This is a genomic window from Massilia sp. UYP11 (assembly GCF_050434805.1).
Lineage (GTDB): Bacteria > Pseudomonadota > Gammaproteobacteria > Burkholderiales > Burkholderiaceae_D > Telluria.
The window spans coordinates 115,343-228,935 of record NZ_JBNDJE010000005.1 but is presented as its reverse complement, the minus strand read 5'-3'; the positions used below and the strand labels follow the sequence as shown (position 1 = coordinate 228,935).

At 63.1% G+C, this 113,593-nt stretch carries 98 protein-coding genes and 1 pseudogene (2 of these 99 cut by a window edge); 40 read left to right on the top strand and 59 right to left on the bottom strand.

The window, feature by feature from the left end:
• The 15 genes and pseudogenes from ABIB38_RS11450 to ABIB38_RS11380 all read right to left on the bottom strand — a co-directional run.
• A protein-coding gene (locus ABIB38_RS11450; protein ID WP_429203928.1) for a ligase-associated DNA damage response DEXH box helicase crosses the window boundary here: on the bottom strand, positions 1 to 1,002 show its 5' end (the start). 1,470 nt of this gene lie to the left of the window's left edge; 1,002 of the gene's 2,472 nt are visible here — the first part of the coding sequence; its start codon is at positions 1,000 to 1,002; the stop codon falls past the left edge of the window.
• Positions 999 to 2,633 (bottom strand): ATP-dependent DNA ligase, encoded by a 1,635-nt coding sequence (locus ABIB38_RS11445; protein WP_429203926.1) that lies wholly within the window; start codon positions 2,631 to 2,633, stop codon positions 999 to 1,001. The genes ABIB38_RS11450 and ABIB38_RS11445 overlap by 4 nt, the downstream gene beginning before the upstream one ends.
• Complete coding sequence (locus tag ABIB38_RS11440) at positions 2,626 to 3,693, bottom strand: ligase-associated DNA damage response exonuclease (RefSeq protein WP_429203924.1); 1,068 nt, start codon at positions 3,691 to 3,693, stop codon at positions 2,626 to 2,628. Before ABIB38_RS11440 ends, ABIB38_RS11445 begins: the two co-directional genes overlap by 8 nt.
• Before the next feature lie 18 nt (positions 3,694 to 3,711).
• Complete coding sequence (locus ABIB38_RS11435; protein WP_429203923.1) at positions 3,712 to 5,424, bottom strand: RecQ family ATP-dependent DNA helicase; 1,713 nt, start codon at positions 5,422 to 5,424, stop codon at positions 3,712 to 3,714.
• Positions 5,425 to 6,040: 616 nt separating this feature from the next.
• A complete protein-coding gene (gene ahpF / locus ABIB38_RS11430) occupies positions 6,041 to 7,609 on the bottom strand; it encodes an alkyl hydroperoxide reductase subunit F (protein ID WP_429203921.1) in 1,569 nt (522 codons plus the stop codon).
• A 105-nt stretch (positions 7,610 to 7,714) separates the two neighbouring features.
• Entirely contained in the window at positions 7,715 to 8,278 is a 564-nt protein-coding gene (ahpC, locus tag ABIB38_RS11425; protein WP_005662712.1) for an alkyl hydroperoxide reductase subunit C, read from the bottom strand.
• Between the two features lie 287 nt (positions 8,279 to 8,565).
• Complete coding sequence (locus ABIB38_RS11420; protein ID WP_429203919.1) at positions 8,566 to 9,780, bottom strand: hybrid sensor histidine kinase/response regulator; 1,215 nt, start codon at positions 9,778 to 9,780, stop codon at positions 8,566 to 8,568.
• Positions 9,777 to 10,352: a chemotaxis protein CheB gene (locus tag ABIB38_RS11415; RefSeq protein WP_429203943.1), complete on the bottom strand. Its 576-nt coding sequence runs from the start codon at positions 10,350 to 10,352 to the stop codon at positions 9,777 to 9,779. The genes ABIB38_RS11420 and ABIB38_RS11415 overlap by 4 nt, the downstream gene beginning before the upstream one ends.
• Before the next feature lie 26 nt (positions 10,353 to 10,378).
• Positions 10,379 to 11,170 carry a CheR family methyltransferase gene (locus ABIB38_RS11410; protein WP_429203941.1) on the bottom strand — a complete coding sequence of 264 codons (792 nt, stop codon included), beginning with the start codon at positions 11,168 to 11,170 and terminating at the stop codon, positions 10,379 to 10,381.
• Positions 11,171 to 11,205: 35 nt separating this feature from the next.
• Positions 11,206 to 14,703, bottom strand: a complete 3,498-nt coding sequence (locus ABIB38_RS11405; RefSeq protein WP_429203917.1) for a response regulator — start codon at positions 14,701 to 14,703, stop codon at positions 11,206 to 11,208.
• A gap of 168 nt (positions 14,704 to 14,871) precedes the next feature.
• The gene (gene uvrA, locus ABIB38_RS11400) at positions 14,872 to 17,400 is read right to left on the bottom strand and encodes an excinuclease ABC subunit UvrA (protein ID WP_429203916.1); all 2,529 of its coding nucleotides are present in this window, start codon (positions 17,398 to 17,400) and stop codon (positions 14,872 to 14,874) included.
• Positions 17,401 to 17,508: 108 nt separating this feature from the next.
• A complete protein-coding gene (locus ABIB38_RS11395; RefSeq protein ID WP_429203915.1) occupies positions 17,509 to 18,756 on the bottom strand; it encodes a glycosyltransferase in 1,248 nt (415 codons plus the stop codon).
• Between the two features lie 14 nt (positions 18,757 to 18,770).
• Positions 18,771 to 19,307: pseudogene (locus tag ABIB38_RS11390) on the bottom strand (pyridoxamine 5'-phosphate oxidase family protein).
• A gap of 134 nt (positions 19,308 to 19,441) precedes the next feature.
• Positions 19,442 to 19,921 (bottom strand): DUF1854 domain-containing protein, encoded by a 480-nt coding sequence (locus ABIB38_RS11385; RefSeq protein ID WP_429203913.1) that lies wholly within the window; start codon positions 19,919 to 19,921, stop codon positions 19,442 to 19,444.
• On the bottom strand, positions 19,922 to 22,201 hold the full coding sequence (locus ABIB38_RS11380; protein ID WP_429203911.1) for an ABC transporter ATP-binding protein: 2,280 nt from the start codon (positions 22,199 to 22,201) through the stop codon (positions 19,922 to 19,924).
• A 295-nt stretch (positions 22,202 to 22,496) separates the two neighbouring features.
• Between ABIB38_RS11380 and cphA (ABIB38_RS11375) the strand changes: the two genes are divergently transcribed.
• The 10 genes from cphA (ABIB38_RS11375) to ABIB38_RS11330 all read left to right on the top strand — a co-directional run bounded on the left by cphA (ABIB38_RS11375) (position 22,497) and on the right by ABIB38_RS11330 (position 33,915).
• A complete protein-coding gene (gene cphA, locus ABIB38_RS11375) occupies positions 22,497 to 24,665 on the top strand; it encodes a cyanophycin synthetase (RefSeq protein WP_429203909.1) in 2,169 nt (722 codons plus the stop codon).
• 24 nt (positions 24,666 to 24,689) lie between these two features.
• A complete protein-coding gene (gene cphA, locus ABIB38_RS11370; protein ID WP_429203907.1) occupies positions 24,690 to 27,269 on the top strand; it encodes a cyanophycin synthetase in 2,580 nt (859 codons plus the stop codon).
• Between the two features lie 91 nt (positions 27,270 to 27,360).
• Complete coding sequence (locus ABIB38_RS11365; RefSeq protein ID WP_429203905.1) at positions 27,361 to 28,143, top strand: MaoC/PaaZ C-terminal domain-containing protein; 783 nt, start codon at positions 27,361 to 27,363, stop codon at positions 28,141 to 28,143.
• A 681-nt stretch (positions 28,144 to 28,824) separates the two neighbouring features.
• Entirely contained in the window at positions 28,825 to 30,060 is a 1,236-nt protein-coding gene (gene proV, locus ABIB38_RS11360) for a glycine betaine/L-proline ABC transporter ATP-binding protein ProV (RefSeq protein WP_429203903.1), read from the top strand.
• Positions 30,057 to 31,178 (top strand): glycine betaine/L-proline ABC transporter permease ProW, encoded by a 1,122-nt coding sequence (proW, locus tag ABIB38_RS11355; RefSeq protein WP_429203901.1) that lies wholly within the window; start codon positions 30,057 to 30,059, stop codon positions 31,176 to 31,178. Before proV ends, proW begins: the two co-directional genes overlap by 4 nt.
• A 15-nt stretch (positions 31,179 to 31,193) precedes the next feature.
• Entirely contained in the window at positions 31,194 to 32,243 is a 1,050-nt protein-coding gene (gene proX / locus ABIB38_RS11350; protein WP_429203899.1) for a glycine betaine/L-proline ABC transporter substrate-binding protein ProX, read from the top strand.
• Positions 32,244 to 32,396: 153 nt separating this feature from the next.
• Positions 32,397 to 32,537, top strand: a complete 141-nt coding sequence (locus ABIB38_RS11345; RefSeq protein ID WP_429203897.1) for a hypothetical protein — start codon at positions 32,397 to 32,399, stop codon at positions 32,535 to 32,537.
• Between the two features lie 129 nt (positions 32,538 to 32,666).
• Complete coding sequence (locus tag ABIB38_RS11340) at positions 32,667 to 32,909, top strand: hypothetical protein (protein ID WP_429203896.1); 243 nt, start codon at positions 32,667 to 32,669, stop codon at positions 32,907 to 32,909.
• A 206-nt stretch (positions 32,910 to 33,115) separates the two neighbouring features.
• On the top strand, positions 33,116 to 33,505 hold the full coding sequence (locus tag ABIB38_RS11335) for a hypothetical protein (protein WP_429203894.1): 390 nt from the start codon (positions 33,116 to 33,118) through the stop codon (positions 33,503 to 33,505).
• 8 nt (positions 33,506 to 33,513) lie between these two features.
• The gene (locus tag ABIB38_RS11330) at positions 33,514 to 33,915 is read left to right on the top strand and encodes a hypothetical protein (protein ID WP_429203893.1); all 402 of its coding nucleotides are present in this window, start codon (positions 33,514 to 33,516) and stop codon (positions 33,913 to 33,915) included.
• 159 nt (positions 33,916 to 34,074) lie between these two features.
• Here the strand turns inward: ABIB38_RS11330 and ABIB38_RS11325 are convergent, their stop codons facing one another.
• From ABIB38_RS11325 to ABIB38_RS11295, 7 genes are all read right to left on the bottom strand, one after another.
• Positions 34,075 to 36,030 carry an ATP-binding protein gene (locus tag ABIB38_RS11325; RefSeq protein ID WP_429203892.1) on the bottom strand — a complete coding sequence of 652 codons (1,956 nt, stop codon included), beginning with the start codon at positions 36,028 to 36,030 and terminating at the stop codon, positions 34,075 to 34,077.
• A gap of 214 nt (positions 36,031 to 36,244) precedes the next feature.
• Positions 36,245 to 36,664 carry a hypothetical protein gene (locus ABIB38_RS11320; protein ID WP_429203890.1) on the bottom strand — a complete coding sequence of 140 codons (420 nt, stop codon included), beginning with the start codon at positions 36,662 to 36,664 and terminating at the stop codon, positions 36,245 to 36,247.
• A gap of 134 nt (positions 36,665 to 36,798) precedes the next feature.
• A complete protein-coding gene (locus tag ABIB38_RS11315) occupies positions 36,799 to 40,317 on the bottom strand; it encodes a type I restriction enzyme subunit R domain-containing protein (RefSeq protein ID WP_429203889.1) in 3,519 nt (1,172 codons plus the stop codon).
• 7 nt (positions 40,318 to 40,324) lie between these two features.
• Positions 40,325 to 41,590 (bottom strand): restriction endonuclease subunit S, encoded by a 1,266-nt coding sequence (locus tag ABIB38_RS11310; RefSeq protein WP_429203887.1) that lies wholly within the window; start codon positions 41,588 to 41,590, stop codon positions 40,325 to 40,327.
• Positions 41,587 to 43,689: an HsdM family class I SAM-dependent methyltransferase gene (locus ABIB38_RS11305; RefSeq protein WP_429203886.1), complete on the bottom strand. Its 2,103-nt coding sequence runs from the start codon at positions 43,687 to 43,689 to the stop codon at positions 41,587 to 41,589. The genes ABIB38_RS11310 and ABIB38_RS11305 overlap by 4 nt, the downstream gene beginning before the upstream one ends.
• A gap of 606 nt (positions 43,690 to 44,295) precedes the next feature.
• Positions 44,296 to 44,724 (bottom strand): hypothetical protein, encoded by a 429-nt coding sequence (locus tag ABIB38_RS11300; protein ID WP_429203884.1) that lies wholly within the window; start codon positions 44,722 to 44,724, stop codon positions 44,296 to 44,298.
• A 229-nt stretch (positions 44,725 to 44,953) separates the two neighbouring features.
• Entirely contained in the window at positions 44,954 to 45,913 is a 960-nt protein-coding gene (locus ABIB38_RS11295; protein WP_429203883.1) for a hypothetical protein, read from the bottom strand.
• Between the two features lie 251 nt (positions 45,914 to 46,164).
• Between ABIB38_RS11295 and ABIB38_RS11290 the strand changes: the two genes are divergently transcribed.
• On the top strand, positions 46,165 to 50,505 hold the full coding sequence (locus ABIB38_RS11290; RefSeq protein ID WP_429203881.1) for a hypothetical protein: 4,341 nt from the start codon (positions 46,165 to 46,167) through the stop codon (positions 50,503 to 50,505).
• Positions 50,506 to 50,892: 387 nt separating this feature from the next.
• On the opposite strand, the gene ABIB38_RS11285 is transcribed toward ABIB38_RS11290, so the two are convergent.
• Positions 50,893 to 51,126 carry a hypothetical protein gene (locus ABIB38_RS11285; RefSeq protein WP_429203879.1) on the bottom strand — a complete coding sequence of 78 codons (234 nt, stop codon included), beginning with the start codon at positions 51,124 to 51,126 and terminating at the stop codon, positions 50,893 to 50,895.
• Positions 51,127 to 51,244: 118 nt separating this feature from the next.
• Positions 51,245 to 51,640, bottom strand: a complete 396-nt coding sequence (locus ABIB38_RS11280) for a response regulator (RefSeq protein ID WP_429203877.1) — start codon at positions 51,638 to 51,640, stop codon at positions 51,245 to 51,247.
• Positions 51,641 to 51,930: 290 nt separating this feature from the next.
• Between ABIB38_RS11280 and ABIB38_RS11275 the strand changes: the two genes are divergently transcribed.
• On the top strand, positions 51,931 to 53,076 hold the full coding sequence (locus ABIB38_RS11275; protein WP_429203875.1) for a sensor histidine kinase: 1,146 nt from the start codon (positions 51,931 to 51,933) through the stop codon (positions 53,074 to 53,076).
• Between the two features lie 136 nt (positions 53,077 to 53,212).
• Here the strand turns inward: ABIB38_RS11275 and ABIB38_RS11270 are convergent, their stop codons facing one another.
• Entirely contained in the window at positions 53,213 to 53,602 is a 390-nt protein-coding gene (locus ABIB38_RS11270; RefSeq protein WP_429203873.1) for a response regulator, read from the bottom strand.
• A 348-nt stretch (positions 53,603 to 53,950) separates the two neighbouring features.
• Between ABIB38_RS11270 and ABIB38_RS11265 the strand changes: the two genes are divergently transcribed.
• On the top strand, positions 53,951 to 55,057 hold the full coding sequence (locus ABIB38_RS11265) for a sensor histidine kinase (protein ID WP_429203872.1): 1,107 nt from the start codon (positions 53,951 to 53,953) through the stop codon (positions 55,055 to 55,057).
• 131 nt (positions 55,058 to 55,188) lie between these two features.
• A complete protein-coding gene (locus ABIB38_RS11260; RefSeq protein WP_429203871.1) occupies positions 55,189 to 56,013 on the top strand; it encodes an ankyrin repeat domain-containing protein in 825 nt (274 codons plus the stop codon).
• 61 nt (positions 56,014 to 56,074) lie between these two features.
• Here ABIB38_RS11260 and ABIB38_RS11255 read toward each other — a convergent pair whose 3' ends face one another.
• The 4 genes from ABIB38_RS11255 to ABIB38_RS11240 all read right to left on the bottom strand — a co-directional run bounded on the left by ABIB38_RS11255 (position 56,075) and on the right by ABIB38_RS11240 (position 59,978).
• Positions 56,075 to 56,377 carry a hypothetical protein gene (locus ABIB38_RS11255; RefSeq protein ID WP_429203869.1) on the bottom strand — a complete coding sequence of 101 codons (303 nt, stop codon included), beginning with the start codon at positions 56,375 to 56,377 and terminating at the stop codon, positions 56,075 to 56,077.
• A complete protein-coding gene (locus ABIB38_RS11250; RefSeq protein WP_429203868.1) occupies positions 56,377 to 57,357 on the bottom strand; it encodes an ArdC family protein in 981 nt (326 codons plus the stop codon). The genes ABIB38_RS11255 and ABIB38_RS11250 overlap by 1 nt, the downstream gene beginning before the upstream one ends.
• The gene (locus ABIB38_RS11245; protein WP_429203866.1) at positions 57,354 to 57,758 is read right to left on the bottom strand and encodes a hypothetical protein; all 405 of its coding nucleotides are present in this window, start codon (positions 57,756 to 57,758) and stop codon (positions 57,354 to 57,356) included. The genes ABIB38_RS11250 and ABIB38_RS11245 overlap by 4 nt, the downstream gene beginning before the upstream one ends.
• A 138-nt stretch (positions 57,759 to 57,896) precedes the next feature.
• The gene (locus ABIB38_RS11240) at positions 57,897 to 59,978 is read right to left on the bottom strand and encodes a type IV secretion system DNA-binding domain-containing protein (RefSeq protein ID WP_429203864.1); all 2,082 of its coding nucleotides are present in this window, start codon (positions 59,976 to 59,978) and stop codon (positions 57,897 to 57,899) included.
• A 125-nt stretch (positions 59,979 to 60,103) separates the two neighbouring features.
• On the opposite strand from ABIB38_RS11240, the gene ABIB38_RS11235 reads away from it, so the two are divergent.
• Both ABIB38_RS11235 and ABIB38_RS11230 read left to right on the top strand, forming a co-directional pair.
• Positions 60,104 to 60,664: a hypothetical protein gene (locus ABIB38_RS11235; protein ID WP_429203862.1), complete on the top strand. Its 561-nt coding sequence runs from the start codon at positions 60,104 to 60,106 to the stop codon at positions 60,662 to 60,664.
• 62 nt (positions 60,665 to 60,726) lie between these two features.
• Complete coding sequence (locus ABIB38_RS11230) at positions 60,727 to 61,284, top strand: hypothetical protein (RefSeq protein ID WP_429203861.1); 558 nt, start codon at positions 60,727 to 60,729, stop codon at positions 61,282 to 61,284.
• Positions 61,285 to 61,302: 18 nt separating this feature from the next.
• Here ABIB38_RS11230 and ABIB38_RS11225 read toward each other — a convergent pair whose 3' ends face one another.
• Positions 61,303 to 62,625 (bottom strand): hypothetical protein, encoded by a 1,323-nt coding sequence (locus tag ABIB38_RS11225; RefSeq protein WP_429203859.1) that lies wholly within the window; start codon positions 62,623 to 62,625, stop codon positions 61,303 to 61,305.
• A 473-nt stretch (positions 62,626 to 63,098) separates the two neighbouring features.
• Here ABIB38_RS11225 and ABIB38_RS11220 point away from each other — a divergent pair, with 473 nt between their 5' ends.
• Both ABIB38_RS11220 and ABIB38_RS11215 read left to right on the top strand, forming a co-directional pair.
• The gene (locus ABIB38_RS11220; protein WP_429203857.1) at positions 63,099 to 63,311 is read left to right on the top strand and encodes a hypothetical protein; all 213 of its coding nucleotides are present in this window, start codon (positions 63,099 to 63,101) and stop codon (positions 63,309 to 63,311) included.
• Between the two features lie 12 nt (positions 63,312 to 63,323).
• Positions 63,324 to 63,851, top strand: a complete 528-nt coding sequence (locus ABIB38_RS11215; protein ID WP_429203855.1) for a hypothetical protein — start codon at positions 63,324 to 63,326, stop codon at positions 63,849 to 63,851.
• A gap of 114 nt (positions 63,852 to 63,965) precedes the next feature.
• Here ABIB38_RS11215 and ABIB38_RS11210 read toward each other — a convergent pair whose 3' ends face one another.
• Positions 63,966 to 64,583 (bottom strand): helix-turn-helix transcriptional regulator, encoded by a 618-nt coding sequence (locus tag ABIB38_RS11210; protein ID WP_429203853.1) that lies wholly within the window; start codon positions 64,581 to 64,583, stop codon positions 63,966 to 63,968.
• Positions 64,584 to 64,945: 362 nt separating this feature from the next.
• On the opposite strand from ABIB38_RS11210, the gene ABIB38_RS11205 reads away from it, so the two are divergent.
• Both ABIB38_RS11205 and ABIB38_RS11200 read left to right on the top strand, forming a co-directional pair.
• Positions 64,946 to 66,121 (top strand): hypothetical protein, encoded by a 1,176-nt coding sequence (locus tag ABIB38_RS11205; RefSeq protein WP_429203851.1) that lies wholly within the window; start codon positions 64,946 to 64,948, stop codon positions 66,119 to 66,121.
• A gap of 909 nt (positions 66,122 to 67,030) precedes the next feature.
• Positions 67,031 to 67,594: a hypothetical protein gene (locus tag ABIB38_RS11200; RefSeq protein WP_429203849.1), complete on the top strand. Its 564-nt coding sequence runs from the start codon at positions 67,031 to 67,033 to the stop codon at positions 67,592 to 67,594.
• On the opposite strand, the gene ABIB38_RS11195 is transcribed toward ABIB38_RS11200, so the two are convergent.
• A complete protein-coding gene (locus tag ABIB38_RS11195) occupies positions 67,591 to 67,872 on the bottom strand; it encodes a hypothetical protein (RefSeq protein ID WP_429203848.1) in 282 nt (93 codons plus the stop codon). The two genes, ABIB38_RS11200 and ABIB38_RS11195, sit on opposite strands and share 4 nt — an antisense overlap.
• Before the next feature lie 642 nt (positions 67,873 to 68,514).
• Between ABIB38_RS11195 and ABIB38_RS11190 the strand changes: the two genes are divergently transcribed.
• From ABIB38_RS11190 to ABIB38_RS11160, 7 genes are all read left to right on the top strand, one after another.
• Positions 68,515 to 69,594 (top strand): competence protein CoiA, encoded by a 1,080-nt coding sequence (locus ABIB38_RS11190; protein WP_429203847.1) that lies wholly within the window; start codon positions 68,515 to 68,517, stop codon positions 69,592 to 69,594.
• Positions 69,595 to 70,041: 447 nt separating this feature from the next.
• Entirely contained in the window at positions 70,042 to 71,109 is a 1,068-nt protein-coding gene (locus ABIB38_RS11185) for a tyrosine-type recombinase/integrase (RefSeq protein ID WP_429203846.1), read from the top strand.
• A gap of 77 nt (positions 71,110 to 71,186) precedes the next feature.
• Positions 71,187 to 71,474, top strand: a complete 288-nt coding sequence (locus tag ABIB38_RS11180) for a hypothetical protein (RefSeq protein ID WP_429203845.1) — start codon at positions 71,187 to 71,189, stop codon at positions 71,472 to 71,474.
• A 3-nt stretch (positions 71,475 to 71,477) separates the two neighbouring features.
• Positions 71,478 to 74,480, top strand: a complete 3,003-nt coding sequence (gene mobF, locus ABIB38_RS11175) for a MobF family relaxase (protein WP_429203844.1) — start codon at positions 71,478 to 71,480, stop codon at positions 74,478 to 74,480.
• A gap of 90 nt (positions 74,481 to 74,570) precedes the next feature.
• Positions 74,571 to 75,407, top strand: coding sequence for a hypothetical protein (locus ABIB38_RS11170; RefSeq protein ID WP_429203842.1), 837 nt, complete (start codon positions 74,571 to 74,573; stop codon positions 75,405 to 75,407).
• 132 nt (positions 75,408 to 75,539) lie between these two features.
• Entirely contained in the window at positions 75,540 to 76,676 is a 1,137-nt protein-coding gene (locus ABIB38_RS11165) for a helix-turn-helix domain-containing protein (RefSeq protein ID WP_429203840.1), read from the top strand.
• Positions 76,666 to 77,274, top strand: a complete 609-nt coding sequence (locus tag ABIB38_RS11160) for a hypothetical protein (RefSeq protein WP_429203838.1) — start codon at positions 76,666 to 76,668, stop codon at positions 77,272 to 77,274. Before ABIB38_RS11165 ends, ABIB38_RS11160 begins: the two co-directional genes overlap by 11 nt.
• Before the next feature lie 164 nt (positions 77,275 to 77,438).
• Here the strand turns inward: ABIB38_RS11160 and ABIB38_RS11155 are convergent, their stop codons facing one another.
• The 4 genes from ABIB38_RS11155 to ABIB38_RS11140 all read right to left on the bottom strand — a co-directional run bounded on the left by ABIB38_RS11155 (position 77,439) and on the right by ABIB38_RS11140 (position 80,019).
• Complete coding sequence (locus ABIB38_RS11155; protein ID WP_429203836.1) at positions 77,439 to 77,864, bottom strand: hypothetical protein; 426 nt, start codon at positions 77,862 to 77,864, stop codon at positions 77,439 to 77,441.
• Entirely contained in the window at positions 77,861 to 78,214 is a 354-nt protein-coding gene (locus ABIB38_RS11150) for a toxin-antitoxin system TumE family protein (protein ID WP_429203834.1), read from the bottom strand. Before ABIB38_RS11150 ends, ABIB38_RS11155 begins: the two co-directional genes overlap by 4 nt.
• Positions 78,215 to 78,680: 466 nt before the next feature.
• Positions 78,681 to 79,646: a hypothetical protein gene (locus ABIB38_RS11145; RefSeq protein WP_429203832.1), complete on the bottom strand. Its 966-nt coding sequence runs from the start codon at positions 79,644 to 79,646 to the stop codon at positions 78,681 to 78,683.
• 73 nt (positions 79,647 to 79,719) lie between these two features.
• Positions 79,720 to 80,019, bottom strand: coding sequence for a hypothetical protein (locus ABIB38_RS11140; protein WP_429203831.1), 300 nt, complete (start codon positions 80,017 to 80,019; stop codon positions 79,720 to 79,722).
• A 179-nt stretch (positions 80,020 to 80,198) separates the two neighbouring features.
• On the opposite strand from ABIB38_RS11140, the gene ABIB38_RS11135 reads away from it, so the two are divergent.
• Positions 80,199 to 80,606, top strand: coding sequence for a helix-turn-helix domain-containing protein (locus ABIB38_RS11135; protein ID WP_429203830.1), 408 nt, complete (start codon positions 80,199 to 80,201; stop codon positions 80,604 to 80,606).
• Between the two features lie 154 nt (positions 80,607 to 80,760).
• Here ABIB38_RS11135 and ABIB38_RS11130 read toward each other — a convergent pair whose 3' ends face one another.
• From ABIB38_RS11130 to ABIB38_RS11120, 3 genes are all read right to left on the bottom strand, one after another.
• Positions 80,761 to 81,666, bottom strand: a complete 906-nt coding sequence (locus tag ABIB38_RS11130; protein WP_429203829.1) for a helix-turn-helix domain-containing protein — start codon at positions 81,664 to 81,666, stop codon at positions 80,761 to 80,763.
• Positions 81,667 to 81,892: 226 nt separating this feature from the next.
• Positions 81,893 to 83,320: a hypothetical protein gene (locus ABIB38_RS11125; RefSeq protein WP_429203828.1), complete on the bottom strand. Its 1,428-nt coding sequence runs from the start codon at positions 83,318 to 83,320 to the stop codon at positions 81,893 to 81,895.
• A 424-nt stretch (positions 83,321 to 83,744) separates the two neighbouring features.
• Positions 83,745 to 84,356, bottom strand: a complete 612-nt coding sequence (locus ABIB38_RS11120; RefSeq protein ID WP_429203827.1) for a hypothetical protein — start codon at positions 84,354 to 84,356, stop codon at positions 83,745 to 83,747.
• Positions 84,357 to 84,496: 140 nt separating this feature from the next.
• Between ABIB38_RS11120 and ABIB38_RS11115 the strand changes: the two genes are divergently transcribed.
• Positions 84,497 to 84,838: a hypothetical protein gene (locus ABIB38_RS11115; protein ID WP_429203826.1), complete on the top strand. Its 342-nt coding sequence runs from the start codon at positions 84,497 to 84,499 to the stop codon at positions 84,836 to 84,838.
• A 25-nt stretch (positions 84,839 to 84,863) separates the two neighbouring features.
• Here ABIB38_RS11115 and ABIB38_RS11110 read toward each other — a convergent pair whose 3' ends face one another.
• Positions 84,864 to 86,426, bottom strand: coding sequence for a tyrosine-type recombinase/integrase (locus ABIB38_RS11110; protein ID WP_429203825.1), 1,563 nt, complete (start codon positions 86,424 to 86,426; stop codon positions 84,864 to 84,866).
• A 374-nt stretch (positions 86,427 to 86,800) separates the two neighbouring features.
• Here ABIB38_RS11110 and mutS point away from each other — a divergent pair, with 374 nt between their 5' ends.
• Together mutS and ABIB38_RS11100 are read left to right on the top strand one after the other, a co-directional pair.
• Complete coding sequence (gene mutS / locus ABIB38_RS11105) at positions 86,801 to 89,389, top strand: DNA mismatch repair protein MutS (protein ID WP_429203824.1); 2,589 nt, start codon at positions 86,801 to 86,803, stop codon at positions 89,387 to 89,389.
• A complete protein-coding gene (locus ABIB38_RS11100) occupies positions 89,389 to 90,354 on the top strand; it encodes a hypothetical protein (RefSeq protein WP_429203823.1) in 966 nt (321 codons plus the stop codon). The genes mutS and ABIB38_RS11100 overlap by 1 nt, the downstream gene beginning before the upstream one ends.
• Positions 90,355 to 90,515: 161 nt before the next feature.
• Here the strand turns inward: ABIB38_RS11100 and ABIB38_RS11095 are convergent, their stop codons facing one another.
• Positions 90,516 to 91,049, bottom strand: a complete 534-nt coding sequence (locus ABIB38_RS11095; protein ID WP_429203822.1) for an FKBP-type peptidyl-prolyl cis-trans isomerase — start codon at positions 91,047 to 91,049, stop codon at positions 90,516 to 90,518.
• Positions 91,050 to 91,138: 89 nt separating this feature from the next.
• Between ABIB38_RS11095 and ABIB38_RS11090 the strand changes: the two genes are divergently transcribed.
• The 3 genes from ABIB38_RS11090 (at position 91,139) to ABIB38_RS11080 (ending at position 93,323) form a co-directional block, all read left to right on the top strand.
• Positions 91,139 to 92,260 (top strand): JmjC domain-containing protein, encoded by a 1,122-nt coding sequence (locus ABIB38_RS11090; protein ID WP_429203821.1) that lies wholly within the window; start codon positions 91,139 to 91,141, stop codon positions 92,258 to 92,260.
• A gap of 14 nt (positions 92,261 to 92,274) precedes the next feature.
• Entirely contained in the window at positions 92,275 to 92,754 is a 480-nt protein-coding gene (locus ABIB38_RS11085) for a hypothetical protein (RefSeq protein ID WP_429203820.1), read from the top strand.
• Positions 92,755 to 93,044: 290 nt separating this feature from the next.
• On the top strand, positions 93,045 to 93,323 hold the full coding sequence (locus tag ABIB38_RS11080; protein WP_429203819.1) for a hypothetical protein: 279 nt from the start codon (positions 93,045 to 93,047) through the stop codon (positions 93,321 to 93,323).
• A gap of 222 nt (positions 93,324 to 93,545) precedes the next feature.
• Here ABIB38_RS11080 and bamC read toward each other — a convergent pair whose 3' ends face one another.
• The 8 genes from bamC to ABIB38_RS11040 all read right to left on the bottom strand — a co-directional run bounded on the left by bamC (position 93,546) and on the right by ABIB38_RS11040 (position 100,240).
• Positions 93,546 to 94,751, bottom strand: a complete 1,206-nt coding sequence (gene bamC / locus ABIB38_RS11075; protein ID WP_429203818.1) for an outer membrane protein assembly factor BamC — start codon at positions 94,749 to 94,751, stop codon at positions 93,546 to 93,548.
• A gap of 46 nt (positions 94,752 to 94,797) precedes the next feature.
• Positions 94,798 to 95,676: a 4-hydroxy-tetrahydrodipicolinate synthase gene (gene dapA / locus ABIB38_RS11070; RefSeq protein WP_429203817.1), complete on the bottom strand. Its 879-nt coding sequence runs from the start codon at positions 95,674 to 95,676 to the stop codon at positions 94,798 to 94,800.
• Between the two features lie 53 nt (positions 95,677 to 95,729).
• Positions 95,730 to 96,311, bottom strand: coding sequence for a class I SAM-dependent methyltransferase (locus ABIB38_RS11065; protein WP_429203816.1), 582 nt, complete (start codon positions 96,309 to 96,311; stop codon positions 95,730 to 95,732).
• Between the two features lie 31 nt (positions 96,312 to 96,342).
• Positions 96,343 to 96,996: a site-2 protease family protein gene (locus ABIB38_RS11060; RefSeq protein ID WP_429203815.1), complete on the bottom strand. Its 654-nt coding sequence runs from the start codon at positions 96,994 to 96,996 to the stop codon at positions 96,343 to 96,345.
• A gap of 69 nt (positions 96,997 to 97,065) precedes the next feature.
• Complete coding sequence (locus ABIB38_RS11055) at positions 97,066 to 97,689, bottom strand: L-threonylcarbamoyladenylate synthase (RefSeq protein ID WP_429203814.1); 624 nt, start codon at positions 97,687 to 97,689, stop codon at positions 97,066 to 97,068.
• 11 nt (positions 97,690 to 97,700) lie between these two features.
• Positions 97,701 to 98,585: a protease HtpX gene (gene htpX / locus ABIB38_RS11050; protein WP_429203813.1), complete on the bottom strand. Its 885-nt coding sequence runs from the start codon at positions 98,583 to 98,585 to the stop codon at positions 97,701 to 97,703.
• 119 nt (positions 98,586 to 98,704) lie between these two features.
• Entirely contained in the window at positions 98,705 to 99,808 is a 1,104-nt protein-coding gene (locus tag ABIB38_RS11045; protein ID WP_429203812.1) for an extracellular catalytic domain type 1 short-chain-length polyhydroxyalkanoate depolymerase, read from the bottom strand.
• A gap of 15 nt (positions 99,809 to 99,823) precedes the next feature.
• Complete coding sequence (locus ABIB38_RS11040) at positions 99,824 to 100,240, bottom strand: CopG family transcriptional regulator (protein ID WP_429203811.1); 417 nt, start codon at positions 100,238 to 100,240, stop codon at positions 99,824 to 99,826.
• Positions 100,241 to 100,432: 192 nt separating this feature from the next.
• Here ABIB38_RS11040 and ABIB38_RS11035 point away from each other — a divergent pair, with 192 nt between their 5' ends.
• The gene (locus tag ABIB38_RS11035) at positions 100,433 to 101,401 is read left to right on the top strand and encodes an IS1595 family transposase (RefSeq protein WP_429203810.1); all 969 of its coding nucleotides are present in this window, start codon (positions 100,433 to 100,435) and stop codon (positions 101,399 to 101,401) included.
• A gap of 63 nt (positions 101,402 to 101,464) precedes the next feature.
• On the opposite strand, the gene ABIB38_RS11030 is transcribed toward ABIB38_RS11035, so the two are convergent.
• On the bottom strand, positions 101,465 to 102,298 hold the full coding sequence (locus ABIB38_RS11030; protein WP_429203809.1) for a 3',5'-nucleoside bisphosphate phosphatase: 834 nt from the start codon (positions 102,296 to 102,298) through the stop codon (positions 101,465 to 101,467).
• Between the two features lie 64 nt (positions 102,299 to 102,362).
• Positions 102,363 to 102,599, bottom strand: coding sequence for a hypothetical protein (locus ABIB38_RS11025; RefSeq protein ID WP_429203808.1), 237 nt, complete (start codon positions 102,597 to 102,599; stop codon positions 102,363 to 102,365).
• Positions 102,600 to 102,689: 90 nt separating this feature from the next.
• Here ABIB38_RS11025 and ABIB38_RS11020 point away from each other — a divergent pair, with 90 nt between their 5' ends.
• Positions 102,690 to 103,757 (top strand): NAD(P)H-dependent flavin oxidoreductase, encoded by a 1,068-nt coding sequence (locus ABIB38_RS11020; protein WP_429203807.1) that lies wholly within the window; start codon positions 102,690 to 102,692, stop codon positions 103,755 to 103,757.
• Positions 103,758 to 103,846: 89 nt separating this feature from the next.
• Here the strand turns inward: ABIB38_RS11020 and ABIB38_RS11015 are convergent, their stop codons facing one another.
• The 3 genes from ABIB38_RS11015 to ABIB38_RS11005 form a co-directional block, all read right to left on the bottom strand.
• Positions 103,847 to 104,389, bottom strand: a complete 543-nt coding sequence (locus ABIB38_RS11015) for a FlgO family outer membrane protein (protein WP_429203806.1) — start codon at positions 104,387 to 104,389, stop codon at positions 103,847 to 103,849.
• Positions 104,390 to 104,396: 7 nt separating this feature from the next.
• A complete protein-coding gene (locus ABIB38_RS11010; RefSeq protein WP_429203805.1) occupies positions 104,397 to 105,101 on the bottom strand; it encodes a hypothetical protein in 705 nt (234 codons plus the stop codon).
• A 153-nt stretch (positions 105,102 to 105,254) separates the two neighbouring features.
• Positions 105,255 to 106,136, bottom strand: coding sequence for an alpha/beta fold hydrolase (locus tag ABIB38_RS11005; protein WP_429203804.1), 882 nt, complete (start codon positions 106,134 to 106,136; stop codon positions 105,255 to 105,257).
• A gap of 167 nt (positions 106,137 to 106,303) precedes the next feature.
• Between ABIB38_RS11005 and ABIB38_RS11000 the strand changes: the two genes are divergently transcribed.
• The 3 genes from ABIB38_RS11000 (at position 106,304) to ABIB38_RS10990 (ending at position 108,534) form a co-directional block, all read left to right on the top strand.
• Positions 106,304 to 106,828 carry a gamma carbonic anhydrase family protein gene (locus ABIB38_RS11000; protein ID WP_429203803.1) on the top strand — a complete coding sequence of 175 codons (525 nt, stop codon included), beginning with the start codon at positions 106,304 to 106,306 and terminating at the stop codon, positions 106,826 to 106,828.
• 3 nt (positions 106,829 to 106,831) lie between these two features.
• Positions 106,832 to 107,800, top strand: coding sequence for an Hsp33 family molecular chaperone HslO (hslO, locus tag ABIB38_RS10995; RefSeq protein WP_429203802.1), 969 nt, complete (start codon positions 106,832 to 106,834; stop codon positions 107,798 to 107,800).
• A 218-nt stretch (positions 107,801 to 108,018) separates the two neighbouring features.
• Positions 108,019 to 108,534, top strand: coding sequence for a Dps family protein (locus ABIB38_RS10990; RefSeq protein WP_429203801.1), 516 nt, complete (start codon positions 108,019 to 108,021; stop codon positions 108,532 to 108,534).
• 114 nt (positions 108,535 to 108,648) lie between these two features.
• Here ABIB38_RS10990 and ABIB38_RS10985 read toward each other — a convergent pair whose 3' ends face one another.
• The 5 genes from ABIB38_RS10985 to ABIB38_RS10965 all read right to left on the bottom strand — a co-directional run bounded on the left by ABIB38_RS10985 (position 108,649) and on the right by ABIB38_RS10965 (position 113,300).
• Positions 108,649 to 108,933, bottom strand: coding sequence for a hypothetical protein (locus tag ABIB38_RS10985; protein ID WP_429203800.1), 285 nt, complete (start codon positions 108,931 to 108,933; stop codon positions 108,649 to 108,651).
• Positions 108,934 to 108,942: 9 nt separating this feature from the next.
• A complete protein-coding gene (ftsB, locus tag ABIB38_RS10980; protein WP_429203939.1) occupies positions 108,943 to 109,302 on the bottom strand; it encodes a cell division protein FtsB in 360 nt (119 codons plus the stop codon).
• A 75-nt stretch (positions 109,303 to 109,377) separates the two neighbouring features.
• On the bottom strand, positions 109,378 to 110,664 hold the full coding sequence (eno, locus tag ABIB38_RS10975) for a phosphopyruvate hydratase (protein ID WP_429203799.1): 1,287 nt from the start codon (positions 110,662 to 110,664) through the stop codon (positions 109,378 to 109,380).
• An 87-nt stretch (positions 110,665 to 110,751) separates the two neighbouring features.
• Positions 110,752 to 111,606 carry a 3-deoxy-8-phosphooctulonate synthase gene (gene kdsA, locus ABIB38_RS10970; protein WP_429203798.1) on the bottom strand — a complete coding sequence of 285 codons (855 nt, stop codon included), beginning with the start codon at positions 111,604 to 111,606 and terminating at the stop codon, positions 110,752 to 110,754.
• Entirely contained in the window at positions 111,603 to 113,300 is a 1,698-nt protein-coding gene (locus ABIB38_RS10965) for a CTP synthase (protein ID WP_429203797.1), read from the bottom strand. Before ABIB38_RS10965 ends, kdsA begins: the two co-directional genes overlap by 4 nt.
• A gap of 288 nt (positions 113,301 to 113,588) precedes the next feature.
• Here ABIB38_RS10965 and ABIB38_RS10960 point away from each other — a divergent pair, with 288 nt between their 5' ends.
• Positions 113,589 to 113,593, top strand: partial view of a methyl-accepting chemotaxis protein gene (locus ABIB38_RS10960; RefSeq protein WP_429203796.1) — the beginning only. 1,717 nt of this gene lie beyond the right edge of the window; only the first 5 of its 1,722 coding nucleotides appear in the window; the start codon lies at positions 113,589 to 113,591; its stop codon lies beyond the right edge, outside the window.

The window sequence follows — 113,593 nt, the reverse complement described above, 5'->3', positions numbered from 1 at the left end:
CAGCACCCGCTCGACCGGCAGGAAGTCCACGCCCAGGTCCAGGCTGGCGGTGCAGATCACCGCTTTCAGGATGCCGCTCTTCAGGCCCAGCTCGACCCACTCGCGCACCTCGCGGTCGAGCGAGCCGTGGTGCAGCGCGATCACGCCGGCCCAGTCGGGCCGCGCCTCGAGGATGTTCTGGTACCAGATCTCGGCCTGCGAGCGGGTGTTGGTAAACACCAGGGTCGCCTCGTGCCCCTCGATCTCGTTGATCACCGGCTGCAGCATCTGCAAGCCGAGGTGGCCACCCCAGGGAAAGCGCGAGACGTTGTCGGGGATCAGGCAATCGACCACGATTTTCTTGCGCGTGTCGCCTTCGACCAGCACCCCCGCATCTTCCCCTTGCGCACCGCCCAGCAGCACCTGGCGCGCCAGGTCGAGATTACCCATCGTCGCCGACACGCCCCATACCAGCAGCTCCGGGCGCCAGCGCCGCAACCTGCTCAGGGCCAGCTGCACCTGCACGCCGCGCTTGCTGCCCATCAGTTCGTGCCATTCATCGACGATGACCATGTCGAGGTGGCGGAACTGTTCATGGGCAGCCGCATTGCTGATCATGAGCGACAGGCTCTCGGGCGTCGTCACCAGGGCCGCCGGCATGCTGCGCGCCTGGCGCGCCCGCTCGGCCGGCTTGGTGTCGCCGGTGCGCGCGCCGATGCGCCATTCGGGCAGCAGCTCGGCGGCGGAGTCTTCCAGCGCGCGCTGGGTGTCGGCCGCCAGCGCGCGCATCGGCGTGATCCACAGCACGCGCAAGCCCGACTTGGCCCTTCCCGTGTCGAGGCCGGCGCGCTGCAGCGCCGCGAACCAGACAGCGAAGGTCTTGCCGGCGCCGGTATTCGCGTGCAGCAGGCCCGATTCGCCCTTCAGCGCGGCCTTCCACACCGCGCGCTGGAATGGAAAGGCGGTCCAGCCGCGGCTGGACAGCCATGCGTCGATGCGCGCGCTGACTGGATTACGGCTCATGCGGTGGCCGCCTCCAGCAGTCCCTTGAGCGTGTCGAGCGTATCGGCGTCTTCCACCGGCTTGTCGAGGCGCCGGCGCAGGATGCGCGGAAAGCGCACCGCGATCCCCGCCTTGTGACGCGGCGACAGCGCAATGCCCTCGAAGCCGATCTCGAACACCATGGTCGGCTTGACCGAGCGCACCGGCCCGAACTTTTCGATGGTCGTGCGCCGCACGGCGTTGTCGACCTGGGCGATCTCGGCGTCGGTCAGGCCCGAATACGCCTTCGCGAACGGCACCAGCCTGCGCTCGGCTCCTGCCCCGTCCCACACGGCAAAGGTATAGTCGGTGTAGAGCGACGCGCGCCGCCCGCTGCCCGGCTGGGCGTACAGCAGCACGGCGTCGATGGCGTACGGGTCGATCTTCCACTTCCACCAGGTGCCGACAGTCTTGGTGCGGCCGACGCCGTAGTGGGCGGTGCGGCTCTTGAGCATCATGCCCTCGACGCTGCGCGCGCGCGAGCCGGCGCGCAGCGTCGCCAGTTCTTCCCAGCTATCGGCGTGGACCAGCGGCGACAGGCGCAGCTGCGGCTGGTCGAGCTTCGCGACCTCCACTTCCAGCAGCGCGCGCCGCTCGTGCTGCGGCAGGCCGCGCAGGTCGACGCCGTCCAGCTCCAGCAGGTCGTAGCAGCACAGCACCGCCGGCAGCTCGCCCAGCAGCTTGGCCGACAGGGTCTTGCGCCCGATGCGCTTCTGCAGGTCGGCGAACGGCGACGGCATGCTCGATCCCGGCTGCCAGATCAGCACCTCGCCGTCGAGCACCATGCCGTCGGGCAGGCGCGCCGCCGCCAGCTCCGGAAAGCGTTCGGTGATCAGGTCTTCGCCGCGCGACCACAGGAAACTCTGGCCGTCGCGCCGCACCAGCTGCGCGCGGATGCCGTCGTACTTCCATTCGACCAGCCAGTCGTCCAGTTCGCCCAGGTCGGCCGGATCGCCATTCAGTTGGTGCGACAGGAAGAAGGGGTAAGGCTGGCCGCCGCGCAGCTTGTGCTCTTCGTCGGACTGCTCGGCGATCAGCTGCAGGAACCCGCTGGCGGTGGGTTTGACGCGGCCGTCGGTCCAGCCCATCAGGCGCTGGGCAACGAGCTTGCTGTCCACCGCGGCGATCGCGGCCAGCGCGCGCGTCACCAGCAGCTTCGAGACGCCGACCCGGAAGCCTCCGCCGATCAGTTTCACCAGCAGGAAGCGCTCGCGCCAGTCGAGCTCGTTCCAGTAGCTGAACAGCGCTTCGCGGATGCGGCCCGGATCGGCGCCGCGCAAGGGCCCGATGCGTTGTTCCATCCACTCGGCCAGGCCGACGTCCGAGCGCTCGGTGGGCGGCGGCAGGATGTGGGCGATGGTTTCGGCGAAGTCGCCCACCGCATGATAGGACTCGTCGAACAGCCATTCGTCCAGGCCCGCGTAGTCGATGGCGAACTGGCGCAGCAGCTTGGTCGGCACCGCCTGGCGCGGCTTGCCGCCGGCCAGGAAGTACACCGCCCACGCCGCGTTCTCGGGCGCGGCGCTGGCGAAATACCCCTGCAGCGCTTCGAGCTTGCGGGTGGTCGACGTTGTTTCGTCGAGGTCGGCGTACAGGCGCGCGAATTCACGCATCGGCGTCTCCGCCGGAAGCCTGCTGCGCCTCAGCTGTCGCCGCCGCGGCGCCGGCCGGCGGCGTCGGCGGCTCCACCGCCTCATCGGCTTCCTCGTCGCCATATTCGGTATCGAAGCCGGACGCGTCCAGCCCGTTCTGGCACAGCCAGCGCACCAGGATCGGGATCGAGCCGTGGGTGACGATCACGCGCTCGGCGCCGGTGCCCTTGATGGCGCTCATGAGGCCAGGCCAGTCGGCGTGGTCGGACAGCACGAAGCCGCGGTCGACGCCGCGCCGGCGCCGCGCGCCGCGCAGCAGCATCCAGCCGCTGGCGAAGGAATCGCTGTAGTCGCCGAAGCGCTTCATCCACGGCGAGCCGCTGGCCGATGGCGGCGCCACCACCAGCGCACGGCGCAAGGCGGCCTTGTCGACGTCGCTCACCATCACGGTCGGTGGAATCGCGATGCCCTCGGCGCGGTAGGCGCGGTTGAGCGACTCGACCGAGCCATGGCAGACGATCGGGCCGATCGCGGGATCGAGCCCGGCCAGGATGCGCTGGGCCTTGCCGAAGGAATAGGCGAACACCACGCTGCAGCGGCCCTCCTCGGCATTCTTGCGCCACCAGGCATTGATTTCGTCCATCACCTGCTGCTCCGGCTGCCAGCGGTAGATCGGCAGGCCGAACGTCGATTCGGTGATGAAGGTGTCGCAGCGCACAGGCTCGAACGGCGCGCAGGTCTTGTCCGGCTCGACCTTGTAGTCGCCCGACGCCACCCATACCTCGCCGCCGCATTCCATGCGCACCTGGGCCGATCCCAGCACATGGCCGGCCGGATGCAGCGAGATGGTGACGCCGTTGTGGACGACCTTCTCGCCGTACGCGAGCGCATCGACCGAGATATCGCCCAGGCGCGACTTGAGGACGCCGATGCCGGGCGCCGCCGCCAGGTAGCGGCCGTGGCCGACGCGCGCATGGTCGCCGTGGGCATGGGTGATGACGGCGCGCGCCACCGGCCGCCACGGGTCGATGTAGAAGTCCCCCGGCACGCAGTACAGGCCCTCCTTGCGGACGACGACCATGTCTCCCGTCGGCATCGTCTACACGGGCCCCGGTTCGAGGAAATCGGCCATGAAGCTGCGGCTTTCCCCGTCCGCGAAGTCGACCGTCACCTGCTCGCCGGCGATGGCCACTACCACCCCTTCGCCATACTTGGCCGACCTGGCGCGCGCGCCCACCTCGAACTTCGGTTTTGGCGCTTCCACGGCCGGCTCGCGGTCGAATTCGTCGTCGCGGATTTCGATGTCCTGCGGCAGGCTCAGCGCCGGTGGATTCAGGCAGTTGTCGCACTTGCAGCACCGTTCGAAACCGGGCGCGTGGTCACCGAAATAATCGAACAGCAGCTTCCAGCGGCAGTAGCCGCTCACCGCATAGCCCACCATCTGGTCCAGCGCTTCCTTGTCGCGCTCCTGTTTCTGCACATACACCTGGGCCAGGCGCGCATACACGCCGGGGCGCGCCTCGGACGCGCTGGGCACGTATTCCAGCTTGCGGTTCTGGCGCACCAGCTTGGCATCCTTGAGCAGCTTGAGGCAGACCTTGATGTTGGCGTCGGCGATGTCTTCGAGCGCGTCCTCCAGCCGGCGGCTGGTGACGGCGCCTTCCTCGGCCAGGGTGCGCACCGTCTCGTGCACCAGTTGCAGTTCTTGCGCATCGGGATAGTGCTTGACCAGGAAGAACTGCTGGATGCGCTTGTCGTCCTGCAGGAACAGCAGCGTGCACTGGGCGTCGAGCCCGTCGCGGCCGGCGCGGCCCGATTCCTGGTAATACGATTCGAGGTTGGCCGGGATCTGCAAATGGATCACGAAACGGGTATCGCTCTTGTCGATGCCCATGCCGAAGGCATTAGTGGCCACCATCACACGCCGCTCGCCTTCCATGAACAGGTCCTGGTTCAGTTTGCGCTCGGCTGCCGACAGCTTGCCGTGGTAGAGCGTGACCGATTCGCCGGCTTCTTCCAGTACCGCCAGCATCTCCTCGGCCACCTTGACGGTGGCGGCGTAGACGATGCCGACGCCGGGCGTCTCCTGCACCAGGCGCAACGCCTCGCGGTATTTCTCCGTGGCGCTGGTCACCTGCACCACGCGGTAGTGCAGATTGGGCCGGTAGATGCCGGTATTGATCACGTTCAGCTTGCGGCCCAGCTGCTTGCCGATGTCGGCGATCACGTCGTCGGTGGCGGTGGCCGTCAGCGCCAGCACCGGCGGCCGGCCGATCGCCTCGATCGCGGCGGCCAGGCCAATATAGGCCGGGCGGAAATCGTGACCCCATTGCGAGATGCAGTGCGCCTCGTCGATCACGACGATGTCGAGCGTGACCGCGCGCAGTATGGCGATGAACTCGGGCGAGACCAGGCGCTCCGGGGTGCAGAACACGATTTCGCAGGATTCGTTGGCGATCGCCGCGAGTGCGGCGTGTTCTTCTTCGGCGCACAGGCTGCTGTTGACCTGGACCGCGCGGATGCCGACCTCTTCCAGCTTCTCGAGCTGATCCTTCATGAGGGAGATGAGCGGGGAAACGACGACCGTGATCCCCTCCAGCATCTTGGCCGGGATCTGGTAGCACAGCGACTTGCCGCCGCCGGTGGGCATGATGGCCAGGGTGTCCTTGCCGTCGAGTACGCTGTCGATCACGCGCTGCTGGCCGTCGCGCAGTTGCGCGATGCCGAACACGGCGTTCAGGAGGCGTCGGATGGTATTGCGGCGCACGGCGAGCAGGCCGCGGTGCATGAGTGTGGGGTCGTGTCGTGTCATGGTGATGCCGACTTTATTAGCACGGCGACAACTCGACTATAGGACGCCACCTACTTCAAGCGTAGGAGGTCAACGTCTGGCGAATTCGGCGCGTTATGGAGCTAGTGCCAGGCCGCTCGTATCAATTGTGCGACACAAATTCTCCACAAGGTTTAGTCCTACAACCAGACGGATAATTCACCGATGCCGGGTGTCCAGCTAGACATTTACTATTGTGACCATCATCCACATCCCGCCACCTTCAGGAGAATCATCATGTCGCGCCGCCCTATGACCTGGACCGCTGTCCACCTGGCCCTTGCCAGCGCGGCCACGTGGTTTTTGCTGGAGTCCGGCGCGCTGTCGTCGGCCTTGCTGTTCTCTTTCCACTGAGCCCCTGCCCGGTAGCTTCGATACGTCGTTCCCGCGCAGGCGGGAACCCAAGTTCGACGCGCATTGCATACGCATCAAGTATCTCTACTCTACCGGCCTTGGATTCCCGCCTGCGCAGGAATGACATTCACTGGGCGCGGACCAGGCTGGCCGCAGCTGGAACCGAATAAAAAAACGCCGCGTCCCACTGGGATGCGGCGTTTGTCTTTTTGCACCGGCGGGCCGTGAAGCCCGCCGTCGTTCATCAGGCAGCTTTCTGCTCTTCCTCTTCCACCGGCTGGCGGATCAGGTAATCGAAGGCAGCCAGCGACGCCTTGGCGCCCTCGCCCACGGCGATCACGATCTGCTTGAACGGCACCGTGGTCACGTCGCCGGCGGCGAACACGCCCGGCAGCGAGGTGTGGCCGCGGGCATCGACCTCGATCTCGCCATGCGCCGACAGGTCGATCGTGCCCTTGAGCCATTCGGCGTTCGGCACCAGGCCGATCTGCACGAACACGCCTTCCAGGTCCAGCTTGTGCACGGCGCCGGTCGTGCGGTCCTTGTAGCTCAGGCCGTTGACGATCTTGCCGTCGCCGTGAATCTCGGTGGTCTGGGCCGACTTGATCACCTTGACGTTCGGCAGCGAGTACAGCTTGCGTTGCAGGACCGCATCGGCGCGCAGCTCATTGCCGTATTCGATCAGGGTCACTTCCTTGACGATACCCGCCAGGTCGATCGCCGCCTCGACGCCGGAGTTCCCGCCGCCGATCACCGACACGCGCTTGCCCTTGAACAGCGGGCCGTCGCAGTGCGGGCAGTACGCCACGCCGTGGTTCTTGTACTCCTTCTCGCCCGGCACGTTGATCTCGCGCCAGCGGGCGCCGGTCGCCAGGATCACCGACTTCGACCTGAGCACTGCGCCGCTCTCGGTGTGCACCTCGATCAGGCGACCCGCCACCAGCTTGCTGGCGCGCTGCGTGTTCATGATGTCGACCTCGTAGTGCTTGACGTGCTCTTCCAGGGCGACGGCGAATTTCGGGCCGTCGGTTTCCTTCAGCGACACGAAGTTCTCGATCGCCAGCGTATCGAGCACCTGGCCGCCGAAGCGGTCGGCCAGCACGCCGGTACGGATGCCCTTGCGGGCGGCGTAGATCGCGGCTGCCGCGCCGGCGGGGCCGCCGCCGACGATCAGCACGTCGAATGGGTCTTTCTGGCTCAGTTCGGCAGCCTTGCGCTCACCGCCCTTGACGTCGATCTTCGACAGGATCTCTTCGACGTTGGTGCGGCCCTGGCCGAAATGCTGGCCGTTCAGGAACATCATCGGCACGGCCAGGATCTGCTTGTCTTCCACTTCCTTCTTGAAGACGCCGCCATCGATCGTCACGACCTTGATGCGCGGGTTGATGACCGACATCGTGTTCAGTGCCTGCACGACTTCCGGGCAGTTATGGCACGACAGCGAGATGTAGGTCTCGAAAACGTAGTCGCCGTCCAGGGCTGCGATCTGGTCGATGACGGATTGTTCCAGCTTGATGGTGTGGCCGCCGACGTGCAGCAGGGCCAGCACTAGCGAGGTGAATTCGTGGCCCAGCGGGATGCCGGCGAAACGCACGCCGATATCGGTGCCGACGCGATTGATCGCGAACGACGGGGTCCGCTCGTTCGCTTCCTGGCGAACGGTGATCTTGTCGGACAGGGCTGCGATCTCGCCCAGCAGCTCATTCATTTCGCGCGATTTCGGCGAATCATCCAGCGATGCAACCAGCTCAATCGGCTGCACCACTTTTTCCAGATAGGCTTGCAACTGCTTCTTGAGGGTTGCGTCCAGCATGATGTTTTTCCTTTTGTTTATCTACTTTTACTTGCACAGGCCGGGCGTAAAACGGGCCGCCGCAGCGGCCCGTTCACGGGTGCTACTTGACTACTGCTTGACTACTTAGATCTTGCCGACCAGGTCCAGCGACGGGGTCAGGGTTTCGGCGCCTTCGGTCCACTTGGCCGGGCAGACTTCGCCTGGGTGCGAAGCGACGTACTGGGCTGCCTTGACTTTGCGCATCAGTTCCGAAGCGTCGCGGCCGATGCCGTTGTCGTGCACTTCCATGATCTTGATCTGGCCTTCAGGATTGATCACGAAGGTGCCGCGCAGTGCCATGCCTTCTTCTTCGATCATGACTTCGAAGTTACGCGACAGGACGCCGGTTGGGTCGCCGATCAGCGGGTAGTTCACTTTCTTGATCGCGTCCGAGGTGTCGTGCCATGCCTTGTGGGCGAAGTGGCTGTCGGTCGAGACGCCGTACACATTGACGCCCAGCTTTTCGAATTCCGGCTGGAATGCGGCCAGATCTTCCAGTTCGGTCGGGCAGACGAAGGTGAAGTCTGCCGGGTAGAACATCACCACCGACCAGGTACCCTTGAAGTTCTCTTCGGTCAGGTCGATGAACTTGCCGTTGTGGTATGCGGTTGCTTTGAACGGCTTGATCTGGGTGTTAATGAGGGACATGTAATCTCCTGTTTGGGGTTGATGAAACGTATGACAAGCAGTGTACCGCTCCGCCTGCCGTTTGGGAAATTGATTGATTCGATATTCTTGATTGATTTTGGCTATCAGTCAAGTGTTACTTTGCCGTCTTGCAATAGAGTTGGCTCGAAACAAACCCGGACAGTGTGTCGCAAATGGCAAGCGGGTGCAACCAGCGTCTCGTTTGCCCACCCACCTTTTTCGGCAATCGCCCATTGATCCGGGGCGGACAGTAGCCGACCCGGGGCGGGCCGGATATGGGTACAGCGTCAGATGTCGGCTTCGGCGTAGACCGGGACCTCGGTGCAGGGCAGCACCAGACTGAACACCGAGCCTTCGCCGGGACTGCTCGTCACCCGCAGCTCGCCGCCGTGCGAGACCGCCAGCTGGCGCGAGATGTACAGGCCCAGCCCCAGGCCTTTCGGTTCGCCGTTGCGGGCGCCCCGCTCGTAAGGCTCGAAGATGCGTTCCAGGTCGGACGTCGCGATGCCCTTGCCCTGGTCGCGCACGTCGATGCGCACCATCTCGCCGGTGCGCTCGACGCTGACCTCGACCGGCTGGCCGCAGCCATAGCGCAGTGCGTTGGTCAACAGGTTGACGATCACCTGCTCGACGCGGAATTCGTCCCAGCAGCCGGTCACGCCGTCGTGCGGGCGCAGGGTCAGCGAGCTGCCGGTGGTGGCTGCCTGCAGCGACAGGTCGCTCACCACCCGTTCCAGCAGGTTCATGAGTTCGACCTGGGCCGGGCGGATCGACAGCTTGCCGCTGCGCATGCGCGAGACGTCGAGCATGTCGTCGATCAGCCGGATCATCGACTTGATCTGGCGCTCGTCGCGCTGGATCATCGCCTCCATCGGTTGCGCTGCGAAGGCGGCCGTGTTGCCGCGCTTGAGCTGCAGGCTGCGCATCTGCGTTTCCAGGAACAGCGTGTTGAGCGGCGTGCGCAGCTCGTGCGCCACCAGCGACATGAATTCGTCGCGCATCTTGAGCGAGCGCTGCAGTTCCTGCTGGGTCTGGTTCAGCTCGCGTACCAGCGCCTCTTGCTCTTGCCGGCTCTGCTCCAGCGCCAGCACCTGGCGCCGCGTCTCGCGCCGCTGCTGGTCGAGCGCCACGAAGACGTTGACCTTGCTGCGCACCGCGTCCGAGTCGAGCGGCTTGTACATGAAGTCGACCGCCCCGCTCTCGTAGCCCTTGAAGGCGTAATCGAGTTCGCGCCCGGCGGCCGAGACGAACACGATCGGAATGTGGCGGGTTCGGGTGGTCGAGCGCATCACCTCGGCCAGCTCGAAACCGTCCATGCCCGGCATCTGCACGTCGAGGATGGCCAGCGCGAACTCGTGCTCGAGCAGCAGCGCCAGCGCCTGTTCGCCGGAGCCCGCCTGGTAGATGGCGCGCTGCTCATGGCGCAGCAGCGCCTCGAGCGCCTGCAGGTTTTCCGGCAGGTCGTCGACAATTAATATCTTGCTATGTTCCTGGGCGCTCATGGGGTCTCCAACAAGGGCAGCACGGTGCGGATCGCGGATAGCGGCAGCACCAAATGCGGAGCGCAGCGCCGTATTGCCTCTCCGGGCATGGCGCTGGCCTGTGCTTCATCAGGGTCTTGGACGATGGTCAAACCACCGCATTCGCGGATGCGGCACATGCCCTCGGCGCCGTCGAAATTGGCGCCGGTTAATAGTATACCTGCCAGCGCCGGACCGTACACGTCGGCGGCAGACTCCGTCAAGATGTCGATCGCCGGGCGGGCGAACTGCACCGGCGGCTCGCAGCTGAGCGAAAAGCAGCGATCCGGCTCGACCGACAGGTGGTAACCGGATCCGGCGAAATACACGGTGCCGGGCTGGATCGGCTCCTTGTCCCGCGCTTCGCGCACCGGCAGGGCGATGCGCGCGGCGAACAGCTCGGCCAGGCGGCTGTCGCGGTCCGGCGGCACGTGCAGGATGCAGGTCACGGCCGGCCCGAACCCCACCGGCAGCGCCGGCAGCAGGCCGATCAGGGCGTCGACGCCGCCGGCCGAGCCGCCGATGACGACCATCTCGATCCGGCGCTTGCCCATGGCCGCGGCCAGCTGTTGTGCGGGATTCACGGCGACACCTTGCGAAACAGGCGCTCGCGCTTGGCAAGCGCCTCGAAGCGGTCGGCGTAGCCCGAAAAGTCGATGCTTTCCTTGCTGCCCAGGCCCAGGAAGCCGCGGTGGCACAGCGAATCGTGGAACAGGCCGAGCACGCGGTCCTGCAGGCGCCGGTTGAAATAGATCAGGACGTTGCGGCAGCTGACGAAATGGGTCTCCGAGAACACGCTGTCGGTCGACAGGCTGTGGTCGGCGAAGGTCACGTTGTCCATCAGGCTGCGCTCGAACAGCACGCCGCCATAGGCGGCCGTGTAGTAATCCGAGAATGCGGCCTTGCCGCCGGACTTCTGGTAGTTCTCCGTATACAAGCGCATGCGCTCGAGCGGGAACACGCCGCGCCGCGCGGCATCGAGCGATTCGGGATTGATGTCGGTCGCGTAGATGATGCTGCGTTCGAGCAGCCCTTCTTCCTTGAGCAGGATCGCCAGCGAATACACTTCCTCGCCGGTGCTGCAGCCGGCCACCCAGATCTTCAGCGACGGATAGGTCTTGAGGAAAGGCGCCACCTGCTCGCGCACCGCCAGGAAGTATTCCGGATCGCGGAACATCTCGGTGACGGGGATCGTCAGGTATTGCAGCAGCTGGGCGAAGCCGTTCGGCGCGTGCAGCACTTTCGACTGCAGTTCCGACACCGTGGCGCATTCCATCTCGCGCATGGCGACCAGCACCCGGCGCTTCTGCGAAGCGCCGGTGTAGTCGCGGAAATCGTAGTTGTACTTCAGGTAGACGGCCTCGACGAGCATCCGCAGCTCGATGTCGAAGTCGCTCGGGGGTTGGCTCAAATTCGCTCCAGGGTGGGCATCCAGACCCGCAGCAGCGAGTACAGGCGGGAGAGGTCAATCGGTTTGGCCAGGTAATCGTTGGCGCCGGCGGCCAGGCACTGCTCCTGGTCGTCCTTCATGGCCTTGGCGGTGATGGCGATGATCGGCAGGCGGTCGAAACGGCCGTCGGCGCGGATGCGGCGCATCGCTTCCAGCCCATCCATGCCCGGCATCATGATATCCATCAGCACCAGGTCGATCCCCGGCACCTCATCCAGTTTCGCTATTGCTTCAAATCCATTGCGACCGACTTCGATCCTGGCCCCGCGCTGCTCCAGCGCCGACGTCAATGCGAACACATTGCGCACGTCGTCGTCGACCAGCAGGATGGTGCGGCCTTCGAACACTCGGTCGCGTCCGCGCACCGCCTTGAGCATGGTCTGGCGCTCGGTCGACAGCTCGGACTCCACCTTGTGCAGGAACAGCGTCACTTCGTCCAGCAGGCGCTCCGGCGAACGCGCGCCCTTGATGATGATCGAGCGCGAATAGCGCAGCAGCTGCGCCTCTTCGTCGCGCGTGAGGTTGCGGCCGGTATACACGATCACCGGCGGGAAGGAACACAGTTCTTCGTGCGACATGCGTTCGAGCAGCTCGCCGCCCTGCATGTCGGGCAACTTGAGGTCGATGATCATGCAATCGAACACGTCGCTCTTCAGATGGGTCAGGGCCTCGCTGGCGGTGCCCACGGCCGCGATCTCGACGTCGTCGTCGGCGATCAGGGCCACCACGCTGTCGCGCTGGCGCTCGTCGTCCTCGACCAGCAGCACGCGCTTGATCTTCTGGGCCGACTTTTCCTGCAGCTTGCGGAACACCTCTTCCAGCGCTTCGCGGCTGGCCGGCTTGAGCGCATAGCCGATGGCGCCCAGGTGCAGGGCTTCGCCGCCGTTCTCGATGCTCGAGATGACGTGCACCGGAATGTGGCGGGTCGACGGATTGTCCTTCAGTTGCTGCAGCACGGTCAGGCCCGAGCGGTCCGGCAGGCGCACGTCCAGCAGCACGGCGTCCGGACGCTGGCTGACGGCCAGCGCCAGCCCCTCGTCGGCGCTCATCGCCACCAGGCAGCGGTAATCGAGTTCGTGGGCCAGGTCGTACAGGATGCGCGCGAACGGCGCCTCGTCCTCCACCACCAGCACGGTGCGGCGGCCGTCGGCCGATCGGTCGCGGTCGTCCGGGAAGCTGCCGACCGGTTCGGCGCTGCCAGTGGGCGTAGCGGGCGCCGTGGGCGCCACGGCGGTCGGCGCCGCTGCGGGCGCCGGCGTGTAATGCGGCAGCGGGGCCGACACGACCGGCAACTCGGCCGGCGCCGGCAGCGCCGGGATGCCGCGCGGCAGGACCAGGGTGAACACGCTGCCCTCGTTCGGCGCGCTCGATACGGTCACGCTGCCGCCCAGCAGGCGGGTCAGGTCGCGCGTGATCGACAGGCCCAGGCCGGTGCCGCCGAACCGGCGGCTGGTGGTGCCGTCGGCCTGGTGGAAGGCGTCGAAGATCTTGTCCTGCTGGTCGGCCGCGATGCCGATGCCGGTGTCCTGCACCCGGAAGGCAACGTCGCCGTCAGGCGTGGTCGCCACGGACAGGCTGACCGAGCCGACTTCGGTGAACTTGACGGCGTTCGACAGCAGGTTCTTGAGGATCTGCTCCATGCGCTGGCGGTCGGTGTGCAGGCTGGCCGGCACGCCAGGCTCGACGGCGATCCTGAACTCGAGCTGCTTCTGGCGCGCCAGCGGCTCGAAGGTGCGCGCCAGGCCCTCGACCACGCGCCGCACCGGCACGTCTTCCGGCACCAGCTCCAGTTTGCCCGCCTCCACTTTCGAGATGTCGAGAATGTCGTTGATCAGCTGCAGCAGGTCGTTGCCGGCCGAATAGATCGTCTGGGCGAAGCGCACCTGTTCGTCGGAGAGGTTGCCGCTGGTGTTGTCGGACAACAGCTTGGCCAGGATCAGGGAGCTGTTCAGCGGCGTGCGCAGCTCGTGCGACATATTGGCGAGGAATTCGGACTTGTAGCGGCTCGCGCTTTCGAGTTCGACCGCGCGCTGGTGCAGTTGCTCCTGGGCCGCTTGCAGGGCCGCGTTCTTCATGTCCAGGTTCAGCGCCTGCTCGGCCAGCTGGTCGTTGGTCGTGCGCAGCTCGGCCTGCTGGTTTTCCAGCGCCGACTGCGATTCTTCCAGCGCGCGCGACTGTTCTTCCAGCTCTTCGTTGGCGGTGCGCAGCTCTTCCTGCTGCACCTGCAATTCCTCGTTCAGGGTCTGGCTTTCTTCCAGCGCGGCCTGCAGGCGCTGGCGATACAGCACCGCGGCCATGGCTGCGCCGACCGACTGCGCGATGAAGCCCAGGAACTCGCGGTCGCGCTGCTCCACCGGCCGCAGGAAGGCGATCTCGAACACGCCCTTGACCTTGCCGTGGTTGTGGAACGGCGCGATGATCACGGCGCGCGGCGCCGTGTCGCCCAGGCTCGAGCTCACCTTGACGTAGTCGGGCGGCAGCTGGTCGAGGACCAGCAGGCGGTTCTCTTCGGCTGCCTTGCTGGCCAGCGTGGCGCCCGGCGCGATGAACTCGGCGCGCTCGGTGTCGGTATGCCTGAAACCATAGGCGCCGATGCGGCGCATCGCGCCATCTTCGCTGCGCACGTACATGGCGCCGATCACGCCGCCGAGGTATTTGACCACGTAGGGCAGCACGGCCTCGGCCAGCGGCTCCAGGTCGATCTGGCCGGCGCTGCGCATATTCAGTTCGTTCTGGCCGGTGCGCAGCCAGTCCTGGTGGCGCAGTTTTTCGTTGTGCTCGGCCTCGTGCCCCAGCACCTCGTTGTAGGTCTCGGACAGGCGCACCAGCTGGCGCCGGCCGAAGGCGGCCAGGCTGCCGCCGACGACCGCGGACAGGAGCAGGAAGGCGGCCACCGACCAGAAGGTGATGCTGCGCGCCGAATCGCTGCGCTCCTGCAGCAGGCCCATCTCGGACGCCAGCACCAGGTCGAAGTCGCGCCGCATCTCGTCGGTCAGCGCCTTGCCGCGGCCACTTCTGACGGCATCGATATAGCTGATGTCATTGGCGCGGCGGCGGTCGATCATCTCCTGGGCGAAGGCTTCCCACTGCTTCTGGATCTGGGAAATCCGGGTCAGGCGCTCGGCCTGGGCGATGTTGTCCTTGACCAGGTCGCCCAGCGACTCCAGGCTGGACGCCATGCGCTGCCTGGACTGGACGTAGGGCGAGAGGAATTCTTCGTCACCCGCCAGCAGGTAGCCGCGCATGCCCGCCTCCATGTCGGCCGACAGCTTGCGGATCTCATGGGCCCCGCCGATCACCTTTTGGGAATGCTCGACCCAGGTCAGGCTGTTGATCAGGTAGGCGATGATGCCTACAAACACGAGCGCGCTCACGATACTCATGCCCAGCGGCAGCGCGACATTACGGGTAAGGATGCGGCGAAACTCGCTGTTTTTGATGGTTGGACCGGCCATGCTTGTTGTTATGTTAGAAAAAAAATATCCCAAGTGTAACTCAACTACATGATTCGACGCACACCAGAGCGGCACGGTCGTGCGCAAGCCGGTAGCGGCCGGCGCACGATGATCTTATCAAAATAAACACAAATTCCACAAGGCGCCCGGCGCGCCGGTTGTTCGGCCTTAGGTCATCTGGGCTGCCAGGTAGGGCGCAGTGCGACTTTTCTTGTTGCGCGCGACTTCCTGGGGCGGGCCGGAAGCCACCACCGAACCGCCTTCGTCGCCGGCGCCGGGGCCGACGTCGATCACCCAGTCGCTGCCGGCCACCACCCGCATCGTGTGCTCGACCACGATCACGGTGTTGCCGGCGTCGACCAGGCGGTTCAGCTGCACCATCAGGCGGTCGGCGTCGACCGGGTGCAGGCCGGTCGTCGGCTCGTCCAGTACATACAGTGCATTGCCGCGCGTGGCGCGCTGCAGCTCGGACGCCAGCTTGATGCGCTGCGCCTCGCCGCCGGACAGTTCCGTGGCCGGCTGACCCAGGCGCAGGTAGTCCAGGCCAACCTCGCTGAGCACTTCCAGCGCGCGCTCGACCGACGCTTCGTCCTTGAAGAACGCGCTGGCTTCGCCCACCGTCATGCCCAGCACCTCGGCGATGTTGCGGTCGCGATAGCGTACCTGGAGCGTCTCGGCGTTGTAGCGCGCCCCTTCGCAGGTCGGGCATGGCGCGTAGACGCTGGGCAGGAACAGCAGCTCGACCATCACGAAGCCCTCGCCGGCGCAATGCTCGCAGCGGCCCTTGGCGACGTTGAACGAGAAGCGGCCGGCATCAAAGCGACGCTGCTTCGCATCCTTCGTGGCGGCGAACAGCTTTCTCACCTGGTCGAAGAGGCCCGTATAGGTCGCCAGGTTCGAGCGCGGCGTGCGGCCGATCGGTTTCTGGTCGACCCGCACCAGGCGCCGCACGCCCTCCATGCCGGATACGATGTGGCCGGCCAGAGGCAGTTCCTCGTCGCGTTCCAGATCCGGTTCGTCCGGCTGCTCTTCCGGCTCCGCGCCGCCCTGCCCCAGGGCCTGGCTCACCAGTTCGACCAGCACCTGGCTCACGAGGCTCGATTTGCCGGAGCCCGACACGCCGGTCACGCTGGTCAGCACGCCGAGCGGAAAGGCGACTTCGAGGCCCTTCAGGTTGTTGCGGTGCACGCCCGCGAGTTTCAGCCAGCCGCTCGGCGCACGCGGCGTGCGCTGCGGCGGCGGCGCCTCGCCGAACAGGTAGCGCCTGGTCTGCGACTGTTCGACCTTGCGCAGTCCTTCCGGCACGCCGCTGTACAACACCTGGCCGCCGCGCTCGCCGGCCAGCGGGCCGACGTCGACCAGCCAGTCGGCCTGCCGGATCACGTCCAGCGCGTGTTCGACCACGAACAGCGAATTGCCGGCCGCCTTCAGCTCGGCCAGCGCATCGAGCAGGGCTTCGGTGTCGGCCGGGTGCAGGCCGCTCGAGGGCTCGTCGAGCACGTACACCACGCCGAACAGGCTCGAGCGCACTTGCGTCGCCAGCCGCAGGCGCTGCAGTTCGCCCGGCGACAGGGTCGGCGTGCTGCGTTCGAGCGCCAGGTAACCCAGGCCCAGTGCCAGCAGCACTTCCAGGCGCGCGACCAGGTCGGCGGCGATGCGGCGGCGCACGATCAGCTGCTCGTTGTGCAGGTGCGCCTTGTCCTTTTCCTTGTCCTTGTCCTTGCCTAGCGCATACGGCTGGAGCAGCTCGGCCAGGCGCGCCAGCGACAGGCGCGAGATCTCGGCGATGTCGTGGCCGGCGAAGGTGACCGACAGCGATTCGCGCCGCAGGCGCTTGCCTTCGCATTCCGGGCAGGCGCTGCTGACCATGTAGCGCGCCACGCGCTTCTTCATGGAGGCGCTCTCGGTATTGGCGAACGTCTGCGTGACGTAGCGCCGCACGCCGGTGAAGGTGCCCTGGTAGCTGGGCGTGTCCTTGCGCCGTAATGCCGCCTTCGTCTCCTTGGGCGTGAGGCCGGCGTAGACCGGCACCGTCGGGCTCTCGTCGGTGTACAGGATCCAGTCGCGGTCCTTCTTCGGCAGGTCGCGCCATGGCGTATCGACGTCGTAACCGAGGGTGACCAGGATGTCGCGCAGGTTCTGGCCATGCCAGGCCGGCGGCCAGGCGGCGATCGCGCGCTCGCGGATCGTGAGGCTGTCGTCCGGCACCATCGACGCTTCGGTCACGTCGTAGATACGGCCCAGGCCCGAGCAGCGCGGGCAGGCGCCCTGCGGGGTGTTGGGCGAGAACGATTCGGCGTACAGCAGTTCCTGCCCTGGCGGATAGTCGCCCGCGCGCGAGTACAGCATGCGCAGGGAGTTGCTGAGCGTGCTGACGCTGCCGACCGAGGAGCGCGCGGTCGGCGTGCCGCGCTGCTGTTGCAGGGCGACGGCCGGCGGCAGGCCTTCGATCGCGTCGACCTCGGGCACCGGCATCTGGTGGAACAGGCGGCGCGCGTAGGGCGAGACCGATTCCAGGTAACGGCGCTGGGCTTCCGCATACAGGGTGCCGAAGGCCAGCGACGACTTGCCCGAGCCGGACACGCCCGTGAACACCACCAGCTGCCCGCGCGGAATGTCGAGGTCGACGTTCTTCAGATTGTGTTCGCGCGCGCCGCGCACGTGGACGTAGCCGTCTTCGGCCCTGCTTTCGGCCATACGTTTCTTGTTGGAATTTTTGCTGGGCATCTGCCCTCCGACATCATCGAGAATCCACCATTGGACGCCTGCCGGCGCCCGACGTCGGTGCGCTTGCCAACAATGCGGTCAAGCCAGGGTCTCCAGGCGCGCACACAATCCATCGACGCCGCCCTGCCCCGCGAATCGCATGGCGAGCCCGGCGCTCTGCGCCGCGAGCTGCGTGTTCCCGACCACCCCTTGCAAGGCCCTCGCCATGCGCGCCGGCGTGACGCGCGCCGCGTGCAGGCTGGCGCCACCCCCCATCGCCACCACCCGCGCCGCGTTGTCGAACTGGTCGTGCGCCAGCGGCACGACCAGCTGCGGCGTGCCCGCGCGCAGGGCTTCGGCCGTGGTGCCGATGCCGCCGTGGTGGACCAGGGCCGCGACGTGGGGCAGCAAGGAGCGCAAAGGGACGTATTCCTGCCAGCAGACGTGGGGGCCGAGCGTGGCCGGCAACTGTTCGGCGTGCGGCGTCAGGAACACCGCGCGCAGGCCAAGTTCGGCCACCGCCTGCGCCGCCGCCTCGAAGTAGCCGCGCGCCTGGCGGTTGCCGGTGCCGGGGGTGAACACGACCGGCGGCTTGCCGCCGTCGAGAAAGGCGCGCAGCGCGGCGCTCGGCGCGGCGTTCGGGGCGGGATCGTGCAGCGGAAAGCCGGCCTGGTACAGCGGCTGCGGCCAGTCCGGCTGAGGCGCGGCGAACCAGTCGGGAAACAATGCCAGCGACAGGTCGGGAACGAAGGGAATGAAGTCGATCATGCTGGCGACCCGCGGCAAGCCGCGCTGCGCGCGCGCCTTGTTCAGGCCCGGCAGCGCCACCGGGTCGAGGGAGTACGCCGCCAGCGCCCGCCACAGCCAGCGGCGTGCGCCGTGCGGCACCCAGGCGGGCACCGGCCAGGGACCGAGCAGCAGCGGGTCGTGCACGGTCGGCAGGTTGGCGGGCGCCAGCCAGGCCGCCGCGACCTTGAGGCCAGGACAGGCGTGGCGGCACAGGTCGGCCTCCGGCAACGCCAGCGGATGCACCAGCAGCACGCGCCGCGCGTTCGGCTGTTCGCGCGCGAGCGCCTCGACCACCCGCGGCAGCTGCGCCATCGCCGGCCGCGTCGCTTCCCACACCACGGCCAGGCCGCGGGTCGCGTGCCACAGGTCGGGATGGTCGAGCACGGCCATGTCGGCCGGCAGGCCGTGGAAAGTGAGCCCGGCCGCCTTGACGTAGTGCGCATGCTGCTCCGGGCCGAGGAAATCGACCCGGTTGCCGCGCTCGCGCAGCGCGCGGCCGATCCAGAGGAAGGGAAACAGGTCGCCGGCCGAGCCGATCGTCGCCAGGATGAAATGCACCCGCTCTTCTCCTCTTAGAACGACAGCGTGCCTTCGATCGAATCGTCGAGCGTCTTGCCGAGCACCGCGCCGACCGCGACCTTGACGCCGGCCACCGCGTCGCCGTGCTTGTTGTCCCAGTAATAGCCGGCCTTGGGCGTGATCTTGACGACGCTGATGCGCGGATCGTCCTCGCCTTCCGTGAATCAGGTCTTGAGCAGCGGGTTCCACAATTGCTTGATGCGCGCCTTGTCTTGCGAGATCTCGGCGTGGCCGTCCAGTTCCAGGAAACCCGAATGCTTGCCCGACTGGAACAACAGCTTGACGGTCGGATTGGCCTGCACCTCCTGGTTCTTGTGGCTGTCGATGCTGCTCAGGAACCAGATGGCGCCGGCATCGTCGGTCTCGCGCACGCTCATCGGGCGCACGCCGCGGCTCGGACCCTGGCCATTGCCGGTGCAAAAGAAGCACGCATCGGCAGCGTCGATCATGTCCTTGATGCGCTCGATGGCGTCCACACCGGCCAGGTCGCGGCGGTTCTGTTCGGGTTGGTTGCGGTTGATGGAATCCATTGTCTTCTCCTCAAAGCGTGGCCATGTGGCCGATGAGAAGACTGTAACCGGATTGTTACCGACGGTATGTGGGAGGCCGAACGCTGGACGACGCTTCAGAAAAACGCGCCGCCCGGCGCCCGTTCATACCAGGGTCAGAGGAAGCGATCGAGGATCTTGCGGCTGTGCTTGTCGATCTTGAACATATCGCGCACCAGGAAGTTGATGCCGTGGCTGTCCGCCACCAGCAGCGACGCTTCGCCGATGCGGCGGATGTCCTCGTCCACCTTCAGCACGAACTCGGTGTCGCCGCGGTCGGTCTTGACGAACCAGGTGCAGGGCGTGGCGAAGCTCGTCACGTCCTTGATGGCCAGGATCTCGGGGATGAACTCGCGGCCCGCGATTTCCTCGCCGATCAGGGTGCGGATCGCGTCCGGCATGTCGGCCAGGTCGTCGATCCAGGCGACTTCCTTGCCGCCTTCGCGCACCAGCGAGATGCCCCTGGTCGGCGCCTGGATCGGGAAGGCGCGCACCGGCGTCACGCCGACCCATTCCTCGCCGTTTTCGAGCGTGATCACGAGTTTTCCAAAACTGTCGCGGCGCAGCTGGAAGGGGATGGTCGAAACGGTAGTCATTTATGCGTCCTTGTCGTCCAGGTCCTGGTCCACGTTGCGCGCCTGCGCTTCGTAGAGGCGGTGGTAGGCGCCTTCGCGCGCCATCAGTTCGTCGTGATTGCCTTCTTCGACCACCACGCCGCGGTCCAGCACCACCAGGCGGTCGGCCCGGTGCAGGGTCGACAGGCGGTGCGCGATGGCGATCGTGGTGCGGCCCTGCACCAGGTTGTCGAGCGCTTTCTGGATTTCTTTTTCGGTTTCCGAATCCACCGACGACGTCGCTTCGTCCAGGATCAGGATCGGCGGGTCGATCAGCAAGGCGCGCGCGATCGAGATGCGCTGGCGCTCGCCGCCCGACAGGCCCTGGCCGCGCTCGCCGACCATCGAATCGTAGCCCTGCGGCAGGCGCAGGATGAATTCGTGGGCGTGGGCGGCGCGCGCCGACGCGATGATCTCTTCGCGCGTTGCGTTCGGTTTGCCATAAGCAATATTCTCTGCGATCGTGCCGAAGAACAGGAACGGCTCCTGCAGCACCAGTCCGATGTTGCGGCGGTAGTCGGCCACGGCAAATGAGCGAATATCCTGGCCGTCGAGCAGGATCGCGCCTTCGGACACGTCGTAGAAGCGGCAGATCAGGTTGACCAGCGTGCTCTTGCCCGAGCCGCTGTGGCCGACCAGGCCCACCATTTCGCCGGCCTTGATCTTGAGGGAGATGCCGCGGTTGACCGCGCGGTTGCCGTAACGGAAACCGACTTCGCGCAGCTCGATATTGCCCGCGACCTTGTCGACCTTCACCGGATTAACCGGGTCCGGCACGCTCGAAACGTGGTCGAGGATGTCGAAGATGCGCTTGGCGGCCGACGCCGACTTTTGTGTCACCGACACGATGCGGCTCATCGAATCCAGGCGCACGTAGAAGCGGCCGCTGTAGGCGATGAAGGCCGACAGGGTGCCGACCGTGATGTCTCCGCGCGACACCTGCCAGATGCCGAAGCACCAGATCACGAGCAGGCCCAGTTCGGTCAGGAACGACACGGTGGGCGAGAACAGCGACCACACCCGGTTCAGCTTGTCGTTGACCGTCAAATTGTGCTTGTTGGCTTCGCGGAAGCGTGCCGCCTCGCGCTTTTCCTGGGCAAAGGCCTTCACCACCCGGATGCCGGGGATGGTGTCGGCCAGCACATTGGTCACCTCGCCCCAGACGCGGTCGATTTTCTCGAAGCCGGTGCGCAGCTTGTCGCGCACGATGTGGATCATCCAGGCAATGAACGGCAACGGCAGCAAGGTCACCACGGCCAGCCACGGATTGATGGTGAACAGGATCAGGCCCGTCATGATGATCATCAGCACGTCGGACAGGAAGTCGAGCAGGTGCAGCGACAGGAACACGCAGATCCGGTCCGAACCGCTGCCGATGCGCGCCATCAGGTCGCCGGTGCGCTTGCCGCCAAAGAATTCCAGCGACAGCCGCATCAGGTGTTCATAAGTGGTCGAGCGCAGGTCGGCGCCGATGCGTTCGGAGGCCAGCGCCAGCACGTAGGTCTTGGCCCAGCCCAGCAGCCAGGCCAGCAGTGCGGCGCCAAACAGGCCGCCCATGTATAAATAAACAATATTGGTGTCGATGGCCTGCCCGTTCTGGTACGGAATCAGGACGTTGTCCATCAGCGGCATCGTCAGGTAAGGCGGGATCATGTGCGCGCCGGTCGAGCCCAGCATCAGCAGGAAGCCCAGCAGCAACTGCCCTTTGTATGGCTTGGCGAAGCGCCAGAGCCGGAACAGCGTCCAGGTCGACGGCGGCGTATGCAGCACCTTTTCGCAGATCGGGCAGTCTTCCTGGTCCGGTTCGAGCGGGGCCTTGCAACTCGGGCAAGTGTGCTGGTCGGGCGGCTGCACGGGCACGCCGCTGGCCACGCTGTGCACCTGGTCGCGGAAATGGTCGGCGACGCGGATCGCGTGCAGGTTCTGGCCCAGGGTGAAGCGCCAGGCGGCCAGCAAGCCGCCGTCGTCGACCAGCTCGAGATGGCCGACGCCGGCGTGGTCATGGTGGTGCAGCGCGGTGCCGGCGCGGTGCGGCCAGTCGCGCCACCCGCTTTCGCCCGGCGCGCGCGCCAGCAGGCGGCGATCGGTGACCAGCACCAGGCCTTTTGAAAAATGTAATTTCGCGTCGAGGTCAACCTCTACGCTGCTTAAAACGTTTTCCCCTGGTGCAAGCTGTTTCGCGACGTCACTTTGCCACTGTTCAGGTACAGAACTGGCGGCTACCGCAAGCGACGATGGAATAGCAGGTTGTTGAGTTGTCATGTATTGCGCCCGATAACAGGCTTTTGTTCTCGAAGGGTGGACATGGCGCCGGCTCGGCGATGCACGAGGACCGTCGTTACGCCGTTGCGTGAAACGCTCCACAGAGCGGTAAAACGTTTGTGCGTATCGTTTGGATGACACGGAAAACGTGATAGTAGGAATGTTGCGGCGCAGCAGGTTGGCAAGTGGTCCTGTTTCAGGCGGGTCGCGGCCGCTTTCGGCACCGTTTTGAAAGTCGGGCAGACAAGGACAAGTCGCCAGCGCAAGAGAGGCGCCAGGCGGCAAAAGTGATTACATGACCAAGAAGAATGACATCAAATTCCTGCGCGTGACCTATCTGCGCGGACCGAATATCTGGACCTACCGTCCGGTACTCGAGGCCTGGCTCGACATCGGCGAGCTCGAAGACTATCCGTCGAACCTTCTTCCCGGCTTCACCGAGCGCCTGACCGCCTGGCTGCCCGGACTGGTCGAGCACCACTGCGGGCTCGGCTACCGCGGCGGCTTCCTGGAGCGCCTGGTCGACGGCACCTGGGCCGGCCACATCCTCGAACACATCGTGCTCGAGGTGCAGAACCTGGCCGGCATGAAGACCGGCTTCGGCAAGACCCGGTCGACCGGGGAACACGCCATCTACAAGATGGCTTTCCGCACCCGCGACGAAACCGTCGGCCGCGCCGCCCTGGACGTGGCCCACCGCCTGATGATGGCCGCGATCAACGACGCGCCGTTTGACCTCGCCGCCGAAGTCGCGCGCCTGACCGACATGGTCGACCGCCACTGCCTGGGCCCCTCGACCGCCCACATCGTGGACGCCGCCACGGATCGCCGCATTCCTTCCATCCGTCTGACCGACGGCAACCTGGTGCAGCTCGGCTACGGCGCCGCCCAGCGCCGCATCTGGACCGCCGAGACCGACCGCACCAGCGCGATCGCCGAAGGCATCGCCAGCGACAAGGACATGACCAAGTCCCTGCTCTCCTCGTGCGGCGTGCCGGTGCCGGAAGGCGCGATCGTGCGCAGCATCGACGCCGCCTGGGACGAAGCCCAGGACATCGGCCTGCCGGTGGTGATCAAACCGATCGACGCCAATCACGGCCGCGGCGTGTCGCTCAACCTGATGACCGAGGCTGAGGTCAAGGCGGCCTACACGATCGCTTCCGAAGAAGGCGAAAGCAAATCCGTGCTGGTCGAGCGCTACGTGACGGGCAACGAACACCGCCTGCTGGTGGTCGGCCGCAAGGTGGTGGCTTGCGCCCGCGGCGAATCGGTCTGGGTGACCGGCGACGGCCGCCACAGCGTGGCAGAGCTGTGCGACACCCAGATCAACATCGACCCGCGCCGCGGCGAGAGCGAGGAATTCCCGCTCAGCCCCGTCAAGCCGCGCGAGAGCGAAGAGAACCAGCTGCAGCTGCAGCGCCAGGGCCTGACGCCCGACTCGGTTCCGGCCGAGGGCCAGAAAGTGCTGATCCAGGTGAACGGCAACGTCGCCGACGACGTGACCGACCTGGTGCATCCCGACGTCGCCTACGCCGCCGCCCTGGCCGCGCGCATCGTCGGCCTGGACATCGCCGGCATCGACCTGGTGTGCGAAGACATCTCGCGTCCGCTGGAAGAGCAGCGCGGCGCCGTCATCGAAGTCAACGCCAGCCCGGGCCTGCTGGCCCACATGAAGCCGGCCAGCGGCACGGCGCGCAACGTTGGCAAGGACATCATCGACCACCTGTTCGAGCAAGAGCAGACGGCGCGCATTCCAGTGGTGGGCGTGACCGGCTCGAAGGGCTGCAGCCTGATCACGCGCCTGGTCGGCTGCCTGGTCAACATCACGGGCAAGGAGGTCGGCGTCGCCAACGGCGAAGGCCTGTACCTGAACGCGCGCGCCATCTCGAATCGCGATTCGACCGGCGTCGAAGCGGCCCAGCGCATCCTGATCAACCGTAACGTCGAGACCGCCGTGTTCGAATCGAACGCGCGCTCGATCCTGCAGGACGGCCTGCCCTACGACCGCTGCACGGTGGGCGTGGTGACCGACATGAACGGCATCGAGGATGTGGCCGAGTTCTACATCCGTGACCAGGAGGCGATGCGCAACGTGATCCGCAGCCAGGTCGACGTGATCCTGCCGGACGGCGTGGCGGTGCTGAATGCCGCCGACGCGCAGGTCGCCGGCCTGGCCGAACTGTGCGACGGCAGCGTCATCTATTACGCCGCCGACGAGACCAACCCGATCCTGGCCGCGCACCGCCAGAACGGCGAACGCATCGTGTTCACGCGCGACGGCCGCATCGTGCTGGCCGCGGGCGAGCAGGAAACGCCGCTGATCGCCCTGTCGGCAATGAAGCCGTCGACCGTGAAGTACCCGGAAAACGTGCTGGCGGCGGTGGCCGCCGCGTGGGCGCTCGGCGTGCCGAGCGACCTGCTGTGCGGCGGCCTGCGCGCCTTCGACGCGACGCCGAAGAAGTAATCCATCAATAAAGGAACACGGTTTATGGAAGTATCTCGCGTACGGGCCCTGCGTGGCCCCAATCTCTGGAGCCACCACACCTCGGTCGAGGCCATCGTGGCGTGCACGCCGCAGGAAGCATCGATCGACGCCCTGGCCGGTTTCGAATCGCGCCTGCGCGTGCGCTTCCCGCAGATGGGCGCCCTGCAGCCCTATGGCCACCACGACACGGTGCCGCTGGCGCAGGTGCTCGAACTGACGGCGCTGACCCTGCAGGCCGAAGCCGGCTGCCCGGTGACCTTCAGCCGCACCACCGCCACCCTGGAAACCGGCATCTACCAGGTCGTGGTCGAATACAGCGAGGAAGACGTCGGCCGCCTGGCGCTGGACCTGGCGCAGCAGCTGATCGGGTCGGCGCGCGACGACACCCCGTTCGACCTGGCCGCCGCATTGAAGCAATTGCGCGACCTGGACGAAGACGTGCGCCTGGGCCCATCGACCGGCGCGATCGTGCAGGCCGCCGTGGCGCGCAACATCCCGTTTCGCCGCATGACCGAGGGCAGCATGGTGATGTTCGGCTGGGGCAGCCGCCAGCGCCGCATCCAGGCCGCCGAGATCGACGCCACCGGCGCCATCGCCGAGTCGATCGCCCAGGACAAGGAGCTGACCAAGAAGCTGCTGGATGCGGCCGGCGTGCCGGTGCCGCAGGGCCGCAGCGTGGTCGACCCCGATGACGCCTGGGCCGCGGCCCTGGAAATCGGCCTGCCGGTCGTGATCAAGCCCAAGGACGGCAACCAGGGCAAGGGCGTGACGGTCAACGTCACCACCCGCGAGCAATTGGACGCCGGTTTCAGGGCGGCCAGCGAATTTCGCGACGACATCCTGGTCGAGCGCTACCTGCCGGGCCACGACTACCGCCTGCTGGTGGTCGGCGACAAGCTGGTGGCCGCCGCGCGGCGCGAGCCGCCGCAGGTGATCGGCGACGGCAAGCACACCGTGCGCGAGCTGGTCGACGAGGTGAACCGCGACCCGCGCCGCGGCGACGGCCATGCCACGTCGCTGACCAGGATCCGCTTCGACGACATCGCCCTGGGCACCCTGGTGCAGCAAGGGATGCACGCCGACTCGGTCCCGGCCCTGGGCCAGCGCGTGGTCCTGCGCAACAACGCCAACCTGTCGACCGGCGGCACCGCCACCGACGTGACCGACGACGTCCACCCCGAAGTGGCCGAGCGCGCGATCGCCGCCGCCCACATGATCGGCCTGGACATCTGCGGCGTCGACCTGGTGGCCGACAGCATCCTGAAACCGATGGAAGAGGTGGGCGGCGGCATCGTCGAAGTCAACGCCGCGCCGGGCCTGCGCATGCACCTGGCGCCGTCGTTCGGCAAGCCGCGCGCGATCGGCGAAGCGATCATCGACACCCTGTACAAGGACGGCGACAACGGCCGCATCCCGGTGGTGGCCGTGACCGGCACCAACGGCAAGACCACCACCGTGCGCCTGATCGCGCACCTGCTCACCGCGTCGGGCCTGCGCACCGGCATGACCAATACCGACGGCGTCTACATCGAAGGCCGCCGCATCGACAGCGGCGACTGCAGCGGTCCGCGCAGCGCGCGCAACGTGCTGCAGCACCCGGACGTCGACGCCGCCGTGTTCGAGACGGCGCGCGGCGGCCTGCTGCGCGAAGGCCTCGCGTTCGATCGTTGCCAGGTCGCGGTGGTGACCAATATCGGCGCCGGCGACCACCTGGGCCTGAACTACATCACCACGCTGGAAGACCTGGCCGTGCTGAAACGCGTGATCGTCCAGAACGTGGCCGTGGGCGGCATGGCGGTGCTCAACGCCGCCGACCCGACCGTGGCGGCGATGGCCGAGAAGACCCGCGGCGACGTCACCTTCTTCGCCCAGGACGTGGGCTTGCCCGTCATGGCGATGCACCGCGCCCAGGGCCGCCGCGTCGTGTTCGTGGAAGACGGCCACCTGGTCGCCGCGCAGGGCCGCTTCATCGAGCGCATCGACCTGAAGGAAGTGCCGATCACCCGTGGCGGCGTGGTGGGCTTCCAGGTCGAGAACGTGATGGCGTCGGTGGCGGCCGCCTGGGGCGTGGGCACGTCGTGGGACGCGATCCGCCTGGGCCTGAAGACCTTCGTGGGCGAGAGCGACAACGCGCCGGGCCGCTTCAATGTGTTCGACTACCGCGGCGCCACCGTGATCGCCGACTACGGCCACAATCCGGACGCGATCGCCGCGCTGGTCAATGCGGTCGAAGGCATGCCGGCCAAGCGCCGCTCGGTGGTGATCAGCGGCGCGGGCGACCGCCGCGACCAGGACATCCGCCAGCAGACCGAAATCCTCGGCAAGGCGTTCGACGACGTGCTGTTGTACCAGGACCAGTGCCAGCGCGGCCGCGCCGACGGCGAGGTGATCGCGCTGCTGCGCGCGGGCCTGGCCGGCGCCACCCGCACCGGCCACGTGGAAGAGATCAATGGCGAATTCGTCGCCATCGACCGCGCGCTCGACCGCCTGAACGAGGGCGACCTGTGCCTGGTGCTGATCGACCAGGTCGATGCGGCGCTGGCGCACATCACGCGGCGCGTGACCCAGGCCAAGGCGGCCTGACGTTCCGCCGGGCTGGACGGAGTGCTATCCTGCGCGGATGCGCATTCCGTCCCCCGCTTCCCTTCCCGCTCTTCCTCCATTGGGCGCGGCCATGCTGCTGCGGGCGCTCGTCAAGCGCCCGGCGCGCGCGCCGACCAGCCAGATCGGCGCCACCTGGCGCCTTGAGCGGATCGACCTCGATCACGTGCGCCGCTATAACGCCGCGTTTGGATTCGCGGGCGTCGCCATTCCGGTCACCTTCCTCTATCTGCTGGCGCAGCGCGCGCAACTGGCCACCATGCTGGCCTGCCCGATCCCGTTTCGCATTCCAGGCCTGATCCATGTCGAGAACCGGCTGGCGCTGCACGGCCCGGCGCCGCATGACGCGCCGCTGGCGCTGGCGACCGCCTTGCACTTGCCGCCCCCGGCGCCGAACGGCGCCTTGCACTGCGTGCTGGAGACGCGCGCCTTCGACGGCGAGCGCCTGGCCTTTTCCTGCGACAGCACCTATCTGATCCGGCGCGGCAGCCGTGCCAGCCGCGCCGCGCCGCAGCCCGACGCACCGTCCGGTCAGGCGCTCGGCCGCTGGACCGTCGCGCATGACGCCGGCCGGCGCTATGCGGCCTTGTCGGGCGACTGGAACCCGATCCACCTGTGGCCATGGTCGGCGCGCCTGATGGGCATGCGCGCGCCGATCATCCACGGCGCGCACACGCTGGCGAAGGCATGTTCGCTGCTGCAGGCATCGACGGAGCGCGACATCGCCGCGCTCTGGTGCCACTTCCGCCAGCCGGTGGCGCTGGGCGCCGATGTCACGTTGCTGGCAGGCGGCAGCGACGGCGAGTTCGCTGTCATGTGCGGCGGGCGTCTCGCCATGGAAGGAAGGTATTCATGAGCGGGCGCTCCTTGTAGCCGCCTGGGATCTTGGCGGTCGATCACGGCTGCTTGTCGAGATGGGCGCGGAGGTGGCAATGACGTCAAGTGAAGGCGAAAGTCTTCTTGAGTCAGCGTATAAACGTCGTCCCCACGCAGGTGGGGACCCAATCATGCAAGCGTTTCGACGATGTTTGCAGAACTTGGGTCCCCGCCTGCGCGGGGACGACGTAGTTGACTGCTAGCTCAGCAGCTTAACTTCACGGCATTAGCGCGGAGGTGACCTTGCACGCCTGCGACACCGGAAACGACTTCCATGCGATCTGCAACGGGCGCATTGCCCTAGAAGGACGGTGGGAAGCCGCGACAGACCAGTGCCTGCCACAATAAATAAATCAGATTGACTTATCATTAGATTTTAACTATAATTCATGCCCATTAGGCAATAGTTACTTTTAGCAATACCCTGCCGCACCGTATTTTCCATCCATTGATGGGAAATCGCTCTCAGGCCCAGCGTCTGCATCCGTAGTCGTTGACGTCATTGTCGTCAGCATCCCCTCGCCGGTCCAGCGTGCCAGTTCCTTGCGCCGCCTGCGCTTGCACGCCATTTGCACCGACGACGGCGCGGGTCCACCCACTCCCATGAGCGCCAATGGCCGCAGGGTTTCATTCATTCGCCCAATCGAAGGAGAACAACAACGTGGCAAAACAAATCATCATCGACCATGTCTTCAAGGTGTACGGCGACCGGCCCGACGACGCGCTGGCGCTGGTGCGCCAGGGCGCCGACAAGCAAGACATCCTGGCCAGGACCGGCTGCACGATCGGCGTGTTCGACGCCACCTTCACCATCGAAGCGGGCGAGATCTTCGTCATCATGGGCTTGTCGGGCTCGGGCAAGTCGACCCTGGTGCGCATGCTCAACCGCCTGGTCGAGCCGACCGACGGCCGCATCCTGGTCGACGGCAACGACATCAACACGCTGCCGGACGCCGAGCTGCGCGCCTTGCGCCGCAAGGACATCAGCATGGTGTTCCAGTCGTTCGCGCTGCTGCCGCATATCACCGTGCTCGACAACACCGCCTTCGGCATGGAGCTGGCCGGCATTCCCAGGGCGGAGCGCCATGCCCAGGCGCGGCAGGCGCTGGAACAGGTCGGCCTGGCGGCCTATGGCGCCAGCTATCCCGACGAGCTGTCCGGCGGCATGCAGCAGCGCGTGGGCCTGGCCAGAGCGCTGGCCAGCGATCCATCGATCCTGCTGATGGACGAGGCGTTTTCGGCGCTCGACCCGATCATGCGCACCGAGATGCAATCCGAGCTACTGCGCCTGCAGCAGATCAAGCGCCGCACCATCGTCTTCATCTCGCACGACCTGGACGAGGCGATGCGCATCGGCGACCGGATCGCCATCATGAAGGATGGGCACGTGGTGCAGGTCGGCACGCCCGAGGAAATCCTGCGCAAGCCCGCCAACGACTACGTGCGCAGTTTCGTGCGCGGCGTCGATGCGGCGGCGGTGTTCAAGGCCGGCGACATCGCCCGCAAGAGCCAGATCGTGGTGTCGGAATCGCCGACCCGCGGCTCGCGCGCGGCGCTGTCGATGCTCGAGGAGCAAGACCGCACCTACGCCTACGTCGTCAATCCGCAGCGCGAATTCCTCGGCCTGGTGTCGGTCGATTCCCTGCGCAGCGCCCTCGACGGCCATTCCGGCCCGCTGGGCCTGGCGCATGCCTTCCTGACGGAAGTGCAGACCATCAAGGCGGACGAGCCCGTCGCCGGGCTGTTCGGCCAGGTGGCGCAACTGCCGTACGCGGTGCCGGTGGTGGCCGATGACGGACGCCTGTGCGGCGCGATCAGCAAGACCACCTTGCTGAAATTCCTCGACCCCGACACGCCCGCCATTCCCGAGGCCCCGACTCAGAAAGGACCAGCATGAGCACCACCGAAAACAGTATCACGGCAGTCCAGCCGGCCGCAGAACAAGCCGCAGGGCAGGCAGCAGAACAGGCCGCCCAGGCCAACCCCTGGCTGCCGACGCCGCCGGGCGACACCTCCTGGCTCGACGCCGCGCCGGCCGTCACGCCCGGGGACGCCGGCAGCGTCGGCCTGGCGCGCATCTTCGATGGCGCGCTGCCGCTGCAATCCTGGATCAACGACGGCCTGGGCTGGGTGGTCGAGCATTTCCGCCCCTTCTTCCAGGCCGTGCGCGCGCCGATCGACGCGACGCTGACCGGTTCCAGCCAGCTGCTGCTGGCCGTGCCCTCGCTCGTCCTGATCGCCATCATTGGCCTCTTGGCATGGCAGTTCACCAGCCGCGCGCTGGCCGTCGGCACCGTGCTGGCGCTGCTGGCGATCGCCATGCTGGGCGTGTGGCCGGAAGCGATGGTCACCCTGTCGCTGGTGCTCACTTCGCTGGTGTTCTGCCTGGTCATCGGATTACCCTTGGGAATCTTCCTGGCCAGCAGCGACCGCGCGCAAAACATCCTGCGCCCGCTGCTCGACGCCATGCAGACGACGCCGGCCTTCGTCTACCTGGTGCCGGTGGTCATGCTGTTTGGTATCGGCAATGCGCCGGGCGTGATCGTCACCATCATCTTCGCCCTGCCGCCGCTGGTGCGCCTGACCAACCTCGGCATTCGCCAGGTACGCCCCGACCTGATCGAAGCAGCGCGCGCCTACGGCGCCTCGCCCTGGCAGCTCTTGACCCGCGTGCAACTGCCGCTGGCCATGCCGTCGCTCATGGCCGGCATCAACCAGTCGCTGATGCTGTCGCTGTCGATGGTGGTGATCGCCTCGATGATCGCGGTCGGCGGCCTCGGCCAGATGGTGTTGCGCGGCATCGGCCGCCTGGACATGGGCCTGGCCACCGTGGGCGGCCTCGGCATCGTCCTGCTGGCCATCATGCTCGACCGCCTGACCCAGGCCATGGGGCAACCGCGCCGCGGCGTGCGCCACTGGTACCAGACCGGTCCGGTCGGCTTCGTCCTGCGCCGCCTCGGCGGCGCCGCGCGCACCGATGCGGACCCGGGCGCCAAGCCCGCCACCGCACAATAATTCGAAAGGAACCCGATGCGTCAAACCGACCACTTCAACGCCACCTATAAAACACGGCGCGCATTCCGCTGGATCTCGACCCTGGTACTTGCCGGGCTCGCCCTGAGCACCGGCATCGCGACGGCGCAAACCCCAGGCGCCAGCCTGCCCGGCAAGGGCGTCAAGGTGCAGGCCCTGCAAGGCCCGCTGGCCGAGGAAACCTTCCAGACCATGCTGGCCAACCGCGCGCTGGAACAGCTGGGCTACGAAACGCAACCGATCAAGGAAGTCGCCTACCCGACCGCGCACGTCGCCGTCGGCAATGGCGACGCGACCTTCCTCGCGGTGCACTGGGACCCGCTGCACCAGGACTATTACGACAATGGCGGCGGCGACGCCAAGCTGCTGCGCACCGGCCAGTATGCCGGCCCGGCCGCGCAGGGCTACCTGATCGACAAGGCCACGGCCGAGAAGTACGACATCACCCAACTCGACCAGCTGCGCGACCCGGGCATCGCCCGGCTGTTCGACCATGACGGCGACGGCAAGGCCGACCTGACCGGTTGCGATCCGGGCTGGGGCTGCGAAGCCATGATCGAACACCATATGGACGGCTATAAACTACGTCCGACGATCAAGCACGTGCAGGGCAGCTATTCGGCGCTGATCGCCGATACGATCGGCCGCTACGGGCGCGGGGAATCCATCCTGTATTACACCTGGACGCCGTACTGGGTCAGCAGCGTGCTTGTTCCCGGCAAGGACGTCGTGTGGCTGCAGGTGCCGCATTCGTCGAATCCGCAAAACGCCAACACCCGCCTGGCCGATGGCAGCGACTATGGATTTTCGGTCAACACCACGCGCTTCGTCGTCAATCGCGCCTGGGCCGAAAAGAATCCGGCAGCGGTCAAGCTGTTCGAGGTCATGCGCCTGCCGATTGCCGACATCAATGCGCAGAACGAACGCGTGCGCAATGGGCAAGGATCGCAGGCGGACATCGCGCGCCATACGGCAGGCTGGATCAAGTTCCACCAAGAACTGTTCGATAGCTGGATTGCACAGGCGAAGGCAGCCGCGAAACCGTAATCCCTGGAAAGGTGGCCCGCTTCTTGCGGCCACCGGCGTTGCGGACGAAAAACTGTCGAGCAACGACGATCTTTGCCGCGGACTGCCGGGTCGATCGGGTTAAAATGGCAAGTCCTGGCCTTCCACGCGCCAAGCCGTACCGATTCAGACCACATGACCACCGCTCCCAAAGAAATCAACGCCGCCGCCATCAAGCACAGCGCGACGGAAAAGCTCACTCCCATGATGCAGCAATACCATGGCGCGACTTTTTTAAGCATCTCTTCAAGAGGCAGCGACACTTTTCTCGCCTAAAAATCGCGAATTCAGTCCCCCTTTGCTCCCCGCGCGGTTTAACGCGTCGACTGACCAACGATTCATGAATCCCTTGCACACTCAACCTTTCCAAGCGGTTTTGCTGCGACTGGACGAAGACAGACAAACTTGCTCGTTGCCTGGGAAGCCATGATCGGCGGAAGCGGAACGCCGTTCTTCCCGCTCGATTTGCTCGCCAGCGGCGCGGTCAAGCGTGGCGTCAGCGCTTCGGCGGCCGTCAAGGTTTTGGTGGAGTCCTGGAACCTGGTGAGCGCCAGGTCGCTGCTGCGCACGGACCTCGACATCGCCTTGATGCTCGCAAACACGTCGTTTGTCGAAAACGCGCATGAGTTCGTGGTCCTGACGACCTGAGGCAAGATCTTACGTTGTCAATCGTGACGAGCCGCCGTTGTCTCGAGGCATGACACTTGCCGAACATGATCTACGGCTAAGCTTGGACTAAAATCTATTCCGACAGGACGGTCGCTCCGCGCGCTACGCGACGGACGGGCCGACTTTCCTACGTATCCGAGACCAACACTCTTGCCTTTTGGGCCCAAAAGAAGGAAGATTAATCCATGGCTGCTGTAAAGACTGTCAACATCGAAGAAGCCTTTGGCGCATATATCTCTCTCCCCGATCGCATCTCTATCTACGTGCCAAGTCAAGATAAACATGGAGCAAAAATTGACAACGCAAAATGGGTTGATCGAACTCTTACCTTGTTGGCTGAGATTAATGGCGGTGCGACTGCCATGCCACCCGTGCAGGGCGCCTGGCTGAACGACGAAGGAAAACTCATCAAAGAGCAACCAGTTGTCGTGTATGCTTTTATTCGTCCAGATGCATTTGAAACCCGCCTCTCTGAAATAGTTGGCCTGGTTAAAGAGATTGGAATCAAAACCAACCAAGGCGAAATGGCTGTCGAGTTCAACAATGAGCTTTTTTTGATTAAGATCGAGCAATAGGAGGCAGTATGAATTCCGAAGTCAAATTTGTCAGTGGTCGTAAGCAAGCTGCTCGGCTTTCCGCCACCCTCTCTTCAACTCGCCGGGTGGACCCCGAACGTGTGCGGGAAGCGTTTGACGGCATCAAAGTCGGAAACGTCCAAGGATTAGACCTATATAGTGTTCGCGAAGCGATTACACGACTCTTGTCGCCGAAAGGTGGGCGCCCGAGCGTGGAAGGTTCAAGCGCCCAAGTCAAAATTCCGCGACTTGACGAAGATTGGAATAAAATTGAGCGGATAGCGCGCGCGGCATCCGGTCTTCCTCATAAGCCTTCAGTCACTCAAACCGCAGCGCTCATACTGCATGTAGCGTTATCCAGCATTCCTGAACACAAACTCGACGAGGAAATGAAAAAAGCTTTTGGCTAAGCTAGTCGCTCGATTCAAATAACTCGGACTGGACTGATTTGTCGCTATGCAAGTGATTGGACTATTTCCCTGTTTTCGTAGCAACGCTTAGGGAAGGCCGGTTTAGGTTTCATTCACTCGTCCGTTCCAATTCGACGAATCCCGATCTCGGCGCTCGAATTAGATTCCATTCGGCGGGCGCAAGCCGAGCGACGCCTGAGAAGCTGTTTGCATAACTTTGGCTGACAAGTCTGCTCCAGACACATCCTCGTATCGGGCTGGGATGCGCTCTTTCAATCGGAAAAGCCGCTTGTTGGCAGAGCGAGTGAGCTGATGGTAAGTGGTAGCTTGGACACGCCCGCGGACGACGCCATCCTCCTTGATCTCCTTCTCCCCCGCCGTCTTGGCCGCGATCTCGTGTCCAACGACGAAAGCCCTGAACATTGGCGTCCCCTCAAGGGCTCCGCTTTCAAGAAAATCCTGGATGTAGCCATCGGCTTGCGTCATCTCATCACGGCCAATCGCAGAGCGCCCTTTCTTTAACTCGATGATCAGCACGCTCTGGATGCGCGTGAGCATGGTGTCCGAGTGATCGAATCCTTCGGTGCCCACGATCGAGCAGGTCGAGTCTTTGAGCACAAGAATGTCCGGACGTTTCTTAGCGTTGATGAAGGCCTGCGCCGGAAGACTCTTGCCAAAGACCTTCTCCGCAGCGGTTTTGAGACTGACGTTTGAAGCGTATTCGCTGCTGTCGAACTCGGGACCGAAAAGCCATCGCGCCTGCGTCACCAGAGGATGCAGCGTGTGCAGCTCGTCGGCCGCTTCGTCCCCAGAAAGTTTTTCGATCGCGGCGATCACCGCCAATCGCTGATCGATCTCGTCGAGGACCGATAGAGCATCATTAACGGTCCACTGGCTCAGCAGCCGATCAAGCCCTTCGACGTCCGACTCGTCAAGTTTGGTGAGCTTGTCGAGCAACGCCGCGCCGCCGCGGGCCTTCTCGATATTGATCAACGCCTGCACCGCTGCTGAGAGCACGTCCTGTGAGACGGTTGGCGTGGCCTTAACTAAATCGCGGGCGAAACTGGCTACTTCGGCGCGGCCTAGGGGTGATAACTCCTTGAAGTCCTCTCGGTTCTTAACCAACGCCTCTTCCGAGCTCTCCTCCACCAGCGTCGCCGAAATCTGGGCAAAAACCTTCTTGGCGTAGTCGCGTGCGGCCTCGAAGAGGGCCTCGACCTTCTTGCTGCTCTTGAATCGAACCCAGTCCTGCTCGACCTCAGGCAGCCAGCCGTCGTCGGCCTTGATGACGATCGAAAACCGTTTGGCGAAGCGCGCTCGCCCATCGATCACAGCCTCCGAGCCGACCACCCAGCTCGGCACGCCGACTAGGCGCCCATTCACCCAGAAAGCGATGCCTTGGTAGAGCGTGTATTTGGCAGTCCGCGACGTGTCGACGACAAAGGCCTCGGCTGGCGGGCAACCGGCAATCCGCAAGTCCTGCTTCTCGATGAGTCCAGTTTGGTCGGCCAACGCAACCGACACGCCATTGACCCGGACAACGAACTGGGGATCGTGAACGAAGCGGCCCGCTAGTAGCCCACGGATGGCGTCGGCGTTGGGCAAGTGTCGCTGGACGATGACAGAGAGCTTGGTCCCATGGCCTTTTCGGAGGAAAGATCCTTCTTTTTCGATCTTAAAGGGATTCTCTTCGCTTTGGGTGCCGATGTCGAAGTTTGCGCCCTTGTCCTCGCGCCATGTCTCCACCGAATACTGGTCGGCGAAGCACAGCAGGCCGTGGCGGCCGACGCCGTTGCGCCCATAGGCCCTGCGGCGCCAGCCGTGGCGCTCTGGCGGGAACTCGACCATGGCGCTTTGGTGCTTGAGGCGGTTGTAGCCCAACTTCATCCAGCGGCCTTTGAACTGGGCGGCACTCATGCCATGCCCATCGTCCTCAACCGTGAGGGCCAGCTCGTTGGTAGGAGGTATCGTCAGATCGACCAGGGAGGCGCCGGCATCCCAAGCGTTGGCCACGAGTTCTGTGAGAGCAACCTCGGGGTCTTGGGCGATGCGCCCTAGCGTGCGGACGAGGTAGTTCTCCTCGAAGAGCGATCCGGTCGCAGCGTCCGCGATCATTTTAGTCCTTGAAGCCATCCCCTCCCCTTTCATGAGTTTGCCGCACCTTACCGCGGAAAAATGTCGCGCTCCCGCTCAAGGCGTCTGCGTGTTCACGCAATGCAAAGTCGTCCGGACAGCTAAATTTCGAGCGCTGCTCGACGGCCGAATGGGCTCATCGCCGCAAACGCCGCTCGCAAGCGCGCGCTGCCCGCTGGTTGAACGCCTCTCCGTTTCACTCGGGCAGCTTCTTCGCCTGACTCCCAGCCTTTGGTAAAGACAGGGTTTTGTCGCCGAGTTTAAGTTTCGCTGCCTTCACGACGACCACCGCCGGCATTGTAGCGGCTGGCTGGGCAGGGTTCGAGTTGATGCCGGCGGCCACAACCGCAGCTCTGACGTCGGCCAAACGGCCGTCAGGCACTTTGCCAAAACCGCGAAACATCGCGACCGGGCCATATGACGGTTTGAACCACTCGACAGTGAATGGGAGCCACACAAAGCGGGAACAATCAAAGCGCGTCTGCTCATCAAGCGAGTTGCCTCCCTCGCCTTTATCCAACTCAAACTCATGCGACATCAAGACAGGCCCCGACTTCGCGGTGGTTGCCTGTCCGGTGCCGTAGATTAGACCGATCTTGGGGTGGTCTTCGAGCATGTGCATATTCACCGCGACGACGAATACCGGCCTGAATTTCGGGCCAGGAGAGTGAGGTGCATGGTCGTAGGGGAACCAGCATCCGACAAGTTGTCCCTTTTGAGGAACCGGACCAGGCATGCGCACAGACATGCTCATATCCAATCCGTCGCGCTGGCGTTCGCCGGAGCGAACTTCATGCGGAGCGCGGCGGCGGTCTCGAGGGACAGCGGACCACCCTCGTAGTCGACATCGAAATTAGCCTGGGGGCCAAGCGAGCTACCGTAGGTCGCGATCCATTCCTCGTAATCAGCCATGACGAGCTCCGAGCGCTTTAGGATCGGCATCAAGAATGACTTCCTATCCGGGTGCGTGTAGATTTCCGGCTCGGTGTTGGCCGCATCGAGAAGCTCGGAGAACTTCCCGAACCGCTCCTCCCACGGGTAGTCGACGCCGCTTGCGGCCATCGCCAAGATCATCTTGCGATGGATTCCCTTGTTTCGTGATTGGCCGACCCGGTCCATCGCTTTGAACAAGGCTGCCAGGAACGCCTTTAGTTTTGCGATCAGGGCGAGCTTCTGCTGCTCTGTGAGCTGCAGCGCGGTGAGCATTTCGAGGGCGTCAGCGACGGCCTTCGGCGAGCGCGGCTCCGCCGACGAACCGGGCTTCTTACGCTCCCTCTTCTCCTGCTCTTCGGGCAGCTCGTCGAGGCCCCAGCCGTCGGCCTCCTCGACCATGTCGACATCGAAGACGGCAGCAACCCTCCCGTCGACTTCCTTCGCCTTCGCGCGAAGGTGGACGAGGACCTGCTCAGCGAAGGCCGCCTTGTTATCATCGTTATGCTTGGCAAGCTCTGCTCGCGCGAAATCCAGGATGCCCCGTAGGCGCATTCGTGCGGCCAGCCAGGCTCCGGCGGCCTTTTTGAGAAGCTCAGCGCGTGGCAGGTCTTTCGCGACGAGCCCGTCGAGAAAGTCCGACAGCGCGGTGGCCGTCTGTAGCTTCGTCGCCGGGGTCGTGGACTTCCACTTCTTCCAATGGGCGTCGATATCCGCGTCCTTGAAGAACGCGCAGTAGGCAGCGTCCATCTTTGCCATGAGATCCATCGCGTCCAAATCCGACACCGTGATTCCACCGTATTTGGCGAACACCTTCGGAAGGTTCTTCGAGACCACGCCGTCGCGCGAGAAATCGATGATCAGGCAGTCGTTTTTCCACTTGCGCACGCGATTGACGCGGCATGCAGTCTGGAACAGCAGCACGTCATCCATTCCGCGGTCGATGAAGATGGTATGCAGCGTCGGCTCGTCGAAGCCGGTCAGCAGCTTGTCAACCACGACGAGGACCGAGTTGCGCACCTTGAGCCCTGGCTCGGACTCGATCCCCTTGCGCCGAAAGTCGTCGATGATCTCCTGCTGCGACCTGCCCCCGTTCTTCTCCATGCACGAGGGCTCGCCCTGCTTGTCGGTGTAGAGGACGAGGACAGGGATCTTCCTTAGCGTCTCCGCGAGCTCGGCGAAGCGCGGATCAGAGGCCAAGGCGACGAGCTCCTCCTTGATCAGATCCTGGTAGGCGATCGCAGCCTTGATCGAGTGGGCGGCGAACATGGCCTTGCCCTCGCCTAGAGCCCGGCCGCCAGGCGGCCGGATCGCCATGATCGTTTTGGCGGCGATGATCAGCGCCGCCTGCTTGGCCACGAGGCGCTGCCGGCTCGGGTTTTCGTAGATCTCGTCGGCGTTCGGCGCGCGCACCTTATCGTCGTCGGCGAGCTTCGCGACAGTCTGCGCGATCTTGTAGTCGATATGATCCCCGAAGCGCAGAACGTTCTGGATCGGGTTGAGGATGACCTTCTCCTTGATCGCCTGCGACATCGTGTAGGCGAAGAAGGGGGCCCATCGGATGTCATCGCCCGGGGCCTTTGGAGATCGAAATTCTCCGATGCGCGCGAGGATATCATCCTTCGGCGTCGCCGTGAGACCAATAATGAGATTGCGCTTCGCGCCGGCAGGACGCAGCGTTCCCCACTCGTCGAAGAGCTCGATAGTTGCATCGTGGAGGACGCCGTTCTGGCTGCGGTGGACCTCGTCGATCACGATCGCGACGCGCTTTGAGCGCAGAAGCTCGGAAAGCTTCGAGTCGTCGGCAGCCACACGTTTCATCGACGGGAACTTCTGGATGTTGACCACGACAACGCGAGCGGCCCCCTCCAGAGCGCCGCGAAGGTCGGTGAAGGACTCTGCCTCCATAACGAGGCTCTTGGTCGCCCGGAGACGAGCCGCTTCCTCTGCGACGTTCTTGCGCAGGTCCGTTCGGTCAGTGAGCAGGATGACACAATCAAACAGCGGCGCGGCAGCTGGGCTCCGCGGGTCCGCCATGTCGGCCAAGGCCTGCGCCGACCAGACGATGACGTTTGTCTTGCCCAGGCCTGCCGCACCTTGCAGCAGGATCGAGTGTGAGTCCGCGCCGTTGCGGTGGAGCGAGGCTTTGGTCAGGATCTCCTGCATCTTCGCGGGGTCGAGTCCCGGCAGGTCCCGCTCGACGCGCGCGCGGATGTCGTCGGGACTGAACTTGGGCTTCTCCTCACTCGCGTATAGTTCCGCAACGCGCCGCATAGCTTGGTGCAGCATCGCGCGCTGAGCGGGGCGCGGTCGCAGGATCTCGTTGCCGGTGGTTGTGCGGCTCGATCGAACCTGGTTGAAGAAAAAGATCTCCCGGTCAATTCCGTCGGTGGGGTCGAACAACGAGGCAAGGTGGTCGGCAAGCGCAGCGCTGGGGGTCTTGTCCCGAATCTCAGCTGCAGGCGCAAACGACGCGATCAACTTGGCCGGGATGGAGGAGTCGAGGGCCGCCCGGTCGTCCCGCTCGATCGCGTCATCGACGTCGGCAAGCAGCCATTCGAGGTCTTGGACCAACATCAACGAGCCCATGTCCGAGCACGTAATGTGGACTGCCTTCTCATACAGGCAAATCTGTTGCCTAATCCGGTTGCGCTCGGAGGCCTGAAGCGAGCGGTTTCGGAACCCAGGCCATTTGCCCCCGGCATGCTCCCAACGCGCGCGCGCCTCGAGAAGCGCGGCCTTGGCGGCCTCAACCGCATTGTGAGCAATCTTCTTGCGGCCGTGGGTGCGCGCCGTTTGCCCTGTCTGCGCCGTCTTGAGCTCAGAGTAGGCGAAGTAGATGCCGTTCACGAAGAACACAACGTCGGGGCGGCGCGTGACGTCCTTACCCGTAATGGGGAACAGGCGTTGAAAGGTCGCCTCGGGGATTACCCGCAACGCGTTCTTCGCAAACAGAGCGACGGAATCGCCTGCCGCTCCAGCTCGTGGGGCCTCATTCCAGAGGGTGAACGCGAACGCCCCTCTGAACTTCACTTCCTCGCGCAGCACGAAAGCGGCGTTCGGCGCGCTTTCGAGCGCGGGCAGAAGGGCCTCGTCCACGAAAGCTGCTGCGCATGCCTCGTCGGAGTCGAACTGCTTACGAGCCTGCACAAATGCGGACGCGTTACGCGGATTGCCGTCGCGGATGAAGGCGAGAACGTCCTCCATGACAACCCAGCGCTCGGCGTTAACGTCGCCCGGCTTGCCAAGAATCCAACCCAGTTGGCCTGGGCCGTGGTCAGTGAGAAATGGCAGGACGATCCCATTTTGAAAATCACTCTCTTTGATTCTTGGATTCATCACATCCTCACTTTGACGTGGCCATCTCGGGCGAGGGCGCGGATGCAGAGATAGAGCTCGCCGACGCCAACCGCCCCGTCACTGATTCGAAGACGAGCGCCCTCCTCTGCTCGGACAAGGCAGTAAGTAGATCGTCAATGACCTCGATCTCCAAGTCGACGATGGCAATGCGACTGTCGATCTCCGAGGCAATGCGCCGCTGCTCGGGAACATCCGGATAAGGAATCACCATTTCCTTAAACTCATCCCAATACAGGCGAAGGCGAAAGTCCGTGATGCCACGAGAGCGCCGACGCATTTCCTCGATCGCGCGTGGCGACCGAAGTAGATGCTCGACGAATTCCGGCGAAACGTTCCTTCGCGGGCGCGCCACGACATAGGCGGGGCTGACCAGGCCTTCGACCTTAGCGACACCAAAGCCGCCTTGCCAGGCGCGCATTTGGTTGTATACGACGTCGCCTGGAATCACTCGCTTGTATACGCCGCGATCCTCGCTGCGACTGACTTTCCGCTCGAGAGCGTCGTCGTCGAGCTCCTTATCCGAGATGCCTGAATGAATCGACACGCTGAGGACAGGCAGGTCCGTGAAGCCGAAATCGCACGCCTCCCGAAACAAGTTCCCGAGGCGCTCCACGCGCCATGACGCGGGCAAGTTGATATGCCAAGGTTCAGAAGAAGCCGCACGCACTCCCGGCACAGTGGTTCCGAACGTCCACTCCTCGCGCACCGAGGCCTTCAAATCCCGAAGCAGCGCTTTCTTGCCATTTAGCGCCTCCATGCGCTGATCGATCAACGCGCACTCGCGATCGAGGAAGTCCGCAATCGCCCTGCGCACTGGGCGCCCAGGCATCGCGATGGGCATTGAGAGAAATGTCTCTCGTTGAAGCTCCGTCTGCTTCGTGGCACCTAACGCGCAAAGGCTATTGATCGTCTCGTAGTGGCCGACCACCCACCAATACAGGAAGCGCGCATCGTCTCTATCGCGGCAGCGAACGATCGAGACGTGGGAATCGCAGTAACCGCTCGCAGTGGTCAATGCGCATTTGCCTAGGACACCCTCGCCCGTCGATGCGACCAGCAGGTCGCCTGCTTTGAACCGGCCCTTTGGGCCAGCAAGCGGCTTGCACTCTCGCATACGGCTCTGCTCTATGCGATAGCCGGAGATAGTGCCCTGGTTCGCAATCCAGAATCCAGTGCCTTCCTCGTAATCAGGGTGGGCTCCGCGCGCCATCGAGACTACGAGTGTCTTGATCTGCTCAAGAGGCCAGCTCATTCGCCTGCCCCCAGCGCTGCCTCGAACTGACGCTCAAGCTCCACCATCTTGCGATTGAGGCCAGAGATCTCCGCAAGGACGTCCTTCGTCGAACGCGCCCCACTCAGACGTGGAAATGCCTTGTTGAAGTTGATTTCGCTACCCAGTGTGACTTTCGTGATAGTTCCCGGCTCGCGCATCCACCGGGTGAGGTAGTCCTGCACGACCTTCTGGTTCTCGGCTTCATCGGTCCGATACTCGACATGCTCTACGTCGCGCTGCATCAGCGGCTCGAGCGAGGCGTTGACTCGGCACCGATCAACCTTTTTCACTTTGCCCACTTTCGCCTTGACCGCAAGCTTCCCGAGTCCAAGCTCGATGGATTTGCCTGCCTTTGTGGCTACGACCTCGCCGGTAGAGACATCCCAGACCCAGCTGCCCTCCGTGGTGCTCACCCCAATGCGCGATGCGTTCTTCACGCGCTCGTTGAAGTTGGCTGCCAATTCCTTGGGAGAAAGTTCGGGCGCACCCGTCGGAGCACGAAGCTCGCCTTCGGCCACTTGGAACTCTACTTCGTCGATGTGGATTGCCATGGAGTCCCGGCCGAGGTCGAGCAGATCCTGCACTGCGCGCCCGTCCTCATCGTGACGGTGCACCAAAAGCTCCACTTTATTGTATAGCAACTGGTCGACGGTCAACACCTTGCTGATCGGCCCGTCTTCAAAGTTTCTGAGCGCCTCGACGATTCGGGCCCGGTTAGTTGCGTCCACTTCGCAGTTCTTCTTGTTCAAGTTTCGCTTCAGCTTAACGCAGCACCTCTCAGCGTTGATCAAGAGGACCCTGCCTTTGCGAGCGGCCGGCTTGTGTTTGTTCAATACCCAAACGTAGGTAGAGATTTCCGTGTTGAAAAATTCGTTCTTGGGAAGCTGGATGATTGACTCTACGATATCGAGCTCTTTCATCAACCAGCGACGCGTCTCTGACTCGCCTCCGCCCGCATCGCCGGAGAACAGCGTCGATCCGTTATGGACGATTGTCGCCACGCCGCGCTCTGCCAAGTGAAAAGCAGCGTGCTGAAGAAATAGCAGCTGGCCGTCTGACACGGGCGGTAGCCGCTTTTTCGCGAAGCGCCCCGTAGCATCGGCCTCTACGGTCGCCTTGAAGTCCTTCCAGTCGCTACCATAGGGCGGATTGGCTTGGATGACGTCGAAGCGCTCGGAGAGGAAGTGGTCGTGCGTCAGCGTGTTGCCGTGCGCTATGGTCGCGTCCTCGCGAAAACGCGCCTCGATGGCGGCGAGCGCGTAGAGCGCGTCGTTTAGCTCCTGGCCGAAGGTCTGGACCGACAGCTCTGGAAACTCCTGACGCAGCGCGTCCTCGCCCCCGAACAAGAAGTTGCCGCCGCCGCAGGTCATGTCATAACACTTCGCGATGCCATCGGGCGCGTGCCCGCCCCGCTTGCGCATCTCGACCACGAGCGTGTTGCACAGGTCGATAACGTCGCTCGGGGTATATTGCTCACCCGCGGTCTCCGCCGAGATGTCGCCCCACTTGCGTTTGATGTGCTCTTCCATGGTCGTGACCTCCGAGTTGCTGAACGGAGTGAGGTCGATCGCAGCCCACTTCTGGGCGAACGCGAAGAGCAGACTGTTGGGCCGAGCGAAGAGGTCGGCGGCCTTACCCTGTATATCGAGGTATTTGGGGTCGCTCTCCGCGTAGCCCAAACCAAGCAGCTTTTTCGTTTCAGGATCGTATTGGTCAAGGTGCGCCATAAGGCGGGCGCGGAAATTGCCTCCTGGCACCGCGCAGGTCTCGCGCAACCCCTTATCGAGCAACAACAGCTCGGGGTGATAGCCCTTGTTGACAGCCTTTGCGGCTGCTTCGAGCCAGTCGCGGTGGTCCTTGTTGGCTGGATCAAACTTGACCTTCATAGCCTTCTCGAACTCCGCAACCTTTTCGGCCTTGAAGCGGCGCAGTCTTGACTCCAGCAGCATGAGCGCGAAGAAAGGCATCATGTAGCTCGGAAACTCGCTTTCCTTGACGCCAGCCGCCCGCAACGTATCGGCAGTGCGCCAAATGGTTTCTGCATGCGCGAGCAACGCCGCGCCGATCTTCTGTGCCATGTGTCCTCTTCAGTCCTTCTTAGTTCGATGCACGGCGCTCGGTTCGGTCGGCATCGCCGCATCCTCACCCGCTACCGGGGGCCAGCCCAAACCCTCCGCTTGGCAGTGCTTCCTAATGAGCCACTCGAGCGTGTTTGCCATGCTCCGGCCCTCCCTATCGGCGATGAGGGCCAATGCCGCCTTCGACGCTGGGTCGAATCGGAATGTGGTCGGCTGATTTTTGGGATTCTTGGTCGGCATGGCTTCGTCGTGCACTACACCCGAGCTACATTACCAGCCTATTCCCCAAAGTCAATAGCTCTTCAGCGATTTCATGCGTTTTAGGTCCACGAAAACCACCTTGGCTTATCCGGCGGCCTAAGTGAATCCGTGGGAAGCCGTCGCGTCGGTTCGGCCGCAACTTCACCTTCCTGGCTTCGCCTCGTATGCGGCGACCCACTCGGCGTGCTCCTTCAACGCCTTATGCTGATGCTCGATGCCGAGCATGTAACGGGCCATGGACTCGGCGCGCTCGATCGGACTGTTGCGCATCGCCCCCCCCCCCGATGACGATGTCGCGGCTCGGCATGGTTTGGCGCTTTGAGAGAGAGAGATCGTTTGCCAACACTACAGCGTGTCCGTGCGATTTTTGATTGAACGCGGTGGCGAAACATTCGGGGTCTTGCTGGCGCGAGCAATCTGGCTGGACTCGTGGATCGCTAGCAGCCGAGCCGGCGCGGGAGCGATGACTTCGTAAGACATGTCCGCCCTCTTGAATCCTCTCGGTGAGCATGCACCGAACTTCGCTGCCAGAGACACCAACCACTCGCCCTGGCCATCCTCGCGGCCTGCTGGGTAGAACGAGACCTTCACTGTGAAGTCGCCGCTGTTGATCTGCCGTCGCATGGCGGCCGCGGAGGAGGAGACACGCTTTTCAGTCTCGGCGCCGCAGTCCAAATAACTGACGCCGGCCAGCTTTTTGCAGCAGATGAACTCCTCACCATGCTTGACGAGAAGGAGCGCAATTTCTTTGGCAGGCAGAGTGAGCGCATTCATCAAAGCCTCGCGTTTTTACGAAAAGCGACCGTCGCGGCGGCCGCATGTCCAAATTTGATGACGAGACGCCCTCGCAGCATTTTCCGTCCCGCTCTTGAACGCGCCGCATTGCGAGCTCGGCCAAGCCGATCCCGTGTTTTCTCGCGATGGCGGCGATCAAAATGGTTGGGGCCAACTGGACCGCCATGCCCACGCTCAGCGGGCAAGCTCTCGATCACTCGGCAGTCGGTCAAATGGAACCCGCGCGGCGGGCATCCGACGCCTCCATTTCGGAGAGCGAGGATTCCAAAGCGAATTTTGTTTTCAGCGCATCGAGCCCGGCGTCGGTCAAGAATGGAGCCAGCCGAGCATGCCAGCCCGGCCCAGGCCCAACCTCGCGACGCACAAGCTCCATAAAAGCTTTCATCTCGGCGCCTTCGTCGTCCCAAGTGAATTCCGCACTTTTCGAGCCGTAAGTCTTGTCGAACGGGTTGCCGCCCTCGCACAAGCATTTGATCGCCTCCTCAATCCCAAAGACGTAGCCTACATACCTTCCGGCGATGAACGAAGCTTCCCAGTCTTTTTGCTTAGACAGCAGAGGATCGGTGAGTGAGGGAAGATCCGTTGCGGCGCCATTGGCTTGGGCCTCATGGAATTTCTCGACCAGCTGCCTGACCCTGGCGTCCACCGAAAACTGGATCTCGAAACCGGTAACTCGGCGCTCGCCTTGCCAAATCGGGCCGAAGCTAAGTTTCCAACGGCTCGCGCCACCCCGCCTGGCATCTTCGCATTTCGCATTCTTGATGCGGCCCCACTTCGACCCGATGAGCTTGGCGGCGGCTTTCGCGGTGTCCAGCCCTCGCAGTTTGGTGCCTGGGTCACCCGAAAGCAGTGTCGTGATCCCAGAAAACTCGTAACCTCGCAGAGCCACAAACTCGACAAGCGCGCGACTCCATCGATCGGGGCTCTCCGCCATCGGGGGAAGAGCTTTGAGACCGCGCGAGCGCGCCGCCTCTTCGATCACCAGCGACACTGGACGCGCCCCACGACTCTTCGCCAAATCACGCAACCTAGTCGCCCCGTCAATCCAAAAGGCGTCATAGTCCGCCTTGGCTTTTAGCGCGCCCATCGCCGCCTCCGCGTCCCCTTCTACGATCGACTTCGCTAGGGCCAAAGTGGCCAGTTCTTTCGCGCTCGCCTTTTTGTTCATCCGTCCGCCTTGTTTTGGTGTGTCTGAGCTCGTTCGCTGCCCCCGTGCAAGCAGCACGATCCAACTGGCGCCCGTCAACAGCGCGAACGTAGGCGCGCAGGGTCGACAATGCGCACCGCATATAAACAAGTCCGTGCAATCCCGATGACAAACTATAAACCAAAAAGTTCATATTTAAGCAGCGACGCTCCTCCTTGGCGGCGCAAGCGCGCGGTTTATAATCGGCGAACCATCAGCACAATGAAGCCTTCATGAAATTCATCGCCCTGGCGCGCAAGTTCATCGAGTGGAGCAGCGAAGCGCAACCCGACCCGGAACCTTGGCAACAAGTCGGCGCCGCTGGGGGCTGGCTGACCTGGGACCAAATTTTGCAGTCGAAACGAACCGTGATTTTGGCCGAAGGCGGGTCCGGCAAATCGACCGAGTTCACCGAGCGCGACCGCGCTCTCAACGCGCAAGGAAAATTCAGTTTCCATTTGACCGTCAAGAAAGTTGGCTCGGGAGGCTTTGAGAACTCGCTCCCGCCCAGGCAGCGCTTGCGGTTCGCGCAGTGGCGCGCTTCGGATGAGCCGGCATGGATTTTTGTCGACTCTGTCGACGAAGCCAAAAACGCTGGCGTTCCCTTAGCGGACGCGCTCGTCCATATCGCCGACGCCATTGAAGGCGCAGAGGCGCGCGCGCACGTCATCTTCTCGGGAAGGCCCACCGACTGGGAGTATCGACATGACTTGGATGCCGTCATGGCGTTGTTGCCGCCGCCCGCGCCCCCCTCGGCGCCCGAGGCGATCGACTTCGATCAGCTCGTGATCAACGCGATCGAGCGGGAGCGAAAGCAGCCCGCCCCTCCCGAGAGCGCGGCGCTCATTGCCATCATGGCGCCGCTAGACAACCCTCAGGTTGAAGCGTTCGCTCGCGCGAAGGAAATCGATAACGTTTCCGAGTTTCTCAAAGGCTTGGAGGATGCCCACTTGTGGCCCTTCGCTCGCCGCCCATCCGACTTGGACTGGCTTTCGAAGTATTGGCGAGGGCATGGCAAGTTCGCCAGCTTTGAGCGAATGTTGAAGGCGAACCTGAACGAACGGTTGACCGAGGCGGACCCTGCCCGCGCGCGAGGCTCTCGCCTGGACCTTGACAGCGCCATGCGGGCGTTGGAGCGCGTCGGAGCGGCCATGGTTTTGGGCCGCAAGCGGGATGTAGAAATCGACGACAGTGGAAATGGGGGAGTGCCCAGCGATGGACTGCGCTTGGGCGACGCGCTCTCGGACGTCGCACCTGCTTTGCAAAAAGAGTTGCTGAGCGCCGCGATTTTCATTCCGGCTTCGGCTGGCTTGGCCCGTCTGCAAAACGACAACGATGGAATCGTCAGATCCTACTTGGCCGCCCGATGGCTGCGGCGCATGTTGAAGCAAAACTGCCCGTGGAGCGCCGCGCGCGACCTGCTGTTTGCGCAAACCTACGGCGTGCCCACCGTGAAGCCTTCGATGGCGGCCGTCGCGGCTTGGCTCGCGATTTGGGAACCGCGCGCAGCCGAAGAGCTTATCAAGCGCCAACCCTTTGCTCTTATCGAGCATGGAGATCCTTCGAGCTTGCCGGTGTCGGCGCGGCGTTCAGCCCTGCGCGCCATCTTCGCCATCCTGGGCGGTGAGTCGCCGATTGCATTCTTGCATCATGAAGGCCTGATGCGGTTTGCGACCTTGGACATGCAGGAAGATATCAAAGAGCTTTGGGCCGAGCTTGAACACTCTTCGGAGTCCGAGACTCAACGCCAGTTCCTGTTGCGGCTTATCGCCGAAGGTAGGTTGCGCGATTGCGCGCTCATCGCGTTCGAAGCTGGCGTGGCCGCTCGCGCCGACCCCATCACGCGCGCGCTTGCCGTCCGCGCCATCGCCGAGGCGGGCGACGATGCCCTGCGCGCCAGCTATGGGGAATTTTTGCGCCGCGAAGCCCACGCGCTCGACCCAGATTTGGTCTGGAGCGCGTTTCGTCTTCTGTTCCCAGTGGCCTTGACGGTGGACGATCTCTTGGCCTTCCTGCCCCAGCTGAGCGACGACGAGCGAGTGGCCGGCCAAGGCCTCGATTTTTATGGCCCACGACTGGCTCAGCGAATCAACGACCTTTCAGGAGCCAAGAAGCTTCTTCTCGCTCTGTTTGCGAGACTTCCGCAAACGGCCCAGGCCGTCGCGTCCGTGGACCACGAGAGCATGGCGCACTTGACGCCGACGATCGCTACCCTAGCCATGCGGGTGTTGGACTTGGACAGCGCGCTGGAGCCCGACGTCTCGGCCATCGACGCCTCGCTGCGGCTGACTGCTCTCACTTGGCGGCATGGATGGCGGGAGGAAGCTTTGACGACGCTGGCCGAGCGGCTGCGTTCGACTCCTGAGCGCCGCCGCGCCACGATCTGGCGTCTATGCGAAACGCATTTGACGCTTGAGGCTGCGTTGGCCGAACCCCTGAGCGACCTGCGCCAGCTTCATGTGGCTAGATTCGATCCCGGCGTTGGCTTGGCCGATCTGGATTGGCTCACGCGTGACATCCAGTCGCGTTTGCACTCCAACGAGAAATTGCTAGCAGTCCATTTAGCGATGTCGGTTTGGTTTCAAAATAACAAACCCGACTGGGCTCTTCATGACATATTGAATGCGGCCGGCTCATCGGGCGAACTCGTGAGCGCCATTGAAACCTGGGTCGAGCCGCCGCCGCCCTCACCTGAGCAGCTTCGAATGGAAGAAAGCCATGCGCGTTACGAGGCCGAGAGCCGCGAGCGCGAAGCGGAGCGCAAGGCCTCCTGGGTTTCTTTTGCCGCGCGCGTTCGCGACGACCCGGCGCAGCTCGACTCGCCGCGTCCACCCGACGAGAAAGGAGTCGACTCCAACCTTTACCACATCTGGCAACTGCTCGATGGGCTCAGCCGCAACTCGCAGGGCCGGTCAATGTCTGACGTGAAGTTGCTGGAGCCGATTTTTGGACCCCGAGCTCTGTCCAATATTCAACGCGCCTTCATTCGCTACTGGCGACTTGGAGCGCCAAAGTTGCGATGCGAGCGTCAACCCGAGGACTTCAACGCCGTGACCGCCATGGAGCTCATCGGCCTGGTCGGCGTCTCGATAGAAGCGGCGAGCGATCCCACCTGGCCTCGCGGACTCACGGACAACGAGGCCGCGCTGGCGACGATTTACGCCACGTTAGAATTCAACCGCTTTCCGAAGTGGTTTAATGCGTTAGCGCGGCGCGCGCCGGGACCGGTCCGCGCCACGCTGCGGCGCGCGTTCGCCGGCGAATTGAGCCAAGCATTTGTCGGCGATCGTCGCGAAGTTTTGGAGCGCATCGCGAGCTCGTCTGACGAGATCGCCGCGCTGGTCGCTGACGATTTGATCTCCATTCTTCATGCGCCAATTCCACCAGCTTTGGACCTGTTGCGCCTCGCTCTGCGCATCGTCCGCCGCGGCGCCTCCGATCAGCTATCGCTCCTCGCACTCGTTCTGTCGAAGGCTTGCGAATCCGGCGAGCCCGACCGCCTGGCCGCTTATCTCGCGTGCGCGTTCGCCATCAACGGCGACGCCGCCACCGACGCGCTGGTTGAGATTTCTCGCCAACTGAGTTCGGCTGACCAAGCCCGACTCGGACTCTCCCTGATTCCCTCCATTGTCGGCACCGATTGGGACTTCGGCCGTGAGAACGATCGAGAGCCTGCGCTGTCCACCGAGAGCTTGGCGAAGCTGACGCGTTTCGCGTTCCAAGCGGTGCATCCTGCCGAGGACAACGACAGGTCAAATGGCGGGGTCTACTCACCCGACATTCGGGACAATGCTCAAAGCGCGTGCTCGGCGTTGTTGAAGCGGCTAGCGGCGACGCCGGGAGCGGCCACGTTCCACGCGCTGCGTCAATTGGCAGCTGATCGTGAATTCCCGGTTCGCAAAAACTGGCTGCATGAGCTTGGCCAGACTCGCGCCGAAGAGGATTCCGAAAGCGCTCCCTGGACGGCGCGCGACGTCAAAGCTTTCGAGGATGATTTCGACACGATTCCACGAAGCTCCCAGGACCTGCAACGCGTCGCGATGGGTCGCATTGAGGATTTGCAGCATCGCCTGCTTCACGCGGATTTTGGTTTGGGTGTCCAGTTCAAAGCCTTAAAGAGCGAGGTTGAGGTGCAGCGTTGGGTGGCCGGCGAGCTGCAAGCAAAACAAGGACGCAGTTTCACACTGGAGCGAGAGGCGCATGTGGCCGAAGAGAAGGAGCCCGATATCCGCCTCAGCAGCAAGGGCAGCGACGCGCGTCTGCCAATCGAAATCAAGGTGGCTGAGAGCTGGAGCTTGGGAGACCTTGAAAAAGCCTTGACCGTTCAATTGATGGGCAGATACCTTCGCGACAGAAACGCGCGGTGGGGGATTCTTCTCTTGGTCCACCAGAATAAGCCCAAGTTGGGATGGAAAGGCGGGCCAGGACAGTTTTTGACGTTTGACGAAACCGTCGCGCGCGTGCGGGCGCTGGCAGCGGCTATCTCCGCATTGGATAGCTCTGGGGCGCAAATGCAGGTAGGGGTAATCGATGTGTCGGCAGTCGAACTGGCGCGCCGCAAGAGCAAGACTTAGTCCTAAGCTTTCGTCCGCCGAAGGTTGTTCGCAGGGTGAGCCAGTTTGGCTCACCATGGCTTACCTATTGCAGGCTCATTAAATAAAAGCTGTGGGGCCAACCCGAGTCATTAACGCGTTGAGTTTAGGGAAACGACACTGTGAGTTGAGCGAATCGCGTAAGCGCAGGCGCGAATCAAGCTCCCATGGTGCGCTTGCTGGGCACTGGCGATACCTCAGGCTCAGCGGCAACGAACATCCTCAAGGGGAACAAATAACTTTCGCCAGACTCGTCTACGATCCGCACACGCCCGCGCTGCTCCGCTTTCCTGTCTGGAATCGATTCATATTCTTGGCCCACCTCAAGGGAAAAGCTATAGCCTTGATTGGCAATGCACTTTAACTTTGTCATAAATATTCCTTGATCTTCATCTCCACTTTGCCGATACCATGGGCTTCATACCAATGTATCTCTGCCAACGCTGGGGCGCAACCTTGCTCTCTGATGAGCGCCTGCCCTTTCTTCTTCTTCCAGTTCTTTCCGGAGTAAAACTTCTTTAGACGAACGAGACACCGAATGCCGCCACCTTCGGCAATGGTCTCGATGTTGGTGATCGGGCCCACCACTTCGAAGTCTGACAAATTTCACTCGCTTTCCAAAGCAAAACACACACACAGCGCGGCGCATCGTCGGCATGCAGATCCGAAACACTTTCGGCGCGAGGGCGAACGCGCTCTCTGCCAAGTCGTGCGGCGATCGTTAGCGCTCCATTAGGCCACCAGCGCGCTGAGCTACCTCCCGCAGCAAAATTTCAGCGCGCGCCGGTTTGACAAGGTGGGCGTCGAATCCCGTGGCCGCCGACCACTCGCGGGCCTTGGCGTTTCCCCACGCGGTAAGGGCCACGATGCGAGTCCCAGAGAAGCGGCCCGAGCGGCGCAGCGCCGACGCGACCTGATATCCATCCATGCCTGGCATGCCAATATCCAGGAATACCACTTCGGGAACCAATCGATCGGCCACCGCCAGGGCATCGGCGCCGCTGCACGCAAAGAACACTTCGTGGCCTTCCAAGGCCAACAGTTGCGCGACGAGCTCCGCCGCGTCGGGGTTGTCGTCGACGACTAGGATGCGGCGAGAAGGACGTTGTTGGCCCATGGTTCACCTCTTCTGGATCGAACAGCTTGGCGTTGTTCAGCGGCGGCCTCGATTCCATTATGCCTCAACCCATGGGCGCCTCCCGGGCGTTCGCTTCAATTGAAGCGAGGTAAAGAAAGTGGATCAATTGTGCGGCCTCCACGCCACAAGTCGGGGCGACCGAGAGCGCCAAGGGAGTAGAATTGCGCGCTCAACAGAGAGCGCTGGATCGCCTACTCTCGCTCCAAGGCTTCTTATTAAGCGGCAACGCAGGCTGCTAGCTTGCCGGAACTATTCTCACCTGAATGAACATGAACTTGGCCACCGATCAAAATCTCGCCGACGACGGTTTGTCCGACACTGGACGCAAATTCGTCGCGCTGAGAGATTCGACCATCGCTCGCTGGGAGCGCGAAATCCGCTCGCGCATCGATGGCGCCGACGAGCTTCGCAGCCCCGTGCTCACCAACACGATCCCGGCCTTTTTCGACAATATTGCCGAGGCGCTCAGCCCAGGCCACAACCGCCGCGACGCGACGAGCAACACCAACGCGGCGGCCGTCCACGGTGGCGAACGCGCGCGCATGACGTCGTTCAGCCCAGACCAAGTTATCCACGAGTATCAGATTTTGCGCGAATCAATCGCGGCAGAGGCTTCGGGCAAGATCGATTTGACGGCGAGCGACTGGGCGATCATCGACCGCTCGATCAACCGCGCGGTGCGCGAGGCTGTGCGCGAGTTCGTCTCCATTCAAGACGACTTGCGCCGCAAGCTCGCTGCCGCCTTGTCGCATGACATGCGCACCCCGTTGGCGGTGATCCTCAATGGCGCCGAGGTCGTTCAAATGGCGCCGGACTTGGCCATGGCCCAGCGGGCGGCTGCGAAGATCTCGAACAACGCCATCCGACTTAAAGACATGATGGAAGAGCTTCTCGACGCCCTGACCTCGAAAGGCGGCGATCAACTCCCGATGACCCTCTCATCATTCGACATCGTCGACTTGGTGGACGATGTCGCCGTTTCGTATGGCCAGCCGGGCGGAATGAAACTTGACACTTCGTTGGAGCCTGTTGAGGGGTTCTGGTGCCGCGGGTCACTGCGGCGAGCTTTGGAAAACCTGATCAACAACGCCTCGAAATATGGCGACGGCTCGAAAGTGCGCGTCGCGGCGACCCAAACGCGTGGGAGATTGATGCTTTCCGTGCGCAACACCGGTGAGCCGATCCCCAAAGAACGCCACGGCGCGATCTTTGATTATTTGACCCGTGAACGCGCGGATGCGACCGTCGGCTGGGGCGTGGGGCTGCCCTTCGTCAAGCGCGTCGCCGAAAGCCACGGCGGCAGCGTCGCTGTAGACAGCTCGCTTGAAACAGGCACCACCTTCCTGATCGACATCCCCGTCGATTGCCGCCCTTATGTGGTTCCGTCCAGCAGCTCGACAGATCGCGCAGACTGACGACGCACACGCAAGCGCGTTGTGTGGAATCCCGCGATAGGGCTCATCGCCGGGTTTAATTCAAGCTCACTCTCCACCCGCCATCCGATGCGATGGCGTGGCGTTGGGTCGCCACGACAATCTGCATGGACCCAGCTCACTTGGCAGCGCGGACCAAGATAGCCTCGTTAAGCAAGCTCTCGATCTTAGCCGGCTTCACTAAATGAGCGTCAAAGCCACATTCGACGACGCGCGCGCGCGACTCGGCGTCGCCCCAAGCTGTCAGCGCGACTATTCGCACGGCGACCAGCGAAGGATTGCGCCTTAACTCGATGGCCACTTGGTAGCCATCCATTCCGGGCATTCCAATGTCCAGAAACACCACGTCCGGCAGAAAATTGGCGGCCGCAGCCAAGCCCTCGCGGCCGCCGTGGGCCACCTCCACGACATGCCCTTCCATGGCCATGATCGCGCCAAGTAGGTCCGCGGCGTCGGCGTTGTCGTCGATGACCAAAATTCGCCGGACATTCAATCGTTGATCCGCCAACAAAGCTCCAACGCTCATCATTTGTGAATTATTATGGAAATTAACTTCACACTATAGCATTAGGAGAAACATCCTGCTTCTATATCCCAATCCTCATCCGTGGCGTGAATCCAACATTGACAAGGGGGCGTGGTTCCTCGCGTATGATTTTAACGAAAGAAATAATTATCGAAGTGAGATCGCAAAGGCTCGATTCGTATTAAGATCCAGGCAAGATATTCGATCGTTCAAGGACCCGTCTCATGGGCTTGAACGCGCTCCGATGGCGCCTCGTTGGCACCACTGGACGTCTATCCGTCAATCCTCTCGCGATTAGCAGCAGTCCTCATCCACTGGATCGGAACCGCCATGCCGCTTGAACCACGCCTCGAAGCGATGGGGCTTTCGCCAAACGGAGAGAAGCTCTTGGCCCATGGCGAAGAAATCGCCTCGAAGTGGGAGCTTGTGGCCAGATCGCGGATCGTCGGCGCCGACGCCCTGTCCAGCCAAGCCTTGACCTTCATGCTGCCCGCGTTGCTCGTCGACATCGCCGAAGCCCTGACCCCTGATTTTTCCAAACCATTTCGAGACCGCGCCGACATCGCGGCATCCCACGGCGCGGAGCGAGCCCGATGCGCCAATTATGGACCGGAGCAGATCGCGCAGGAATATCAGTTCGCGCGCGAGACGATCAGCGAATTCGCCGCCGCCCACCTCGACTTGACGGCGGAAGATCGCGTGGCCATCGACCGCCTGATCGATTTGGCCCTGTGCGATTCACTGCACGCGTTCGCCTTCACCCAGGAAGAATTGCGGCGCAGGCTGGCGGCCTCGATCTCACATGATATGCGCACGCCGCTGGCGGTGGTGCTCAACGGCGCTCAACTGGTCCAACGTTCTTGCCGACCCGACCAGGCCAAGCGGTGGGCAGAAAAAATCGCCAACAACGCCGACCGGCTGAAGGAGATGGTGGGCGAACTTCTCGACGCCCTCACCTTCGCTCATGGCGACAAGCTGCCCTTGGAGCTATCTAGCTTTGACATGGCCGATTTGGTGAAGGAGGTTTGCGCCGAGTATCGGCAGATGAGCTCGACGCGCGTCCGGACGCGCTGCGATGCGCTTCCTGGAATCTGGTGCCGCAAGTCGATGCGGCGAGCCTTGGAGAATCTGGTCAACAACGCCGTCAAGTATGGCGACGGTCAAGCGGTGGACATCGAGTCTAAGCGCCGAGGGGAAAGACTAATCTTGTCGGTTCACAACAGCGGAGCGCCCATCCCCGCCGAGCAACAAAACAGGATCTTCGAGTATTTCACGCGTGACGTGACCGCGGCGGCGTCCGTCGGGTGGGGGTTGGGCCTTCCTTTCGTCAAACGCGTCGCCGAGAGCCACGGAGGCTTCGTCGCGGTCGAAAGCTCGGCGGGCCATGGCACCACGTTTATCATCAACGTGCCGATTGACTGCGTGCCCTACGTGTAGGTTGACGACCGAAAGCAGCCACGGCGTCGCGACGAGCGCCAATTTGCGTTCGCGTCGACGGAGCGATAGGGTGGATGGGACGTCCCAGCTCAATGCTGGCCTACCGATGCTCTTCCACCGCGTGGCGACCCATGACCTCCATCACCGCAATCGACATCGTCCAGTTTTTCTGGCCTGAGGAACCTTCCGCTAACGGGGTTGCTCCTCGCGGCGCGTCGCTGGACAAACTGCGCAAGCCTTGGTCCATTCAAGACATTCATGAAGCTGGCGAGGCCGCCCTGATGCGCCACTCCACCAATAGCCATCGAAAGCTCCTCGCGCCTCTTTGGGCGCAACTGGACGATCGGGAATGGCTGGAAAAGATCAAGGCGCGCCACCGCCAAGAGTTCCATGAGCGACGCCTTGGCGCGCCGCTGTCGAATTTCCATCTCGCTATCGCCAGCGGCGATATCGAGAAAATCTACTCGCTCACTGGCGGCGATATCCCTGATTCAGATATCCGCGACGCGCTACTTGTGGCGGCCGTCGAGGGCAACGCGGCGTTGATCGACGCGCTGGCCTCAAATGGGGCGCTTGCTCAATCGACGAACAAGCAGGGCATGACGCCTGCGCACATCGCTGCCGCGGCGGGCAACCGCTCGGGGCTCGGAGCAATCCTGCGATATGGAGCTGATCCCAACGCTGTCGATCTCCAAGGCGCAACGCCGCTGATGCTCGCCATTGGAGCGATGTCGACCGCATGCGCGGAGCTTTTGCTTCCCCTATCCAATCCGAGCGCTCGGGATCTGGACGGTTACGAAGCCAAGAACTACGCGCCAGCATTCCATGCCGACCCCGACGATCCCGGTTTCGAAGACGCAATGCGCTTCTCCCAGTTGCTGCAGAGTTTGGAGGAAGCATCGACGCTTCAAGCGGCATGCGCGGACACCGCATCGGTCAAACCTCGAACGTTATGAAGTCAGCGCGGTGAACGCGAACGCCACCTCAAGGGTGGCGTTCCATCACACATTTTTTTCCTCAGCAGGGCCTTAAAAAGATCGGTGCCGATGGCGAGACGTTGCATCCTTCGATGTTGCAGTTGAAAAACTCCTCGGCTCCCTCCAGGTCCATGCCGTCGCGGCGCATCAGCCGCCGAATGACCGCGCCATGATCATAGACCACGCGAGTATCGCCCTCCACCTCCGCCACGCCCAGGAGGGCGTCGTCGTGCCCGTCGATGAAGACGAGCTTTTCGTCGCCAGAGAAGTCCGAGCAAAAGCGTCGACGGCAGGCGCATGAGCCTTCCAACTCGCCACAGTTCTCGCAGATTGTCTTTTCCATCAAGCGCTCCTCGCGTTGTCGTATTCTTCGACCCATTGTTGGTGCTGCCCGATCGCCGATCGCTGCTTTTCCAAATCAAGCATGTAGCCAGCCATGTGCTCCGCATCCCTGGCGGCTGAGAAGATGGCCATGGGGTCGGCCGCTACCACTTTTAACCAGCTTTGCAGGTAGGCGGCGTGGTTGTCGATGTGCGCCTGAGACACTGGCACACCCGTCTCCGCCGCCATAATCGCTGAGCAGATTTCCGCACGCAGCTCCTCCACCGCATAAGCCTCGTCGCCCCACTTTTTCGACAGCGCTTCCTTGCGGTCCAGGCGCTTCGCATGGAGGGTGCTGTGGGCTCCCTCATGCATGGCGGTCGCGTAGTAGTCGTAGACGCTGTTGAACTTCTTCTTTGGAGGCAGCCGGATCTCGTCGAGATCCGGGATGTAGCATGCCTGCGCGCCTTTGCGGACGACGATCAGTCCGGTTTTCTCCTGCAGGGCCGCTATCACCGAGTCAGCGCGTGCGACGGGGTCGAAGTCCAGCGGCGCCGGCGCTTCGAGCTCCGGAACCCCATCGATCTGCTGAGCATTGAACACGGTGTAGCGCCTGAGCGCGAACGCCCGACGCTGCCCGCCCGCCTCTTGCCCTTGCTCGGCATCGCCGCCGGCCTGCCCTGCCTCCTGGGGACTGAGCTCGACGAGCTTGACGATGGCCGTTCCTTTCTCGCCGCGGCGCACTTGCCATTTGTTGGCCTGGGCTTGCTGGTAAGTCATCCAGCGCGGATCATCCCGCCCGGACATGGCGAGAAGCAGTCGATTAATGCCCCGGTAGCCGTTGCCCGAGGTGGGGTTCGTGGGGCGCAAGGCTTGGGAGTTCCAAGGCTTCTGCCAGGGCGTGTCGCCTCGCTCCATGGCCTCGATCAGTTGCTTGGCGATTTCTGACTTGACGTCCACTCGCGCTGCGACGGTTTCGCTTGCCACTGCCGGGGCGCTCATCGCGCGCCTCGCTGCAACGAGTCGCGATCGTTATTGCCCCCATCAGTCGGGGCCGGTGGAGGCGAGACTTGGCTGGGCCCGCCGCCACCGCCATCATCCTCGCGCAACTTCGCGAAAAGCGCCGACTCGCTGAGCGCGATCCAGTCGGCATCCGAAAAAATGGTTCCGCCATCCAACCGGGACGCTCGCCGTTCTTGGGCGCTCCGAGTCCACAAAGTCCTAAGCCGCGCGAGAATCGCGGAGAGTTTCCTGTTGTCGATGTCTTCATCGAGCGCTTCTTGGGGCGTTTGGCGCCGAAGATGCTCCTTGTCGGAGCCGTCTGCCGCAAACAGAGGATACAGATCATCGCATCCGCAATCCGTCGAACTTCCACACCTCGTGCATCGCTGTTTCTTTTCCATGCGCATCTCCGGTTGATGCGCCCCCATGGGCGCTTCGCGGAATGCTGGCCGTCGTCGTCCTGCGGCGGGGAGCCCGCTAAACGGCGCGTAGGATGCGCGCCGTCGGAGATCTGTGAGGGCCGGCGACGCGCATGGAAGTCAGTGGGTGTCCACGTTAGCCAGCAACGCTTCGATCTCCGCGAGGCTGGGCATGGAGGCCGTGGCTCCATCTTGTCGATGCGGCTCCTCATCCAGGTCGTCGACAAGGTCAAGCAGATCCGCCAGTTCAGCCGCTTGCTCGGCCGACAGCGCATCCCCTCCATTCAGGGGCAGCTCGCTCCCGTCGCTAGACAGGACCGCGCCAACCGAGGCGCCTGCGACGGGCTCGGCGTCGGCCAGCATGGCCACGTTCTCAGACTCTTCCCGGTCCGGGACGGAGGCGTCCAGCGACTGGACATCATCGAAGACAAAGCGGCGTGTCCAAGGCGCTGGGACGTGAGCGCGCCGAGCGTTATCCATGTCAAAGCGCGGCCAGAACAACTCGTAGGCGTTCCCCGCGACACAAAGGGCCAACCGCACGCCCCGCCCGTCCGCGGTCAGGCCCAGACGGGAGGCCAGCTCCGAGGGCTTGTATAGGGCGAGCTCGTCGCGCGAGAATGAGAGCGTTGTCGAGCGGCCCGATCCGGCCCCGACCGACGCCGACACGTTCGCTCGCTCCACTTCGCGAGTGCCCAACGCCTTGCAAAGCTGTTCGGACGTTTCGCCTGGCATCATCTGGCCCAACAAGATCGAACCCGCCATTGACACGATGGCCTTCACCGTCTTGTCCCCATGGATCTCTTCAAGCTGGCCGAGGTCTTGGCAAGCGACAACGCAGCGGACGCCGCGAGAGCGCCCAACATCGAACAGTGGCCGAAGCGGGATCTTCCCCATCTGGGCCGACTCGTCGGCGATGAACCATATTTTGCGACGGGGATCGTCGTCCATCTCGACGCTGTTGACGATCGCGGCCATCACGCCAACGATCCCCTCCAAACAACTTTTAGCCAAGTCTGGATACGCCCCGTGCCCCTGCAAAATGATCTGTTTTCGCTTGTCTCGCCCATGCGTCCATTCCACGAAGCTGACTCGACGCGCTTTGGGGATATTGCCCCAAGCCTGCGCCAAGTCCCGCACCGGCGACATGAACGACGCGAGGTTGATCAGGATGCCTTGCGTCGTCACCGAAGCGCGCTCCACGGCGCGGACAGCCTCCGGATGGTGCTCCTCCATCATCGGCAAAATATCGGTCTGCGGCGCCGACGCGATCTCGTCGAGCTCTTTCCAGCCCCAGTCGTTGCGGCGCGTGGCTTTGAGGTAGACCATGAACCCCACGAGAAGCTGGCGCGCGGCGTTGGACCACATGGGATCTTGCGCTTCTCGGACAAAGGCTGCCGCGAGCCGGCGCATGTCGCCGATGTTGCGCATGTCCTTCGCCACGTCCCACGCGACCGAGCGCGCGTCCCAAGGCGCCAAGATGGCGGGCCGGCCAAACCCCTTTGTGAATTCGCCTTTGGGGTCGAAGATCAGCGCGCGTTCGTTCGCGTTGACGACCTTCGCGATCAGCGGCTTCAACGCGGTCGACTTTCCACTGCCCACGCCTCCGACGACGAGCATGTGCCGGGTCCACATATCGGCCGGATAGGGAACGTTTGGCGCGACGTCGTGGTCCGGACGAACAGCGGCGCGCTTGGACAGCATCTTGCGCAGCTCGCTCTTGGCCGCCTCGCCTTCGAGTCTGGTCGGCCCGCGAAGCACGGTCAACCCGTCGCGGGGCCGCAGCATCCTCGGGGCCAGCAACGCGGCAGGAAGGCAAGCTGCCAACGCGGCGGCGCAGGCCCGCCATTGCAGCGCGAATTTGGCCGAAGGCCCGAGCCCCGCCAAACCTGAGGCGTAGTCCGAAGCTTCGCGCGCGAATGCCGGCGCGAAGGCTTGATGGATCGCCCAGCGCATCGCCATCCCCGCATGCTCCCGAAGTCCCCCGACGGGCGCTTCGAGCCCCGGCCACGGCCGCCACGAGAGCGCCAGGGCCGCCACTCCCGACACCACCCCCAACGCGACACCGGCAAACGCCCACGATGACACGCCCACGCGCTTTGTCGTTGGCGCCACCAGCGGCATCGCTCCAAGGTCGCGCCATGTCTTGTCTCTTCGCTCCATCGCCTCGCCTCCTGCGCGGGCAATGCAGGCGAGACCTTTCAAGCGCCATCGCATTCGCTTCGCCCCGACGGCCGGCGTTTCGCCCCTCCGGTCGGGCCGCCGGGCCGCGGCGGCGTCTGAACCGCCATCTGAGCAAAGCCCACATCACATCAACTTTGGAATGCACAATGACCCAACACGCCACGCCGCAGGACATCATGGACGCCTTCGCCAATCTCTCCGATCGGGAGCGGCGCGTCATCCATGCGATCGCCCGCAAGCATCTGGGCGGCACCCGCTTTTCCGAGCCGCTCGACCTGGTCCACGAAGCGCTTTATCTCGCGGTCGAGGGCCGGCGCAACTGGCCTTTGGGTTTGGACTTCGCGATCTTTCTCGCGATGACGATGCGCAGCGTCGCCTATGCCGACCGCACCGTCAGCGAGAACGCGATGGCCGTCAGGGCGCCGGTTGAAGATATTTTGGAATGGACGACTGGGGACCATGCCTCGCACGCCTCTGCCGAAGACTGCGCCGCGCAGGCGCAGGACTTCCAGATCGCTTGGAGCAAAGTGGCGTCGGCGCGGGGACGCTTGGCCGAGCGCGATCCGATCGCCGCGCGCGTGCTCGATGGCTTCGTGGCCGAGGCACCGGCCGCGGAGCTGCGCCGAGAGCTCGGGCTGTGCGCGGCCCAGTTGGACGCGGCGAGAAAAAGGGTCTTGCGCGCGCTGCGGAATACAGCGAGACTTTGACGCCGACGGGGCGTTCAAAAAGGCGCAGCCTTCGCTACCGCCGGCGCTCGGAGCCTGCGCCCATGAAAAACAAAGCGAAGCGAAACAGCGAGAACAAATCCATCGACGACCATCCTCTCCCGGTGGAGGAGTTCGCTCGCTTGGTCGAAGGCCTCGACGCTTCTGATATCGAAGCGGCTTGCGTCCGAGACGGAGCGGCCCCTGGTGGCGTTCCCCCTGCCTGGAACAGCGACGCGCTCATGACGGCGCTTGATCAGCGGGCGGCCGAAGTCCGCGCCAGCGATCAAGCATCCCGTTCGGAATGGGGCGTATGCCCAAGCGAGCCAGTCGGTCAAACCTGCGAATCGCCCCGTCGCTTGGTCATCGCCCGTGGGCGCGAGCTAGCGTCGCTGGGCATCGAGGACGGCGCGACGTTGGAGGCTCACATGGATTTGATCCCGAGCGAAGGCGATCTTGTCATCGCCGAGATCGCAGGCCTTGGCCGATTTCTCCGTTGTTTGCGCCTCATCGGCGGCGCCATCGTGCTCTGCTCCAATCACCCGGAGCGGCCCGCGATTGTTTTGGACAGTTGCAGGCCCTATTGGGTCAAAGTGGTCACGCTGCTTCCGCGGCGCGAGTAGACGCTAAGCCGAATCGGTTCAATCGGAGCTCGGCGCCAGCGTCTTGAACATGCGGCTGCGGTCGCCTGTCAACGGCGAGGCGTAAGTCCCTTCAAATTCCAACGCGGCAAGGACGAATCGGACCACCAGCTCGCGCGCGAGGCGGACATGCGCCATCATGTCCTCGTTCGGGTCCTTCGGCAGATACTGGCCACGATGGACGACGTGGTCGCGAGCGCGCTTGGCGGCGCCAAGCGCATCATCGGAGATCTCGTCCATGGGGACGCCCCAGCGTTTAGCGAGAATGTGGATTTTGTCCTTCAATGGCCGACGGTTGATATCTTCCAGTTTGTCTCGCATCGTCGCCAACTCCGCTTCGATGTCCTCGCCGGGAACGCCCAGCCCCTCCAGCGACCGCTTTGCCGCATCCAACATGGCGGCACGCAATGCCTTGGCTTGCTTGTCTTTGCGTAGCTCCATATCGGTTCGGGATAGATTGTTGGTCAAAAGGTGCTCCAATACGGTCATCGCCGAAGTTAACTTTGCCTCGCGGTAGCCATGCTGCATGGTGAACCACTCGATAGCGATGTTGATGCTCTTCGCCCGCGGCTTCTCGTCGAAGTGGGACGAAACCGCACGGCGAAAAATCGTCTCATAGTTGAAAGGCGTAAAAATGTTCATCGGCTGGTTATCATCGTCGTCACTTCGATATCGAGCCACGACTTCAATCCGCCCGTCCCAAACGGTTTCCACCAAAGGGGCATGCACTTGGGCACTGCGGGCGAAAGATAAGATGGCGCGCACATGCTTGAACAAGCTTTCAACGTCCTCTCGCCAGGGAGCAAAATCAGCGTTCGGAGGCGGTCCATCGATCACGAGCGCGCCTGCCACGTGATTTTTTTCCGATGTAGTCACGATCATGGGACCGGACAGCTCAACCGTTCCAAGGCGGCAGGTCGCGGAGATTGGCCTGATGCAATCGAAGCCTCTCAATAGGAAACGCACTCCCGCCCTCGCGTTCGGATCTGCTCGGGAGACAAGTTTGCATTTCGTGCACAACAGCTTTGGCTGCATGGTCGCAGGCGCGCTGTCCGAGAACGAGCTGCTTAACCTGAGGATGATGACCGAGTCGCTGTGAAAGGTCATTCCGTCACGGGTTTGGCCTGTCAGCGTGAAGTTCGCAAAACGTCGCGTCGCTTCTTGCCCGTCGGACGCGGCGCTGATGAACTTTGTCGACTCTTCGTAAGGCAACTTGTCCAGCTTCACTTCGGGCGCGCCCTTTTTTGTTATCGCCACCGAAAACCGCACGCTGCGGCTTTGACCTTCGAATTCGATCGTCCCCGCGAACTTCTTTGGTGCCATATGCCATCGTTTCACGCGCGGTTCCCATTGATCTCAATGATAAGCATTGTAGTTTAGGTCGCAAACGCGGCTCTCCGGCCGCCTGTTTCAAGCACTTACGGCCTGCGTCGTCAACGTCGGGGTAGATTAATGCCGATCGACCACGACATGGCAGCGTCCAGTTTTTTGTAGGCCGCAAGATCGGTTGGCGCTTCGACAGCGCGCCGCACTCCCTATGAACCCTGATGAGTTGGCGCAACTGTGCGCGGCGCGGCGCGTCGCAAAATCGAGAAGAAATCGTTGCTAAAATTAATTTTGCTGGACCCGAGCTCGGCTTGTGCTATGCTTCCGGACTCACTTTTTTTTCGGCGCCTTGACCTCCGGTCGAATACTAGAATATTTTTAGTGCGCCCCCCTCCGTATGTGATAAAAGATCATATACGTAAAGTGCTTTCGCAAATGTTGAGCAATGCACCACAAAAGGAGTATTGACAATGGCCAAAGAATTGCAGATGACGACTTTAGGACTGATGACGCACAGCGCTCACGCTGCTGCTCAATGCTTAATGAATGACATGCCGATCACCGTAGCGCCCTCGTCGAGCAAATCGCCGACTGTGGCTCCGGCTCCGCGCGAACTGACCGATGTCGAGGTTCAGTCGATGTGGGCAAAGCATCCTGGCGTTTCTTTCTCCGATTTTCTCTAAGGCGCAGATAGCATGACGTTTGCGTCGATGCCCTCCAAGTGGTCGATCGCCTCGTGCCTGTTTCCCCGCGAGGAAAATCCGACCCTTCCTGGTCCTGGTCCTCATCCAGTTCTCATCGCGGGTGTCATTCCCGAAAAGAGGTTGGTTCTGGCTGCGTATGGGAGTGGGCAGACCAATGTGACGCTGGCGCGAGCGTTGGAGCCATACCAGATTGAGATCACGCAGCGCACCTCGTATCTCAAACTTACTACTCGCTTCGATTTTCGCAAAGCCGTCCCGATCGAGTGGAGTGAAGAGTGGTTCAAGCCAATTGGTCACAACGTGCCCATCATCATGGGCACGTTGGATCGCGCTCAGATTATTCAAGCTAGCAGGGCAATGAAAGAGTGGAACGACCGACTCACGGCTGGCGCCGCCCCATGGGGAGCCGCGCAAATTGCTGTCGCACCGGCACACACGGCAATACCTCAGAAAGCTTCGCCAGTGATCGTCGTTCGACAGCGGCGCAACTACTCAGCGCCTGGCAAAAGTGAAGAGTAGACTGAACAAGATCAAGCGAGTTAGGGCTGGCTTACTCCTTGGCTCATAGAGCTGTAGTGACGAATATCAGTCGTGCGAGCAGATAAAAAAAAGGCGTCCACAGGGACGCCATTTTTATCTGCTCGGTTGTTTACGTCGACGGCTAGAAGGGTCGATGCCCATCGAGCGCATGGCGTCGTCTGCAGCCTTGTGGACCGCCGCGTCGACCTCCGCCTTTGACAGCGCTCGGCCCTCCCCTCCGTCGCCCTCTTGATCGTCCCCGGCCAGCTCGCGCCATGGCTTGGCCCCGAAGGCCGGCACGACGCCGCGTCCCGAGCAGTGCCACTCCACGAGGTCGTCGATGAAGATCTTGGGCGCCGCGTTGAACATTCGGTAGGGAAGGAAGAACCGTCCGCTGCGCATGTGCCCGTAGATCGCCGACGGTGATATTCCCAAAATCCTCGCGAGCTGGCTGACTCCGATGTATTCCGAATCCAGCTTGTATTGAGCGATCAGCTTGGCGCGATAGCGATCCCGTTGCGCCATGCCAGCCACGTTTGGCGTTTCGGACGGATTCTGAACAGGCGAAGCATCCGCTGCGTGCCCGGCTTCCGCCTCCCTCTCCTGCGGATCTACTCCCAGCCCCTTCCCCTGGCTGTGGTCCTGCCCCTGGGCCCGGGCCCGGCCCTGGGTATGGCCGTTATCCAATCGGCGCCTAGCGCGCAGCTTTTCCACATCGAATTCGTGATTCATCGTCCGCCTCCTCGCGATCGCCGCCCATGCGGCGCGCTGGCGTTTGCTCGGCCGGCCATGCGCGGCGCCAGCGCGAGCCTGTCTTGCGGCATCGAATTGGACGCGCGGGCGACCATTGGCCGCGTGTCGGAGGTTCTGGAAAATTTCGGCTCAAAAGCCGAGCTGGGGAGCCTTTAGCAAGCGCGGCCCGGTCAATGGCGCGACGGAGTGGGTCCAGGGCGCGCCGTTTTTCCTGAGCGCTTTCAGGAGATTTGAGAATCGCGACGACGGCTATTGACAAACCGCTTGGCGCTTGAGAAGGGTTAACCCGCCCGAATGCGTAAACCATCGTTTACGCATTCATCGATTGCCAGGAGAACGCGATGGAAACTTCTCAAACCGTCCCCGACGACGACCCGCATGGCTGGCCGAGTGTCTACGAGCCCGACCCTATGCCTGCGGCGCAAGCAACCGCGAAGCCAGCGGTTGGCGCGCCCACAACCCAACGGACCCCAGAACCGTCCCCCGGGGGGCGAGACAACGCGCATGTCCAAGGAGGCGACGAGGATTGGTCCGAAGGCGCCAACACGCCTTTCGAAGCACCCAAGGACGCCGAAGCCAGCGACGCTCTCGCGGCGAGAGGCCTGGGCCAGGGCGACTCGGCCGGCAGACGCGCCTTCGGCAAAATCGCCTCACCCGCCGCGTCCACGATGTCCAAAATTTTGCCTCACGCCGACCACGAGGACATGTTCCCCGCATTCATGTCGAGAAGCGCCCTTTTCGGGGCCTTGCGGCCAAACCTTGGGGATGCCTGCGCGGGACCGCTCAAAGCGGCCGGGGACGTCTCCCTGACGTTCCAGGGCCCACGACTTTCGATGGCGGACAAACGCGTCTGGGAGGCCTTGATCCGGATCGCCAAGCGAGACCGGATCGACGCATCGGAACCTTTCGACGCCCGCCTTTCGGAAGTGGCGCGGTTGGCGGGTTACGGTCAAGGCCAATCCCGACCGGCCTGGGCCTCGATCGAACGGCTTGCGCGCTCGAAGCTCGACGCGACGGTCTACGGCGCGAAGGCCAACGGCTGGCTGGTGATGTCCAGTGAGCGACGCGGGCGAATCGCAAGGGTCCGATTCGATCCGGCGTTCATCCGGCCCGCCCTGTCCCTGACGATGCAAGCGTCGATGGCCGGCGCGGTGGGCGATGGCCCGCGCTCGTTGCTCGGGCAATGGCTGCGCGACTACCTGTCCACCCACAAGCCTCCCGCCAGGCCGCTCACCTTGGGCTACCTGCGCGAGCTGAGCGGCTACGTCTCGAAGCCCAAACATTTTGTGGCCGCGCTCGAAGCCGCGATGGGCGAGCTGGCGTCCGTTCGCCCCGACCTGGTCGCGTCTTGGTCGATCGACAAGGGCGAAGCGGTCGGCAACGCGAGCGATCGTTGGACCCTGCTTGCGATCCGTGGTCCCGCGATGCCCGTGGTGAAGCACCCGCCCAAAACGGCCCCGGCCGAGGTGCCTGCAGCCACGACTGCAACGAAACGACGGGGCGGACCAAGCCTGTGATTTCAAGTCGTCTTGGCCGGCAATGCTCGCGCTTATGCCTGTTTAAAATTTAGCATTTTGCGAGATCGATAGCTGAACTTATGAAAGCCTTCCTCGACGAGGATGGGCCGCCCAAACACGCATACCCGATTATTCATTTGCTCCAACCCGCGTTGAGTTGGCCGACTCTCCTATGAAGTCATCGTTTTCGTCCGATCGGCCGATCAAGTCGAAATTGCCAGCGCTTCACTGCGAAGTGTCGACGAGTCGGCAATCCAAACGCCGAGGCATGGAAGCGAACATTCAAATGTCTGAGCACAGACACCAGGACAGCCTCGCGCTCGCCTGTTTTTTGCGTCGTTCCCAGACCGAAAAATCGTGAAGTTTGGACGCCGAAAGAGGCCTCGTTGGCGACCTGCGTCATCGGATGCCCAAGCGCCTCGGATTTGTCCCCGCATGAGAAATCGGCGCCAGAGAACCTGCGTTGAATTGGCCGGAATCGGTGTTGAATTGGCCGCAACCCGCGTTAAGTTGGCCGACTTGTCTCAAAACCCGCGTTGGATTGGCCGCAAACCCGCGTTGAGTTGGCCGATTTCCCTATGAGCCATAGGTTTTAAATAGAACTACAAAACCCATAGGGAAACGCCGCGGCCTGTGATCGGCGCTTTGGCGCCGCCGACGTCCGCCGTGTCGAACAAGCGCGGCGCCAGCGCCGCTAGCTGCCTGACGGCCCAAAAACCCAGCGACTGCGGCAGGCCCTATGGGGCCTCGCCGTAACGGGGCAGCCGCGTTAACGATCGAGGCGCTAGATTGGTCCTGAGCCCGCCTTGCGAGATACGCGTTCGAGTATGATGACGAAAACAGGGCGGAGCGGTCCTGTGGCGCGCAGGCCATGAGGACTGCATCGACAAACACGCGCAAGGAGCACGAATGGATTTTCCATCCACTGATTGTGAACGCCAGGTATTGAAGCGTTTGAAAGTCCAAGGCAGCTTCGCCCTGTCCTTTGGAGTCATGCACTACATTCACGCAGCCTGCCAAGCGGGGTTTCCCTCGTCGATGACAGCCCTTCATTGCGCCCGTCTTCTGGCGTGGCCAAAGATATTCCAAAAATTGCGCGACAAATTTCCTGAACTCGCGGACTCGTCTCTGATCGAAAAAGAGCTTCGAGAGCTGCATTTGAACAAGGGGATAAACTCGAAATTTCTCGAGCGGCTGTCACAATTTCTCGAGGCAGCCGGCGGCCACGAAAAAGAGGTGAGGCTGCTCGAAGAACGAATCAAGCAGCGGACAGAAAGAAGGAAAGTGTGGGACGCGGCCATGGCGGCCAGCGCCGAAGCCCACAATCCACGTTTTGAGCACGAGCTCCTTCTCGACTATGAGGTGTTCAATCTGTCGCTGGAACAAGCTCAACGAGAATTGATGCGCATGGCCGACGCGGAGGACCACGCAAACGGCCAGACCGCATCGATCACCAAGGCAACTCTGACTTAAGCGAACGGTGAGGCCGCCCACTCCATCAACATTTTTTTCTGCGACTCAGGCCAGGAAAACGGCGCGCTGGCAGCCAGCGAGGCCAGCGCGAGCACTGACTGACATTCCCGCCACGGCAACCGGCGCACGATCTCGCCCAAGTCGATAGGGTATTCGTCGCGCAAGCCTCCTAGATTTAACGCGGCGCGAGCGAGCCGAGGGCGAAATTCAGAGCTCTCCAAGCTCTCGAGAAACACGAGCTGTCCAAAACAAAGATCTTCTTTTCGGGGTCGGCTCATCGCGGCGCTCCTATGTCTGCTTGGCCAACATAGCGCAGCGCATCGCCGTTTACAACGAGCAGGCGCGGGCCGTGGACTCACGCTTGCTTCACGATCTGGTCCCTACGGGACGGTGGAAGCAGTTCCACTTGCCTCGGTTTCGTCACTTAAATCCTGCGTTGAATTGGCCGGAATCGGTGTTGAATTGGCCGCAACCGGCGTTGAGTTGGCCGACTTGTCTCAAAACCCGCGTTGAATTGGCCGCAAACCCGCGTTGAGTTGGCCGATTTCCCTATGAGCCATAGGTTTTAAATAGAACTACAAAACCCATAGGGAAACGCCGCGGCCTGTGGTCGGCGCTTTGGCGCCGCCGACGTCCGCCGTGTCCTCGAAGCGCGGCGCGCAGCGCCGCTGGCTGCCTGATGGCCCAAAAAACCCAACGACTGCGGCAGGCCCATGGGCCTCGCCGGAATAGCGACGGCGCCCCGCGCCGCCATGACAGCCTCAGCGAAATCAGTTTGCGGCGTTGAGACCTGGGACGCGACTTTGACATCGACGACTCTTCTGGGTAGCCTGAACCGCTGCTAAACGATTTCGTCCTTCTTTCCTCTTTGCCCGCGCCAACCCATGCCTCTCAAATGCCATCGCGACGACCAACCCCTCATGGCTTTCGACTTCGAGTCCGAGGAAGCGTGGGAGGCGCTGCGCCGCGAGAACGCGCGGGAGAAGAACCTCCGGATGCCGTGCTGCGGCGCCGGCGTCACGCTTCGAACCAGCGCGCTGGGGACCAAGCACTTCGCGCATGCGCGCCGCGGCCCTTGCGCGACGGCGCCGGAATCGGCCGAGCACTTGCTTGCGAAGCGAACGATCGTCGAGGGCGTTCGTCAGACGGACTGGGAGGCGGTCGCCGAGCACGCCGGATGCTCACAGGACGGCGAGCCTTGGATCGCGGACGTTCTCGCTACCAATGAGCATCGCCAAGTGGCCTTCGAGGTCCAATGGAGCCGGCAGGAGAACCCGGAGACAAGGCGCAGGCATCAGCGCTACGCGGCCTCGAGCGTGCGCGCGCTATGGTTCTTCCGCCAACATGCCTTCCCGATCGAGAAGGAGGTCCCCGCGTTCCGCCTGGTCTTCGATGAGGAAGCGTCGCGCTTCATGGCCCAGTTGCCCTCCCCGTCCCACAACGAGTGGATGAGCGCCAAGGACAAGGACGAGCCGCGCTATTGGCGCCAATCCGTCGAGCTCTCGCGCTTCGTCGAAGGCGCGCTGACTGGACGCCTGCGCTTCGCCCCGGCGCTTGGGCAGACGATGCCCGTCGAGGTCCTCACTGAAACGACCGTTTGCTGGAAGTGCAAAGAGGACACGCGCCTCGTCCTGGGCCTCACGTTCGCCGCCAGCCGCGTCCTGCCGGGATGCGCCGACATCGAACTCAACCTCCATTCGTTCGGGGACAACTTGAAAGATGGCGCCAGCGTCGTCGCCCGCATTCTTCCGGCCTCTTTGTTGAAGTCCCATGGTATCGGCGAACTGCGCCCGCGCCACAGCCGCACCGAGGGCGGCTCCTACCTCTCCAACGGCTGCGTCCGCTGCGACGCCCTGCAGGGGCGCTTCTTTGAGCATGAGCATGGCTATGATTTGGAGAAGACGCTCGAAGTCGAGGCTCGCTTCGAGCCCGAGTGGGGCCCGCTCATGGAAGACGCCGCGAGCGACATCTATCGCTGGTGGTTCGACGAGCGCGCCTGATGATTTGGTCCGGGACGAGCGGAAAAAACGACGCTTTTCGTGCCGCTCGTCGGCCAGTTTAACCGCGCGAAACGCAGCGCGTTTTCCGCAGAATGCTCGTTCTGCCAAGTAAAAAAAATCAAAAGCACATATATAGCATCATATAAAATAAAGTTATGACAGCCATAACATTAATTTTCCTATAAATTCCTCGAATAAGTCAACACACTCCTCCACCATGAATGCGAGTGCGCTTGATAGCTCTGTTCAGATAAGTAAAAAAACTAAGCCTTGTGCTAGCAGACCGTTAGCGCTTTCATTGTATTCGAGTTGGAATACGCACCGCGAATCTGAGCGCCACATTGGATCAAAAAATTTGACTGCCTTTCATCGTTTTTGTGGCGATGCAAACCCGCTTGTCAGCAAGTTGCCTCCGACTCAAAACCATTCACTTCAATCGGAGATCCCATGGGAATCAAAAAAATAATCCTTGCCAATGGCGCAATAAAATTTGCAGCAGATGCTCGAGTTCGCGGCACCCCACGACGAACCGCAACGTTTGACACCAAAGAAGACGCTGAAAAATTCATTTCAGAAATCCGAGTCGCCGCTCGCAAAGCATTGAACTCAGAAGCCAAATACAAGCTGGCTCAAGCGGCGAAAATCGGTGGCCAACGAACCTATGAACGGGCAAAACTGTCCGACGTCATCGCCGCCTTCCGTGAGTCCCCAAAATGCTCCCCCCGAGGAAAAGATGCATTAGTGCGCGCTGCTGAACTTGTTGGCGACGTGGATATCGCAAGCGCTAACGAGGACTGGGTCGAACGCTACGTGTCCCAAATGCGTCACCATGGACGCAACGGCAAACCTTACGCCTATAGCACTATCAAAGCTCATCTCATTTATTTCGAGTTGGCATGCAATTGGTGGGCGAAACAAAATCGAGTTACTCCTGCGCAAAATGAGTTTTCAACCGAATGTTTTCCCGAGCAATGGGAGGTCAAGCGGACTCGAAGAATTGAAACCGGCGAGTATGATAAAATCATAAATCGAATCGCACAAAAGGAGCACAGCGAGCACTGGAAATGCCTTATCGACCTTTGTTTGGAAACTGGCGCACGACTGCAAGAGTTGATCCTTGCCGAGTGGGGTGAAATTGGACGAGGCGATCAAATCTGGACTATCCCGCTTGGGCACACTAAAAAGCGGACGGAGCGCAAGGTTCCCCTTTCCAGCAAAGCCCGATCGATAGTTACTAAGCTGAGATTGCTGAGCAGGGATGATGAAACACGAATTTTCTGGGTTTTTCCTACGCCTCGATCGGTCTCTGTAATTTTTCGCCGGATGGCGAGGCAGGCCGGAGTTCAGAACTTCAGGTTTCACGATCTCAGGCATGAATCGATCAGCAAAATGATCATTAATTATCCAGATGTTCCCGTCAGGGCTGTGATGGAAATCGTTGGACATAAGTCCTACGATGCGTTTGTGCGATATTCTCACCTGCGAGAAGACGAACTGATTGGCCTCTTTGACTGAACTCTTCCCCGCTTCGGCGGGGTTTTCGTTCGGCGGAGCGGATCGCTCGCCAGCAATGCCTCTTCGAGGAGGCATCCATGCGCGAAGAAAAATCGGTCTCGGACATCCAGCGAAAGCGGCAGGCGTCCAAAGCGTCATACGTCAAAAGCAAAAATGACCATGAACATGCGCTGCTGAGGCTGCGCCCTGGTTCGCTCGCCAGGCTGGACGCGGCAAGGGCTCCCTTGGGACTGTCCCGATCGGCCTACGTCGAGTCCCTTCTGGAAGCCGCTTGCCAATCGCAGTCATCGCCTGCCGCGAACCTCGTCCTTACGCCGAGTTCCATCAGTGACGAGTTCGAAGCGCTTTTTGGCGGCGGCGCCTGAGCCATGCTGTCGATCACGAAGATTAACTCCGCCTCCAATCAAGCCAAGCGCGGCGACGCTGGCGGATATCTGCATTACCTGGGCGGGCCATCGACGTCCACGAAACAACGCGGCGACTTCGACGACTATGCCCGCGGCGACGCCAAGCAAGCTGGCCCCCAGCCCACTTGGGCCTGCTCCGGCGCTTCGCTGCTGGGCCTTTCCGGCGCCGCCCTGCCCGAGCAAGTGGAGCGTCTTGCCCAAGGATTTCATCCCCTCACTGGCGAAGCGCTGGTCAAGGGAGCGGGAGCCGATCATGTGATGGGATTGGATATGACGTTTTCCGCGCCGAAAGACGTCTCGGCCGTCTTCGCCGGCGCCGACTCCGCCACCCGCGACGCCGTCGCGGACGCGGTCATGCAAGCCGCCAAGACCGCCTTGTCCCACGTCGAGACGCAATGCGTCACCCGCCATGGGCGCGCCGGCGCCGAGAAGCGTTTCGCCAAGGCCACCGTGGCCGCTTGCTATCCGCACTTTGCCAGCCGCGCGGGTGAACCGCAGCTCCATGTCCACGGGTTTCTCTTCAACCTGGGCAAACGTGAAGGCCAAGATGAATGGAGCGCGTTGGAGCAGCGGGCCCAGTTCGAGCGCAAGATGAGCGTCGGCATTCTGTTCCGGACGGAGCTTGCCAGCCGCATGAAATCGCTGGGCTTTGAGGTCGAGGCTGAGGGCAAATACTTCACCTTGCGCGGCATCGATCAAGCGCAGCGCGACGCGCTGTCGTCGCGCTCAAAGCAAATCGCCGAATATGTCCGCGAGGGCGGCATGCTGGGCGTCGACGGCGCCGCCGCGCGAGAAGTCGCCGCCCTCAACACCCGCCGAGCGAAAGCGGAGCCGCCCCTGCCGGAACTTCTGGCCAGCTTCTCCGAACAGGCGGCCGCCATCGGGCTGACGCCGCAAAGCGTCGCGGCGATGAGAATGCCGCTGCCCTCGCCTGGCCTTGGCTCCGACTTGCCCAGCCTTGCCAGCGGTTCGTCTGGGTCGTCGCGCGACGCTTATCCAGCCAGTGCAACCGAGGGCCAAAGTAAGGCGCAAAGCGACGCGCGAGAGCCCTTCCAAATCGACCACCGTGACTTGATGGACCGCCTCATGGAGTCGCAGTCGTGCGCGACCTCGTCGGACGCGCTGGCCCTCATCTGCGAGATGGCCATGGGCCACTGGGACGCGGCGCAATGCGTCGCTGAACTGGACAACTTCTTGGCTTCGCCCCTCGTGGTTCAGCTGGGGCGCACCGAGCAGCTCGCGGAGGTCTTCACCTCCACCGCCACCCTCGCCGCGGAGACCGAGTGCTCGGAGGCCGTCGAGCGATGGGCCGGAGACGCTGCGCACCGTTTGAGCCGCGCCGCAATCGATCTCGAATTCGACCGGCTCGAAGCGGAGATATCCGCCAAGATCGGCGCTCCGGCTTCGCTTGTCCAGCAGCGCGCCGCGGCGCTGCATGTGGCTTGCGAGACGGGCCGTCACGCCTTCGTCGAGGGCTGGGCCGGCACGGGCAAGACGACCATGCTCAAAGCCCTTGGCGACTCGTATAAAACCTCCGGCTTCGACGTCCTGGGATGCTGCCAGTCCGCGGCCGCCAGCCAGAACCTCGCGCGCGAGACCGGCATCCGCTCGCGCACCATCGCAAGCCTCCTGCACGCCGTGAACCAAGGCAAAGCGAAGCTGAGCGACAAGACGATCATGGTGCTCGACGAGGCCGGAATGGTCGGCTCGAAGGATTTCTATCTGCTGCAGCGGGCCGTGCTCAATGCCGGCGGCAAACTGGTCGCCGTCGGCGACGCCAAACAGCTCCAACCGATCGCCGCCGGCGGCATCTTTCGAGCGCTGTGCGAGCGCCACGGCAAGATCGAGATATCGAACATCCAACGCCAGCGCACCGACTTTGCGCCCCTGCTCGATTGGCTGCGCTTGCGCGGAGATCTGACCAAGCGAGCCGCCGCCGCGCTGCGGACCTTGCCCGAGGATGCCAAGCTTGGAGCCTTGGAGTCGCTTTGCTCCATCCTGCCCAAGCTGGCCAGGGCGTTTGCCAGGTGGCGCGAGCGCTACGACCACCGTTGGCTGCGCGACGTGGTGCGCGCGTTCGCCACTGGCGAGGCCAAAGACGCGCTGTCGGCGCTCGACGAGCGTGGCCGCTTGAAGCTGATATCCGGCCACTGGGCCACGGTCGACGCGCTGATATCCGACTGGGCTGCCGACAAGGCGGCGCTGCCGTCGAAAACCATGATCGCCGGCACGCGCGCGGAGGTCCGCGAGCTCAACGCGATGGCCCGCGCGCTGCTAATATCCGCCGGCCACGTCCGCGACGGCGTGGGCTTGGATATCGAGATCATGCACCGCGACGAGACGCGAGAGTTCAAGCGCTTCGCGCCGGGCGACCGCGTGGTGTTCACCAAGAACGACAAGAATCTGGGCGTGGCCAACGGTGTCGCCGGCACGATCCTGGCGATCGAACAAGCCGCATACACCCCACTGCTGCGCGTCCAGCTCGACGACGCCAACGAGCGCGGCGAAACCATCGCCATGGTCCCGCCCTCGTTTGGCCGATTCGACCACGGATACTGCTTGACCAACCACAAGAGCCAGGGCCGCACGTTCGATGCCGCATATGTCCTCGTCAACCCGTCGATGGCCGACCGCGAGTGGACCTATGTCGCCGCCAGCCGATCGCGATTTTCGACGACGCTCTACGTCAACCGCGGCGCGCTCGCTCCGATCGACATCGACTCCCATCAGACGCCGGCGCCAGCCCCCGGCGTGGGGGATCGCTCTGCCTTGCTTGAAAAGCTCGCTTTTGGCATGTCCAAGAGCCGCGGCAAGGGGACCGCATTGGATTGGGCCGCGCAAGCCGAAAACAGCGCGTCTTCGCGCATTCCAGCGGCCAATGTCACGCCCCACGCTGCCGCGCGCTTTTTGGCAGCGCTTTCAGCCAGTGCTGCACGCGATCACGAGGCGGAGCCTGAGCGGTAAGCAATCTTGACCCTGGTTTTGGCTCGCGATGTGTTCGAGATCAGAAACGTCGAAGCCCAACTCGCCTTTTGAAGTGTTTAAGGACATGTCATGAAACAGAAACGAAGCAATCCGAGTGTGGCGCCTGTCCCGTCAACGCGCGCGGCAGCCATGGCCCCTTATGCGCCCGCGGTCGATTCCGCCTCGTGGCTGGCGGACATCGAAGCAGCGTGGGCGCGCGAGGCTGTGACGTTGCGCCTGACGGTCGAACGCAAGCGGAAGCTGCGCGCCTTGTTCGACCACGGCGAAGAAAATCTGTCGCCGACCGGGGCTTTGGATCTAGCGATTGAGCGGGCCATCGTCGCCAGCATTCTCGAGCCAGACGACGAGACCAGATGTTCGCCGGAGCGCGACGTGCCGCCCCTGGTCGACGAACTCCGGAACGCGACCCAAGTTTTCGCCAGCGCTTCGGAAGACTGGGCCAGCATCCGGGCGCAGCTCGCGGGCGTAGCCGCCGACTGCGCGGAGCTTCGGTCGGCCATCTCTTCGGCTGCCATGTTGCGCGACGGCGTCCCGGCCATTGAGCTGGACGCTCCGATGCCCCTAAAATCTTGGCTCGATCGCCAAGCTGAGCCATGGCGCGCATGGGTGCTCGCCAAAGCCAGGTGGATCGCCAAAAGGTCGGCTGGCTTGGCCTCAAAGGCCGCCATGTGGGAATTTGAGATTCAACGGGTGGACGACTCCGGCGGCTCGAAGCAGCCTCAGCCCTCGCCCACCACGGTTTACGTCGGGCCGGCTCCAAACCATGCGCCAATTTCGCAAATCGAAATGGGCGAAGTTCTCATTCTCGTTTGCAGCCGATCTCGCGAGGGCTGGGCCATTTCGGCGCGAGCAATCCATGACGGCGCGAAGGTGGGCGAGGTTCTTGCGACGTTCACACTGGAATAACGATCGAGAATTTTATGTCGCGCGGCTGCGCGATATCCGCGCGAAGAATGCGGCATGTCCCGTTCTAAAAAAGAGACATCAGTTTCAACTCAAAATTGACCATTGACACTTTAATATCTAAAATTGCTCGGTATGAGCCTGAATCTCGCAATCTTAGGTAGCAAGGTCGCCGCATATCGCCAGCAGCTCAGCGATACCGTCGACGAAGTCGCCATCGCTACGGGAGTCGCTGGCGAGCGGATCGCGGCCATCGAGGCGGGCAAGTGCGAGCCTACCGGCGATGAGATTCTCATCCTGAGCGACTACTTTCGGTGCGACTACAAAGTCTTTCTCTCCAACGACGCAGCAGCGGGTTCTCCGCCGGCGCAAGCTCTGTATCGCGCCAAGAATGAGGACTTCAACAAAGACGATCGCCGCGCTATCTGCGACTTTCTCTACTTGTGCGAAACTGAGCATGAGTTGGCCAATGAGCTTGGTAGGCTCCCCAAGCCATTCGAGCTCCCCCCTGCCACCCACGTCAAACGCTCCGCCGCCGAAGGCGTCGCCGCCGTGCGCGCCCACCTTGGCCACCGGGGACAAGAGCTCCCTTATGACGTGTTTGGCGACTGCCGGCGACTCGGCATTCATGTTTTCCGTAGGCGCCTAGGCGACTCCAACATTTCTGGCCTGTTCATTGTCCATCCGGTGGCTGGAAAGTGCGTGTTGGTGAACTCCAGCGAGGACATGTATCGTCAACGATTTAGCGCGGCTCACGAGTTAGCCCATGCGCTGTTCGACGCCGGCACTGTCGCGCGCGTCTCCTTGCGCTCGGAAGGATCTAATCCACTGGAGCGGCATGCAAACGCCTTCGCTTCCGAATACCTCATGCCTACTCATCTTCTTCGACAGCTTCCCAAATTGTCCGCATTGAGCGATGACGAGATCAAGCGGTGGGCCAACCATTTCAAGGTAAGCTGCGACGCGCTCGGTGTGGCGGCGCAAAGAGCCCGAATCGTGGACAACCAGCAGAGCCGTCGCATTCGCGACCTTCGGGTCGCGGCGGCCGACAAAGTCGATCCTGAGATCCCAGCGTCATTGAGCGAAACGCAGCGTCGGCAAAAGTCCACGCTGCTTGACTTGGGGCTATCGGATCACTATGTCGCGCTGTGCTTCGACGCCCATCGGAATGGATTGATCAGCGCGGGACGGTTGGCCGAGGCCCTGCTCCTCAGCCATGGCGAGCTTCAAGAAGTCGCGGCGCTTTATGGAAGATCGTTGAATGGCCATTGATCCATCCAATTTTCACCGCGTGAACGTCGCCGACACGTGCGCGGTTTGGAACATCCTGTCATCGGAAACTTTGCACTTGGCCGCCAAGAAAGCTGGCTGCTCTTTTTGCGTCACCGGCGTCGTGCAGTATGAGCTTTTGGTCAAACCTCGGTCTCAGCGCAAAGCTTGCGACGTTGAGCTGCGCGCTCGTCTCGAACGAGAGCAGGCGGCGGGAGGATTCCCTAGCCACGCTTGCACACTTGATGACCTTCGCATGGTGAGCGCGTTGGAAGAGCGCAAAAAGCTTGGCAAGGGGGAGCTATCCTCGATCGCGCTGGCCATGAGGCTCTATCAGGCTGTTATCACCGATGACCGTAAAGCAGCCAAACTGTCCCGAGAAGCGGGCCACAATCTTACCCAAACCACGCCCCATCTGCTCTCCTGGTTGGAATTCAATGACGCGCTGTCCGAGGCGGACAAGCAATCAGTCATGCAGCAGCATGCCGAATTGAACGGCACATTGGTCAGGCCGTTCCACGACGCGCTGGATATGGCGCGCCAGTGCAAAGCAAACGCGGGAAGCGCGGCTGCGCCGCCGAAGGCGACTACTCCAGCCTAATAGGCTGGGCACCGCGCCCGCGCCGCACAGCAAACAGGCACGCCAACTCTACGGAGTTCCAATGTCGAATAAGTCGGTCTTTGATTCTGATCAAAGAAGCAAACGCAAACGTAGTGGGCGACGACATTGGTCTGTGCAAGCCGCTCCCTTGAAAGGGCTAAGTTTTAGCCAATCAAACTAGCGTTGATTGATATCGCCTCGGCAACTGGGATCACGATTTTCTTTCGTCCATGCCCAGCGTTGCTCACTTCCTCAACTTTGACCAAACCCAGCTTTTTCAATCGCCCAATATCTTTGGACACGGCGCTATGCTCTCGACTGACGGCATTGGCCAGTTCCGAGATTGAGTGCGTCTTCTTGAACGCCAAGCGCAAGAGCTCAAAACGCTTTGGCGTCAATTCAGAAATGAAAGTCGCGAATTCCACGCTATTGAAAGTGACGGCATAGGGCAAGCTGGGCGCGCTGGCGTCCAGCGCCTTCGCCACCTCTATCCCTTTCCGTGTCAGGTCTTGGAGTTCGGGATCATTTAAAAAGTCATCTCGCGTAATTTTCTCGCTTGAAAAGTCATCTCGCGTAGTTTTCTCGCTCATGGTAATTTTCCTCCATTCACATGCCGCATGGCGACGTTCATCCATTCTTCCTGAAATTTCTTGTAGAGTTCTTCATAGCTCGTGAACTCCTCAGGAGTGATCGTGCCGAAATAGTGTTTATGCGAGTGACCGTGGCTGTTGTCATACCCCAAGACCCTTCCATTGTCGCCAGCGTGAATGACGGGGTTGATGTATGCCAGCGCGTAGTGGACAACTTCTCTCGACGGCAATTTTCTGACAACCAATTCTTTGAGGACCCCTCCGCCCAACTTGCCTTTGATTTGAACGTCATCAGGCGCATAGCGCTCTAACTTGGACACCGACAGTGACTTTTTCCCCTTTCCAGCCATGATCCCTCACTTCCTACCTGTTGTCAACCTGTGCTTCCCGATCGCCAGATGAAGGGCGAGGCGGCTGATCTTCCTTGGCAAGCACAACATGCGTTCAAGCCCTGATATCTCAAGGCACTACGATGACTAAAAACGTTATCAATCATACACCTTGACATCATGGTTAACCAGCGCGAGTCCAATCGCGCACCGCGCCCGCACCGCGGAAAGGTGCGTCAGGTGTATATCAAAAAAACGTATGAACAACCGCTAGCCATCGCGTCGCCCCGCGTCGCAGGCATGCCGACTACACGGCCCTGAGGCTCTGTGGGCTGCGTTGCAGCGCTTCGCCGATGGCCCGGGCTTGCCTCCCCACCTTTCGGCCGCGGATCAAACGGCAGATGCCCATGCAAGACGCCACGCCCGATCCAAGCCGCTGCCTCGACCGTGACCCGCTAGCGACGGAGCGCCACCGGCCGCTTCGCCCCTAAACGCCAGCTCTCGCCTTCTCGTCGAGCAAAAATTTGTCGACGGAGACGGTCTCGGCTTTGGCGAGCAAGCTGGATTTGAAAACGGCTTCAAGCGCAGCGATCTTCGGCGTTGCCGAGCTCTCCCATTGCGCCAGCAACTTGGCAGAGACATCCTTGGGAAGGGGGCCAAGCTCCACCGAGATATTGCGCGCGCCAGGCGTTCGCTCAACGCGACCGTGATAGCGCAGAGAGCCATCGCCCCATCTCAACACGTAGTCTTGCGCGACCCTCCACTCGGTCGAGCGATGGTCGATGACGACGCGCATTTCGCCGGTTGCGTATTCGATCGAATGCCCCGGCTGGGGCACTGGCATGGAAATGGATTCTCCGCTGTAGGTCCTGCCGTAGACGTTGACCAGCGTGCCGCGATGTTCTGTTTTCACGACTTTGCTGAACGCCACGGAACATTCCAGCAAGGGGCGGATCAGAGTCACTGGCCCCTCGTTGAAGCTCGAGGAGGCGTCGGACCAGTGCGCGCGTCTGGCGCGAACCCGCAATTCGCCAGCGGTCAAATCCACCGCGATCTCCAAACCATCCGCCGTGAACGTCCAGTCCGCCATGCGGCCGCTTGTGTCGCGCAGCACCGACTCTCCCTTGCTAAACCCCATGTCGCGACGGCCCCGACTCCATCCGTCTGCGGCTGCGACTGCGATCAGCGGTCCCCAGGCTGCGAGAAGATAAGCCATCCCCCCCGCTGGGGGATAGCGTCCAAGCAGATAAAAGGACCCGAGGAATCCCCAGAAAAAGCATAGGAGCTTCAAGCTCCCCAGCGGAAATAAAATTGGACCGAATCCCACCGCGGCGATAAAGACCACTCTCGACACCAGGACGTTTCCAAACAGGCCCAAAAAGACCTCGCCGACGGCGCTCAACGACACCGCCGTGATCAGGCATCCCCAGACAACTCGAAGCAACAAAGCCATATGCTCTTCTCCATGTGGCCGTCGACCGGCGTAGACTGATGTCATGTCTTGGCCGATCGACGGTCGGTCCTGTTCAGTTGGCGACTGACCAGCCGGCGTCGGTTTTCACGAAGCGAGCATTCGCCACGGCGCCTTGGGCAGTCGAGACGTCGCAATCGAAGCCTCCACGCTCGGCTTTCTCGCAACCGACGAGCTTGACCTTGGCGATCGTCTCTTTGTAATCCGGCGCGACCATCCTGACGCCACTGGCTTCGGCTTGTTTGATCATCGCGTCGCGCACATCCGACTCGCTCGGTCCGCCACTGCAGGCCGCCAAAGCGATCGCGGTTGCGGCGATAAAAGCTGCGCGAACGCAGACCATGGATGCATCCATTTCTTCTCCTTAGTTGTGTGGTTTGGATATCTGACGCGCCCGCCTTTGGGACGCTCCGCTCGCAGACGCGCGAATCGGTGAAGTGAAAACGAATATTAAACTAATTTGGTTGACAGTCAACTTTTAAAGTCCTTCAAAGCGCAGCGTCGACACTCGACCATTGAAGTCGAGGAGGCTTCATGCAACATTCAATTCACACCCAGCCCAGCGACGCCCCGTCCAGCAACGTCCTGGGCATTCGCAAAACGATCGGCTTGGCCATTTCCAACGCTCGACAAAACGCCGGACTTACCCAAGAAGATGTCGCCGAACGCTTGGGCATCGGCCCCGAGGCGGTGTCGCGCTTGGAGCGTGGCATCGGCTCGATCACCGCAGAGCGCTTAGTCGTCCTCGCGGACATGTTCGGTTGCCGCTCCGACCAACTCCTTCTCGGATCAAGCTCCCGCCAAGATGATCAGGCCGCCGCCATCGCTCAGCTTCTTGATGGCTTGGCGCCGGCAGACCGCGCGTTCGCGCTCGAAAACGTCGAGCGCCTGACGGAGTTCTTGCGCTCGAAGCCTTCGGGATCAAAAGGCCGCCGCCCGTAAGTGCGCGCGCGCCCGCCCATCTCGACGCATGATCGAGACGTTATCGAAAGTTGACGGAAAAGAATTGAATTGGCGCGACAGATCTTCAAAAGATCGCGCTTCAATGCGCTGTGGCGTTTGGCGACCGCGCCGCCGCGATCCAGGCTAGAACGCGCTAGATCTCTCTTTCAGCATGCAGAGATTCTTGCGGCCTCCGGTATGGCAATCGGGACGGGGAGACGCTGAGCTTTTCGTCATGGCGCGCGATGGCGATGAGCATCGACGGCGTCATGCCACACGCGGTTCGAAACGATCGGCTCATGTGCGCCAAGTCCGAGAAGCCGCAGTCGAGCGCGATCGCGGTCGCGCTATCGCCCGAGAACAGGCCCGCGGTGGCCCGCAGCATGCGGTCGGCTTGCCGAAGCGACTGCGCGGTGAGGCCGACTTCTTTCAGGCGCCGCTCCATCGTGCGCTTTTGGCATCCGAGTTTGCGAGGGAGATCCGCCACGGGAGCGAGCCAGTCGTCTTCGATGGCGCGCGAGACGTCGGCCGCCACGCCATGGCCGCGGCCAAGGAACTCCGCCAAGCGCGACAGCGACGTCGGGCGATACATCCGCTGCCCCTCGCTTTGCACATGCTCGAGAACCGAGCCCATGACGCTGAGGGTTGCCGTCCTGCAGGGCTGGGGGTCGTCGCTGTCGGCTACCATCGCGCGGCTCGCCGCCAAGCTGCCCACGCCCCGAAGGGAGGGATTGGCTAGCGTGACGCTGGTGCGCACGCCCAGGTTGGCGGCGGCGTTGTAGGCGTTATAAGCCATCAATGCGCTGGCGGGATGACGCAGCCCGGAGATGAACGAAATCGCTGGGTTGACGTCGGTTTCCAGAAAGTCGTCGACCAGCCGCGCGACGCCCTCTTCTCCAATGCCTTCGCGAGCCCGCTGCCGGCCGGCCGCGTGATAGCGGGAATAGGCTAGGTGGCCGTGGATGGCATGGTGAACGGCGACTGCGAAGCGGCGGTCCTCGGTCCAACCGCGCCTCGCTTCCAGGGCATGGACGACAGTGTGATACGCGAACGGCTCCATGCGAACTTTCTGCCCAACCGGGCGGGCGCTCCGCGAAAACGGCGGCGCAGATCACAAAAAAAGCGCCGCGACATATTCGCGGCGCCCACCTTTGCTGATATCCAAAACTGCGGATCGGCCGTCGCGATTCGTCTCGCGTCTGGCGCGCGCAATCTTCGCACATGTCGACATTGATCGCTTGAATCTGCGCGACAACGCACGCTATATGCTTCCAAGTGCAATGTCTTTATTTGGTTTGGCCTGTCGGGACGAGCACTGCGTTGACCGACACCGGGGCAATCAACGTTTGGGCTGCCTCCGGCGCTGTCGCTTTGGGCTCAGGCGCCGCGGCGATCTCGGCGACAACCTCGTTGGCCCTGACCTCCTGAGCCTGTTTCGTTTCAAGGTTCTTGGTGAGCTCTTCGAGGTTTTTCGCAGGCTTGTTGCCGCGCGCAGCGCTGGCGGACGCATTGGCTGAAAGTTGCTCAACCAAAGCGGGAGTCAAAGCTTGCGTAGTGGGCCGAGCGAAAAAATCTTTGAGCTCGGGCGTGTTAGCGACCCTCGCCGCCTCGACCGCAGGCAGCGCCTTTTGCGCGCTCACCACGCTTTGGACGACGGCCTTGGCCGCTGCTTCTTTTTGCGCGGCGATTTCCTGTTGCTCTCGATCCGCTGTGCGCTGGGCAGCCAGCTTGTCCGCTTTGTAACGGTCGCCAAAATTTCGGAGGATCGCAATGTCTTGAAGCATCTCCTTCCGTCGCGGCTCGTCCTTAACTGAAAAATCTTCAAACAGCTTTTTCGAGTTCGGCGAAATCATTGATTCGATGAACGTGGAATCCCCAAGTTGGACGATTTTCCCCAGATATAGCTGATAGAGCTCGTCGTCATTTAGGCGCTGCGCCTTTTCGCCGTAGATATCCACCGACAGCTTCGATGCCAGCACGTCCGCTTGAGCCTTTGCGATCTCCCCAGCGAGCGTCGTGTCCGCGGGCTGATATTTGACCGCAGCCAAGCTCGTTTTCAACAGATTCTTGACTGCATGAGGCGAACAATCGCGATGGTAGGCGAGCAGCTGTCCTTTGGCATCGTCATAGTTTGTAGTCCTTGGAATGTAGCTCCTGATGGTAGCGGCGGTAATCTTGCGCCCCTCGTTGAGCTTTGCTTCGATGTCGGATATTGTGCCGAGGATCACCTCGTTTTTGAAGGAATCGATGGAGGCATTGCCAGCCGCAATCGCCAATGAACCCCGCGCGAGCGAACTTGGGTTGGCCCCATTGATTCCAGAAATCCCCAAGATCAAGTTGCCGACAATGTTGAGCACATCCTTGGCGAAGCCGGCGTCGCGGTCAGCCCTACCCAGCGTGTCCAACCAATGCTCGCAAGCCAAGTTTGACAGAATGATGCCGGAGCGGAGGTAATCGGCAATGTCTGCTGGCCTACCTTGTCCTTCAGCAGCTCTATCAAACTTATTGAACCGCTCGATGGCTTCATCGATTTTGTGAATCGGCTGGTCGGGCTGATATGAGCGTCTCCAGAAGCCATCCGAACCATGTGCGGGCGAGACGGCGCAAGCTACAAACGCGACAGCTGCCCCAACGAATTTCAATCTCAGGCGCATTTTTTCCCCTCGTTTTGATTTGGCTTGGCCGCTGCTGGTGATCGCATGAGCAACATGCACGCAGCCCCGCTCCGCGTTGCGCGGATACGAATCATCTTACAAGGAGAAATTTGCTCTTGAGTTTGTTATCTTTTAAATATTTTACGCGTGTTGTATATATGTAACCATATGTTACCAAAAGCCGTAAGATCGCGTATTGATCTAGATCAGGGTATCAACGCGTTTGGGAGCGCCGACTACAAGATCCGATTGCCCAAACAGCACCGGGCGTCCAAGGGTATGCTTCCTAGCCTTGGCCAAATTTGCCACCGTTACTGGTCTGCGCAGTCACTGGCACGTATGGATGATTTTGATCCCCCTCTCAGCATCCGCACGGCGGTGAGAATAGCGTCGCTTGAATCCAATGGCGCTTGGACTTCCATCTCTCTGGCAACTGGGAGATGCTCCAATGGCCCGTCTCTGAACTGTGGACTGCCAGCCCTTATCAGGCTGTTTGTGGCGCCACGTTAGGCGCGCCGACAGCTGAGGCAATTTCGCTCGCATCGAAGCCGGCCGCGATTTTGTTGAGCTCTTGCTGCAAGATGTTAATGAGGCCGCCGCCGAACGCGCGATGCTCCGCGATGTTGCCCCACGCCCGGCCCGCCGCGTCAGCGGGGCGCATCCACTCGATGTTGAACACGCCAAGACGTTCGATGACCGTCGAGACCGAGGCGGCCTCCACCATTCCGACGACTTGGCCATGCGCGTCGACCCAAAAGGCCTCGGGCTGCCCCAAGTCGCCCAGTGTCGTGAATAGCTGCCCCTTGCGGACCGCGGCTTCAACGGTCGAGCTAATCTTGTTCGCCCGCTGCCACGCCAAAAGGTCGGCCTTCTCGTAGAGGCATTTCTGATTCGCTCCTCGCGAACCTTTGACGCCAGCCTGGATGTAAGTCGGACCAGTTCCGGTGGTTCGCATGGCTTCAAGAGCGCTCACTGAGCTGCGCAGAAACACCGCCGCTTCACTCGTGGTCAACGCCACTGCGTCGGGCAGCGCATGTAGGCGGGCCAAGACGTCAAGCTGCGCCAGTGGTTCATTTGGATCGATCAGTTTTGGCATGTCGAGATAGGAGGACGAATTATTTCAACTCTAGCATGGCGTGTCGTCGACCCTGAATGCCTTATCGTTCCGGCACGCCCGCATTGCACGCAGGCTTCATCATATATACTGTATATTTATACAGTATCAGTCCGACAATCATGTCCATCAAAATGCTCAAGCTGCGGGCGCGCGGTGTTGAGGTGCCCAAGCGTTCGCTGCACGACCGATTCAACATCGCGCGCGCCGGATCTCTCGAAGTTCTCGACACGACGAGTCAAGGCCTGCATCGCATGGCGAAGGTCGCCAGATTCACCTACCGTGATTTCAACCGCGCAGGGGATGAGCTCTACGATCCACACCTGCTCTGGTGGAACGGCGGACGCTTCGTCCTTAGCGGCTTTGAGCGGATCAAAAACGAGAGCCTTGAAGTCGTGGACTTCGCGCAATCTTGGCTTTGCTTCCACGACACCGAGCCTCCCACGGTGCCGGAAGGCCGCTGATGGCTCACTGATCAAGTGTCACGGGTCACACAACGTGTCCCAAGTCGCTTTCCTCGGCGATGGGACTCGTTTTACGAGGCCGGCCAGAACGCGCTTTCGCGGCTCGACTTACGTGAGGCTCCGGCGCTGCGAGCATCGGCCAGTCTACCGGTTTGAGCGCGTTGTAGACGTTTGGCGCCTTCGCCAAAATCTCCTGCTCAATGCGCGTCATCCACTCCCTCAACATTGCCCATTCAGCGCGGGTGTAGGTGTCCGTAACGCTGGCGTCGCTGTGATTGAAGAACCGCTTTCGCACGCCTTCGGGCACGTCTAGCGTTGTCATCATCGCGCCGAAAGAGCGGCGCAAATCGTGCCGGGTCAGCTTCTCGATTCCGGCCTCATCGCGCAGCGCGTCTAGCAGTGTGGTCGCGTCTGAATAGTGCCCGCTCTTGGACTGTTTGCTGCGCGCAGGGAAGACGAAGCCGCGCGACTTGGCGTCAAAGCCGCGACGCGCGCTTTCCTCCGCCGCTGACGCCTGGCGGCGGCGCAGCAGCTCAGTCGCCATTGGCCCCAACGGCAAGCGATGATTGCGGCCGTTCTTCGTGCGAGCGAAGAAGACATGCGCGCCATAGTCGTCGCCGCCGTCCAAAACCACATGGCTGGCCACGCGGCGCTCGTCGCGCGAGAGCAGCTCGCCCCACCGGCATGGCGCATGCTCAGATTTGCGACATCCCCACAGCAACATCAGCATCAGATAATGCACGCCGGTCTCGTTATCATTCACAGCACGCTTCGCCCACGCGACTTCAAGAAACTGTCCAATGGTTTTGGAGGGCGTCAACGGATTGCGCTTGCCCTTTTCCTCGCGGTCGCGCTCGACTTGCTCGCGCGAGCGGAACATCTTGTTGAGCGTCAGGACCATGAACGGATTGGCGCGCAGCAGCGGCTCTCGGCCAGCAGAAGCGGCATCCAGCTCTTCCATGCCCATGGACCAGCGCACTGCCGCCATCCCCCATCGGAATGCTTGCTCGTTGGCGGTGGGGTGGGCCGACTTGCTCTGCTCAAAACGCTGCTGGATCTCTTCGGGCGTTAGGTCCTTGATGCGCTTGGCCATCCACTTCCAGCTGTCGAATTTGCGAGCGGCGCGGTCGGCGACGCGCAGCGTCTCCTTGGTCGCTGGCCTCTGCGTTCGAGTAGCGAGGTGATGCCGGTATTTTTCAAAGGCCTCGCCAAGTGTCAGCTCCGCCGCGGAGCGCTTGCGCGCGGTCTCGTTCGGATTGGCCCTGGTCTCGACGATTTCCAGAGCCATTTTGGCAGCCTTGGCGCGTGCATTCGACAGCGCGCTTTTGGTGTCGGCCAAGAAATCAGCGACGTTGCCGACGGTCGGCATGAAGGACTTGCCGTGAACTTTGCGGCGGATGACGAACGTCTTCTTCTTCGCGACGCGCACGCCAAATCCTGGCGGCGCCTCCTGGCTCGCGTCGTAGATGATGTAGTCTTTGCCGGAAGGGTTTGGCCCGAACACCAAGTCCCCTTTCGCGTCGACGCCCACTGGCTTGGAGTCCAGTCTCAGCCGCTTGATGAGGGCCATCGTCAATTCCGTTTTCATCCCGTTCCTCGAAGAAAGCAGTCGCCCGGCAACGGGGACTGAGCAAAAAGATTCACGTATAATTCTGTCCTCGTTCTCGCTGGCCGCCAAGGGGACCGTGAAACTGGAAATTTCCCCTATTATTTCAGAGACTTACGAAAAGATATGGCCAGCGGGGGACTGAGTTTTATTATATCCAAATTGAACTGACTTTAGTTCCCTTTCCGCACCCTTCAAATGCGGGGAACAACAGGGCAAACAAGGGCAAATTGGGGCAAACTAAGGAATCGAATTTTGCGCAAGTCGTTGAAATATATGAGCATTAGCTACAACAGGAACTGGCAACGATGAGCGCAGTTTTGAAAAGTCAGCTAACGCCCATGATGCAGCAGTACATGAGCATCAAGGCCGACTACCCCACCATGCTGGTGTTCTACCGCATGGGCGACTTCTACGAGCTGTTCTTCGAAGACGCCGAAAAAGCCTCGCGCGTGCTCGGCATCACCCTCACCGCGCGCGGCAGGTCGGGCGACCAGCCGATCAAGATGGCCGGTGTGCCCTTCCACTCGCTGGACGGCTACCTGGCCAAGCTGGTCAAGCTGGGCGAATCCTGCGCCATCTGCGAGCAGATCGGCGACCCGGCCCTGTCGAAAGGCCCGGTCGAGCGCAAGGTGGTGCGCGTGGTCACGCCCGGCACCCTCACCGATTCCGACCTGCTGCCCGAAAAGGCCGAACGTCCGCTGCTGGCGCTGTGCCTCATCAGTCAACGCAAGACCGTCACCGCGGGTCTCGCCTGGCTGTCGCTCGCCAGCGGCAATCTGCGCCTGATGGAATTCTCGGGCGATGCGCGCGCCGTCGAACAGCGCCTGACGCACGAACTCGAACGCATCGCGCCGGCCGAGATCCTGCGCGCCGATTGCGCCGACATGTTCGAAAGCGACAGCACCAATGTTCACACCCAGCGCGTCCCCGAATGGCATTTCGACGTGCTCAAGGGCCACGGCGCCCTGCTCGAGCAACTGGGCGTGGCCACCCTCACCGGCTTCGGCGCCGACGGCCTGGGCGCCGCGTTCGGCGCCGCCGGCGCGCTGCTGCGCTATGCGCGGTCGACGCAAGGCCGCGGTCTGCAGCACGTGCGCGGCCTGGCCTGCGAACTTGAAAACGAATACATCGGCCTGGACGCCGCCACCCGCCGCAACCTGGAACTCACCGAGACCATCCGCGGCCAGGAGTCGCCCACCCTGTTCTCGCTGCTGGACGGCTGCCGCACCGCGATGGGCTCGCGCCTGCTGCGCCACTGGCTGCACCATGCGCGCCGCGACCAGTCGGTCGCGCGCAGCCGCCACCAGTCGATCGCCGCGCTGATCCAGGCCGAGGCCAATGATGCGCTGTCGTCGACCCTGGCCCAGGTACCGGACATCGAGCGCATCACCACGCGCGTGGCGCTGCTCACCGCGCGGCCGCGCGACCTGGCGGCCCTGCGGGATGGCTTGACCGCGTTACCTGTGGTGCGCGAGCAGGTGGCGCGCTGCTTCATTCCGGGCGACACGTCCCTGCTGCGCGAGATCCACGACGACCTGGCCACGCCCGGCGCGTGCGTGGACCTGCTCACGCGCGCCGTGATGGAAGAACCGGCGGCGATGGTGCGCGACGGCGGCGTGTTCGCGCGCGGCTTCGACGCCGAGCTGGACGAACTGCGCGCGCTGTCCGAGAATGCCGGCCAGTTCCTGGTCGACCTCGAAACGCGCGAGCGCGCCCGCACCGGCATCGCCAACCTGCGGGTCGAATACAACAAGGTGCACGGTTTCTACATCGAAGTCACCAACGGCCAGACCGACAAGGTGCCGGACGACTACCGCCGCCGCCAGACCCTCAAGAACTGCGAGCGCTACATCACGCCCGAGCTGAAGGCCTTCGAAGACAAGGCCCTGTCGGCGCAAGACCGCGCGCTGGCGCGCGAAAAAATCCTGTACGACCAGCTGCTTGCCGACCTGGCGCCGCACATCGGCGTGCTGCAGACCATCGCGCGCGCGCTGGCGCAGGTCGACGTGCTGGTGGCCCTGTCCAGCCACGCGCTGCGCCACAACTGGTGCGCGCCGGTCCTGAGCGACGCGCCATGCCTCACCATCGTCGAAGGCCGCCATCCGGTGGTGGAAAACCAGATCGAGCGCTTCATCGCCAACGACTGCAAGCTGTCCAACGACAGGCGCCTGCTGCTCATCACCGGCCCCAACATGGGCGGTAAGTCGACCTTCATGCGCCAGGTGGCCCTGATCACCCTGCTGGCCTACGTCGGCAGCTACGTGCCCGCCGCCAGCGCCACGATCGGTCCGATCGACCGCATCTTCACCCGCATCGGCGCCAGCGACGACCTGGCCAACGGCCGTTCGACCTTCATGGTCGAGATGACCGAATCGGCCGCGATCCTGAACGGCGCCACCGAGCACTCGCTGGTGCTGATGGACGAAGTCGGCCGCGGCACCTCGACTTTCGATGGCCTGGCGCTGGCCTGGGCGATCGCGCGCCACCTGATCGACGCCAGCCGCAGCTTCACGCTGTTCGCCACCCACTACTTCGAGCTGACCCAGCTGCCCGACTCCCATCCGAGCGCGGCCAACGTGCACCTGTCGGCGGTCGAGCACAAGGACAGCATCGTGTTCCTGCACGCGGTGCAGGACGGCCCCGCCTCGCAGAGCTACGGCCTGCAGGTGGCGCAGCTGGCGGGCGTGCCGCAGCAGGTGATCAAGGCCGCGCGCAAGCACCTGGCGCGCCTCGAAGCGCAGGCGCTGGATGCAACGCCGCAGCTCGACCTGTTCGCGGCGCCGGTCGCCGAGGAAGAGATCGGCGAGGCGCCGGCGCAGACGCCGGCCACGGCGCCGCGCGACGACGGCCTGCGCGACGCGCTCGATGCGATCGACCCGGATGCCTTGAGCCCGCGCGAAGCGCTCGAACGTCTCTACGAGCTCAAACGCCTCGCCGCCTGATGCAAGCACGGCGCCGATCATTCCTGCTGGCCGCGCTGCTGTCCTTCACGGCGCTCGCCGGCGCGATGGACAAGGCGGACAAGGCGGACGAGGGCGCGCACCGGTTCGCGGTGATCGGCAATGGCGCAGGCGGCAAAGGCGACGCGGACGGCGAGGCGCGCCTGAAGCGGGCGCTGGCCGATTCGTCCGAAAAATCATTGGCCTTCGTCGTCATCAATGGCATCAAGGGCGAGAAGGAAAGCTGCGGCGACCGGCTATACCAGGAGCGGCGCGACATCATCGAGCGCGCCCGGCGGCCGACCATCGTGTCGCTGGCCGGCAGCGACTGGACGGCCTGCCGCAACTCGGCCAGCCGCACCAATGCGATCGAGCGCCTCAACCGGCTGCGCGAGCTGTTCCACGGCGAGCCCGAGTCGCTGGGCCGCGAGAAAATCCACCTGACCCAGCTGTCGGCCAGCCCGCGTTTTCGCAGCTATGCCGAGAATGCGCACTGGATGGTCGGCAAGGTACTGTACGCCACCATCAATCTCCCGGCCGGCAACAACCACTACCTGCCGGCGGCCGGCCGCAACAGCGAGTACGAAGACCGGTCGGTCGCCAACCGCTTCTGGCTGAACCGCCTGTTCGCGATCGCGCGCAGCGACAAGGCCGAGGCGCTGGTGCTGTTTTCGGAGGGCGCGGTGCGGCCGTTTTACCTGGACCAGCCGGCGGGGCTGCGCGGCCTGCTGCGGCGCGATCCGGTGGAGAAGGACGGCTTCGAGGCGGTACGGCGCCAAATCCAGGCGCGCGCGGTCAAGTTCGACGGCAAGGTGCTGCTGGTCGACAGCGGCAAGCCGCATGGGAAGAAGCCCGAGATCGAATGGCAGGGCAACCTGGGCCAGCTGTCGGTGGGATCGACGTCGGTCGAGGTGAATGTGAAACCCGGAAAAGAAGCGGCGTTCGCGGTCGAAGACGCGAAGCAGTGATGTTTCGTAGGTGGGTATGCGCAGGAGCTTAGGTTCCCGCCTGGGCGGGAACGACGTGGCAGTGTTGCGTGGAAATCGTGCACTCCCATTTGCCAGCAGCCGAAAGACCGTCATTCCCGCGAAGGCGGGAATCCAAGTCCCTCAGTACACCACCAAAGCAATTACTGCAGCGGCTGGCTACGGAAGTGGTCGCCCTGTTCGCTCTCGTCCATCTCATGATGATGGCCGCCCGCGCCATGCACGTGGCCGTGCTGGATTTCCTCGGCGGTGGCCGCGCGCACGTCGATCACCGACAGCTCGAAGCGCAGCGCCATGCCGGCCAACGGGTGGTTGCCGTCCAGGACCACCTTGTCGTCGGCGATCTCGGTCACGGTGAAGATCACCGGCTCGTCGTCGCCGCCCTCGGCCATGCCTTCGAACTGCATCCCGACTTCGATCGGCTCAGGCAGGCGCGCGCGCTCTTCGACCTTGACCAGCTCTGGCTCGTAGTCGCCAAACGCGTCGTCCGGTTCCACCTGAATCGTCGACGCATAGCCGACTTCCTTGCCGTCGAGCTCTTCTTCGATTTTCGGCAGGGTATTTTCGTAGCCGCCGTGCAGGTACACCATCGGCTGCGCGCCTTCTTCGATCAGGTTGTTCTGGGCATCCGACAGCTTGTAGTTAACCGTCACGACCGTGTCTTTGGCAATCTTCATCGCATATCCTTTCTTTGTAAGCCTTGGATTATACCCCGATGGGTCCAGCGACCGGGTTCCCTACGCTGCCCGGCTGGTTATAATGACGCATGAAAAAATTACCGCTTCTCGGGAATATCACCCCCGCCGAGTTTCTACGCGATTATTGGCACAAGAAACCGCTCCTGATCCGTGGCGCGATCCCCGGCCTCAAACCCCTGCTCACATTCGAAAAACTGGCCGAGATGGCGCGCCAGAATCACGTCGAATCGCGCCTCGTCACCCAGAAAGGCGGCAACTGGGACATGCAGCACGGCCCCCTGACCGAGCTCCCTTCGCGCACCGAACCGAACTGGACGATGCTGGTCCAGGGCGTCAATCTCTATGACGAGCGCGCCGACGAGCTGCTGCGTCAGTTCCGCTTCGTGCCCGATGCCCGCCTGGACGACCTGATGATCAGCTTCGCCACCGATGGCGCCGGCGTCGGTCCCCACTACGATTCCTATGACGTGTTCCTGCTGCAGGCCCACGGCAAGCGCCGCTGGAAAATCGGTGCGCAGCAAGACCTGACCCTGGTCGAAGGCTTGCCGCTCAAGATCCTGGCCAATTTCAAGCCCGAGGAAGAATTCGTGCTCGAGCCGGGCGATATGCTGTACCTGCCGCCGCATTATGCCCACGACGGCATTGCCGAAGGCGAATGCATGACGTATTCGATCGGTTTCCGCTCCCCTTCGTTCCAGGAATTGGGCGAAGCCTTCCTGCAATTCATGGCCGATTCCATCGATTTGCCGGGCCGCTATAGTGATCCAGAATTAAAGCCGGCCAAGAACCCGGCCGAGATTCCGCGCGATATGCTGGACACCGTCACCGAAGAATTGAACAAGGTGCGCTGGGACGAGGAAGACGTGACCGTCTTCCTGGGCGAACACATGTCCGAACCCAAGCACAATGTGTTCTTCAGCGGTCCTGCGAAACCGCTGACCGTGGGGCGCTTCATGGAAACCGCCGCCAAGCGCGGCATCAAGCTGTCCAGCAAGACCCTGATGCTGTACCGCGGCAAGCACGTCTTCATCAACGGCGAGTCGTTCGCCGTGGGGCGCGCCGACAAGGCGGTGCTGGACGTGCTGGCCAACGAGCGCCGCATCGCTGGCGCAGTGCTGGCCAAGGCCACCGACGACGTGCTCGAAGCCCTGTACACCTGGTACCAGGACGGCTGGGTCGAGCTGGGCTGAGGAACGCCCGGCCGATGAACGCACCACGCACGATTGTCTTCGACACCCGCCGCGACTGCGAGGCGCAGTTTCACGCCTGCGTCGGGGCGGCCCGGGCGACCCTGGCGGTGTTCGATCCGGATGCGGCGGTCTTAACACTTGGCAGCACCACGACCGATGCCGCGCTGCGGGCCTTTCTGGCCCGCGGCGGCCGGTTGCGCCTGGCGCTGCACGATCCCTCTCACATCGAGCGCCACGATCCACGCTTCGTGCGTCTGCTGCGCGACTACGGTCACCAGTGCGAGTGCCGGCAAACGCCGCCGGGCCTGCGCCAGCTCACCGATTCCTTCTGCATCGGCGACGACCGGCACATCGTGCGCCGCTTTCATAGCGACCACATGCGTGGTGAAGCGTCCTTCGATGATCCTGGCGCCTGTGAACTGTCGCAGCACCGCTTCGAAGCGATTTGGCAAGAGTCACATCTCATATTGCAAATGTCCAGAATCGGCTTGTGAACAGGGCTAGCCGTCGGCTGGAGACGTCAAATCGTTACAAATGGTGATGATTGGCAGCCGCGTTGCATCTTGTAACAATATGAAGCTTATTCATCCGCAAATTTCTTTCACTACGGCATGTGTTCGCTATTGCGAAACAGTAAAATTGTCTATAATATCAATCAGGAAGGTTCCGTTGCGTCTATGGCGTTAACGCTATTTGTGAAGGCACGAGAATTCCGCCGAGCAATAATTACCGGTAATTATTAATCGCAACAAGTGTTCGTCTCTGTACATTCTAAGGAAAAATCATGAAAAAAACCCTGCTGATCGCCTCCCTGTTCGCTGTGACCCTGGCTGCTTGCGCTAAGAAAGAAGAAGCTCCAGTCGCACCAGCTGCTACCGAAACCCCAGCTGCTGTTGCACCAGTTGACGCAACCGCAACCCCAGCTGCTGACGCAACCGCACCAGCTGCTGCTGACGCTGCCGCTGCTGACGCTGCTGCCGCTGCCAACACCGCAACCGACGCTGCTGCTGCTGCTCAGACCTCGGCTGACCAGGCTGCTGACGCTGCTGCTACCACCAAGTAATTCGTTACTTCGGTAATAAGAACCGGCCTGCGGGCCGGTTTTTTTACGTCTGTCGTTTGATAGTGCGCGCCGAACGCCTGCCCATACTCTACCGTCAGCACAAAAAAGTCGTCCCCGCGCAGGCGGGGACCCAAGTGCTGCATGCGGTATCGAACCGCATGAAAACCTGGATCCCCTCCTGCGCGGGGACGACGTGTTTGAAGCCGGTGACCGGCGTCAGGATTACTTCAACTCGGTATGCAGCAGGTTCAGGATCCTGACCGCGGTCGGGGAGGCATCCGCCTGGCCCTCGTTGTTCTGCACCGTGACCTTGCTGACGTTGGCGCCCTGCTCGGTCTGGACCAGCACGCGGTAGCGCTGGGCTTCCTTGAGCTCGTCTTCCGACTTGCCGCCCCACGAGAACAGACGCTTGAAGAAGCCGTCCCTCTGCTCGGCCGCATCCGGATCGACGTAGCGGACGAAGTAGACGCCCTGCACGCGGTCGCGGTCTTCGACGGTGAAGCCGACGCGGTCCAGCGCCAGCCCGACGCGGCGCCAGGCGCGGTCGAAGCCTTCGTCGACCTCGACCGTGTTGCCCACCAGCCTGGCGTGCTGCGGCGCCACCGGCGCGTTGACGACCGCCGCTTCGGCCGTCGCCACTTCCTTGGTGCCGGTCAGCATCGCGACCATGCGGCCCAGGAATTGCGATTCCAGGCCGGGATCATTGGGGCGCGAGGTCCAGGTGGTGGTTTCGTTCTGCGGGCCGGTCAGGACTTCCTCGGCGCCGCGGTGGCTGACCCAGATCTCGGTCGAGCCGTCCGGCAAGCGCTCGAGGCGGGTGCGGAACTTGTCGCGCTCGCCGGTCGAGTAGGCGCGGTCGAACACGCGGCCGATGGCGTTGCGCACGAAGTCTTGCGGGATCTTCGAACGGTTCTCGACCCAGGCGGTTTCCATGGTGCCGGTGGTGGTCGACTCGGTCTCGATGGCGAAGCCCTGCTCTTCCCAGAACTGGCGCAGCTGCGGCCACAGTTGTTCCGGGGTCTGCCTGACCACCAGCCAGCGCTGGTCGCCGTTGCGCTGCACGCTGACGGCGTCGGTCGAGATCGGGCCGATCTGCTGGTTGGTCGCCATGGCGCCGGGGACGAAGCCGCCGCCGGCACCGGCGGACGCGGCCGCCGCCTGGCCGGACGCGGTGGCGACACCACGGCCGTCGGGGATGGCGTAGCGGTTATCGCGCTGCAGCTTGGTCAGATCGGGCGGCACGTCCAGCGGCGCGGCCTTCTTGGCGCCCTTGTAATCGACCTTGTCGCCCTCGAAGATGGTGGTGCAGGCCGCCAGGCTGAAAGCGAGCGCGGTGAGCGTCAGCACGCGCGCGGCGGCAGGAGCGGACACCAGGGGCGAGAAATTGGAACGCGCGGAGTTGAATCCCGAGTACTTGCTTTTAGTCATGTCGTTCGATATCAGGTCAGGAACCCGAACCCTTGCGGGTCCGGGATTAGGAATGAACGCCGGCTTCCACCAGGGCGGCGCGCACGATCTCGTGGTACTGGGCAGACAATGGCGCGAGCGGCAGACGCAGGCCGGCCGGCATCTTGCCCATCTCCGCCAGCGCCCACTTCACCGGCACCGGGTTCGGTTCGACGAACAGCTTGGCGTGCAGGCCGAGCACGCGGTTGTTGATCTCGACCGCACGGGCGACGTCGCCGGCCATCGCGGCCACGCACAGTTCGTGCATCGCGCGCGGGGCGACGTTGGCCGTCACCGAGATATTGCCGGCGCCGCCGCAGAACATCAGGGTCATCGCGCTCGGATCGTCGCCCGAATAGACGGCGAACGATTTGTCGACCATCTTGAGCAGCTCGATGCCGCGGCCGATATTGCCGGTGGCGTCCTTGATGCCGACGATATTGTCGATCGGCGCCAGGCGCGCGACGGTCTCGTTGGCCATGTCGGCCACGGTACGGCCCGGCACGTTGTACAGGATGATCGGCAGGTCCACGCTCTCCGCGATGGCGCGGAAGTGGCGGTACATGCCCTCTTGCGTCGGACGGTTGTAATAAGGCACGACCTGCAGCGAGGCGTCGGCGCCGCATTCCTTTGCGTGGCGGGTCAGCGCGATCGCTTCCGCGGTCGAGTTGCCGCCGGTACCGGCGATGACCGGGATGCGGCCGGCGACGTGATCGACGGCCAGCTTGACGAGCTCGCAATGCTCGTCGGGCGACACGGTCGCGGATTCGCCCGTCGTGCCCACGATGACGATCGCGTCCGTGCCTTCCGCGACGTGCCAGTCGATCAGCTTGCGCAACGAATCGCGGTCAAGACTGCCGTCTTCGAACATCGGGGTGACGAGTGCTACGATACTGCCCTTAATCATAATCTTGGCCGTGCCATTCAATAAAAAATCTGATTGTAGCGGATAGCCCGCCGCTATGGTTCATTCCTGACCACAATATGGTCGAGCCGGGCCTCGGTTTTGGCAAATGCCGGACCGGCCGCGCACAGGCGCTGCACCTGGGCCGGATGCGGCCGTTCCACATGGCCGTCCTCGTAGGCCAGCACCTGCAATCCGCCGTCTCGCGCCAGTCCCAGCAGCTCGCCGGGCGCCAGCAGGAAGGCGGGATTCGATGGCTTGCCGTAGACTTGGTTTCCTTGTGCAAAGGTTTCGTAGATCAGGATACCATCCGGGCGCAGGCTGGCCGCCAGCGCGGCGAACAACGGCCGGTGCAGGTAATTGGTGACCACGATCGCCGAGAAACGTCCGGCCTCGAACGGCCAGGGCGAACCCTCGGCCTCGAGGTCATAGTCCATCGTCGTGACGTTGGGGCCGGCGCTGGCGGCCAGCGCCTCGGGCTTGCGGTCCAGCGCCAGCACCTGCAGGCCGCGCGCCGCCAGCAGGCGCGTGTGGCGGCCATTGCCGCAAGCCAGGTCGAGCGTTTCGCCGGGCGGCGCCAGGCAAGCGAAGCGTTCGACCCACGGCGACGGCGGCAGTGCAGCTGGCAAATGCGGCATGTTCACGCGTGGAGTATCGGCTTGCATCGGCTCAGAACAGCACGAAGGTGAACGGCAGGACCATCAGGTCCACGATCCAGCGGCCCAGCTGCATCACCGGCATCACCCAGTAGCCCACCAGCTGCATGAACACCAGGCCCAGCACGATGAAGAAGCCGTACGGCTCGATGCGGGCGAATTTCCAGGCCAGGCTGTTGGGCAGCATGCTGGTCAAGACCCGGCCGCCGTCCAGCGGCGGGATCGGCAGCAGGTTGAACGCCATGATCAAGAGATTGGTCAGGATGCCCGCCTCGGCCATGCGGCGTGGGAAGGTTTCGTTGACGCCGAAGAACACCAGCAGCGCGGCGAACAGCAGCCACAACGCGGCCATGATCAGGTTGGCGATGGGACCAGCCAGCGCGACCCAGGCCATGTCGCGCTTCGGATTGCGCAACCGGTCGAACTCGACCGGCACCGGCTTGGCGTAGCCGAACACGAAGGGCGTGAACAGATACATCATGATGGGAATCACGATGGTGCCCCAGATGTCCACGTGCACCAGCGGATTCAGGCTCATGCGGCCCTGGGAGTAGGCGGTGTTGTCACCGAAATATTTAGCGGCGTAGGCGTGGGCGGCTTCGTGCAGGGTAATCGCAAAAAGGACGGGCAGCGCGTAGACAGCGATGTTGCGTATCGTTTCATCCATAAGGCGATTCTATCAGAGGCCGGTACGCACTTGTCCCGTGGAATTCTTAAGCCGCTTATTGACCCAGCATCACAGGCCGAAGGCCGCCGGATCGCCCCTGCCCTCGCGCACCAGCTCCGGTTCGGGGCCGGTCAGGTCGATGATGGTGGTCGCCTCCAGCAGGCCGGCGCCGCCGTCGATGATCAGCTCGATCTGCTTTTCCAGCCGCTCGCGCACTTCTTCCGGGTCGGACAGCATGTGGTCGTCGCCCGGCAGTTGCAGGGTGGTGCCGATCAGCGGCTCTCCCAGTTCTTCGAGCAGCGCCAGCGTGATGCGGTTCTCGGGTACGCGCAGGCCGATGGTCTTGCGCGACGGGTGCGACAGGCGGCGCGGCAGTTCGCGCGTCGCCTCCAGGATCACCGTGTACGGGCCCGGCATCGTGGCCTTGAGCAGGCGATATTGTGTGTTATCCACGCGCGCATATTGCGCGACCTCGGACAGGTCGCGCACCAGCAGGGTCAGGTGGTGCTTGTCGTCGACGCCGCGGATGCGGCGCAGCTTGTCGACCGCCGACTTGTCGTCCAGGCGGCATACCAGCGCATAGGCGGAATCGGTCGGCAAGGCGACGATGCCGCCGCTGCTGACGATCTGCGCCGCCTGCTTGATCAGGCGCGCCTGGGGATTATCGGGGTGTATCTGGAAATATTGGCCCATCTAAAACGTCCTTAAAGTGATTGGCGCAGTTGCTGGAGCGCGGCGATGCGTTGCTCCATCGGCGGGTGGGTCGAGAACAGCGCGCCCCAGCCGCCGCCGCTGCCGGAAATGCCCAACGCGGCCATCGACTGCGGCAGTGCGCCCGGCGCGAGGCCGCCCAGGCGGGCCAGCGCATGCTGCATCGGCACCGGGGTGCCCATCAGTTTCGCGGCGCCGGCGTCGGCGCGGAATTCGCGCTGGCGCGAGAACCAGGCAACGATGATCGAAGCCAGAAGCCCGAACAGGATTTCGCACACGAACACCGTGGCGTAGTAACCGATGCCGGGCGCGCTGTCCTCCTTGCGGAACAGTAACTTGTCGATGAAGAAACCCACCACGCGCGCCAGGAACACGACGAAGGTATTCACCACGCCCTGGATCAGGGTCAGGGTGACCATGTCGCCGTTGGCGATGTGCGCCACCTCGTGGGCGAGGACGGCTTCGACCTCTTCCTGGTTCATGCTCTGCAGCAGGCCGGTCGAGACGGCAACCAGCGCCGAGTTCTTGAAGGCGCCGGTGGCGAAGGCATTCGGCTCGCCCTCGTACACGGCGACTTCGGGCATGCCGATGCCGGCGCGCTCGGACAGGCGGCGCACGGTCTGCACCAGCCATTGCTCGGTGGCGTTGGTCGGCTGCTCGATGACGCGCGCGCCGGTCGACCACTTGGCCATCGGTTTGCTCAGCAGGAGCGAAATGAAGGCGCCCGTAAAGCCGATGACGATGGACATGACCGCCAGGGCGGGAATGTTGAGCCCTTGCTCGGACACGACACGCCCCAGGCCGAGCAGGTTCATGACCAGCGTCAGCACCAGCACGACGGCAAGGTTGGTGGCAAGGAACAGAACAACGCGCTTCATGGCAGACATCCCCGGTGAGTTGATGACAGGATGCCAAGATTGGGCTGAACTGCGGAATATTCAAGGCCCAGCCATGAGCGCAGCAGGCCGGACCGGGCGCGGACCGGGCCGCCGGGGCGTTACCTCTGCAGGAAAAAGCGCAGCATCTCGCGCGAGGCGCAAGGGCCGAGCGCATCGGTGTGCGAACCAGCCGCATCGCCGCCCGTCCAGGTGTGGCCGGCGCCGTGCACGATCCAGTGCTGCGCCATCGCGCGCCCTTCTTCGTCGCGCCAGGTGCGGCAGGTACTGCGCCGTCCGCCCTGCGACGATTCGGCTTCGCTCGCCTTCAGCGGCGTGGCGCGCAGGCCGGAATGGGCGCCGACGAATTGCGCGAGCACCGCTTCGCCGTTGGCCGGGCTGACGACATGGTCGGCGTCGCCATGGAACACGATCACCGGCACGGCTTCGCGCAGGCTGCGCGAGCGGCCCGGCTTTTTCATCGCCTGCAGGCCCGTGATCATGTCGCGCGCACTGCCTGCCGGCAAGCCGGAATGGACACCGATCGCGGCGAACAGCTCCGGATACTCGGCGCCGAGCACCGCCGCCATCGCGCCGCCGGCCGACATGCCGGCCACGAACACCTGCGACGGCTCGGCATCGTGCTCGCGCATCACCTGGCGCGTCATGCCGGCGAGGACGCCCGGCTCGCCCGCATCGCGCGCCTGGTGGCCCGGCTCGAACCAGTTCCAGCAGCGGGAATGGTTGGCGCGGCCATCCTGCTCGGGGTACAGCACCAGGAAGCCCAGCTCTTCGGCCAGCGCATTCATGCCGGTGCCGAGCGCGAAGTCATCCGGGTTCTGTGTGCAGCCGTGCAGCATGACGACCAGCGCACGGCGCCCCTCGGCCGGCTTTGCGGGAATGTACAGCTTGTAGCGGCGGCTGCCCGCTTCGCAGTCGTGGCTGCCGGCGATGAAGCGGCCGGGCAGGTGCGACGCCGGACCGGCGGCGGGACGAGGCCCGGCTCCGCCTGCGGTCCGTGACTTCGGCTTGCTCCAGGCCGGCGGCGGATTGAGGTCGACGAATTGCGCCTCTTGCGGCGGCGTCGCGGCCGGTTGCTGGGGCGCGAGCAGGCCCGCCTGGGCCAGCGCCTGCTGGATGATATCGGTGGCGGCGTGCGGGTCGCGTGCCTGCACGCGGCGCGCCGATTCCATCATTTTCTCGATGAACTGTTCATAAGGTTTCATATTGGTATTCCTGTTTCAGGATTGAATGCGGTCAGCCAGTGCTTCACGCACGGCTGGCGGTGCGATGAAGGCGCCCAGTACCTGGATCGATGCGATGACCTCCCTGGCCAGGGCGGCCGGCACGTCATCCTCGATGAGCGCCAGGCCCAGCACGTGGATTTCAAGCCGTTGCCCCGATGCCGCGAGTTCAGTCAGCTCGTGCCGGGAATAGCGGTACATCCCCATGACGTAGCGCTTGCGGGTGACGGTTTGCCGGATGGCGTCCGCATGAACCTGTAACTGATTGCGGATCGCTGTCCGTACGAAGTCGGTCCTGTTGGAATAAAACCCTTCTTCCACCAACAGATCGAGCTGGGCCAGATCGACCAGGCCCACATTCACCGTGACCTTGTCGCTGTCGGGCAGTCGTTGAGATTGGCTAACGGTCTTCATCGCGATTTATACTCCTCATATACTCTGATTGGAGTATAGATCGAATGAGACAGCTGCGCCGGGCACGGCCGGATTTATTTGACGACGTTATCAATAAAATAAAAGGCGCTGTCATCGTCAGCTGTGGATGAGCATTGAACTGCTGAGCTGACCCGCGGTCCAATCCCGGTCGTCATCGATCGGGAGCGTACGATGAAAGCGCCACAGTTTGCGCGGCTGTTCACCCAGCTGCCAAAGCTGAACCAGCCACAGCGCCAGAAGGTGCTCGCCGCCCTGCATCCGGCAGCCGGGCTGGACCGGGTGTCCGCCCTCATCGGCGAGATCCGGTCAACCGGGCGGCGCTGCCCGGATTGCGCCTGCGAGCGCTGCCACCGGCACGGCCAGGCCAACGGTCTGCAACGCTATCGTTGCTGCGCGTGCGGCCGCACCTTCAACGACCTGACCGGCACGCCGCTGGCGCGGCTCAGGCTCAAGGGCAAGTGGCTCGATTATCTTGAAACGGTGTTTGACTCCCGCTCGGTCCGCTCTGCGGCCAAGCGTGTCGGCGTGCACCGCAACACGGCATTTCGCTGGCGTCATCGCTTTCTCGATCGGGTCAAGGACGACCGCCCGGCGCGTCTCTCAGGCATCGTCGAAGCCGACGAGATGTTCCTGCTCGAATCGCAAAAGGGTTCACGCAAGCTCGATCGCCAACCGCGCAAGCGCGGCGGCAGGGCCGCCCTGCGCGGGATCTCGCATCATCTCGACTGCATCCTGGCGGCGCGCGACCGCAGCGGCCGGACCATCGACGCCGTGACCGGACGCGGCGCCTTGACGACGGCGCAGCTGGTCAGGCACCTGCTGCCGAAACTCGATCCCCAGGCGCTGCTAGTGACGGACGCCAACGCCGCCTATGCCGCCTTCGCCCGCACCCATGGCGTCGCGCACCAAGCGGTCAATGTCAGCGCCGGCGAACGGGTCCGCGAGGGCGTCGAGGGCGCCATTCATGTTCAACACGTGAATGCCTACCACCGGCGCTTCAAGGAATGGCTGGCGCGCTTCCATGGCGTGGCGTCACGCCGACTGCCCAACTATCTGGGCTGGCATTGGGCGCTCGATGGCGGGCGGGTACCATCTGTCGAGCAATTGCTGCGCATCGCATTCGGGGTCATCAACAGCTAACGGGTACAGCGCCAAATAAAAACCCGCCTGAGGCGAGTTTGTGGGGGGGGGAAACAGTACAGGTCAGAACCAGTCGTGCCATACGGGCGTCACGCCGGACGGCAGCGGGGGCAATTCAGCGAACTCGACCCGCGCCTCGCCCGGCGCATGGAAATCGGTGCCGCGCGAAGCCAGGAAGCCGTAGCGCCGCGCCACCTCGGCATAGGCCTGGTACTGGTCCGGCGTGTGGCTGCCGGTGACGACTTCGATGGTCTTGCCGCCCAGCTGGCGGAACTCGTCGAACAGCACCCCTTCGGCAGTGGCGCTGAAACGGTAGCGGCCCGGATGCGCGATCACGGGAATGCCGCCGGCGCCGCGGATCCAGCCCATCGCTTCGCTCAGCGTGGCCCAGCGGTGCGGCACGTAGCCGGGCCGGCCTTCGGTCAGGAAGCGGCGGAATACTTCGGAGGTGGTCGCGCACACGCCGATCTCGCACAGGAAGCGCGCGAAATGGGTGCGCGACATCAGGTCGGGATTGGCGACGTAGCGCAGCGCGCCTTCGTAGGCGCCGGGAATGCCGGCCTGCTCCAGCTGGGCCGCCATCTCGCGCGCGCGCTGCTCGCGGCCGTTGCGGGTCGCGGCCAGGCCCGCGACCAGGGCCGGATTGTCCTCGTCGATCTGCAGGCCGACCACGTGCACGGTCTCGTTGGCCCAGGTGACCGAGATCTCGACCCCGGCCACGAAACGCATGCCCAGGTCGCCTGCCGCCTTGCGCGCGGCCTTGATGCCGCCGACCTCGTCGTGGTCGGTGAGCGCCCACACGTCGACCCCGCCCTTGCGCGCGTAAGCGGCCACGTCGGCTGGAGCGAGGACGCCGTCGGAGACGGTGGAGTGGCAGTGGAGGTCGACTTTCAGCATGGGGCAAATGAGGTATCTGGAACGACACATTGTACGCGCATTTACCGGCCTTCCGCCGGGGGCGTCAAGCCGTGCGCAAGCGGTCGGCGAACGCCCGGAGCACCGGGGTCGCGAAGCCGTCGCGCCAGACCAGGCAGGTCGCAACACGCTCCAGCGGCAGCGCCCGGAACGCGGCCGGCGAACGCGCCCTCGCCTGGCGGGCGTCGGCGACGTCCGATTCGCCGGGCAGCAGCAGGAGCAGCAGCAGCAGCAGCGGTTCCTCGGCCCATCCCGGCTTCGATCTCTGACAGAATGATAACATCGCTACATTCTTCATTTGAGAATACACATCGAGCGCACGTCATACAAATCAAGCGCAAATCGAGCAAGTCGACCGAACAAGGAGCCAGCCATGCAACCGTCCCACCCATTCTTCAGCCAGCTGTCCATCCGGCATCCGATCATCCAGGCGCCGATGGCGGGCACGGCAACGCCGCAGATGGCGGCGGCGGTGTCGAATGCCGGCGCACTGGGTTCGCTGGGAATCGGCCCGAGCACGGCCGCACAGGCGCGCGCGATGATCGAGGAGACCCGCGCGCTGACCAGCAAGCCGATCAATATCAACGTGTTCTGCCACGCCCCGGCGCGGCGCGATGCCGCCCTCGAAGCCGCCTGGCTGGCCCACCTGGCGCCATTGTTCGATGAAGCCGGCGCCCGCACGCCGGCATCGCTCGATGAAATCTATCCTGGTTTCAACGATGACGAAGAGAGTTTCCAGATGCTGCTGGCGCTGCGCCCGGAAGTGGTGAGCTTTCACTTCGGCCTGCCGTCGGGCGAACGCCTGGCGGCGCTGCGCGCGGCCGGCATCCGCACCATGGCCACCGCCACCAATCTGGAAGAAGCCTTGCGGATCGAACGGGAGGGATTGGATGCGATCGTGGCGCAAGGCATCGAAGCCGGCGGCCACCGCGGCATGTTCGACCCGGAGGCGACCGACGAACGGCTGAGCATGGCGGTGCTGGTGCGCCTGCTGGTCAAGCGGACGAGGCTGCCGGTGATCGCCGCCGGCGGCATCATGGATGGCGCCGGCATCAAGGCGGCGCTGGACCTGGGCGCGGCGGGCGCGCAGCTCGGCACCGCCTTCATCCTGAGCCCGGAATCGGCGGCGAACGACGCCTACCGCGCCAACCTGCAAAGCGCACGCGCCTCCACCACGGTCCTGACCACGGTGATTTCGGGACGGCCGGCGCGCGGCATGGTCAACCGCCTGATCGCGCACGGCGCGTCCGGCGTCCCGGCCGCCTACCCGGTCGCCTATGACGCGGCCAAGCAGCTGCACGCGGCGGCGGCAAAGACGGGCAACCATGACTTTGCGCCGCACTGGGCCGGGCAAGGCGCGCCGCTCGCGCGGGCCATGCCGGCGGCGGAACTGGTGGAAACGCTGGTGCGCGAACTGCATGCCGCCGGCAACCCGGCCTGAAGCGGACCAGCCTCGCCCTGCATCCGGTGCGCGCGTTGCAGCGCCATCGCGCCAGGGCGGGCCGGTCGGCCGCCCTGGTGCGATGGTAATTAGTCTGGCACCAGCATCGAACGGATCGTCCCCTGCTTGGCCAGCACGTAATCGTGCCCGGCCAGCACCAGGTTGGTGGTCGGCTGGATCACCTTGACGTTGATGAAGATGGTGTCGCGCGTTTCGGCATACGAACCCACGACCACCGCCTGGGCGTTGTGCGTGCCGGCCACTTCGCCCAGCTCACGGGTGAGCATCAGCTCGCCCTGGTTGCGCTTCAGGTAGACGCTGTTACGCAGCTTCATTTCCAGCAGCGGCAGGCCGCCCTGGGCCAGGCGGGTGGCGATCTGCTCCGACACCACGCGGCCCAGCATCGAGCTGTGCTCGAGCGCGTCGATGTTGACGAGGGTGGCCATGATCAGGGGCTGGTCACCGGTCAGCTTGCCGGCCAGCTGGGCCTGCAAGGCATCGGCCGCCCGATAGTTGGCGGCGACGAAATCGTTCGCGCTCACCGAGGTGTAGTTGGGCTGCTCGACCAGGGCGCAGCCGCCCAACAGCAAGGCCAGGCCCAGCGCGGCCGCCGGTAGGGTGAATGTGCGCATAGTCAGCTCAATGGTCCTTGACCGCGAAGGTCTTCGATGTCTGCACCGGCCCGGCTGGCGCGGCCAGCTTCGCCGCCAGGGCGGCGTCGTACAGCGCCACGTCTTCGTCGGCGGTGTAATAGACCGCGGTGTTGCGCGCGTAATAGCGCTGCTCGTCCGCCACCGAGACGGTCACGATCATTTCGGTCTTCGGCGTGTCGCCCGGCGCGAACTGGGCGGTGAACCAGCGGTGGGCGTCGTAGCCGTAGATGCCCGCCGTGACGAGCCACTCGGGGCTATGCTGGATGCTGGTCAGGACCCAGGCGCCGCTGGCCAGCGCGGTCGGCAGGCCGGCATAGCGGTACTGCGGCCGGTCGGCCGAGAAGGCGACCACCTGCGTGTCGAGCTCGATCTTGAGCGCACCCGGCACCGGATTCTTGACCACCACGAAGCCGTCGTTGACCAGCGCCGTGACCAGATGCGACTTCACGCCCTCGCCGAAGGTCGACGACTGCAGCGGCTGCACGTACAGGGAGCGGCTCGGCGCCGTCTTCAGGGTCGGGCCCAACTCGGTCGCCATGTGGCGCGCGATCACGCCCCAATGGGCCGCGGCCTGCACCTTCAGCTGTTGCGTGCTAGAAAAATTGGTGGCCACTGGGGCCGGGCTGTAGGGCATCGCGCAGCCTGCGAGCAGCAGGCCGGCGGCGAGTGCGGACGCGCCTCGGTAAGCCATCGTGAATCCTGTCGGTCTATGGCGCGGCCGGACTGGCGCACGCTCGGGGGCGACTGTATCACAGCAGTTTCCCACCGGCAATTTATGTGTGGAGGATGAGGTATGCTTACAACGACAATGGGGGCGCCAGCCGGCGCCCGTCGCCAGTCGCCCCTACTCAGCCGAGAGGAATTCCTCGACCATGCCTGCCAGCAGTTCCGGCTGGTCATGGTGCAGCATATGGCCCGCCTGCGGCACCATGCGCGGCGTCACATTGTTCAGATAGGCCATGCGCCGGTCGACCTCGGCGCGCGCCTGCTCCTTGGCGCCCATCCAGCGCCACATGTCGGTGTCCTCGGCCTCGACCCACAGTACCGGCGCCGTGATCGCGCTCCAGCAGGCCATGATCTCGTCGACGTGGTACAGCAGCGGCGCACTCTTTTTATGCGCCGGGTCGCCCAGGATCTTCCACAGGCCGTCGCGCTCCTGCTCCGCCCAGTGGGCGGCCAGGAAGGCGGCGCGCGCCGGCGCCAGGCGCGGATTGGTCTTGCGCAGGCGCGCCGCGACGGCTTCCAGGTTGGCGTAGCCGCGCATCTCGGGCGGCTCGCGCAACTCGTCCAGCCACGTGGCCACGCGGCCCGGATACTGCTTCGGGTGCGTGGTCGGCAGGCCGAAGCCTTCCAGGTTGATCAGCCTGGCGATGCGCTGCGGCCGCACGCCGGCGTAGATGCCGGCGATATTGCCGCCCATGCTGTGGCCAAGCAGGTCGACCGCCTGGTGCGGCGCATAATGGTCGAGCAGCACCTCGAGGTCGGCCACGTAGTCCGGGAACCAGTAGGTGTCGGCGCCCGAACGCTGGCTCTGGCCGAAGCCGCGCCAGTCGGGCGCGATCACGTGCCAGTTCCCCTGCAGGCAATCGACCATGAACTGGAACGAGGCCGATACGTCCATCCAGCCATGCAGCATGAACAGCTTCGGCGCGTCGGGCGAACCCCAGTGGCGCACGTGCATGCGCAGGCCGCGATTGGAGAGGAATTCGGAACGTGAGGGTTTCATGCGGCTCCTGAAATAGCATGGTCGTTCGGATGATTATATAGGGGGACGGTTGAATTCGGGCGCCACGGCCCCATCTGCCGGGCTTCGGAACCAAAGATCGCAGCGTGGACGTGGCCCGGCGGCGGGGGCGGTAAAATAGCGCCATTTCCACCTCAGCGAGCAACTCCATGGCGATTTACCAGCTGGGCGAGCATGCGCCCGAGATCGATCCGTCGGCGTACGTCGCCGACACGGCCACCCTGGTGGGCAACGTCACGCTCGCCGCGAATGCGTCGGTGTGGTTCGGCGCCACGCTGCGCGGCGACAACGAGCGCATCACGATCGGCGAGAACAGCAATGTTCAGGAAGGCACCGTGATGCATACCGATCCCGGCTACCCGCTCGACATCGGCAAGAACGTGACGGTCGGCCACCAGGCCATGCTGCACGGCTGCACGGTGGGCGACGGGTCGCTGATCGGGATCCAGGCCGTGGTGCTCAACGGCGCGCGGATCGGCAAGGGATGCCTGGTCGGCGCCGGCGCCCTGGTCACGGAAGGCAAGGAATTTCCCGACCACTCGCTGATCCTGGGTTCGCCCGCGAAGGTGGTGCGGACACTGACACAAGAAGACCTGCTGCGCCTGGAACGCACCGCCGCGAGCTATGTGGCGCGCGGTCAGCTGTTCAAGGCGCAGCTCAAGAAAATCGGATAAAGAATGACGACTACGGATACTGGCACCACCAACAGGGACACCCTGCAAAAATTCATCTTCGACAATGCGGCCGTGCGCGGCGAGCTGGTCGAGATTTCGGACACCTGGCGCGAGATCCAGGCCCGTCACGCTTATCCGAAGGCGGTGCGCTCGGTGCTGGGCGAGATGGTGGCGGCCGGCGCCCTGCTGTCGGCCAACCTAAAGTTCAATGGCGCGATCGTGATGCAGATCCACGGCGACGGCCCGGTGCGCCTGCTGGTGGTCGAATGCGACGCCGACCTGCGCATGCGCGCCACGGCCAAGCTGGCGCCGGACGTCGAGATCGCGGACGACGCCACCCTGGGCCAGCTGTTCAATGCGAACGGCAAGGGCCGCTTCGTGATCACGCTCGACCCGGCCGACAAGGTCCCGGGCCAGCAGCCCTACCAGGGCGTGGTGCCGCTCGACGGCGACGACATGGCGACCGTGATCGAGAACTACATGCTGCGTTCGGAGCAGATGGACACGCGCCTGTGGCTGGCGGCCGATGACAAGGTCGCGCGCGGCCTGCTGCTGCAAAAGCTGCCGCGCCACAGCGGCAAGGAAGACCAGACCAAGCAGGCCACCGAGGCCGAAGACCTGGAAACCTGGAACCGCGCCGCCATGCTGGGCCAGACCGTCAAGCGTGAAGAGCTGCTGTCGACCGATATCTCGACCCTGCTGCACCGCCTGTTCTGGGAAGAGACCATCCGCGTGTTCGACCCGCTGCACCCGCAGTTCCACTGCAGCTGCAACCGTGAGAAGGTCGGCAACATGCTCAAGATGCTGGGCCAGGAAGAAGTCGAGTCGGCGCTGGCCGAGCTGGGCGAACTGGGCATCAACTGCGATTTCTGCGGCAAGCACTACGCCTTCGACAAGGTCGACTGCGCGCAGCTGTTCGCCAGCGACAGCCCGGTGCAGACCATGATACCGCCGAGCGGCAGCACGCACTGAGCGTCGATCGCTTGCACCGGGCGCGTGGCGCCCGGTTTCCATCGGGGCGCCGCGGCGCCCTTTTTCGTTTCATGGCGGAGCTAAAGGCGCGCGCCGCGTCCAATCGGGTCAGCGAACAACAGGGTTTCGTCCGAGATGATAAGCTGATGCTGTTATGACACTGTTGTATTTTCGAACATCAGCACCACATACCCATCATTGACTGACGGAGGAAACACATGAATATCGATATTGGCATCAACACCGAAGACCGCGCAAAGATCGTCGACTCGCTGTCGAGCGTCCTGGCCGACAGCTACATGCTGTACCTGAAGACCCACAACTTCCACTGGAACGTGACCGGCCCGATGTTCCAGACCCTGCACGTGATGTTCCAGGAACAGTACACCGAGCTGTGGAACGCACTGGACGACATCGCCGAGCGCATCCGCGCCCTGGGACACTTCGCACCGGGCACCTACAAGCGCTACGCCGAGCTGTCGAGCATCAAGGAAGAAGCGAACGTGCCGGGCGCGCAAGAAATGATCCGCCAGCTGGTCGAGGGCCAGGAAGCGGTGGCGCGCACCGCGCGTGCGGCTTTCCGCATCGCCGACGCCGCCGACGACCAGCCGACCGCCGGCCTGCTGTCGAACCGGATGGAAGTGCACGAGAAGAACGCATGGATGCTGCGCGCCTTCCTGGAGCAGGGCGCGGGCCATACCCAGGGCGAAGCGTCGTCGGACTCCAAGAACTGATGATCTGAGGTTGCGGCTCGCATGGGCCGCACGATCGGCGCTGCAACCGCGGGCGCCGAAACGTCGTTCCCCGCCTTCGCGGGAACGACGAGCCAACGAGTGCTCGTGACGTCACTAGCCAGCGCTACGCCCACCGCTCATGTGCAAATCGACCACCTTCATGATCTCGAGCGTGAGATCGAGGTCGAATTCGCCCGACGCCAACGCAGCCGCAAGCTGCTCGCGCGGCACGCCGACCGCGGCCGCCAGCGCACCCAGGCCCGGCGCCTGCGACACCGCCTTCAACGCAGCGCCAATCACTGCGCCATCGCCATCTTCGAAGGCATCGGCCAGGCAGTTGGCGACCGCATCGAGCGAATCGAGGCTGGCGGGGTCGATCGGGGAATGCTGTTCACTCATGACGATGGCTCAGTGGGTTGGGGTCGCGCCCGGCTTGGCGCCGTCCTTCGGGGGCGGCGGAGGAGGCGGCACGGTCATCGACTCGACCGGCTGCTCGTTCTTGCGCAGCACCTGCACGAAGATCTCGCCCTGCTTGATCATGCCCAGGTCGTAGCGCGCGCGCTCTTCCACCGCACCCAGGCCCTCGCGCAAATCTTCGACTTCGGAAGCCAGCTTGGCATTCCTCGCGGTGAGCTGCTCGGTCTTGAGCCGCGTGGCTTCGACCTGGCCCTGCATGTCGGCTACCGACAGCCAGCCCCCCTTGCCGAGCCAGAGTGGGTACTGGATCAGCACGAGCAGTGCGGCAAGGGCGATCGTGATCAGGCGCATGGCGGCAAAAAGAGGATGCAATTTGGCCGGAGAACAAGAAGGGCAAGCGCCCTCCCCGCCCGCCGGCCAGGTGGATTACTTCAGGTTGTAGAACGCGTCGCGGCCAGGATAGCTGGCGATGTCGCCCAGGTCTTCCTCGATGCGCAGCAGCTGGTTGTACTTGGCCATGCGGTCCGAACGCGACAGCGAGCCGGTCTTGATCTGCAGCGCGTTGGTGCCGACCGCGATGTCGGCGATGGTCGAGTCCTCGGTTTCGCCCGAGCGGTGCGAGATCACGGCGGTGTAGCCGGCGCGCTTGGCCATCTCGATGGCGGCGAAGGTCTCGGTCAGGGTGCCGATCTGGTTGATCTTGATGAGGATCGAGTTGGCGATGCCCTTCTGGATGCCTTCCTTGAGGATCTTGGTGTTGGTGACGAACAGGTCGTCGCCCACCAGCTGCACCTTCTTGCCCAGCGCCGCGGTCAGCGTTGCCCAGCCTTCCCAGTCGCCTTCGGCCATCGCGTCCTCGATCGAGATGATCGGGTACTTGTCGCACCAGGTGGCGAGCATATTGGTGAAGTCGGCTGCCGACAGGGCCAGGCCGCCTTCGCCTTCGAGCACGTACTTGCCGTCCTTGAAGAATTCGCTGGCCGCGCAGTCCAGGCCCAGGGCGATGTCCTGGCCGGCCACGTAGCCGGCCTGCTCGATCGCCTGCATGATCAGCTTGATCGCTTCCTCATGGTTGGCGACCGACGGGGCGAAGCCGCCTTCGTCGCCGACGGCGGTGTTCAGGCCCTTCGAGTGCAGGATCTTTTTCAGGGTGTGGAACACTTCGGCGCCGTAGCGGATCGCTTCCTTGAACGACGGAGCGCCGATCGGGATGATCATGAATTCCTGGATGTCCAGGTTGTTGTCGGCGTGCGCGCCGCCGTTGATCACGTTCATCATCGGCACCGGCATCTGCATCGCGCCCGAACCGCCGAAGTAGCGGTACAGCGGCAGGCCGGCTTCTTCGGCGGCGGCCTTGGCGACGGCCATTGACACCGCCAGCATGGCGTTGGCGCCCAGGCGGCTCTTGTTCTCGGTGCCATCGAGATCGATCAGGGTGCGGTCCAGGAAGGCTTGCTCATTGGCGTCCAGGCCCATGATCGCTTCGGAGATCTCGGTGTTGATATTCTCGCAGGCCTGCAGCACGCCCTTGCCGAAGTAACGCTTCGCGTCACCGTCGCGCAGTTCGATCGCTTCGCGCGAACCGGTCGAGGCGCCCGACGGCACCGCGGCGCGGCCCATCACGCCCGATTCCAGCAGCACGTCGCATTCGACGGTCGGGTTACCGCGCGAGTCAATGACTTCGCGGCCGATAATATCAACGATAGCACTCATGTTTCTCAATCTCCAGAAAGGGTAGAAATGGGTGACCGGCACGGATCCGCAGTCTGCCGGACCTGCGGATGCGCGCCGAAGTTGCGTTTACTTGAACCTGGTTTCCATGAAACCGGTCTTCTTGACGATGCGGTCGATCTCGACGAGCGTGGTCAGGAGTTCCTTCATGTGGCCCAGCGGCACGGCGTTCGGGCCGTCCGACAGCGCGTTGGCCGGATCGGGGTGCGTCTCCATGAACAGGCCGGCGATGCCCGCCGCCACCGCGGCGCGCGACAGGACCGGGACGTGCTCGCGCTGGCCGCCGGACGAAGCGCCCTGGCCGCCCGGCAGCTGCACCGAATGGGTCGCGTCGAACACCACCGGGCAGTTCGATTCACGCATGATGGCAAGGCCGCGCATGTCCGACACCAGGTTGTTGTAGCCGAACGAGGCGCCGCGTTCGCAGGCCATGAAATTGTCTTCCGGCAGGCCCGCCTCGCGCGCGGCGGCGCGCGCCTTGTCGATCACGTTCTTCATGTCGCCAGGCGCCAGGAACTGGCCCTTCTTGATGTTGACCGGCTTACCCGAGCGCGCGCAGGCGTTGATGAAGTCGGTCTGGCGGCACAGGAAGGCCGGGGTCTGCAGCACGTCGACGACGCTCGCCACTTCGGGAATCATCTCTTCGTCGTGCACGTCGGTCAGGACCGGCACGCCGATTTCGCGGCGCACGTCGGCCAGGATCTCCAGGCCCTTGTCGCGGCCGGGGCCGCGGAACGACTTGCCCGACGAGCGGTTGGCCTTGTCGAACGACGATTTATAGATGAACGGGATGCCCAGCGCCGAGGTGATCTCTTTCAGGGCGCCGGCGGTGTCCATCGCCATCTGGCGCGATTCGATCACGCAGGTGCCGGCGATCAGGAAGATCGGGTGCTCGAGGCCGACGTCGAATCCGGCGAGTTTCATGCTGCGTCTCCTTGCAAGGCCGGGGCCGCATTGACTGCGCCGGCCGCGGTATTGGTGTTGGAAGCCTGGTGCGCCAGCGCCGCCCGGATGAACGAGGTGAACAGCGGATGGCCGTGGCGCGGCGTCGACTTGAACTCGGGGTGGAACTGCACGCCCATGTACCATGGGTGCGCGTTTTCACCCGTGCGCGGCAGCTCCATGATCTCGCACAGATCTTCGTTCGGGGTACGTGCCGACACCGTCAGGCCGGCCGCTTCGATTTTCGGCAGGTAGAAATTGTTGCCTTCGTAGCGGTGGCGGTGACGCTCGGTCACGACGTTGCCGTAGATCTCGGCCGCCAGCGTGCCCGGATTGACGGCGCAGGTCTGGGCGCCCAGGCGCATGGTGCCGCCCAGGTCCGAACTCACGTCGCGCTTCTCGACCTTGCCGTCGTGGTTCTGCCACTCGGTGATCAGGGCCACGACCGGCTGGTCGGTTTCCGGATCGAACTCGGTCGAGTTCGCGTTCGGCAGGCCGGCCATATTGCGGGCGTACTCGATCAGCGCGACCTGCATGCCGAGGCAGATGCCGAGGTAAGGGATCTTGTTTTCGCGGGCGTAGCGCGCGGCCATGATCTTGCCTTCCACTCCGCGCTTGCCGAAGCCGCCCGGCACCAGGATGGCGTCGTACTTGGCCAGGTGCTCACACCCCCTGCTTTCGATTTCTTCCGAATCGAGGTATTCGATATTGACCCGGCTCTCGGTGTGAATGCCGGCGTGGCGCAGCGCCTCGGTCAGCGACTTGTACGATTCGATCAGGTCGACGTACTTGCCGACCATGCCGATGGTGACCTCGTGCTTCGGATTTTCCAGCGTGTGAATCAGGCGGGTCCACATCGACAGGTCGGCCTTTGGCGCTTCCAGGCCCAGGGCTTCGAGGATGATGTCGTCCAGGCCCTGGTCGCACAGCACCTGCGGCACCTTGTAGATGGTGTCCACGTCCCATACCGAGATCACGGCCTGTTCTTCGACGTTGGCGAACAGCGAGATCTTGGCGCGCTCGTCGTCCGGGATGCGGCGGTCGGCGCGGCACAGCAGCGCGTTCGGCGAGATGCCGATCTCGCGCAGCTTCTGCACGCTGTGCTGGGTCGGCTTGGTCTTGAGTTCGCCGGCCGATGCGATGTAGGGCACCAGGGTCAGGTGCACGAAAGCGGCGCCCTTGCGGCCCGAGCGCAGCGACAGCTGGCGCGCGGCTTCCAGGAACGGCAGCGATTCGATGTCGCCCACGGTGCCGCCGATCTCGACCAGCGCGACGTCGACGCCTTCGGCGCCGCGGCGGATGTAGTCCTGGATCTCGTTGGTGATGTGCGGGATGACCTGCACGGTCTTGCCGAGGTATTCGCCGCGACGCTCCTTGCGGATCACCGATTCATAGATCTGGCCGGTGGTGAAGTTGTTCACCTTCTTCATGCGCGTGCTGATGAAGCGCTCGTAGTGGCCGAGGTCGAGGTCGGTCTCGGCGCCATCGTCGGTGACGAACACTTCGCCGTGCTGGGTCGGGCTCATGGTGCCCGGATCGACGTTGATGTAGGGATCGAGCTTGAGCAGGGTGACTTTGAGACCGCGGCTCTCGAGGATCGCGGCAAGGGAGGCGGCCGCGATCCCTTTGCCCAGGGAAGACACGACGCCGCCAGTGACGAATACAAATTTGGTCATTGTGCTGATGGTGCCGAACGGCACACGCGGGAAATGGAAATTATACCTTAATCCTGCAAATACTTCTTCATATCAATACAGCAATATCTCGGGAGACACTGTCGTCGGACGTTCACAAAACCACTAATCTGAGTGCTTTTTTGTTTCGGTTGGGCAATAATCTTTACCGGTCGGACGAGACAATATTTTCCCGACAATATTCGTAAAGACAGTTCTGGTGTCATCAGCATACATGCCGCAACGATGCCCCCGCTCCAGCGCACCTCCCCTACTTCAACTACACAATACATGGG

What these genes read in the sequence shown, in the direction of transcription:
- ABIB38_RS11445 (WP_429203926.1), bottom strand. Translation starts at nt 2,633, where the DNA reads ATGCGTGAATTCGCGCGCCTGTACGCCGACCTCGACGAAACAACGTCG.
- ABIB38_RS11440 (WP_429203924.1), bottom strand. Translation starts at nt 3,693, where the DNA reads ATGGTCGTCGTCCGCAAGGAGGGCCTGTACTGCGTGCCGGGGGACTTC.
- ABIB38_RS11435 (WP_429203923.1), bottom strand. Translation starts at nt 5,424, where the DNA reads ATGACACGACACGACCCCACACTCATGCACCGCGGCCTGCTCGCCGTG.
- ahpF (WP_429203921.1), bottom strand. Translation starts at nt 7,609, where the DNA reads ATGCTGGACGCAACCCTCAAGAAGCAGTTGCAAGCCTATCTGGAAAAA.
- ahpC (WP_005662712.1), bottom strand. Translation starts at nt 8,278, where the DNA reads ATGTCCCTCATTAACACCCAGATCAAGCCGTTCAAAGCAACCGCATAC.
- ABIB38_RS11420 (WP_429203919.1), bottom strand. Translation starts at nt 9,780, where the DNA reads ATGAGCGCCCAGGAACATAGCAAGATATTAATTGTCGACGACCTGCCG.
- ABIB38_RS11415 (WP_429203943.1), bottom strand. Translation starts at nt 10,352, where the DNA reads ATGGGCAAGCGCCGGATCGAGATGGTCGTCATCGGCGGCTCGGCCGGC.
- ABIB38_RS11410 (WP_429203941.1), bottom strand. Translation starts at nt 11,170, where the DNA reads ATGCTCGTCGAGGCCGTCTACCTGAAGTACAACTACGATTTCCGCGAC.
- ABIB38_RS11405 (WP_429203917.1), bottom strand. Translation starts at nt 14,703, where the DNA reads ATGGCCGGTCCAACCATCAAAAACAGCGAGTTTCGCCGCATCCTTACC.
- uvrA (WP_429203916.1), bottom strand. Translation starts at nt 17,400, where the DNA reads ATGGCCGAAAGCAGGGCCGAAGACGGCTACGTCCACGTGCGCGGCGCG.
- ABIB38_RS11385 (WP_429203913.1), bottom strand. Translation starts at nt 19,921, where the DNA reads ATGACTACCGTTTCGACCATCCCCTTCCAGCTGCGCCGCGACAGTTTT.
- ABIB38_RS11380 (WP_429203911.1), bottom strand. Translation starts at nt 22,201, where the DNA reads ATGACAACTCAACAACCTGCTATTCCATCGTCGCTTGCGGTAGCCGCC.
- cphA (WP_429203909.1), top strand. Translation starts at nt 22,497, where the DNA reads ATGACCAAGAAGAATGACATCAAATTCCTGCGCGTGACCTATCTGCGC.
- cphA (WP_429203907.1), top strand. Translation starts at nt 24,690, where the DNA reads ATGGAAGTATCTCGCGTACGGGCCCTGCGTGGCCCCAATCTCTGGAGC.
- ABIB38_RS11365 (WP_429203905.1), top strand. Translation starts at nt 27,361, where the DNA reads ATGCTGCTGCGGGCGCTCGTCAAGCGCCCGGCGCGCGCGCCGACCAGC.
- proW (WP_429203901.1), top strand. Translation starts at nt 30,057, where the DNA reads ATGAGCACCACCGAAAACAGTATCACGGCAGTCCAGCCGGCCGCAGAA.
- proX (WP_429203899.1), top strand. Translation starts at nt 31,194, where the DNA reads ATGCGTCAAACCGACCACTTCAACGCCACCTATAAAACACGGCGCGCA.
- ABIB38_RS11345 (WP_429203897.1), top strand. Translation starts at nt 32,397, where the DNA reads ATGACCACCGCTCCCAAAGAAATCAACGCCGCCGCCATCAAGCACAGC.
- ABIB38_RS11335 (WP_429203894.1), top strand. Translation starts at nt 33,116, where the DNA reads ATGGCTGCTGTAAAGACTGTCAACATCGAAGAAGCCTTTGGCGCATAT.
- ABIB38_RS11330 (WP_429203893.1), top strand. Translation starts at nt 33,514, where the DNA reads ATGAATTCCGAAGTCAAATTTGTCAGTGGTCGTAAGCAAGCTGCTCGG.
- ABIB38_RS11325 (WP_429203892.1), bottom strand. Translation starts at nt 36,030, where the DNA reads ATGATCGCGGACGCTGCGACCGGATCGCTCTTCGAGGAGAACTACCTC.
- ABIB38_RS11320 (WP_429203890.1), bottom strand. Translation starts at nt 36,664, where the DNA reads ATGCTCGAAGACCACCCCAAGATCGGTCTAATCTACGGCACCGGACAG.
- ABIB38_RS11315 (WP_429203889.1), bottom strand. Translation starts at nt 40,317, where the DNA reads ATGAATCCAAGAATCAAAGAGAGTGATTTTCAAAATGGGATCGTCCTG.
- ABIB38_RS11310 (WP_429203887.1), bottom strand. Translation starts at nt 41,590, where the DNA reads ATGAGCTGGCCTCTTGAGCAGATCAAGACACTCGTAGTCTCGATGGCG.
- ABIB38_RS11305 (WP_429203886.1), bottom strand. Translation starts at nt 43,689, where the DNA reads ATGGCACAGAAGATCGGCGCGGCGTTGCTCGCGCATGCAGAAACCATT.
- ABIB38_RS11300 (WP_429203884.1), bottom strand. Translation starts at nt 44,724, where the DNA reads ATGAATGCGCTCACTCTGCCTGCCAAAGAAATTGCGCTCCTTCTCGTC.
- ABIB38_RS11295 (WP_429203883.1), bottom strand. Translation starts at nt 45,913, where the DNA reads ATGAACAAAAAGGCGAGCGCGAAAGAACTGGCCACTTTGGCCCTAGCG.
- ABIB38_RS11290 (WP_429203881.1), top strand. Translation starts at nt 46,165, where the DNA reads ATGAAATTCATCGCCCTGGCGCGCAAGTTCATCGAGTGGAGCAGCGAA.
- ABIB38_RS11280 (WP_429203877.1), bottom strand. Translation starts at nt 51,640, where the DNA reads ATGGGCCAACAACGTCCTTCTCGCCGCATCCTAGTCGTCGACGACAAC.
- ABIB38_RS11275 (WP_429203875.1), top strand. Translation starts at nt 51,931, where the DNA reads ATGAACTTGGCCACCGATCAAAATCTCGCCGACGACGGTTTGTCCGAC.
- ABIB38_RS11265 (WP_429203872.1), top strand. Translation starts at nt 53,951, where the DNA reads ATGCCGCTTGAACCACGCCTCGAAGCGATGGGGCTTTCGCCAAACGGA.
- ABIB38_RS11260 (WP_429203871.1), top strand. Translation starts at nt 55,189, where the DNA reads ATGACCTCCATCACCGCAATCGACATCGTCCAGTTTTTCTGGCCTGAG.
- ABIB38_RS11255 (WP_429203869.1), bottom strand. Translation starts at nt 56,377, where the DNA reads ATGGAAAAGACAATCTGCGAGAACTGTGGCGAGTTGGAAGGCTCATGC.
- ABIB38_RS11250 (WP_429203868.1), bottom strand. Translation starts at nt 57,357, where the DNA reads ATGAGCGCCCCGGCAGTGGCAAGCGAAACCGTCGCAGCGCGAGTGGAC.
- ABIB38_RS11245 (WP_429203866.1), bottom strand. Translation starts at nt 57,758, where the DNA reads ATGGAAAAGAAACAGCGATGCACGAGGTGTGGAAGTTCGACGGATTGC.
- ABIB38_RS11235 (WP_429203862.1), top strand. Translation starts at nt 60,104, where the DNA reads ATGACCCAACACGCCACGCCGCAGGACATCATGGACGCCTTCGCCAAT.
- ABIB38_RS11230 (WP_429203861.1), top strand. Translation starts at nt 60,727, where the DNA reads ATGAAAAACAAAGCGAAGCGAAACAGCGAGAACAAATCCATCGACGAC.
- ABIB38_RS11225 (WP_429203859.1), bottom strand. Translation starts at nt 62,625, where the DNA reads ATGGCACCAAAGAAGTTCGCGGGGACGATCGAATTCGAAGGTCAAAGC.
- ABIB38_RS11220 (WP_429203857.1), top strand. Translation starts at nt 63,099, where the DNA reads ATGGCCAAAGAATTGCAGATGACGACTTTAGGACTGATGACGCACAGC.
- ABIB38_RS11215 (WP_429203855.1), top strand. Translation starts at nt 63,324, where the DNA reads ATGACGTTTGCGTCGATGCCCTCCAAGTGGTCGATCGCCTCGTGCCTG.
- ABIB38_RS11210 (WP_429203853.1), bottom strand. Translation starts at nt 64,583, where the DNA reads ATGAATCACGAATTCGATGTGGAAAAGCTGCGCGCTAGGCGCCGATTG.
- ABIB38_RS11205 (WP_429203851.1), top strand. Translation starts at nt 64,946, where the DNA reads ATGGAAACTTCTCAAACCGTCCCCGACGACGACCCGCATGGCTGGCCG.
- ABIB38_RS11200 (WP_429203849.1), top strand. Translation starts at nt 67,031, where the DNA reads ATGGATTTTCCATCCACTGATTGTGAACGCCAGGTATTGAAGCGTTTG.
- ABIB38_RS11195 (WP_429203848.1), bottom strand. Translation starts at nt 67,872, where the DNA reads ATGAGCCGACCCCGAAAAGAAGATCTTTGTTTTGGACAGCTCGTGTTT.
- ABIB38_RS11190 (WP_429203847.1), top strand. Translation starts at nt 68,515, where the DNA reads ATGGCTTTCGACTTCGAGTCCGAGGAAGCGTGGGAGGCGCTGCGCCGC.
- ABIB38_RS11185 (WP_429203846.1), top strand. Translation starts at nt 70,042, where the DNA reads ATGGGAATCAAAAAAATAATCCTTGCCAATGGCGCAATAAAATTTGCA.
- ABIB38_RS11180 (WP_429203845.1), top strand. Translation starts at nt 71,187, where the DNA reads ATGCGCGAAGAAAAATCGGTCTCGGACATCCAGCGAAAGCGGCAGGCG.
- mobF (WP_429203844.1), top strand. Translation starts at nt 71,478, where the DNA reads ATGCTGTCGATCACGAAGATTAACTCCGCCTCCAATCAAGCCAAGCGC.
- ABIB38_RS11170 (WP_429203842.1), top strand. Translation starts at nt 74,571, where the DNA reads ATGAAACAGAAACGAAGCAATCCGAGTGTGGCGCCTGTCCCGTCAACG.
- ABIB38_RS11165 (WP_429203840.1), top strand. Translation starts at nt 75,540, where the DNA reads ATGAGCCTGAATCTCGCAATCTTAGGTAGCAAGGTCGCCGCATATCGC.
- ABIB38_RS11160 (WP_429203838.1), top strand. Translation starts at nt 76,666, where the DNA reads ATGGCCATTGATCCATCCAATTTTCACCGCGTGAACGTCGCCGACACG.
- ABIB38_RS11155 (WP_429203836.1), bottom strand. Translation starts at nt 77,864, where the DNA reads ATGAGCGAGAAAACTACGCGAGATGACTTTTCAAGCGAGAAAATTACG.
- ABIB38_RS11150 (WP_429203834.1), bottom strand. Translation starts at nt 78,214, where the DNA reads ATGGCTGGAAAGGGGAAAAAGTCACTGTCGGTGTCCAAGTTAGAGCGC.
- ABIB38_RS11145 (WP_429203832.1), bottom strand. Translation starts at nt 79,646, where the DNA reads ATGGCTTTGTTGCTTCGAGTTGTCTGGGGATGCCTGATCACGGCGGTG.
- ABIB38_RS11140 (WP_429203831.1), bottom strand. Translation starts at nt 80,019, where the DNA reads ATGGATGCATCCATGGTCTGCGTTCGCGCAGCTTTTATCGCCGCAACC.
- ABIB38_RS11135 (WP_429203830.1), top strand. Translation starts at nt 80,199, where the DNA reads ATGCAACATTCAATTCACACCCAGCCCAGCGACGCCCCGTCCAGCAAC.
- ABIB38_RS11130 (WP_429203829.1), bottom strand. Translation starts at nt 81,666, where the DNA reads ATGGAGCCGTTCGCGTATCACACTGTCGTCCATGCCCTGGAAGCGAGG.
- ABIB38_RS11120 (WP_429203827.1), bottom strand. Translation starts at nt 84,356, where the DNA reads ATGCCAAAACTGATCGATCCAAATGAACCACTGGCGCAGCTTGACGTC.
- ABIB38_RS11115 (WP_429203826.1), top strand. Translation starts at nt 84,497, where the DNA reads ATGTCCATCAAAATGCTCAAGCTGCGGGCGCGCGGTGTTGAGGTGCCC.
- ABIB38_RS11110 (WP_429203825.1), bottom strand. Translation starts at nt 86,426, where the DNA reads ATGAAAACGGAATTGACGATGGCCCTCATCAAGCGGCTGAGACTGGAC.
- mutS (WP_429203824.1), top strand. Translation starts at nt 86,801, where the DNA reads ATGAGCATCAAGGCCGACTACCCCACCATGCTGGTGTTCTACCGCATG.
- ABIB38_RS11100 (WP_429203823.1), top strand. Translation starts at nt 89,389, where the DNA reads ATGCAAGCACGGCGCCGATCATTCCTGCTGGCCGCGCTGCTGTCCTTC.
- ABIB38_RS11095 (WP_429203822.1), bottom strand. Translation starts at nt 91,049, where the DNA reads ATGAAGATTGCCAAAGACACGGTCGTGACGGTTAACTACAAGCTGTCG.
- ABIB38_RS11090 (WP_429203821.1), top strand. Translation starts at nt 91,139, where the DNA reads ATGAAAAAATTACCGCTTCTCGGGAATATCACCCCCGCCGAGTTTCTA.
- ABIB38_RS11085 (WP_429203820.1), top strand. Translation starts at nt 92,275, where the DNA reads ATGAACGCACCACGCACGATTGTCTTCGACACCCGCCGCGACTGCGAG.
- ABIB38_RS11080 (WP_429203819.1), top strand. Translation starts at nt 93,045, where the DNA reads ATGAAAAAAACCCTGCTGATCGCCTCCCTGTTCGCTGTGACCCTGGCT.
- bamC (WP_429203818.1), bottom strand. Translation starts at nt 94,751, where the DNA reads ATGACTAAAAGCAAGTACTCGGGATTCAACTCCGCGCGTTCCAATTTC.
- dapA (WP_429203817.1), bottom strand. Translation starts at nt 95,676, where the DNA reads ATGATTAAGGGCAGTATCGTAGCACTCGTCACCCCGATGTTCGAAGAC.
- ABIB38_RS11065 (WP_429203816.1), bottom strand. Translation starts at nt 96,311, where the DNA reads ATGCCGCATTTGCCAGCTGCACTGCCGCCGTCGCCGTGGGTCGAACGC.
- ABIB38_RS11060 (WP_429203815.1), bottom strand. Translation starts at nt 96,996, where the DNA reads ATGGATGAAACGATACGCAACATCGCTGTCTACGCGCTGCCCGTCCTT.
- ABIB38_RS11055 (WP_429203814.1), bottom strand. Translation starts at nt 97,689, where the DNA reads ATGGGCCAATATTTCCAGATACACCCCGATAATCCCCAGGCGCGCCTG.
- htpX (WP_429203813.1), bottom strand. Translation starts at nt 98,585, where the DNA reads ATGAAGCGCGTTGTTCTGTTCCTTGCCACCAACCTTGCCGTCGTGCTG.
- ABIB38_RS11045 (WP_429203812.1), bottom strand. Translation starts at nt 99,808, where the DNA reads ATGAAACCTTATGAACAGTTCATCGAGAAAATGATGGAATCGGCGCGC.
- ABIB38_RS11040 (WP_429203811.1), bottom strand. Translation starts at nt 100,240, where the DNA reads ATGAAGACCGTTAGCCAATCTCAACGACTGCCCGACAGCGACAAGGTC.
- ABIB38_RS11035 (WP_429203810.1), top strand. Translation starts at nt 100,433, where the DNA reads ATGAAAGCGCCACAGTTTGCGCGGCTGTTCACCCAGCTGCCAAAGCTG.
- ABIB38_RS11030 (WP_429203809.1), bottom strand. Translation starts at nt 102,298, where the DNA reads ATGCTGAAAGTCGACCTCCACTGCCACTCCACCGTCTCCGACGGCGTC.
- ABIB38_RS11025 (WP_429203808.1), bottom strand. Translation starts at nt 102,599, where the DNA reads ATGTTATCATTCTGTCAGAGATCGAAGCCGGGATGGGCCGAGGAACCG.
- ABIB38_RS11020 (WP_429203807.1), top strand. Translation starts at nt 102,690, where the DNA reads ATGCAACCGTCCCACCCATTCTTCAGCCAGCTGTCCATCCGGCATCCG.
- ABIB38_RS11015 (WP_429203806.1), bottom strand. Translation starts at nt 104,389, where the DNA reads ATGCGCACATTCACCCTACCGGCGGCCGCGCTGGGCCTGGCCTTGCTG.
- ABIB38_RS11010 (WP_429203805.1), bottom strand. Translation starts at nt 105,101, where the DNA reads ATGGCTTACCGAGGCGCGTCCGCACTCGCCGCCGGCCTGCTGCTCGCA.
- ABIB38_RS11005 (WP_429203804.1), bottom strand. Translation starts at nt 106,136, where the DNA reads ATGAAACCCTCACGTTCCGAATTCCTCTCCAATCGCGGCCTGCGCATG.
- ABIB38_RS11000 (WP_429203803.1), top strand. Translation starts at nt 106,304, where the DNA reads ATGGCGATTTACCAGCTGGGCGAGCATGCGCCCGAGATCGATCCGTCG.
- hslO (WP_429203802.1), top strand. Translation starts at nt 106,832, where the DNA reads ATGACGACTACGGATACTGGCACCACCAACAGGGACACCCTGCAAAAA.
- ABIB38_RS10990 (WP_429203801.1), top strand. Translation starts at nt 108,019, where the DNA reads ATGAATATCGATATTGGCATCAACACCGAAGACCGCGCAAAGATCGTC.
- ABIB38_RS10985 (WP_429203800.1), bottom strand. Translation starts at nt 108,933, where the DNA reads ATGAGTGAACAGCATTCCCCGATCGACCCCGCCAGCCTCGATTCGCTC.
- ftsB (WP_429203939.1), bottom strand. Translation starts at nt 109,302, where the DNA reads ATGCGCCTGATCACGATCGCCCTTGCCGCACTGCTCGTGCTGATCCAG.
- eno (WP_429203799.1), bottom strand. Translation starts at nt 110,664, where the DNA reads ATGAGTGCTATCGTTGATATTATCGGCCGCGAAGTCATTGACTCGCGC.
- kdsA (WP_429203798.1), bottom strand. Translation starts at nt 111,606, where the DNA reads ATGAAACTCGCCGGATTCGACGTCGGCCTCGAGCACCCGATCTTCCTG.
- ABIB38_RS10965 (WP_429203797.1), bottom strand. Translation starts at nt 113,300, where the DNA reads ATGACCAAATTTGTATTCGTCACTGGCGGCGTCGTGTCTTCCCTGGGC.